We start from the raw sequence: 115,343 nt of genomic DNA, 5'->3' as shown, positions 1-115,343 counted from the left end.
GACAATAGGACCCGGAATGTGCATGATGGTTTTTGAAACCAGAAAATTGAAGATGGACATGGCTGCTCCGTTTCTGTTTTTGGGCTAAGTCGACGGCAGGGGGGACGTTCCCCCCTGCCGGTTTGAAGTTAATTGACTTATTCCTCATCCATGAACGGGTATTCAAAGTTCTCCGCTGCGTCGTAGGTTTCCTTGATGGTCCGCATCGAGGTCCAGCGCAGCAGGTTGAGCGGTGAGCCGGCCTTGTCGTTGGTTCCCGAGGCACGGGCCCCGCCGAAAGGTTGTTGGCCAACGACGGCGCCGGTCGGCTTGTCGTTGATGTAGAAGTTGCCGGCGGCGTTCTGCAGTTTGTCCATCGCCAAGCTGACCGCCGTTCGTTCGGTAGCGAAGACCGCGCCGGTCAGTGCGTACGGCGAGGTCTGGTCGCAGGTATCGAGCACCTGCTCGAATTCCTCGTCCGGGTAGACGTAAATGGTCATCACCGGGCCGAAGATCTCCTCTTCCATGGTGCGGAAGTTGGGGGTCTTGGCGAGGATCACGGTCGGCTCGATGAAGTAACCGACGCTGTCGTCGTAGTTGCCACCGATGATGACTTCGGCATCAGCCGACTCTTTGGCGTAGTCGATGTGCTCGGTGATGCTATCGAAAGCAGCGCGGTCGATGACGGCAGAAAAGAAGTTGCGGAAGTCAGTGGTCGGACCCGGTTTGATTTTAGCGATGTCGGTTTCCAGCTCCTTGCGCAGGGCATCCCACATGCCGGCCGGGATGTAGGCACGTGAGGCAGCCGAACATTTCTGTCCCTGATACTCAAAGGCCCCGCGGATGATGCCGGTCGCCACCTTGCGCAGGTTGGCCGATTTGTGCACGACAATGAAGTCCTTGCCGCCGGTCTCGCCGACGAGCCGTGGGTAGGACTTGTAGCCGGCGATATTCTTGCCGATGGTCTGCCACATGTTCTGGAAAACGCCGGTTGAGCCGGTGAAGTGGACACCGCCAAGGTCGCGGTGCGGCAGGCAGATGTCTCCGATTTGCCGACCGGATCCGGGGATAAAGTTGATAACACCGTCCGGCATGCCGGCTTCCTTGAGGATCTGCATCAGCAGGTACGGGGTGTAGACGCAACTCGAAGCGGGCTTCAGCAGCACAGTATTGCCCATGATCGCCGGGGCGGTCGGCAGGTTGCCGGCAATGGCGGTGAAGTTAAACGGAGCAATCGCCAGCACGAAGCCTTCCAGCGGTCGCTGTTGTACATAGTTCCAGATGCCGGTCGGTGAGATCGGCGGCTGATCGTTGTAGATCTGTTGGGCGAAGTAAACGTTGAAGCGCAAGAAGTCGATCAGCTCACAGGCGGCATCGATCTCGGCCTGGAAGGCGGTCTTGCCGGTGCTCAGCATGCTGGCGGCGTTCATCTGATAGCGATACTTGCCGGCCAACAGTTCAGCAGCCTTGAGGAAGATGGCCGCCCGTTCTTCCCAGCGCAGTGCTTCCCATTCCGGTTTGGCATCCATGGCCGCCTGAACCGCCATTTCAATTTCGGCTTCACCGGCCATATGGTATTCGGCTAACACGTGGCTGTGATTATGCGGTATCACCACCTGGCCGATCTTGCCGGTGCGGACTTCCTTGCCGCCGATGATCAGGGGGATCTCAATCTTTTTTGCCGCGAGCTCAGCAAGGGCTGCTTTTAGCTTGGCCCGTTCGGGGGAACCTGGGGCATAGGAGTAAACCGGTTCGTTGCCCGGGACTGGAACTTTGATGACAGCGTTGTTAAGAAGGTTCATTGGTTGTCCTCTTTTCTGTTGGTTTGTCCCGGCATTTATTCAGCCGCGCATGTCGGGAAAGGTATGGGTACAGCCAAGAGCAAGGAGGGTGCCAAACTCTGTTTTATTGTACAGAACGGGCTTGGGCAGAATTGCTGTTTAGCGATTATAGCAGCTATTTTACGAGTTTTTTTCTTGCTAGCCGAAGACGGATTGTTTTTTTAATGCTGCTGAGGGGAGGGACTGTGCGGCGACTTTGATCTCTGGGTTTATGCATTCGTGCATAGTAGCCACGGCTGGCTATTGTTCGTCGGTAGTCGGTTGGGCGGTTCTCTGGATGGGCTTTAGCTCAAGCCGTGCCGTTTCAGTTTGCGGGCGATGGTTGACTGGTTGACCCCGAGGGCTGCTGCCACCTCCGTCTGGTTGCTAAAGCGCTGCCTGGCGGTTTCCAGAATGCTTTTTTCCACCCGCTCAAGCGCATCCTGCAGGCTCAGCCCTGCTGGCCAGTTGAGGTTGCTGAAATCGAGACTGTCGTTGCGGGTGCCGACCTGGGCAGGCAGGTCGGGTAGGTCAATCAGCTCGGTTTCACTCATGACGACCAGCCGTTCACAGATGTTCATCAATTCCCGGACGTTGCCTGGATAAGGGTAGGCGGTCAGGGCATCGAGAGCAGCACGTGTCAAACGTTTGGGGATACCGGTTTGATGACTGAATTGATCGATGTAGTGCCTGATCAGCGGCACGATGCAGTCGTGTCGTTCGCGTACCGCCGGCACCTGGATCGGGATCACGTTGAGACGATAGTAGAGATCGAGGCGGAAGAGGCCCTGCTCAACCATTTCTTCCAGGTTACGGTGGGTGGCGGCCAGAACCCGGACGTCGACATTCTTGCTGCTGGTGCTGCCCAGGCGAGTGATGCGGCCATCTTCTAAAAAGCGCAGCAGCTTTACTTGTGATGGAAGCGGCAGTTCCGCAATTTCGTCAAGGAACAGGGTGCCGCCGTCGGCCAGTTCAAAGTGGCCTGGTTTCCCGTTCGTCTGGGCACCGGTGAAGGCGCCCTTTTCGTAGCCGAACAGTTCCGCTTCGATCAGTGATTCCGGGATGGCACCGCAGTTAATTTTGATCAGTGGGCTGGCTTTGCGGCGTGAATTTTTATGGATCAGGTCAGCAACCAGCCCCTTACCGACCCCCGATTCGCCGAGCACCAAAACCGAGGAGTCGACGCTGGCTACGCGGATCGCCTGCTGCAGGGCGCGCATCATGGCCGGGCTGCGGGCGATAATCTTCTGTGCGTCCAGTTCGGCATGTTGCATGGCCAGCATCTGCTCGCGGAACTGATCGCGGATCGCCGCCTGTTCCTCCAGTTCACGCTGCAGCGTATCTATTTCGGTGATGTCCCGTTCGCTGACCACGACGCGAATCAGGTCCCCGCCATCATCCAGGACGGGGGTCGCTATTGAGATCAGTTTGCGGCCATCCTTATTTTGCAGCAAGCTGACCCGTTCTTTACTCTGGCTGGCCTCCAAGGCCGCAGACCGGTCGATAAAGCCAGCGCTGATCAGCTCCCGCATATTGCGGCCGACCAGCTGGTCGGCGGGCAACTGGTGGATCCGTTCCGAGGCGGGATTGACGCGGATAACGTTGGCGTTAGCGTCACAGACGAACAGTCCGTCTGACGAGGAGTCGATGATCGTATCCAACTCGCGGGAGAGGGTTTGGAAGGAGGTGAGATTGCGGGTCATCGATTCCAGTTGCTGGCTGTCGACCAGGGTGCAGACGGCCCCCTGGATTTCCCCCTCGATCAGCAGCGGATTGATGTCGACCAGAAATTCTGCGTTCGCGAGGTGTAAAGAGATCGTTTGTTGCGGGATCTGGGCAGCAAGGATTTTTTCTATCTGCGGCCAGAAATCGGGAAACTCCGTCGCCAGGTTGCTGCCGACAGCAATGTTCAGGCGTTGTTTCGCCTGTTTGCTGATATTGGTGATTACCCCTAGCTGATCCACACTTATGATGACGCGCGCAGTGGCGTCGAGCAGAGCGTTCAGGAGATTGTTGTTTGTATCCATCTATTCTCCGGGGTGAAAGTGAAGATATTGCATTATATGCGCAAATGCATTGAGTATGCAATATGGAATACTGGTGGGTTGTGCAGAAGAGCAGACGTCAGGCAGATCAATTCACAAAACAATAAATTTAGTTTTTGTAGACTCTCTATCGACTGGTCAGTAGATTTCCCCATAGAGGTAGTTGGTAGTTTTGAAGCAAGAAAATGGCCCCCCTGTGTCCAGGCGACTTTTTCACCATCCGCCCTCGCTAGCAGGCGTGATTGCCTGTGGTATGAGCCTGACTCATCCTGAGTTTTTCAGATAATATTATTATATCTAACGATTATTTTTCTTATCCACCCCATTAAGACAAAGAATAGTTCAATATTATCAACTACCTATTGGGTCTTGTTCGCTTCTGTTCGGTTCTTTGCATCGCCAGAGGTGTATTTCTTCCGTATACAATGTCCAGCTTTGAAAAAGTCCTTATCTAGCTTAGTCAATCTTTATATCTTAATAAGTTCAGTATCTTGGGTCCTGTTCCTCGGTTTTGTTTCAACCTTGGCACGATCACTGCTGTATAGGAAAGACAAGAATAACGAAACCAAGACAGGTTCTTCCAATGATAAACATGGAGGTCGTCATGAAAAAAAGTCTACGTAACGCTCTTATCGCCCTGTTCGCTTCTTCAACATCTGCTTTTGCTGCTGGGACCGCAAGTACGGAAAGCGGATTGCTGCTCTCCTTGTTCATCGGCTTCTTTGCTTTGATTCTAGTGTGTCAGTTGGTGCCAGCCACCCTGATGTTCATCGGTATGGTTAAAGGGCTTCTCAGCGGCAAAACTCAGGTTCATTACTAGCGTTCAGATTGCTGAAATGTTGCGGAGAAAGGCTGAAGTTATGCAAGGGCTACTGATTGCAAATAAAAACCAGGAAGAAAGAGATCAGTTGGCTGGCATTTTCAGTGATGATGCTTATCACATCACCTCTACCGATTCCGTCACTAGTGGGCTGGAAGGGGTTCTCAACAAGACGATTCAGGTGATCGTGCTCGCAGGTGAATATGATGAGCAGCAGATCGTAAAGCTGGTTCCGTTACTGAAGAAATGTAATCGACATCTTTCGATTATCCTGGTGACCGATGATATCCCGCTCACTCTTATGCGCCGGATTCGTAAAGCGGGGATTTTCTATCATGCGCTCTCCCCTGAAGGAGAAGCGGGCCGAAAAGAGATTCATCAGGCAGTAAATTGTGCTTTTAAAACCTATCAGGCGAATATCAATACGCCCAAAACTATATCCAAGGAGAATACTATGTTGAACGTAAAATCGATCTTCACTACCCTGACTCTGATTCTTATGTCCGTTCCAGCCATGGCTGCTGACACCAGCAAAGTCTATAACAGTGGCATCCTGGTTCTGTTGTTTGTCGGTTTCTGTGCCCTGCTGGTTGTTGCACAACTGCTCCCGGCGGTTATGAATCTGTTTGGCATGACGAAAGAGGCAGCCAAGAATGCTTCGAGCAAAAAGATGCAAACTGCTGGCGCTAAAAAGCACTAGTCATATCCCAACCTGATCTGGCTGGGTAATATTCTGGCTGAGTGGTCACGTAATTAATATCTAGACCAGTATTGCAGTGCAAAAAAAAGACTTCAGGAAAGCCCCGGTTAATTATTGAACCGGGGCTTTTTATCTTCCAGCAATCGGGAAAGTTTCCTTTGCTACTTGTCCTCGCGGAGAGGCCCCAGGGGGAAATGAAAGCCCCCTCCCTGCTTGAGTAAAAAAAGGCCCGGTTGAATCATTTCAGATTCAAGACCGGGCCTAAATTTATCTGGACAGGTTGCGGCTAATGGCCGACAACTTCCGCCTTGGTGGTCAGGATCGGTCGCGGCGTATCTTTTGTCCCTGGTGGAAGAATCGGATGGACGACTTCCGGCATCTCCCCATTCAAACTTTCAAGAAAGACCGAAATCTTCTCGCTTTCCTCTCTTGTCAGTTCAATCCCCAGTTGCGATGAGCCCATAATGCTGACCGCAGACTCCATACTCCAGATCTTGCCTGAGTGGAAATAGGGTTGGGTCAAGGCGAGATTACGTAGCGCAGGAGCACGGAACACGTATTTGTCACTGGCGGTATTGGATAGTTGGAATCGACCAAAATCATCGACGGGACGCACTTCGCTATTCGGAGCCTCCACCAGCCCGAATGGGTAGTAGCCCTGGCCACCTAGATTCACGCCGCTATGACAGCTGTCACAACTCTTTTCAAGGTACAGTTCCAGTCCCTGCTTCTGCTCAGCACTCAACGCCGTTTCATCACCGCGCAGATAACGATCAAAAGTAGAATTTGGGGTGATCAAGGTGGCCTCAAATGCCTCAATTGCTTTGGCCATGTTGTCAAAGGTGAGAGCCTCTTTCGCGTTGGGGAAGGAAGCTTTAAACAACGTCACATAACCGGGAATACTGTTCAGGGTCACCAATACCTGCTCCGGGGTATTGTTCATCTCCACTGAAGCCTGCACCGGACCTTTGGCCTGTTCCGCTAAGTCCTTGGCACGACCGTCCCAGAATTGCGCCAAGTTAAAGACTGCATTATGTACGGTTGGCGCATTGCGTGGCCCCTTTTGCCAACCATGACCGACCGAGGTCTCCTGTAGATCGACACCGGCCAGTCCGACATTATGGCAGGTCTGGCAGCTGATTAATTGAGAGGATGAGAGGCGAGGGTCAAAATAGAGCATTCTTCCCAGCTCGATCTTTTCCGGGGTCAAGGGGTTGTTCTCCAGTGCCGGAGGATGTTGCGGTATCGGCTCAAATATGGTTTGACTCTGCTTCAGTAAACTCTCTTTGGCCCAGATTGGATTGCAGAAAAATACGAAGACAACGCAACAGATCAAAATTCGACTTAGCATTACATGCTCCTTTTTTGTTTGTCCCGCGCGATCAACGGTAGGTTGCAGTGAAACTTTAATGAGTATAGATGCTCCAAAAGGGCTGTCAAAGGGGGGGCTGTGGAAAAGTTAGGTTGCAGTGTTGATTCGTAAATTCGGTTTGACACAGCTTCCTTCCTGCTTTGGAAATGTGTAATTTTTTAGGATCGAAATCCGCTTTATAAATCGGCTGGTGACACAGGGGGGGCAATAAATTCCCTCTTCCAAGAAAGGCCCATGATGACCAGATTATGGGCCTTTCGCGTATTAAATGGGTGGATTATCTGACCGTCAGTGACCCGGCAAAAGTCCTTTAGATATGTAAAAGCCTTATTTGGCAAGACTGTTCACGCGCACCCGACCCATTCGACCAATCTGTCCTTAATTGTTTCAACGGGTAATTTCAAATGGATAGCTGCGGGTTACGGAATCGCTGGCGACCAGGATGGTGACCGTTTCGATGCTGCCACTGAACATCTGCTTGAAGTTGATGGCGTTGCCCTCTTGTTGCCAGGTGGCTCCCGCTTCGCGCAACGGTTCGTCCTGCTGATTGACGGCGCGGATGCTTAACAGCTCTGAGAGTCTGCCCTGAAAGTTCAAGGCGATGCCGCCGTCAGATAATGTTTTCAGCGTCAGGGACTTGCCTGCGATCTGTAGGGTCTTGCCGATATCTCCTCGATTGAGGTGCAGGGTTTTGATGCCGAGCGGCAGGTTCAGCACCAGCTGACCACTGATGCTGCTGATCTGCTCCGGCCGGGTTCCCTGCTTCAGGTAAACATTGCGAATGCCGCCGTAGCCGTCTGAAAGCGCTTGCTCGGGAATGATGTCAATCCAATGAAAGGCCGAGTTTTCGAAGCTGTGCTGGTTGTCGTAGCGGTTCTGCGCTTCGCCGTCCAGCACGTTGTCGATCAGAATTCGGGTCGAGCGACGATGCGACAGGGCCAGGTTGGGCAGGTCCGTGAGATGTAACTTCAGCCACAGATGCGGCTCTAGATCATCGTTCCAGAAATGTTCCGCCGAGAGGGTTGCCGGACCGATATTGACTCCTTGCCGGGGAGTTTCTCGTTGTTGTGTGCTGAGCAGCCGGTCGTAGTCGGTAAGCGTCAGGGGCTCGGGGGGCGGCAGCCTGAGTTGCGGCAGAGGTTGTTCTGCTTGGTTGAGCAGGTGAGTCGGGTCAGAGCCTAATATGCCGGAAATAATCTCCGAGCTTTGTTTTGTCAGCGCGGCCGGGGACAGAAACGGCTGGTTATTGATAAAAAACAACAGCGCCGGGATCAGCATCCAGCCGAGCAGTGCTGTGCTCAAGGGAAGCCACTGCGTCGTTGGCTTTGGTGGCGTGGCTTGCTGCTGGCAGCGCTGCAAATCCCTGTAGAGCTGAAAATAGTAAAACAGACAGAAGGGGACGAGGAGGAGTGTAAAGGAAAAATTGAAAGACGCCCCGATCACCGGCAGTCGGGCAGTGAGGGCCGCAATCGTCAAGGTCCCCAGCAGCAGGAGTAGGGTCCGGGTGAAAACCTGCCACCAATGGCCGCGGACCAGTTGCCGACTTTTTCCCAACGCCTGTAAACCACCGCCCCCTTCTTCGGTGAGGATAAAAAGACTGAAGCAGAACCAGACGCTAAAGATGATCCCTGGAACGATGAGGAGCAGGGAGCCGCCGGCGACGATCAGTCCGAGCAGCAAAGCGAAACCGGTAAATTTCCACAGCTGGCGGCATCCCTGTCGCAGCGAGTCAAAGACGCCGAAATCCTGATTGCAGATGTGGGCAAACAGGCTGGCCGTCATCCAGCCGCTGCCGAGGATCGCGTAGCCGGTGCCAATTGCCACGGCGCTCCAGGCGAGTAAGCGATTGTCCATTGTCATCTGTGGCAAAAAAAGTGCAACGAACAGCAGTGGGGTGAGAATCAGCAGACTGATGAACAGGTAGATACACAGCACGCCCCAGCCCCGCTGGCAGAATGACTCCCAACTGTCGGTCAGCAGTTTGCCGACCCCGGTCAGTTGTCTTACTGTAGCAACGTTCGCGGCAGGCGGAGTTGTTTCTCCATGTTTAAGGCGGAAGGCGCGCCGACAACGGCGGCAGTTGACGCTGGCCCGTTTATCTGCTCGGCGATTATTGGGGATCTCACGCGGGAGCCCACAGTGGGGGCAGGTAATGCGCTGTTGCAGGGGGGGCTTTTCCGTGGTTGTTATCTGCCGGTAGGGCGCAGGATCGAAATTAAAGGATTGGCTGCACTGCGGGCACCGGGCTTCCGTCGGACGAAGCGGTAGCTTTTCCTGGGGAGTGTTGCGCCTGGCGCCGCAATGCGGACAGGTAATAATCGGCATGTGTCGGCCCTGTATTTAATTGAGATTAGAGCGATTCCCAGAATTCTGCGGCTTCTTTCCAGCGTAGCGCCTCATCCATGTCCTGCGGGACCCCGGTCCCCGTTGAGTACATAATACCGAGGCAGTATTGGGCTTTGGTGTGTCCTTGATCGGCGGCTTTGGTCAGCCATTTTTTCCCCTCTAAGGCGTCCCGTTTGATCCCCTTGCCATTGAGATACATAACGCCGAGATTGTACTGGGCATCGGCATTTCCAGATTTGGCGGCCTCAAACCACCAGTGATAGGCCAGTTGTAGATCTTGCGGTGTGCCGTTGCCTTTTGCATAATGATGGGCGAGGGAGACCTGGGCGCGGTGGTGGCCGCGGGTCGCCGCTTGATTGAGCAACACAACGGCCGAAGTCGGATCGTGAACCTCCTCGTTGCCAGAGCTGAACAGCTTCCCGAGACTATAAATTGCTTCCAGATAATTCTGTTCAGCGGCCTTTTGCAGCCATTTGCGCGCTTCGGAATAGCTTTGCAGAACGCCGGTCCCCTTGGCGTACATCAGGCCTAAGTGAAATTGGGCTGTCGGTAGTCCTTGATCGGCCGCTTGCCTGAGCCATTGTCTGGCCTTGGAGTAGTTTTTTTTCACCCCTTTACCGACCAGGTACATGTGGCCAAGGGTAAATTGGACTTTGGGGTTTCCCTGTTCTGCCGCCAGTCCCCACCAGCGCCGCGCTTCGAGAAAGTCTTTTGGAACGCCGTGGCCTTTGGCGTACATCAGGCCAAGATTATATTGACCGTCGGAAAATTTCTGCTCGGCAGCCAAGCGGAACCACTTGAGTGCTTCATCAAAATCAATCGGCACACCATGCCCTTTTATGTGGGCTTGACCGAGCATGTTCTGTGCTCTGGCATAACCTAATTCGGCTGCCTGGCGGTAATATTTGACCGCTTCGGACTGGTTTTCCGCAATCCCTTTGCCGCTGGCATACATGCGCCCAAGCATGAAGATTGCTTGTGGGTATTTTTCCTGCGCGGCGAGTCGAAACCACTTCATCGCCTCGGCATATGATTTTTCCACACCCTTGCCCTGATAATAGCTCATCCCCAGGCGGTAGTGGGATTGCACCATCCCCGTCATTTGCTGTCCCTTCCCGATGCGCTTTCGTTGGATCCTATCACTTTCATATCAATATACGATCTTTAATATAGTTTAAACCAGGACTATACACCAGAAGGACTCCGGTTGGCAGAGAGAAAAAACAGGGAGTGGTAATTGCTCATTGACTCTGCTTGGTTAAAATGGTCAAATAAATGCCATTGTTTATTCCGTGAAGCTGAAAGGATGGTCGCATGGCGGAGCACATAAAACAGGAAATCCTCCTCGAAACCGGTACCAACGAGATGGAGATTATCGAATTTTATCTTGGAACCCAGTCTTTCGGGATTAATGTCCATAAGCTAAAAGAGATTATTCCCTTCGAGGAGGCCGCAGTTACCGTGATTCCAGGAAGTGATACCGGAATGCTCGGGACCTTGCTGTTGCGCGGGAGCACCATTCCTTTGATCGATCTCAAGGCGCATATGGCGCAAAAGGAGAAAGATCTGGAGGGTGATGTGCGTCGGGTTGTGCTGATCTGCGAATTTAATGATCGCGTCAATGGTTTTAAGGTTGATGGGGTCAATATGATCCACCGGGTCTCTTGGAGCGATGTTCAGCCGATGGCTACCTTTATCGACCAATATCGCCCCCGTTTTACCGGTAGTATCAATATTGAGGGTCGCGAAATACTGATTGTTGATCTTGAGCATATCGTCTCCGAATTCGATCCCGAAGCGGCGCTTGATTACGAAGCGGAGCTGCATAGCGAACAAATGGAGGAGAAGGTGCCGCACTCGCGGCAGGGAATGAAGTTGATGATGGCCGAGGATTCGTCGCTGATCCGGGCTGGCATCGAACGGGTTCTAAAGGGTGCTGGTTATACCGACATCGAAGTTTTTGTTGATGGCGAGGATTGCTATCATCGAATCATGGCGGTCAAGCAGCAAGCGGCAGATGAGGGGAAGGGTATTTCGGAATACCTCAATTTGCTGATTACTGATATTGAGATGCCGAAGATGGACGGCCTGACTCTCTGTAAACGGGTGAAAGATGATCCGATTCTTAAAGAGGTCAAGGTGATTCTGTTCTCCTCGCTCATTAATGAACAGATGGCAGTTAAGTGTGATTCGGTCGGTGCCGATGGCTATGCAACTAAACCGCAGATTCCATACTTAGTGCAGATGATGGATGAACACCTGGGAATTGCCGGGACGGTGGGAAAAGAAGACTAAATTTAGATTTTTGCAAAAAAAGCGTGAAAATGAACGGCGCCGGTGGGAATTTTGCACCGGCGTTTTTTTGTATTTTTATCAGCCGATATTTTTTTCTAACCGTTTGCAGACCTTTTCGGCGTCGTGGCGGGCTTGCTCGATCTGGGTTGGGGTCATTTTGTTTTCTAGCGATTTTAGCGCTTTTTGTGCGTCACTGTGGCCTTTATCCGCTGGCAAGCGTAACCAGACTGAGGCTTTGACGTAGTCTTTGGGGATTCCGCGCCCCAAGGCGTACATGCCGCCAAGGTTGTACTGGGCGTCAGTATAGCCCTGCTCTACCGCCTTGCTCCACCATTTGACAGCTTCGGCGTCGCATTTTTCAACCCCGTAGCCGAAAACATACATCACTCCCAGGTTATATTGGGCGGCCGCATTTCCCTGTTCTGCGGCCAAGGTCCACCAGTGCTGAGCCTCCGAATAATCCTGCGGGATGTTGTCATTGTGCACGTAGAAGCTGCCTAAGTTGTATTGGGCGTCAGAATCTCCCTGCTCGGCCGCCAAACGATACCATTTGAGAGCCTCATAGTAATCGGTTTCGACCCCTTCGCCCTTGGCGTACATAAAGCCGAGATTGTGTTGGGCATCAACATGTCCCTGCTCGGCGGCCATCCGGCACCATTTGAACGCTTGCGAGCTGTCGCGCTCGACCCCCTGGCCGAAGGCGTACATCACCCCCAAGTTGTATTGTGCATCGGAGTAGTTCTGCTGGGCCGCCAATCGATACCACTGGATCGATTGTTCATAGTTCTGCTCGGTGCCTTCACCGTTGGCGTACATCAAACCCAGAGTGTATTGGGCATCAACATGATTCTGTTTTGCCGCTAAGTGACAGTATTGCAAGGCCTCTTTTTCATCAGCTTCGATGCCTTGACCGAAGGCAAGCATCACCCCCAGATTGTATTGTGCATTAGCATCACCCTGTTCTGCTGCTTTACGGTACCAGTAGACTGCTTTGCTATCATCCTGCGCCACGCCATTTCCCTGTTCGTAAAGGTAGCCGAGCGCCAACTGCGCATTGACATGCCCTTGCATGGCAGCGCGCTGATACCAGTCGGCCGCTTCGCTACAGTCCTGAGGGGCGCCTTCGCCTTGCTCGCACATCCGTCCGTAATTATATTGGGCGTCCGCTTTGCCCTGCTCTGCAGCCAAGCGGTAACGGCCTTCAACGATAAAGGCTGAACTCGTCATGGTGGCTCCTCAAGGGAATTCATTACTCATTAAGGTGAATCGGCAAGCAATTTAACAGATTTAATCGAGGGGTGCAAATGTCCCGACTGGAGAAATGAAAACGGGAGCCCTGCTGAGCAGCAGGACTCCCGTTTGTAGGAGGGCCGTCGTTTAGGCCATAAGATAATAATTCTTTGTGATCAGTCTTCCGTCTTAAATCGACCAAGCAAATCCTGCAGACTGCGAATGTGCTGGTAAATTAGTTTTGAGTTCTCTGCCACACGTACCGAGGTGTTGCCAATGTCGGCAGTCGACAATTTTACCGAATCGGCGTGGCCTGCGACCACCGCAGAAGTAGTAGACTGTTGCTTGGTTGTGTCGGCAATGCTGTTGATATTTGTAGAAACTCCGGATATTGCTCTGACGATATCACTCATCGATGTGCCGATTTCCTGCACTGACATGGCGCCGGTCTGTACTCCTTCAGCATTGGCTGACGACTGTTCGATGGCATTTTTGGTATCTGCTTGTACCGATTCGATCATGCCACCGATCTCTTCTGCTGCTTTAGCCGATCGTGCGGCCAGGTTACGTACTTCCTCGGCAACGACAGCAAAACCCTTGCCAGCAGAACCTGCTCTTGCTGCTTCCACGGCGGCATTCAATGCCAGCAAGTTGGTCTGGAACGCTATCTCCTCAATGGTTTTAAGAATTTTACCGATCTCAGCTGAACTTCTTTCCAGCGAGCTCATCTGGCCAGTAAATATCTGAGTTTTTTCGTAAATAGCGTCCATATCGCTAACGATCTCAGTCACTCTGCTCAGCCCCTGTTCGGCTAACTGGGTCGCTTCTTGTGCCTGTGAGACCACCCGATTGTTGGCATCGACCACCGATTCCACGGAGCTGCTGAGTTGTGCGGCTGCCATGGCAGTGCCGTCTGCTCCGGCACTCAGATCATGAACGGTCTGTTCTGTCTGTGTTGCAGCCTGCGAAAGATCGTTGGCCGAAACGTCCAGATCGCTGGCTAAAGATTTGATTGGCACGAGGATGTCGGCAATTTTCTGCATCAATTGATTCAGCAGCGAACTGATTTCACCAAGCTCACTCTGGTTAACCGGCAGTCGTTTGGTCAGGTCACCTTCGCCCGAGACGATCTCGCCCAGGCGCTGTTGTAGGCGACTGGTCGGTTTGGTGAGTGCATAGCGGATAAAAATGATAACCAGTACGATCAAAAAACAGACGGCTACCAGGGCATAGAGCAGGTAGTTGATTTTGCTCTGCTGCATCTGTAAAACGCTCGAATAATCGGCGGAAATCTTGAAGTAAGCGGCCATTGAGCCAACCTTGCCCGCATGATCTTTGGCGACAATCCCATCATGGCAACGCAGGCAGGAAGAGACGACCGGGATACCGATAAATTCCTCATGGACATCGCCCTGTAAGCGGACAAAGTGTGACGTACGCTGTTGGGCCAGGTCATGGATCAAGTCGTTATCAAGCGACTGCTTGGGTTCTTCACCGCTGCTTGAGTAATGGACTATGCCATCTTCGGCATCAATCAGCTCGACCTTGCGGACGATCTCACCCGCGGCCATTTCCAACTGATCCTGAAACAGCCGCATGTTGCCGCTTGTCAAGGGTACGCCCAGGCTGCGGACAATGGTACCGGTCTGCTCACCAAGCATGGTTTCAATGGCCGGTTCGACCAACTTGCGTGAACTGTATTCCCAGCCGAAAAAGCCTGGAATACTTGCGATCAGCATGGCAATGATGACAAAAACAGTGAGCCGGAAACTGGTTTTATGCATGAGATGTTTCATGATTGCCCCCCTTTATTCATCAGGGTTCGCCAGTCGATATACTGCATATTTTCCGGTGCCGTGAACATCGCGTCATCGACCTTGGCAAAGAAGCCAGGGTGTGCACATCCCTTGCAGCCGAAACGCGCCTCGACGCACCAGTTGGCTCCGTCGTTCCACTTGCGACTTGGACAGATCTGGCGATGGGTGACCGTCCCTTTGCAGCCGACCTCGAACAGGCAGCCTTCGTCACCAGGATAGGAGGCAAACTCCTTTTTCTCATAGTAACCACGTAATGGGCAGAGATCGTGAATCAGGTGATCATAGAAACGCAGTGGTGAAAGCTGTTTGTTCCGCTCCGGAACCTTGCCTGTCAGGGCGACATCCAGGACCGTACCGACGATCTCAATCGGATGAACCGAGCAGCCCGGCAGGGTGATAACTTTACTGGCGATCTTTTCGTCGCTCCAGCGGCAGTATTCTTTCAAAAATTTTGGAATCGACACCGCCCCGGTACTGTTTCCGGCGGCAGCAGATATACCACCGAAGCTGGCACAGGTCCCGGCGCAGAGGATCAGACCAGCAGATTCAAAGGCCTGCTTGCCGAATTCGGCAGCGGTTTTACCGAACGAATGAGAGGTTTGTAGATTGCCCAGCGGGATTGCACCTTCGGCGACGATGACATGGCCCCCTTCATCTACTACCGTCTCCCAGATGTGATGATACTCTGCGCCGGAGGCGAAGGAGAGGTTTGGATGGGCGACCACATTAACCAGTTCAGTGATAAACTGCAGCAGGTCACCGGCATTCAAAAAGCTGGTGCTGCAACCGGTACAATCCTGATTTTGTAACCAGGCGACTTTCGGTTTCTGACTCGCCGGCAGATTGAGGAAGGCCTCGACCTGTTCGACAGGGATTGCCAGAGCTGCCAGTAGTACACTTGCTCTTTTTAGAAACTCTCTTCTGTTCAGCATTCCCGTCTCCTGGTCAATGGATCGAACATGCCATGCATGGATCGAAACTGTGGGTTGTCCGCATCACTTCGAGGTTGGTTGCTACTCCCTGATAGGCCGCTGGTAAGCCTTTCATTGCCGCTTCAGCCGGCCCTCCCGAAGGGGAGAAGTTCCAGGTTGAAGGCACGATCAGGTCGCTCTTGACGATGACGCCCTTATCGATTTTGTAGTAGTGCATCAGGGCTCCACGACCCGCCAGGCCATATCCCCAGCCTTCACCGCTGAAATCGCCGTTGGGATTCCAGGCCTTGATAAAGGGTTCACTGCAGTGCTTCGCCAGGTGGGCAATAATCTGTTCACTGTACTCCAGCAGGTTCAGACACTCGACGCCGCGGGCTAGTAGCCGGCACATGTTTGATGAGCCGAGTCGGCCGCCGAGGCTGGAGACGATATCGGCAAAGCGCTGATCTTTGTTGACGATCAGTCGGGCTAACGGGCCAACTTCCAGCGGTTGTCCAGCGTAACGTGGTGCCTTGACAAAGGTGTAGGCGCCAGATTTATTGGTGTCGTAACCGCCACTGTGGTCATAGTAGGATTTGTCGACCTGTTCGCTGACCTTTGCTTGCGAAAACTGTTGATGTTTTCCGTTTATGACCACACCACCACGAAACATGGAGGAGCCATCGGGGTAGAAACAGCTTGGATTGGCCATGAAGTTGTCACCACCGTTGCCGAACTCGAAATGTTCCGGGAAAAATTTGGCGATGGCGATAGCATCGCCCAGCAGCGTGTTCTCGACAAAAGCTCTTGCCTCTTGCAAGGTTGCTGCAAGCTGGCTGAGTTTCTCCGGGGTGATATCCGTGGTCACCCCGGCCGGAGTAATCGAATGCGGATGGGGGGCCTTGCTGCCGCAAACGGCAATCGAGCGGTGGACCTTCTGAATAACACCCAGAGCGTCCAGGTAGTGCGCCAGCAGGGCCTGGCAGGTCGCACTGTCTTCGATGTATTTGCCGCCCGGGTAACTGTTGACTAGGCCGAAGGTATTCGACTTGACCGCCTTGATGACGCCTTGGACCTTTTTGTTATTGCCGCTGTAATCGGCGGCTTTGATAACATTGAACCAGTCGGGGCCAGTCAGGAAGTAGGTATGCAGGATGTGATCGGACACCAGGTGCGTGGCGACGGTCAGTTCGCGCATCAACCGTCCGTTGGCGGTCGGTGTTATCGAGGTGGCTTTTTCAAAAGCCTTGTTGGCGGTCTCGGCGTGGACATGCCAGCAGACGCCACAAACCCGTGATACGGCGATGGTTGCATCCATCCAGCGTCGGCCGACCAGGAAATTCTCAAAACCGCGCGCCATGGTGCCACGTACCTTTGCCTCGGTGACCACATTGTTCTCAACCGTCGTTATGATTTCCTGGTGACCCTCAATGCGGGTGACAGGATCAACGACAACTGTTCGGCTCATATATCCCTCCCTATTGCTAGGATGATTTTATTGGTGGAACGTGGAGTTCATGTTGGTTTTTCTTTGTCCATTTGGTGCATTTCCTCTTTTTCGGAATTAAAAAGCCGCCCATAATACGGCGCGGTATCAATAATAATTATCTCTGATTATGGTTTGTGGATTGCTGACGACAGATTATTTATCCTTGATCATTAGAAAATCTAATCTAATTTCCTGATGATGTAAAGTAGTTTATTGCTTTTTTTTAATTTTTCTGTTGATTATTTAGGTGTTGAAGTATTCGGGTAGGACGATGTTCTATTGATGGGCCAGGGAGAGTGAATAAAAAAAAGGAGTTCACTTAAAAAGTGAACTCCTTTGATTTTTATTGGTTGCGGGAGAAGGATTTGAACCTCCGACCTTCGGGTTATGAGCCCGACGAGCTACCAGACTGCTCCATCCCGCGACAACGAAGCCGGACACTAACGGAAAAGAATCAGAAGGTCAACAGTTATTTTGTCGATTGGTTGTGTTGCTGGTCATGATGGTGTAGAAACATCGTCTGCAATCTCATTTACCGGTAAGGATATAGATTTGATTCAAGCGACGATTGAACTTGATAGGGCTCTGGAGATGCGCCGCACTGGCGCACTGCTGGTGGATGTGCGCACCCCGGCTGAGTTTGCCGAAGCGACCATTCCCGGTGCTGTCAATGTACCGATTTTCAGTGACGAGGAGCGGGTCCGGATTGGTACTCTTTATAAGCAAGAAGGGAAAGGGGTTGCCCGCAAGCTCGGTATCGAACTGGTGGCGCCGCGAATTCCGGCGCTACTGGAGCAGATCGAAACCGCCCGGTGCGGGCACAAGGGGCCGGTTGTCGTTTTTTGTTGGCGTGGCGGGATGCGCTCATTGGCGATGACCAGTTTTTTGAATCTGGCCGGTATTCATGCCCGGCAATTGGTCGGTGGGCATAAGGGCTTCCGCAGTTTGGTCTGTAGCTATTTCGATACCCAGCATTGGCCGCCGATCTATGTTCTGCGCGGTTTGACCGGGGTTGGCAAAACCAAGGTGTTGCAGCGGCTGGACGAACAGAGTTATCCGGTCATTGATCTGGAGGGGCTGGCTAACCATCGTGGCAGTGCCTTTGGCGCGCTCGGTCTGCAACCGCAACCGGGGCAAAAGAAATTTGAAGCCTTGCTCTGGGATCGCCTGCAGCAGCTCGAATCGTCAGCCTATCTGGTCACCGAAGGCGAAAGTTTGCATATCGGCCGGTTGATGGTGCCGAAAAAGTTTCATCAGGCGATGCAGGTGCAGACCAGTCTCTGGCTGACGGCTTCGCTGGAATTCCGAACCCGCATCATCCTCGATGATTATCCCGCTCTTGATGGCTTGCGCGAGCAGTTTGAAAGGCCGATCTGCGCGCTTAAGGAAAAGCTCGGCAATCAGGTTGTTAACCAACTGCTCGATTTGTTGCATGCGGGGAAATGGGAAAAGCTGGTCTATGAATTGATGGTTCACTACTACGATCCGCTCTACCTGCATACCCTTCCCCCGCAGCGGGTTGAGATCGATCTGGAACCTTTTACCGCGGGGGTGCAACGGGTTGCCGCCGCCCTTGACCGTATGGCCGCCGGCTAGTATTTCTTTTCCGCCACCTTGTCCCGGAATCAACAGGGGGTTATCCTTGAACAATATGTGAGGATAATCCGATGTCTGATCTGTTCAAAGCGTCCGCAAGCATCTCGCCGTTGTTCGTCAACCGCTTTAAGGTTGATGATGCCGCGCCCTTTAAGCGTCATCTGAACCGTCTTGAGGTCGAAATCGCCCGAGAGGATTACGGCGGCTTGAAACGGGTCGAGCTGCTGGATCCACCCCCTCGGGCAGAATTCTATACGCCGCTGATTGAGTTGACCGAACGGTTATTGCATACCACGCAGAATAATTATAACCGTCAGCTTCTGCTGCGACTTGGCATCCGGGTTTATCTGGATGTCGCTCGCTATCACGTCTATTATCGTCTTCCCGATCGTTGCATCCGCTTCATCCCCGCTTGGCGCGAACAAGTGTTGAACAAGTTTTTCGCCGAACTGCCGCGAAATGACACCGAATGGCAACCCTGCCCGCAGCTTTTGCCCGATTTCCGCTGTAAATTTCTCGCTGATGAGGCTGGCGGAACCCTGTTGTTGCAGGGGGATAAGGCCGATCCGAAATTGCCCTTGTTAACCGTCAGTCACGGTCCCTACGATCCTCACACCCTGGAAGTTGCGCTCTATTTTCTGCGCTATGGCAAAGGGCGAGCGGCGATGATTAACCTCGGTTTTTCCGGTCGCGAGCCGCTGACTGACGGTAACCAGCAGAAGCTTAAAGAGTGGGGCGTGCCGCTTAACCCGAGTAATATTGATGTCATCTATCCTTATGTCGATGCTGGTGGTCACCCTTATTGTTATAAGCATGAGGAGGGGCTGTGTCGTTACATCCATCAGCTTGATGGTCGGCTACCGGAGTTGATTGTTGATGTCCACGGTTATGTCGGAACCCATGCCGAGGACGAGCGGGTGCTGGTCGGCATGGGTGGCCTGCCGCCCTTTCCGCAGTTGGATGAATTAGGGCAGACGCAGTTGCGGGGCGATGTGGTGCACATGCAGCCGAATGGTCGCTTGCGCAGTGGCTTGCAGATGGTTCGTGACCTCTCCGAAGAGATTTACCTGCAGCTCTGCGCTGCACCGCATCGTGGCTATCATTTTGGCATGTTGGGTGGCTTGCAGTTGATCGGTCGCTGTTTTGATCCGCGCGAAGAAGTCTCCAGTCTACTATCCGGAGAGGAGCGCAGCTTTTTGCCGACGGAAAATATCCGCTGGCTGCCGAGTGCCGGGGCCAACGCCAAACAACGGATTGAGGCGTGTAAATTAAGTTCCCCGGCCCTGTGTCTGCACGTCGAAATTCCGACCCGGATTCGCCGCCAGATTGCTTTGAAGATGAAGCAGCAGGCGATCAACGACTCGCTCACCTCCAGCGGGATTTAACGGGGGCTGATGAAAAGCACCCATCTGCGGCGTTGCTCTTGATTGCGTCGCTGCGACGTAGCTTGCGCTACGCCTCACTCCGAAATCTGCGCGCGCCTTGCATCTGGGCACTTTTGATCAGCCCTCGGGTAGGTGCGTAATTGGGAGTGAAGTTGATTGGTCTTCCCCCCCCCCCCTCTGGTTTCGCCGCAGTGGAGCGATCGATTTGGGAGGTTTCCCGCGAGGTTAAGCGCAGCGCATGTGAGCGGCCCCAAATCGATTGTGTAACGGAGGTTCCCGCGCAGCGGGCGGAACCAGTGGGGCGCGTTTTTCTGCTTACTCTTTTGCCGCGCAGCAAAAGAGTAAGGTGTCGGGCGGGGGCGCAACCCCGCGACCCAGACTTTGCTTTGGTTTGGTTGAAAAAAAACGGGGACAGAATTAAATTCCATCCCCGCTGTCGTTTGTTTTTTGTCAATTAAATCAGAACGGCCGCTTATTCATCCCCTCCTTGTAAACCCCAGTAAACGGACTCATCACCATCGTGATTCCCTTAACAAACCCCTTGTCCGGCACCTTGATCGGCGTAATCACCTCACCATCATATTTGCCGTAAGGCTCACCGGAGCGCGGCATGTCCCAAGCGTGCATCCGCGCTGCCAGATAATATTCGCCGCCTTGCGGCAGATACAGGGTGAACTCGCCTTTTTCGTTGGTCAGCCCCGAAGCGTAATCGGGCAGCCGTTGTATGTCGCTGTTGGTGTAGGCAATGGCAAAGCTGCCCGACATCGGTTGGCCATCGACATCGACCAAAATGCCGCGGATGCCGGTTTCAGTAACTGCGGCTCCGAGCCCTTGCTTGAAAAACATCGGTGCCCCCATGTTGATCATTGGCAGGTCGATTTTACTCAGCTTGCCGGCTTTGATCTCCGTCAGTAGCCGCGCATCCTCAGAAAAATAATCACCGGTAGAAATCGGCCCGGTGGATAATCCCGAGGTTCGTTTGCGCGCCACCACGTAATAGTTGCCAGGGGGGACATCGATACTGTAATTGCCGTCAGCACCGGTTGGGCTGGAGATATAGGTTGATGGGCCGAGCAAGTTGGGTGCGTGGCTTGGGTAGACATTGACGTAAGCACCGCTGAGCGGCTGGCCGTCTTTTTTCAGGATGACCTTTCCGGTCAAACCGCTGCGTCCATTGCCGTCAACATAACTGGTTTGGTTGGCCATCGGCCCGCAGGCTGCGAGCAAAAAAAGGAGCAGGCAGGTGAACAGGTAGCGCATATCGGTCCTCCATCGCTTGTATTATAAAAGGTGGTTGCTTGTGCCATCGGCAGATAGAAACTTTACCAATTCTATCTGCTTGACGGTAATTGTCAAAAAAACTCTAAGAGGGTGGTATTATTTAATCCGAATGTAAAAAAGAATCTATGATATCGACTTGTTAGCGGGGTGTTTTTGCCCATCGTTCGACGGTCGAAAGAAAGGAAGTCAGCATGGAATTGTCGATTAAAAAAGGGGCTGCGTTAAAGCAGAAAACCCCTTGTTTGATAGTGGGCGTTTTTGAAGGCAAGCTAAAGGACCCTCTGCTGCAACAGCTTGACAGCGGCGTTGATGGTGCTTTTAGTTTGGCTACGCGCAGCAAGGAGTTTACTGGCCGTACGGGGGAGACGCTGCTGCTGCATACCGGTAAAAAAGTAGCGGCGGAGCGGGTTCTGCTCTATGGCCTCGGCAAAGAGCGGTCGGTCGGGTTGAACAGTCTGCGACAGGCAGCCAGTAGTGCTGCCCGGTTTTTAGCGGAGAAACAGCTGGGGAGTTTTCTGCTGGCGCTGCCGCAACTGGAGGTGAAAAAAAGCAGTTTGACCGAGCGGGTGCAAGCGGTCGCCGAAGGAGCGTTGTTGGCCGATTATCGGTATGATCGCTACTTTTCTGAAGATCGCCCGGGCAAGCCGGCATTGCTGGATAAAGTCGGTTTGCTGATTGATGCCAAGGGGAACCTTGCCGAGGCAGAATCGGCACGGCATGATGCTGAAGGCATTGTCGCTGGGGTCTGTTTTGCGCGTGATCTGGTCAATGATCCCGGGAATCTCAAGACGCCGCGATATATGGCGATGCAGGCGGTTGCCATGGCAGAACGGGACGGGTTAAAGGCCAAATTGCTCGACCGTAAACAATTGGAAAGGGAAGGCTTTGGAGCCATGCTCGCGGTGGCCCAGGGCAGCGTACAGGAACCTTATCTGATCGTTCTTGAGTACCGCGGCGGCACGGAGGATGCCAAGCCGATCGCCTTGGTCGGGAAGGGCGTTGTGTTTGATTCCGGCGGAATTTCATTGAAGCCGTCGGAAAAAATGGATGAGATGAAAATGGATATGGGCGGCGCGGCAGCGGTCCTTGGCACCATGCTGGCGGCGGCCCGGTTGAAGCTGCCGGTCAACCTGCTGGCGGTGGTCCCGGCGGTTGAAAATATGCCCTCGGGAACAGCTATCCGTCCCGGCGATATCCTGACCTCGCTTTCCGGCAAAACGATTGAGGTGCTTAATACCGATGCTGAGGGGCGTTTGATTCTGGCCGATGCCTTGACCTACGTCGAACGTTATCAGCCTCGGGTGGTTGTTGATGTGGCGACCCTGACCGGAGCGGTTATTGTTACTCTTGGCAATCATGCTGCGGCCGTTCTTGGTAACCACGACGGATTGATCCGCCAGTTGCTTAAGGCGGGAGAGCGCAGCGGCGAGAAGCTATGGCAGTTACCGCTCTGGGAGGAATATGCCGGACAGATCAAGAGTGACTTTGCCGATGTGAAAAATACCGGTGGCCGGGGTGCAGGAACCGTGACTGCCGCAGCATTTCTACAAAAATTTGCCGATGATTATACTTGGGCACATTTGGACATTGCTGGAATGGCGTGGGAGGAGAGCGGCAAGGCGGGTCGGCCGAAAGGGGGAACTGGTTTCGGTGTGCGGGTTTTGATTGAGTATCTGCGTGGTGCTGCAAAGTAGGTTGGCTCGTTGCCGGGTGTCGCATTGCTTCACCCGGCAACGAAATCAATCCAATCTTAAATAAAGTGAGGCGACCGTTTCATCGCGCTGTGTGATTTAAGCTCTTCCGATGCAGACCCGCTTCAGCCAGCCCCGGGCGTATTTTTCCTGAGTTGGGCTCTTGCGCATATACTCGACATAGTGCATCCCCTGCAGGATGTTGACAATTTTTAGCAGGTGCTCAGGTGGGTCTTTGGCCAGATATTTATTGAGGGCGGCCAAGGTTCCCGATCCTGTTTACCGTCTTCGAGGATGTCTTTAAAGCTTTTTTGATTGCGATTGAGCAGGTTCAGTCCTTCCTGAAGGAAACGTACCGCACGATGTACGCCCATATTGACGCCGGTGTCGAACAGCTCCTCGGCTAGCTCCTGCGAAGCAATCGCATCGCCCTGAAACCTGTCCCAGTAATTATGTTTGTAAAAATCCTGAATCTGCTGTTGTAGCTTATGGTCATTTCCCAGTAAGCTGTTCAATTGACGGCGGTTGCTGGACTGTTGTTTGATTCGGTCGATACTGCTCCAACCTGACCAGCTGGGATGGTAGCGACGAGCAACGCCCTTATAGGTTTCGCCGCCAGCGTCATCGGGATCGAAGCCGTAGCCTCCCTCGTGACCGAGAGTGATCTGAAATGCTGCCTCGAAGTTTGCCATTTAAATTCCCTCCTTTGAGTCGGAACTTATAGCGCCATCTCAAGTGTTTATCATCGGGCTCATTAAAATCAAGCGCGAAATGTGCTGTGGTTGAGAAATTGGTCTGTTTTGTATGGGAAAAGGTTGTCTATTTAGCCGGAGCTTGTCTCTGCAGTGGTGACTTGATTTATCAAAGGGAACGACCTCGATCGGAACAGGCTTTTTTGCCGGGACTATTCGTTCCCGAGAGCTTTCCGCTCCCTTGACATCGTGGTCAAACTGTTGCTAAATTGCGGCGTTCGGCGGGTTGTATTACGCGCTGAAAAAGTCACAAGGGTCCTTGATCAATCACCAACGACCACCGTCGAAAGTTAATTGCGACGGGATGGAGTCAAAAATAATGCGTTCTTCCGATTTGCCGCTGGAAACCGATCTGCCGAAGGGGGTTAAGGACTTCCTGCCGCTCAAGGCGGCCAAAGCCGATTTTCTCCAACAGCAGCTACGCCAGGTTTTTTCCGCCTGGAGTTTTCATCCGGTGATCACTCCGCAGCTCGAATTCCTTGATGTCCTCGAAAGAGGGCTGGGGGAGGGTTTGCGTGATCGCGCTTTCCGCTTTGATGATCGCCAGAGCGGTCGTCTGGTTGCTTTTCCTCCCGACATGACGCCGCAGATCGCTCGGATTGCCGCGACCCGCATGCGTGAGCGTCCCTTACCGTTACGGCTTAGTTACAGCGGGCGGGTGTTGCGGCACACTGAACAGCAGGCGGGTAAAGATCGCGATATCTTCCAGACCGGCGTCGAGTTGATCGGTCTTGATGGTCCCGAAGCGGATGCCGAAATGATCGCCATGGCGGTCGAGGCGTTAACCGCAGTGGGCGCCGAAGGGTTCACTATCGATATCGGGCAGGTCGATTTTTTCCGTGGCGTGATGGACGGACTGCCCCTTGAAGGGCGGCAGGCGGATCTGGTCGCTGACGCGATCCTGCGCAAAGACAGTTCTGAGTTGCAGGCATTACTTAAAGATGCCGACCTTGATGACGCCGCTCGCGAAGAGGTTCTCGCTCTGCCGCGGCTGTTCGGTGGCCGTGAAGTGTTGCAACGTGCCGAGCAAGTGGTCCGCAATGATCGCTCGCGAAAAGCGCTGGAGAATCTGGCCCAAGTGCTGGATGTGCTGGAAGTCTATGGTGTGCTCGATCACGTCACCGTCGATCTCGGCGAACTGCGTGGTCTTAATTATCACACTGGAATTACCTTTCAGGGCTTTCTCCCCGGGGTTGGTCACGCGGTTTGCAGTGGCGGACGCTACAATAATCTGATCGGTCAGTACGGTTTTTCTGCTCCGGCAACCGGTTTTACCTTCGACCTGTTGCAGCTGTTGTTTGCCCTTGATAAGTCTCTTGATAAGCGGGTTGTGCCGGGCAGTGACCTATTGGTCTTTGCCGCTGGAGAGCAGCTTCGGCCAGCTCAGCAATTGGCGCACAAGCTGCGCCAGCAGGGTTATTCCGTGGCCCGCGATATTCTTCCGCGGGAACAGGCTGCGGCCCATGAATATGCCAAGCGGATGAATTTTAAATACCTGGCGGTGGTTGCCGCCGAAGATGAAAATGTCGAGTTGATCTGTCTGGCCGATGGACAGAGCCGACAGGTTGCTTGGCAACAGGTCTATCGGGACGGATTTGAGCTTTAATCATCCATACGAAACCGGTCATTTTGCAGACCGGAAAAACAGGAGTTATAAAATAATATGGCCAACGTAATTATCGTCGGCGCCCAATGGGGTGACGAGGGCAAAGGGAAAATCGTCGATATCTACACCGAGAATTCCCAGGCAGTGGTTCGTTTTCAGGGTGGTAACAATGCTGGGCACACACTGGTGGTCGGTGATGAGAAGACCGTCCTGCATTTGATCCCTTCGGGGATTTTGCATGAAGGCAAGCGTTGCATGATCGGCAACGGCGTAGTCCTCGACCCGAAGGTTTTTCTCGAAGAAATCGAAGGTCTGAAGAAAAAAGGCTACCTGAAGGATGACCGCCAGTTGATGGTCGACGGTGCCGTCAACCTGATCATGCCCTATCATAAAAAAATCGATATCGCTCGCGAGATAAAGGCGGGCGGCAAGAAGATCGGCACCACCGGTCGCGGTATCGGACCAACTTACGAGGATAAAGTTGGTCGGCGCGGCATTCGGTTTGCCGACCTGCTTAAGCCGGAAACCTTCAAGCGCAAACTGCGCGAGGTTCTGCCGGAGAAGAACTTCTATCTCGAGCAGTACCTGGGAGAGCAGCCATTCTCCGAAGATGAGATCGTTGAGGAATATCTGGGCTACGCCGACAGGCTGCGTTGTTACTTGGGGCGTGCTTCGACCAGTGTCGACCAGGCCATCAAGGCCGGGGAAAATGTGCTGTTTGAAGGCGCACAGGGCAGTCTGCTGGACATTGATCACGGCACCTACCCCTACGTCACCTCTTCCTCAACTGTCGCTGGCGGAGCCTGTACCGGCGTCGGTATCGGTCCGCATCTGATCACCGATGTCATCGGTATCTCTAAAGCTTATGTCACTCGCGTTGGCGAAGGGCCTTTCCCGACTGAGTTACATGACGAAATGGGTGAACAGCTGCGTGCCACTGGCCACGAGTTTGGTGCCACCACCGGTCGTCCACGCCGCTGTGGTTGGCTCGACGTTGTCGCTTTGCGCGAAGCTGTGCGCACCAACGGTCTGACCGGCATTGCCCTGACCAAGCTCGATGTACTTAACGAACTGGAGACCATCAAGGTCTGCACCGCCTACAAGTACGGTGAGCAGCTGATCGAAGAATTTCCGCAGGACTACGATGTGCTCAAGGAGTGCACCCCGGTCTATGAGGAAGTCGCCGGCTGGCAGCAGGATATCAACTCACTCACTAGCTACGATGACTTGCCGCAACAGGCGCGGGATTATGTTGATAAGATCGAAGCCTGGACCGAAACCCCAGTCGTTCTGGTTTCGGTTGGGCCGCGACGCAATGAAACAATTCAGCGGACTAGTCCGTTTTCGAAAAAAAGCTAAAAAAGATCAGAAAAGGGTTGACCCGTAAAATCGATTCACGTATAAAGTGTCTCCGTTGCACGAGCCGGTAGCTCAGTTGGTAGAGCATCTGACTTTTAATCAGATGGTCGTGGGTTCGATCCCCCCCCGGCTCACCATTTAAATGTAGCATCCTGCGGGTACATTTCCCGCAGGGACTTAGCAGTTTTAAGTCCCTATCGTCTAGCCTGGCCCAGGACACCGCCCTTTCACGGCGGCGACGGGGGTTCGAATCCCCCTGGGGACGCCACATTGGAAAAAGCCTCTTCTGAGAAATCGGAAGAGGCTTTTTTTTCGTTTAGGTTGGCTCTAGGTTGGTTAGTGGTTTCTTAGATTGACTCTAGATTGAAAGAAAAAGAGTCCAGCCAAGCGGAGGGGGGGCGTGTCAGAACTCTTCAGTTTGGAACGTATCGATCCTCTAGGTTTGTCAAAATGCTGATTAAGGGGCAAGGTGAGGGTAGGGCATTCACATTCGTGGAGAATGGGTATCACGCTTGACCCAGATTGGATCTGTCCCCTTTGTCCAGAAATTCACCCCAGCATATCTAATATGAACACTATGACTGAAGAATATATCTCGCTCACGAATATGCACCCGTACCAGCGCTTGCTCAGTTATCCCGACAATAATCCTGAGCAACAAGCGTATTACCGGCAGCAACTACACCAACTAGGGGTCGAATGCTTACTGGCTGCAGGACCAGTACGGCTGGCCGGGTTACCACTACTGGGAGTCGGTTATTGCGGGCTGGTGATTGCCGGAATTTGGCACGGGCGAGCGGTCGCCATCAAACTGCGCCGCCGCAGCTGTCGGCAGGCCAACCTGGATGAGGAAGCGCGCATCCTGCGGCAGGTGAATCTTCTCAACATAGGGCCACAGCTCCACTGTCAACAAGATGATCTGCTGGTCATGGAGCGTTTGAACGGTCAGCCTTTGGGGCGCTGGTTGCAGCATGTGAGCCCCGAAGACGCTCCTGAATTATGCCGCGTGCTCCAGCGCTTACTCTGGCAGGGATTTTATCTCGACGCAGCGGGGGTTGACCACGGTGCCCTGCGCTGTGCCGCAGAGCATGTTTTTATTGACGGCGAGAGGCTGACCATAATCGACTTCAGCCATAGCAGCACTAACCGTAACCCCAACAATGTGACCTCTCTGGTCTCCGGGTTGTTTTGGGGGACCCGCTTAGCGCAAGACATTCGCAGAGTTCTGCTCCTGCCCGAGCGTGACGCCTTGTTGCCATGGCTGCGAGATTACAAAAAACAACCAGACCGTTGCAACTTTCAGGCATTATTGCATGCCCTCAGTCTGGATGAGCAGGATATCTAGAGAGGGCTTTGCATGGGATAGGGTCCTTATCCGATGGGCATTACTGGAAGTGGCGATATTCAGAACATGTTCGATCTGGCCGACTTTCTGACCGTCAAAACAATACTGAACAACTTACAGGACACTTTCGGCGGGGCGAGGATTTCGGGCAGAAATCACCCTATCTCTATGTCCAATAAGTCGACACTTGCAGTAATCCAGGAGCTGGGAGCCCACTGTCAAAACTTACAAGCTTTGTTAATCGGGCAGAATGCTCAGAATTTCGTTACAAAAAGTAAAATCCTGACTTTTAGGATACCGATATGTTCGATTTATCCTTTCTGGAAACCCGCAGCCTAACTAAACAGGCTGAAGATTATTTTTTCTGGCAGTGGAACAATACACAAATAGCCAACGAAATAATATACTTGGACGAACTGTTCCAGTCCAGATGTTGCCATCTACAGGTAAAGGAAGTTAAATCGAAAACTCATCAGGGAAATCTTTTGGCTCAAACCACTCATCTTCAGAAAAGCTCTTGTCGGTGATCTGCCCAAGTTGACGCTTCATGTACTTTCCTTCAGCAGAGGCTGCCAACGTGCCGTCCGGCAAGTAGAGTTCTCCCGTTCCTTCGAAAATTCTTCCGCTGTCCCGGGTGATGCGGCCAACGGCTTTTAGCTCTACCCCGTAGGGCACCGGTTTCTTGTATTTAACGTTCAGTTCAATGGTCACTCCGAAGGTATTATGGTCGTAAAATATCATAATTGCCCGACCGATCGTCTCGTCAAGAATCGCCGCTGAGATGCCACCATGCGTGACGTTGGGGTAACTTTGGTGAATTTCCTGTGGGTGAAACAAAGCGACCACTTCGTTACTGTCAGTTTCATGGAAGCGGGCCTTCAGGCCAAAATCATTTTCGACTCCGCAAACCATGCAGTTCCGCGAGATGTTCTGGGTAGCTTTGATTCTGTAGGTCATGGCAATGCCTCTTCTAAATCAGGATATCGGGGTAGGTTGAGTCGGAACTCACACTCAGGACCTTGCTTTTATAGCAGTATTCATTGTTAGTTGCACACCGATCTTACCGACAAACGAAACAGCCCAACCCTTTTCTGCCGGCTGTTTCGTTTGTTTTTTTGGAGAGACCCTTTAGCTATTTGCTTGTGTCTGCTTAAAGACGATCTGCAGATAGCGTCACTGTCAATTATTGATACGCGCCAGACGAATAATGAAGTTCATAGCTGTGGCTGTAGATTTCCAGAATATTGCCAAACGGGTCTTCCATGTAGATCATGCGATAAGGTTTTTCGCCCGGATAGTAGTAGCGCGGTGCTTTCATGCGACGTTTACCACCTGCCGCAACGATCTTTTCAGCCAATTCCTCGACGTTGGGGTCTTGCACCGAAAAATGGAATACGCCTGTTTTCCAGTATTCGAAGTTATTCTCAGGGTTAACCTGGTTTTTGAATTCAAACAGCTCGACACCAATGCGGTCACCTGTTGACAGGTGGGCGATCCGAAAGCGTTCCCAACCAGAACCAAAGACGTCGGTACACATTTCACCGATCGCACTAGCGTCTTCTACAACGTTGGTTGGCTCCATAATCAGGTACCAACCAAGAACCTCGGTATAAAATTTTACTGCTGCCTCAAGGTCAGGTACTGAAATGCCAATGTGAGAAAAGGTGCGTGGATATGGATTAGTCATGCTCAACTCCTTTTTTAAGTGTTTTTGTTGTAGTCAGTCTAAAGAAGTTTCTTGAATATAGAAAATTATCAAATATTATCTATATGATAACCGTTTGTTATAGATAGGGACTCAGATGATTAACCAACAATGGCTACACACTTTCCTTACTTTGGTCGAGGTCGGCCACTTCACCCAGACTGCTGAAAAGCTCTATATGACTCAGCCAGGAGTCAGCCAGCAGATCAAAAAGCTGGAGGAACAGGTTGGTGTTGCTTTGTTGAATCGAGTCGGCAAACGGTTTGAATTGACCCGGGAGGGGGAAACGCTCTACCGCTTCGGTTGTCAGAGAAGGCAAGAGGAAGAGCAACTGTTCGGTGAGTTACAATTTGATGACGAACACAAAGGGGAATGCCGGATTGCCTGTTCCGGGGCGATGGCAACCTTTCTCTATCCACACCTATTGAGCCGGCAGAAAGATTATTCCGGACTCGCGGTCTCTATTGAAGCGGCCCCTAACTACAGGATTGTCGAAGGGTTGTTGGGAAATACCATCGATCTAGGACTCGTCACTCAACCTGCGCCATCGACCGATCTGACATACGAGACGCTCGGTTTTGAGGCTTTACGCCTGGTGCTACCCAGTATTTATGCCGCCCAGTTCCCCAGCTTTGAGGACCTAAACGCACTTGGTTTTGTCGATCATCCTGATGGGGCACACTATGCTGACCGCTTGTTGATCGCCAACTTCAAGGGAGCGTACCAAGGATTAAGAAAGATAAAAAAACCGGTTATATCAATCAACTCAGCCAGATTCTGATCCCTGTCTCTGAAGGGTTGGGCTTTACTGTCCTGCCGCAGACGGCGGTCTGGCAATTCGAACATCAATCATTGCTTTATGTGCCAACCCTAAATGATCCCATTCGCGACGAATTGTTTCTGGCCAGGAAAAAATATCGTGAATTACCCAAGCGGTATGATTGGTTCATAAAAAAAATAAAGGAGATGATCAGCGTAAAACTGGTCGGATAAGGTTGCAGGCTGACACTTTGGCCAAATCAGCCCATTCTCCTTGCCTCTCAAGGCCAGCCAAACAACGACTGAGACAACTCCTGTTTGATCTAGCCCTTCAATTACTGTAGCTTGACAAGTAACTGACTTATCTGATTTCTGAGGTGGGAGAAAAATTTTGAAGATTCTATCGATTAATGGAAGTAGAAGGAAAAAGGGGAATACAGAATTCCTTATTCAGTCACTACTGGCTCCTGCCAAAAAAGGTGGAGCGCAAATAGAATCGATTTTTCTCGGTGACTACAATATTGGTGCTTGTACTGGATGCGAGGGGTGTAGCAGCACTTGGGAATGTATCATCAAAGATGATTTCGCCCAGGTTGTCAAAATGGTAGATGAGGCCGATGGGATAGTCCTTGCCTCACCAACCTACTGGTATTCTGTCACCTCCGATATGAAGCGCTTTATTGATCGTTGCTACAGTCTCATCCAGTTTCCCGTTAGTCGAAAGGAATGGATCGCCAAATATCAAGGGGCTGGGAAAATCTGCATTACTGCGGCGATTTGTGAACAGTCTGAAGCATCAATGATGGGAAACACCCTGTCACTGTTAACCGATTTTTCTAAGGACCTAGGACTGGATGTTATCGAATCGGTTACAGGCTTGGAGCTTTTTGAGGCCGGCAGTATTAAGGCCGACCATAAACTCCTTCAAAATGCAGAAATGGCGGGTCAAAAACTATTTGAACTCCTGAAACGGTAATTCTCTATTTTGAATGTCCCATAAGTCACTGCTTTAAACACGCGAAAGCCACACTGATACCAGATAGTGTGGCTTTCTTGCTTTGCGGCATTTGCAAGAGTCACTGAGCAGGGGCGATCACATCTATACATTTTTTGCAAAACAGCCAAAGCGTTCCAAGTTTCTGTTTCAATGGTTGATCTCACATTCAACAAAAAAAGTCATAAGCTGTTAGCTACTAATACGTCACATGGTGGGTTGGTCAGAATGTCATGTGCGTTGCCCCCAAGTTTATAAGGCATCAGCCTTGGCCGACTGTGGGCTCCGATTGCGATCAGTTCAGCATTAATTTCTGTCGCTTCACGAAGAAGGCCGTTATAGGCTTCTCCTTGGGCTAATCGATAATGGAATTCTGGCTGTGTGTTAGCCATTTTATTAAGATTCGCGCTGTGATCGTGGACAAACTTTTCTAATTTATCTTTTTCAGAGGTTTCAATAACATCACCGGCATATTGGGAAATTTTGTCCCCGGTGGAGGTATCTGGAATATTGTAGAAGTGAACTAGGCTCAGGGTCCCTTTGGGAGCCAGCCTAAGGGCAAGGTGAAGCGCCTGGCCTGATCCAGCAGAAAAATCAGTACCAACCAAGGTATTTTTATACTCTCCAAGGGGCTTGTCTTTGACCATCAAGACCGGCAGAGTTCCCTTGCGGATCACTTTCTCTATTGTTGTTCCGACAAACATGTCACGAAGTTTTGATTTACCATGCATCCCCATAACAATAAGCTCAGCACTGACCTCATCTGCCAGTTTGATGATTTCGGCAAACGGTTCCCGGTTTTCTTTCACAGTAATCGTGTGTTCTACACTTGACAGCTCTTTGTTGCTGGCTAAGTAGCTATTCAATCTGTCTTTTATTCCCTGACTTGGGGAATTCCCCACACTTGCCTTGCTGTCAAGTGACGATGGTAGACAAACATGAAGAATGTGAAGAGTGGCCGTTAGTGATAAAGCGATCTTAACTGCCCTCTCAAATGCGCGATCAGTTTCGCCAGCAATGTCAGTCGCCAACAGAATGCTTCTCATCTTTTCCTCCCTTTTCTGCTTCCCAAGTGTGATGCAGAACCGCCCTGACAGATCAATCATGGGTATCTGTCCCATCCTCAAATACTATCAGAAAAATATATCACCGAAGGAAGTCTGTAAATGTAAGAGCTACCCAACGTCACGAAAAAAGTCTCCTTAGGATGGGGAGCATTTACATGACTCAGACAGATAGGGGGACCGGATGTCTGATAAGTCACCCACTATAGAACGTGAAACGCCCATGATTACCAAATCATGGGCGTTTCTTTGAATAGGGTACTTATCAAACATTAACTTACTGGAAGTGGCGATATTCAGAACATACTAGATCTGGCCGAATTTCTGACCGTCAAAATATACTGAATAACTTACAGGACACTTTCGGCGGGGCGAGGATTTCGGGCAGAAATTGGCCCCTTCGATGTCTGATAAGTCGATACCTGTAGGAGCCAGACCGTTCAAAACTTACAAGCATTTGAGAATGCTTGATATCTGTTGGATTACTCCGTGGGCACAATTTATTACGGAGATCGAAACATAGGGCTCCAGGACGAAGGGTCGCCTGATACGCAGATGGGAATTAATTCTTCACTTGGTAATGGGCGGCAAAAGAGGAACCCTTGCCCAACCTGACAGCCTAACCGACTAAGAATCTGTTGTTGCTCCTCCGTTTCAATCCCTTCGGCGACAACGTCAAGGTTCAAGCTTTTGGCGAGGGCCTGAATTGCTTCTATGATCGCAAAGTCATATTGATCTGTCATGACATCTGCCACGAAACCCTTGTCAATTTTAATGGTGGTAATTGGCAGATGCTTCAGGTGGCTCAGCGATGAATGACCCGTGCCGAAATCATCGATGGCAATCCGAACGCCCTGTTTGCGCAAGCACGAAAGATGTGCAATCGTTTCCTCGGCGTTCTCCATGGCGATGCTTTCGGTGACTTCCAGTTCTAGAAACTCGGCTTCAAGTCCTGTCTCTTCGAGGGTTCGGATAACCAGTTCGGGGAAGTCCGGCTTTCTGAACTGTTGCATGGAGATGTTGACGCACATGCGAAACGGTTGCACTCCAGCATCCAGAAATGACCTAACTTGCGCACATGCTGTTTGTAGAACCCAAGTGCCGATAGGCACGATCAGGCCCGACTCTTCGGCAAGAGGGATAAAATCGTTGGGCGGGATCAACCCCTTTGCTGGATGCTGCCATCGTAGCAGAGCCTCCATGCTCAGAAGTTGCCCGGTGCGGAGATCAACTTGCGGCTGATAATGTAGGACCAGTTCCTTTTTCTGCAGTGCTTGGCGTAGGTCGTTTTCCAGCAGCAGTAGTTCGTGTGCTCTCGCATCCATCTCTGCAGAATAGAACTGATAGGAATTCCTTCCACGCTTTGCGGCATACATTGAAACATCTGCACGTTTTAACAAGCCCTCAACATCATCAGCATTGTCGGGGTAGACGCTGATCCCAATGCTGACAGTCAGGAAGAATTGCCGCTCATCGTCAAGAAATGGTTGCTCAAAAGTATCGAGTAACTTCTGCGCAGTGGAAGCAATTTTTTCAATACTGGCTGGCTCTTCAATGACAACAACAAACTCATCTCCTGAAAGTCGGGCGAGAGTGTCTGCCTCCCGTAATTTGGCCCTTAACCGTTTAGCAACATCTTTCAGCACCAGGTCACCGGTCTGGTGACCGCTGGTGTCATTGACTTTCTTAAAGTTGTCAATGTCGATAAAAAGAAGCGCAACCAGGCTTTTACTACGCTTTGCTCTGCTGAGTGCTTGAGAAAGTCGATCTTGAAGTAGTATCCGATTCGGAAGATCTGTCAGGGAGTCGTAGTGTGCCAAGTGTTTCAGATGCTCCTTTTTCTCCCTTAACTCAAGTTCTGCTTGTTTTCGCTCGGTAATATCAAGGACAGTTCCCGTCATGCCTATTGATTCACCGGCCTCATTGACCTTAACTTCTGCCTGCTCCAGAACATAACGTATCGAGTTATCTTGATGTGCGATCCGGTGCTCAACCTTGTAAGAAGTTTTTTCTGTGAGTGCCTGCTCAACCGCTTTTCCGACACTTGCGCGATCATCTGGATGGATGCTGGCTAAAAAGAATTCATAGGTCGGTGTGGTCGTCTCTGGTGATAAATTGAAAATACTGTAAACCTCATCAGACCAGAGAACAGCGCCGCTTCTAGCATCCCAAGTCCAACTGCCGAGGTGGGCAATTCTCTGCGCTTCCGTTAAGTGGGCTTGTGTTTCCCTTAGGCGTTGTTCCAGTTCCTTGCATTCGGTGATATCAGTCCAACTGCCGATAATCTCAACAGGACTTCCGTCTTCTGCCAATACCAATCGCAATTCATCTCGCATCCAGCGGTACTCGCCAGCCTTGTTCCGAAACCTGTATTGATGTACATGTCGCCCCTTCTCAAAAATCAATGGAAGTGCGGCAAAGACAGCGTTCTTGTCTTCGGGATGAATATTGCCGACCCAGAACGATGGATCATTCAGAAAGTCGCCGGGACTGTAGCCCAATTGGGGTTCAACATTTTCACTGATATAGGTCGCGGCATAGTCTTCGCCAGCCTTGCATGCGTAAATGACAGCGGTCCCGAGAGAAAGTAGCTCTTCAAGGCGTGAAAGCGAGGCACTATTGCGTGAATCAGATGGTGGTGTGTCCCTATTTTTTAGCAATATCCTATCTCCCAGATCCGACAGTAAAAAAGTTGGTCCAAGCCAATTTTAAAATCTACCATATTATTGATTGTAGGGAAATTGTGACTTTTAGAGTTTTGTGCGGAAAATTTTCAAAACTCAGGATATTTGAAAGTAAGAACGGTTTGACCGCGGTAATGTCCGATAAATCACCCCTTTAAACACGCGAATGGGCCATGATTACCAGATCATGGCCCATTCGTGCTTTGCTGCATTTATCAGACAAATTTTACTGGGAGTGGCGACTTTCAGTAATGCTCAATCTACGCAAGAATCGGACCCATAACTCAATGTGGAGCAACTTCCGAGACGGTTTAGGTGTTCGGCGGCGTGGTGAGGAAATCAACCTCGATCAGCGTTCGATAAGTCGACACTTGCAGGAATTGAGTCAAGCTCAAAGGGCCGATCCCATAATTCTAGCAGAGATTCAAATAACAACATGTCGCGCGCTCTAAGGAGATAAAAAAAATATTCAAAGCACATTTTTTTGTTCAACATTGATTTTAAAAACACCTTAAAATCAGTGCGTTGGGGGGGTAACTTACCCACCGACTGGACTAGGTATGTCAATTCTATACACTTCAGCCGCCTTTGTACCCGGCTTTCTAATGTTCTTCGCAGGCAAATACATTTTAAAAACAACACCTTATGGATATTATTAAAATTAGCGTGTTGGGAATTTCAATTTGGTTTTATTTAACTTACCCACCGACCGACCTGAGTATCTCAATTTTATACATTTCAACCGCCTTTGCACCCGACTCTCAAAACTTCGTTGAAGACAAATGTATGTCAAAACAGCACCTTGTGGATTTTATTTGCTGTGAATGTTTTTTGGTGCGATTGATGCATATTAAGAGAGTAGGAAGACAAAATCATCGTAGCAAGGAGGTCGTCATGAGAAACGCTATCCGCAACAGTTTGATTATTTTAGCCAGCTTTTCAACTACCGCTTACGCCGCCGCTGAAGCGGGTGGGGAAGGGGGAAGTTTCCTTCTGACTCTGTTCATCGGGTTTTTTGCACAGATCATCGTCTTTCAGTTGGTTCCCGCGGTTGTGCTGTTTGCCGGGATGTTAAAAGGGTTGTTTGTTCACGATGACAAGTCAGGAAAACATCTCAGTTAGGCGTTACGGAGAGGTCCGTCTGTTGTGCTCAGAAAGGGCGTGGTCATGCAAGGACTGCTTATCGCAAATGAAGATCGTCAATCACGGGATCAGTTAGCCGAGCTCTTTGTTGCAGATGATTATCAGGTGACGATGACGGATTCGGTAGTCAATGCCCTGGAAGGGATACTCAACAAAACGATTCAGGTGGTTGTTCTGGCAGGTAACTTCGATGAGATACACGTTGCCAAAACGGTACCGCTGCTTAAGAAATGCAATCAGTATCTTTCGATCATTCTGATTTCAGATGAGATGCCACTCAATCTGCTGCGGAGAATCCGCAAGGAAGGCATCTTTTATCATGCCTTAAGACCGGCCGGAGATGAGGGCCGGGAGGAAATCTACCAGGCGGTTCACTGTGCCTTCAGAACCTATCAAGCACGGAAGGATGCGTCGAGTTCGACTCAATCGAAGGGGGCTGCAATGCGAAGAGTAAAAACAGTTTTAACCAGTTTATCCCTTGTGCTGATTGCGGTTGCCCCGGCGTTGGCGGCAGACACAACGACAACCTATACCAGCGGTATTCTGGTCCTTGCTTTTGTCGGTATTTGCGCCCTGTTGGTTGTGGCTCAACTGCTGCCAGCAATCCGCTCCCTGTTCGGGATGACCAAGGATGCAGCAAAAAAGACCTCTGCCAGCAAGTACAGTCATGTCACTTCAAAGAAGGATTAGCGGGCGACTGAAAGGAGAGACGCTATGTTCGATCTGTTCACACATATCGGCAAAGTCACCGAGGTTTTTACCCTGGTTGATTATTACTCCTATGTCAAAGGTGTGGAGTACTTGATCTGCGTTGCATTCTTTGTCATTTTTCCGATGTTTTACCGCTACATCAACCACGAGGATTAGCGTTTTAATGCTTTAGCGTTCAAGGGGTACCAGGAAACACTATTCGATATTGTCGGGTTGCCTTGGTCGATAGCATGTAAGCGGACAGGCACCCCGAAATATACAGGGGGACGTGGGCGCTATGTTTGTTGCTTCGAGTTGACGCATGAAGAGATTTTTTCTTTTACTGATAGCTGTTTCGTTTGCCATGAACTGCTCTGCCATGGATGCCCCGGAAACCGTCGAAATCTATGCTCTGTCCAATCTTTACCAGCCGGTCGAGTTTAATCATCAGCTGCATACCGAGGTCACAAGGGATTGCTCGGTTTGTCATCACCACACCACACCACACCACACCACCGGAACCGGGACAACAGATATCTACTGTGCAAAGTGTCACGGTCAATTTGAAGAGATAGATGTGGATTCTTGCGCTGATTGTTATTCCGATGAACCGTTCTCGGCAGAGTCAGGAAAATCTACACCACTACACTGAAGCAACTTATTGGAATAGTTTTTATCATTACATCTGCTGTTGACAATCGCACATACTCCCGATTAGCCTGGGCCAACAATGGCAAGCTTGATTCGATACAGGCTTTCTTGGACTCTCGTTTCATCGGAAGAAACCTTGTAAACTCGCGATTTTTAGTAATAACTAAGTGAAAAAACTCAAAGGAGTAGAAAATGACAAAATCAGAACTGATCGACGCAATAGCGGAAAAAACAGAATTGAGTAAGGCAGATGCTTCTAAGGCCTTGGCCGCTACACTTGAGTCGATTACAGACGCCCTAAAAACAGGAGAGAAAGTAGCCCTAATCGGGTTTGGTACTTTCAGTGTGTCACCGCGTGCAGCTCGGACTGGTAAAAATCCTCAAACTGGCGAAGTGCTTGCTATCCCTGCGTCCAACGCGGCGAAATTTAAAGCTGGCCAGCAGCTCAAAGATGCCGTGAACTAATCGTCACAAATACATACAAAAAACAAAAGGCCCGCCTGGAAATCAGGTTGGGCCTTTTTGTGATGCGGGGGGCAGTAGTTTTACCCGTCTAGGGGGATAGAATTTACCAAGAGCGTTGTGCTAAAGCGTCCTGAATATGCACCAAAGCAAGAATCGCCTATGATCTGGTAATCATGGGCGATTCGCGTGTTTAAAAGGGTGACTTATCGAAAAGGAAGACCCCATTCGGAATTTCTGCTCAACGGTTTTTACCAGCAGGATCGCTCTGTGGTGCTGGCGATGCCGGAGCGACATGTAGCAAACGGGGCGAAGTTGGTGTGACTGATAGGGACTTTCGACTCTCTAAGCAAACAAAATCTTTCAGAGTATCAATTAGCCGATTTGTCAGATAAATTCATTGGACCGCCTGTTATGCTTGATACTGCCCCCTGATTCGTTGCGAGGTTCGGCATGGCGCAACACTACCATTTAGTCACGTATTCCAAAGAGGAAGAACTGGCCAACCGTCTGACGCATGGACTGGCTGCGATCCTGAGCCTGTCCGGTCTGGTGGTTCTGATCGTGAACGCAGCAAAAACCGGCGATCCCTATCGGGTCGTCAGTTGCGCCATCTACGGTAGCGTCCTCAGTCTATTCTACCTCATCTCCACCCTCTACCATTCGTTACGCAAAGCAAAGGCACGCTATGTCTTCCGCATCCTTGATCATGCCGGCATCTTTGTCGTGATTGCAGGGACCTACACACCGTTTACGCTGGTGTCATTACGAGCGGGACGTGGCTGGATGCTGTTCGGTATTGTCTGGGGGCTGGCAATCGCAGGTGTCATTTTTAAATCCCTCATGACACACAAATTGGTCTTTTTGGCGCCGGTATTCTATATCGCTCTTGGTTGGCTGATTGTGGTCGATCTCGAAGAGCTGTTAACCATGGTCCCGGCTAATGGCGTAGCCTGGTTGGTAGCCGGGGGGCTTTGCTACACCCTTGGGATTGCCTTCTATGCCATCGACCGTATCCCTTTCAATCATGCGATCTGGCACCTCTTCGTCATTGGCGGCAGCCTTTGCCATTACTTGGCGATCCTCTGGTATGTTGTGCCGCTCTAGTAAAATAGGTTGGAAAATTGGTAATATGTCCCGAGCGGATGAAGGACGCTAAAAACTGTAGCGCAGGCCCAGGGCCAAGGCATTCGAGCCACCAGATTCGGCGACATAACCATAGCCGTTGGAGCGATGATGGATACGGGCCAGCACTTCCAGTGGGGCCTCGGTCGGCAGCTCGAAAGCCAGTTCCAACATCCAGTAAAGCAGCAGGCGCTCGGTATTGCCATCGGTGGCAATTTCGATCCTTGGCTTGTCGAACGCATAAGACGGTCCCATGCCGTAGGCAATGCTGGTGTCGACAAACCGGTCCCACCAGAAGGCTTCCCAGCGGACGGTCGCCAAGGCGTTCAGTTCCCAGTGCTCTTGCAGGCCGACATGCTTGGCCGTCTGCCCCTCGACCTCGAAACTGAGCAGATCCTTATAACGCCCGAGCCGTCGTCCCAGAGCAAAGACCAGCAGGTGCGAGTCCTGTTCGTGGATTTCATTGTTGGTGAAAAACTCGCGCCACTTGTTGATGGTCATCTGCGCGCCGTACAGATTGATAAAATTCGCCGGTTTGTCGGCCCGACAAACGGTCGACCCGCCATTGATCAGCACCAAGCAGCACAGGGCCAGCAACCATCTGCCGACTGAACTTGCATCCATCATGACGGCCTCCCCTCGGTCTTGCCTGCACCTCGCCACGAAATATCACCCGCAACGGGGCCGACAGGACAAAAACTACCGACACAAGTATAGCCGAAGAATTGTCGGTTGTCGGGGCCATTGGTTGCACACTGAAACCCTGTCCGGCACTGTTTTCGCATGCTGCGGATCAGTCCGGCGACCGGGAAATATCAGCGGCAACGGGATAAAGAAAAAGCGCCGTACCCGGAAGGTTGCGACGCTTACAATTGGTAATCTATTTGTTATCAGTGGGATAGGCACCTTTCAGGCAGGAGCCAGTCCCACTACCTATTTCCCATAACTCACCCCTTTAAATACGCAAAAAGCCCACGATTAACTGATCATGGGCTTTTCTTGGAATAGGGCATTAATCGAACATGTTTTACTGAGAAGTGGCCACTTCCAGTAAAAGACGCGGGTCACGGCGGCCCGGTGTCGTACCGGAAACCTGACGGCCAACATTGTAGAACGTGGAGCGAGCCTGCTCCCAGATGCGGCAGACCGCTCAATCGATCTCTTCGAGTGAGTGAATAAGCTTGTGAACCGCTCTTGTTGTATTGACGGCCTCTTTGGTGATCGGTTCTGTTTTCCCGTAGCCGACTGCGATTTCGGCGGTAACGGAACCTAGTCGATCGGATATCTGGCGCAATTCGTCAACAAGGGCTTGGTGTTCATCTGCTGGAAGACCCGGGTTCCTATCAGGCATTATTCATCCTCCTTTGGTTTGAGTTGTTGGGTGGTTCTGATAGCCTGTCAGGAGGGGCGGGAAAACTCAAGACGGAAGAGAAGGGTTGGGTGGCGTGACCACTGAAGAGCTGTTGCTTGAAATCAATAATAAGCTGGCGTGTCTTCAGGCAATTGAGTTGCGGCTGTCTTCGATTGAACAGCGGATCGGGAGCCCGACAGGATTATTGCCGCTACAGGAGCGATCAACGAGTTGGCTGTTGATCTCGTCAAGCGTGGGCCTTCTGCACTGGAGGATCATAACCGGCCGCGAAGGTTCGTTTGTCGAGTGCTCCGATTTAGAGACTTGGTTAGAAGTCAGTCTGGAAAGGAGGTGCCTACGATGAAAATCGAGTCCGCGAGGATCGTTGAAGGAAAGCTCCTATTGAAAGGGGGAGACAGCGTAAGATTTATCTTATCTATAATTCTTATCCTGATTCCTTCTGTTTGTTTTTCTGCTCCAGACAAATACACAAACTATGCGATGAGCACCTACGTAAGTCTTCATGATTTTGGAGTTTACAAGGTGAACAACGACCTAAAGGGAATATATAAAGTTGTCAATGGTGAATACACGCATAGTCATTATAGTAATATTATTACAGCCCAGCTTGTTTATGATTATGACAACAATAAATATATAATAAACATATATGCAGCTCAAAGTGATGAGTTTGACATTGCACACATCAATGATTTGGCAAATGAACTAATAGAACCAGTAAAAAATGAACTTGGTTACTTTCGGCACCCTAATACAAAACATTACATAACACCCTTTGGCTCTTCAAAGCTTTCAAGCTATATGAAACATTATGGATATGAAGATAAATCCAGACCAGAGGGAACAGATAAGGAAATAGACAAAAGGTTAAGTATTGAAATTGAGATATTAACTAAAGGCAACAAGAAATTTTATTGTACCAATGAAATGGAAAGCACTACTGTCTTGTGCAGCAAATAGCTTCACCATCTTTCATCCTTGCTCTGTATACTGGACTGTCCTCAAAACGCTAGACACCTTAATCGAAAAGGTTTGAGATGAGGTTACCAAAGCTGCTCATTACCGGCTCAGCGGGTAAGATCGGGACCATTTTAGAGACGGGACTGGCCGACAGCTTTGAACTATACGGAGTGGATAAGTCGGCCATTTCAGGGGGCCGCACGTTTTACGCCGACCTTTCGGACTACCAACAGATCCACGCGGTGGTGCAGCAGCTTGCTCCCGTACCCTATATAGTTCACCTTGCAGCTGATCCCCGGGTGGATGCGGATTGGCCCTCGGTGCTGAAGAACAACATCGTTGCAACCCATAATCTCTACGAAACGGCAAGGGTAAACGGAACCAAGAGAATCATCTTTGCCAGTTCGAACCATGTGACGGGCGGCTATGAGAGCTTTCCTCCTGGCTCTGAGAGCGACCATGTCTCTCGTCTGATCACCGTCCGCGATTCGGTGCGGCCCGACAGCGATTATGGGGTAAGCAAGCTCTTCGGGGAAGCATTGGCCAGAGAGTATTACGATCGCTTCGGATTGGAGTCGGCCTGTCTCAGGATTGGTATGGTCCGAAGCGATGACGATCCCGCCAAAAATGCGAGAAGCCGGAAAATCTGGCTCAGCCATAGGGACCTGATTCAGTTGCTGAAGAAGAGTCTTGTCGCCGATATAAAGTTCGGGATCTATTACGGTGTATCGAACAACAGAGACGGGCACTGGGATATTGCCAACGCAAGGGAAGATCTTGGCTATCATCCAGAGGATGATGCGTCACGCCGGTGAGAGTGAACCGGCAAGCTGGCCGGAGCCCGTAGACAGCTTCACATTGCATGAATCAGAGGGAGGTGTGTTGATGCGCAAGCGGATTATCAAGCAAAGTTCGAAGGAATTATCACCCCCCGAACAGGGTTGGTTGGATCTGGAACCTCTCGCGGAAATCGAGCTCACTTCCGAAAATGCTGCCCACCCGATCGAGTCAGCCATCATTCCCGGCACCGGGCCGGGCTGGAGAGCGATGCACCCTGGGGAGCAGACGGTCCGTCTTCTCTTTGCCGAACCACTAAGGATCAGGCGAATCCACCTGGAATTTGAGGAAGAAAATCAGGCCCGCACGCAAGAGTTCGTGTTGCGCTGGTCAGTGGATGGGCTGCAGAATTACCGGGAGATTGTGCGCCAGCAGTTTAGTTTCAGTCCACCAAGCACGACCCATGAGGTAGAAGACTATCAGGTTGACCTTAACGGGGTGACGGTACTTGAATTGAGGATTGTTCCAGACATCAATGTGTCTGCTGTCTGTGCTTCGCTCAAGCAGCTTCAGCTTGCATGAGCGCAGGAAAAGCCCACCCTGGAATCGGGTGGTCTGTCTTGTAAGTCACCATTTCCGAATCATAAGAATCCCCCAGCCTGCTTATGCGGGCTGGGGGATTCTTATAAGTTGACCGATAATGACATCCACCGCCCTATGTGACAACTACGCTGACACATAGGGATCGCTCCTATCCTAGGAGCAGTGAACCGACGAGGGGAGGTATAGCAGATACGCCCGCTAACGCCCCTTAGCGACCCTAACGGGTGCAGGGTGGCTACTAGTATTGCTCTGGCGGCATCGGGCCGACAGACTAGCCATAGCGACTTTCTATCACCGGACCACCCAGGGAACCTCAGGGAGACAAAAACGAAAAACGGGTTAGCTCAAAAATGAGCTAACCCGTTAATTTTATTGGCGCGCCACGAGAGATTCGAACTCCCGGCCTTCTGATCCGTAGGAACTTGTTACCAAAAAAAACATAGCCTTGCCAACTTCCATCCATCATACCGTTATCACAGTACTTTTAACAGAAATATTCAAATCTAGGCACCTTGGCAGAAATTGCGATTTCTTTTATTTTCAGCAACTTAGCCATCATGACGGTCTTATCCACACGCCTTGGGGCGCAACACGATGCTCTGCCTCGCTTTCCGACGATGCGCAGACCTTATCACCGGAACCTCCAGGGAACCTCGAGACCACAGAGCTGCAACTTTAGACCACAGAAAAACCACCCCCGCAGGCATCAAAAATGCCGCACGGCAAAACCAGATTCATGGACCCTGCAGACACATTTCAGATTGCAATGTGTTGCTTTGCGCGAGATTCAAGACATGGCGGATGGAGCTAGATCCAGACCCATAATTCAACGGTTCTATCCACCAAACAAAGGTTGTAACTAAAGAGTTCTCAGCAAAGCGCCGTTACAAGCGGATTCCTGGGTAGCGCAATTTGCTGACCATCATTTTCGATTGAAAAGTGGCTTTCTCTTAGATTTCGGGGCATTGAAGCTGAATCACCTTTTTTTCGTGGATAGGTCCGTAATTCAATATGAAGCAACTTCCGAGACGTTTTTGGCTGGTCAGCAGTGTTGAGAGAAATCAACCTTGTTCAACGTCCGATAAGTAGTGAGTAAACAGCCACCTCCTCGCTCGAAACAGTCTGTCAAACCGCAACTTCTATTTCCCCAAAGCCTGATACATTGCGGCTGACAGCTTATTGAGGTTATACGGTTTTGTGACAACACCCTTGAAGCCATATTCAGTGTAATTCGCCATGGCCGGGTCATCGGCATAGCCGCTGGAAACGAGCATTTTCGCTCCTGAATCAATCCGCAGAATATTTTTGGCTGTCTCTTGCCCTCCGATCCCTCCGGGGATGGTTAAATCTAGAATGACAAGATCAAAAGGGTCACCGATATCTAACGCCTGTTGATACAGGTCCATGGCCTGCTGACCATCGGCCGCTGTTTCAACCGTAAAGGATAATTCCTCAAGCATTTCGGTGATTGTGCTGCGGATCATCTCTTCATCATCCATGACGAGAATTTTGGCGGTCTGTCCTTGAGCCGAGGTCTCGACTTCAGCTTTCTGTTGCGGCAGTTCCTGTGATTCAGAAGCGGGCAGGAAGAGGGTAAAGGTCGTTCCTTTGTCACGCTGGGAAGCGACGCTGATGTGGCCACCGTGCTTGTTGATAATGGAATAGATTGTTGCCAGACCGAGACCACTGCCCGTCTGTTTGGTGGTGAAATAGGGATCGAATATCCGATCAAGGAGTTCGGGGGGGATGCCCGTACCCTCATCGGCCACAGTGATCAGAATATATCTCCCCTCGGCAAGGCCCGGCACGGTGTTCTTTGCAATATCTGCATTGCCCATAGTGATATACAAATGGCCGCCGTCGGGCATGGCTTGCTTGGCATTGATTGTCAGGTTTCCGAACACCTGTTGACTCTGTCCCTGATCTGCCTTGGCCAGCCACAGGTTGTCTTCCACGGTAATGACTGGCTTAACGTTGCTGCCGGCAAGATTGAAATGGACAACTTCTTCGACCAGACTTCCCAGACTCAAACTTTCTTTGATTGGCGCTCCGCCTTTGGCAAAGGTCAGCAACTGATTAGTGAGAAGGGTTGCCCTGCTCATCGATTTGTCGGCCGCTTCGAGGAACCGGAACCCTGGGTGATCTGTTGTCATTTTTACCTTGGCCAGTGAGATGTTACCGTACAAGCCAGCCAGAATATTGTTGAAATCATGGGCAATGCCTCCAGCCAGTGTCCCGAGGGCTTGCATCTTCTGCATCTGCTGGAGTTGTTCCTCCAGCTGCTTATGTTCGGTGATGTCCCGAATGATGGCAACCACCCCCTCGATAAGGCCATTTTTCCCCTTTAGGGGGAAATAACGGGTCAAAAGGTGCCGCGTGCCCAGGTCAAGAAACGTACGCGTGGTCTCAAACTCAACAGTCTCGCCCCGCAGACAGGCATCGAGTCGGGGCAGAACCAGATCCTCGAAGGTCTCTTTTGGTAAAAAGGCAGATACGGACCGACCGATAATCCGCTCGCTGTCGAGACAATGGTAACGAACAAAGGTCTCATTAACCATCAGGTAGCGGTAATTGGCACTGATCGTCGCCACCAGATCAGGGGAGCTTTCCACCGCCTTCTGGTATTCACGCAGTGAGACGCTCTGCCTGACGACCCGCTGGGTTAAATCGGCATTGGTGGTACGCAGCCGGTCTTCCGTCCCCTTGACTCGCAGCATGCTATGAATTCGTGCAACCAGTTCAACATTGTCGATCGGCCGGGAAATAAAATCGATGGCTCCGGCGGCAAAAGCCTCGGCACGGAGCTTCGACGTTGAAAGGTGCGAGGTAATCAGGATAATCGGAACATCGACGGTCGCGGCAGCGGACCTGAGCCGCCGGCAGAGTTCGAGGCCATCCATTTCCGGCATCTGCATATCGCTGATAATACCGTCAAACTTATGGACGGCGATCCACTCAAGGGCCTCCTGGGCACTCCCGACTGTCTCGAGAAAAGCCATGGGAACGCTGGCGGCAATCACCCCCTTCAAAACTGCCAGGTTTTCTGGATGATCATCTACCAGCAACAACTTGGGTCTGTTTTTAAGCATCTCACCCCCCCCTTTTTTTCCGAAAACCTCAGCGCACCCGTAAGCCATCACGGCCGATATTATGCCACGTTATTTTCTGCTGCAATTGCAGTTCGACATATTTCTTCAGAGACACCAATCAAGGATTCAATAGCGAGCAGTATTTTTACCCCGTCCTCAACCTTGCCCAGCCCTTGAGTATAGCTTTTTTCTCCATTGTGGCAAGGCGGAGGTTCGATCTGCCATGCATGTTTGACTTCAGAGCATGTGAGACAGAGGTGACAACTATCCTGGCACATAGGTAATTTGTCCCGAAAACACCTTCGTTCAATGTTCGATAAGTGAACACCTGTAGGAGTCGGAAGCTTAGCCGGTCCCCCCCCCCCCGCACCTAAACCAATTGCTTTGCGTTTAAAAGTACAACTGAGTCGATTAGAGTTGTATAAGACTTGGGATTGGCCTAATCTAAGAAATCTTTATTGGTTGGAAAGTATGCAGATGACATCAAGGTCCTCGCAAAAAATAGTTATCATATTCAGCCTGTTTTTTTTCCTTTTGACGGGTCTTTGCCCAACTGCGGGCAACACCTCGATTTGTTCTTTTGAAACTGATTCTGTGCCGTCGGCTAGCTCCTCGGTAGATTCTAGTGTCGTCACGGCAAGCGCTTCCGCATCCAGAGATTCTGGCGACCAGAAAGTTTATAGAACTGTAAAACCTCGCCCCAGACTGAAAAGGTCTGTTTCATCCGAAGTTGTCCTTGAATACTCTTCTACATCTCGTATTAATACCCCATTGCCTATTAAATGTTACCGCAGCAATTCCTCTATCCACTATCAATTCCCATCTTCTACGTTGACATGCCTTAAAACGATCGTACTGCTGACTTAGACCTACCACCCAATTTCTTTCGTTCGTTACACCACAGAAATACCTGAATATTGCATTTCGAGTTTTACGCCGTAATCAGGAACTAAAGAATAGCCGCTTTTCGACACGCCAAGAACACGGCACAGGATTGAAAACAAATTGGCGAATGAGGGGGGGGCAGCATGAAAAACATCTTGCTAGCAACTGATCTTTCAGTTGAGGACAATCGTGCCTGTGAGAGGGCAATTAATTTTGCGGCGTCTTGATTTTGCGGCGTCTTGATTTTGCCGACATTCGTATGAGCTTTTGGGGAAAAGAGTAATAAGTATGCTGGCATGCCTAGAGAAGGAGCCACTGTGAAGACAAATAGAAGACTGTATTTCTGGATTTTTGCGATTGTCACTTTGCTGACAATCGCTGTAACGCCACAAGACACCTTCGCTGTTGCCAAGGGGACTGTGGCCAAAACCCAAACAGTTTACGTTCCTGTCTACTCCGAACTTTTTATTTCAGCCAAAAAAACACCGATTCGTCTGACAAACATTGTGGTTATCAGGAACGTCGATATTGACAATGAAATCAAGGTTTTGTCTGCGCACTACTATGATACAAAAGGCCTGCTGCTAAAAAACTTCTACCCTGAACCTATCAATCTGGCCCCGCTGGAAACCGCCCGTATCTATCTATCAGAGCAGGACCAAGAAGCCGGGATCGGAGCTAATTTCATTATTCGCTGGAATGCTGAGAACGCAGTTAATACTCCCATTATTGAATCCTTAATGGTTGGGAGTCATGGTCGTTCCTTTGTCAGCCCCAGCCGAGTTCTCAAAGAGAAAAAGGAGACGTTATGACCAAATAGCCGAGTTAGCTTTCATGGATGATGGTCATCTTTTATCAGCTGTAAAAGCTGATTAAATGATCTACTTTTCACCTAAAAGAGGAGTCCGGTTTGAATCGACCATTATTGGCTCTGGGCAAATCGACTGCGGGCAGCTTGCGTGACCTTGCTCCTATTATTCTCGTCGTCGCATTTTTCCAGATAGTGGTATTGCAGCAACCACTACCAAATCTATTTGACCTCAGCATTGGCATTATCTTTGTTGTATTAGGACTGACCTTTTTTATCTACGGTTTGGAAATGGGACTTTTCCCAATCGGAGAATCCTTAGCCAATGCATTCGCTCGAAAAGGCAGTGTTTTCTGGTTGCTTTGCTTTTCCTTTGCTCTTGGCTTTGGCACCACTGTAGCAGAGCCTGCGTTGATCGCGGTTTCTGCAGAAGCAGCTGAAGTGGCTGCGAGTGGCGGAATGATTGAAAATTCCAGTGAGGCACGTCAATCCTACGCGAGCGGCTTACGCTATGTTGTTGCTTTCTCTGTCGGCTTGGCGATTGTACTCGGTGTGTTGCGTATCCTTAAAGGCTGGCCGATCCACCTGATGATCGTCATCGGCTACTCCCTCGTCGTGCTTATGACGATCTTCGCCCCTAAGGAGATAATAGGAATTGCGTACGACTCTGGTGGTGTCACAACTTCGACCATTACAGTTCCCCTGGTAACGGCTTTGGGTGTGGGCTTGGCATCCAGCATTAAAGGGCGCAATCCAATGCTCGATGGTTTTGGGCTTATCGCCTTTGCCTCCCTCTCACCGATGATCTTTGTCATGGCTTATGGAATGGTGATCTGATGGGGATTATTTCCGATTTATTTATAATGTTTTTTTCAACACTGCGAGACGTACTACCAATTGTAGCGATTATTTTCGGCTTTCAATTCTTTGTCATCCGCAAACCTATTCCGCAGATGCGACAGGTGTTGATCGGATTTACCTATGTGATCATCGGCCTTGCGCTGTTTCTTCTTGGATTGGAAAAAGCACTCTTCCCTATAGGCCGTCTGATGGCGACCCAATTGACCGATCCCGATTTTATTCTGACGGGAGTACAGAGCGTAACAAGTGTTCCTGACTGGAAGGATTACTATTGGGTATACTTGTTTGCCTTCGCAATTGGGGCGAGTACCACTGTTGCTGAACCATCTTTAATTGCCGTAGCTATTAAAGCCAATGAGGTTTCAGGCGGTGCCATCAGTGTCTGGGGGCTTCGCATCGCCGTTGCGGTCGGTGTCGCCATCGGAATATCCCTTGGTACATATCGAATTGTTACCGGAATCCCGCTACACTATTTCATCATCAGCGGATATATTGTGGTGGTAATACAAACATTTTACGCCCCTAAAATGATTGTCCCTCTGGCTTATGACTCCGGCGGAGTGACCACTTCAACCGTAACTGTTCCGCTGGTTGCCGCTCTAGGTCTTGGTTTAGCCGAAACAGTCCCTGGGCGCAGTCCGCTACTCGACGGTTTCGGCCTGATTGCTTTTGCCAGCCTGTTTCCCATAATAACGGTAATGGGTTATGCCCAGCTGGCGCAGTACAGGGCACGACGTACCCAGTCTAAGCAACAAAAAGAAGAGGAATCTACACAAAACAACAATCCCGCGCCACCGGCGCATCAATAGGAGCGATGATATGCATTTCAAACTGATTATTGCCTTTGTCGAAGATACCAAAACCGAAGCGGTGATGGATGCGGCCCGACAATCCGGCGCTACCGGCGCTACCGTCATCCACAATGCGAGGGGTGAAGGTCTCAAACAATCGAAAACTTTTTTTGGTCTTTCCCTTGAAACCCAAAGAGATGTTCTGATCTTTCTGGTTGAGGAGCACCTCAGCAGGAAAATCCTTGAAACGATTGGAAACGTGGGGGAATTTGACACAGCTCCAGGGACCGGCATTGCCATTCAGCTCGATGTCGAGGATGCCGTTGGTATTGCCCATCAAATTAAAGAACTAACTTCCGTTGTGGAGGAAATACGATGAGCAATAAATCGCGAGTCTGCGTGCGTGAAATCATGAATGGAAAATATAGTATTGTTGACGGCCGCCTGACAGTGCGGGAAGCCTTGACAATCATGCGACAGAAGGAAGTAGCGTGTCTGATAATCCGCAAACGTAGCGATGATGACGAATACGGAATTGTTTTGCCGGCGGACATTGCCAAAAAAGTGCTGGCCAAAGACCGCTCCCCAGACCGGATCAATGTCTATGAAATCATGACCAAGCCCATCATTTCGGTATCCCCCAAGATGGATATACGCTACTGTGCCCGGCTTTTCGATCGTTTTGGCCTGACCCTGGCCCCCGTGATTGAAGATGAACAGGTTCTAGGTATTATCGGCTACCAAGATATTGTTCTAAAGGGTATCAGCTGTCCTCTTTAGGGCGAGAAGCTATGAATGCAGGGGCACACGAACATTAGCCCGTGTGCCTGAGTTACCCCTTAAAGCACGCGAAAGGCCCATGGTTCCCTGAACATGGGCCTTTCTTGCTTTGCTGTATAAATCAGACAGTTTTTACTGCAAAGCACCCCTTTAAACTCGCGAAACGCCCATGATTACCAAATCATGGGCGTTTCTTTGAATAGGGTACTTATCTAACATTAACTTACTGGAAGTGGCGATTTACAGTAATGCACGATCTAGCCACCCTCCATACCCATAATTAGTTGTGGTGCAACTTCCGAGACGCTTGCCCCAGGTTGACGTTTTCGAGCTGAAGTTGCTCCTGCTCGATGTTCCACAAGTCGACACTTGCAGGAATCGGGGCTGGCGGGAGTCGGTCAACAGTTACTAGTTTTGAGACTGATAAATGTCTACTCACCTAGCGTCGATTCAGTTGGTATTCCCCTTAGGATACGCTTACCTATTGCCTCGTCAGCCAGCACCACCGCACGTTTAGACCCCTTCTGATGTGTGTCGATCAGATCGGCTCAGGCCTGTGCCCATACTTAGCGGCCAGGCAAGATTCCCTTCCCTCTTATTCATTTAATCACAACGATCTCCACCACCCCTTCCCGGCGAACAACGGTGATGCCAACATCCAGGGCGTATCGCTTGAACGAGAGATCAATGCTTGCCTTGCCCAGTTGCAGATTCCTTATATGCATTTCGTCGATGAAATCAGGCAGCACAGGGTAGTGGAAGCGGATCTGTTTTTGTTCCGCGCTGACCGAAAGTCCAAGACAAGCTTGGAGTAGCAGGAAGACGGAGCCGGCCGCCCAGGACTGGGGTGCGCAGGCGAGAGGATAGACGATCGGCCCCGAACGCTGGCGCTTGGAGAAGCCACAGAAGAGTTCGGGTAGACGGTACAGGTCCATTTGCTGGGCGGTGGCGAAAAGGCCCTCAAGCACCCTCATGGCGTCCGCCGTGTAACCGTAGCGCGCCAAACCCTGGGCAATAAGGGCGTTGTCGTGGGGCCATATCGAGCCATTGTGGTAGGACATGGGGTTGTATCGGGCTTCGCCGGCAGCGACGGTGCGGATTCCCCAGCCGCTGAAAAAGTTTTCCGCCAGAAGGGTTTTTGCGACACGCGCTGCATAATCTTCTCGTGTTATACCGGAAAAGAGGGTGTGCCCGGCGTTAGAGCCAAGCACTTGACAGGGACGGTTCTCTCCGTCAAGGGCCAGGGCATAGCTGGATATCTTTTCGCACCAGAAGGCACGATGGAAACGATCTTTCAGGGTCTTGGCTTCGGCCCTGAGATTTCCTGCGAGTTCGATCTCTCCCATAAGCTCAGCAAGTTGCGCGGCGCGAAGCTTGGCATCGTAGACATAACCCTGTACCTCGCAGAGGGCTACGGGGCCTTCGGCCAAAGACCCGTCGGCGTGAAAGACGGAATCCCAGGAATCCTTCCATCCCTGGGTGACAAGACCGGTGGAGGAGTGGCGAACATATTCCACGAAACCGTCCCGGTCCTCATCGCCGTAAGTGTCGATCCACTCCAGGGCCTTACGGATATTGGGCCATATTGAGCGGATCAAGTCAAAATCCCCCGTACGCTCGAAATAAGCTCCGGCAAGGACGACGAAAAGCGGGGTGGCGTCGACGCTTCCGTAGTAGCGGCCGAAGGGGATCTCCCCCAGGGCGGCCATCTCTCCCTCGCGGGTCTCGTGGATGATTTTTCCTGGTTCGGCGTCCTGTTCCGGGTTCAGTTCCGTGGACTGGGTCGCGGCGAGATAGGTCAGAACACCCCTGGCGATCTCGGGGTTAACCCAGAGCATCTCCAGGGCGGTGATGATCCCGTCGCGTCCGAAAGCGGTGCTGAACCAGGGGACCCCAGCGTAGGGGTAGGGGCCGTGCGGAGTCTCGGTTATCATCATGCTCAGGTCGTTAAAGGAGCGGGACAGCCACCGGTTGAACTGTTCATTGGAGGTCTCGATTTCGCAGCCATTTTTCCGGGTCTGTCGCAACGCACTTACGGTTTTATCAAAATCGGACTGATAGGAGCAGAGGCGCGGTTCGCATCCTTTGCTGTCGCAGGAGACGGTGACGAAGAACAGAGCCTCTTGTTGGGGGGCGAGATCAACCTTGAAGCGCACCTCCGACTCGGTCAGTTCTTCCGGTTGCGGCGAAAAGGTGAGCCTCGTCCGCCTGATCTTTCCGTCGAGACCCTCGTAGGGGAGGACGATGCAGCAATCGTCGATCTGTGCATCCAGCTTTCGGCCTCTCTTTACCCTGTGCATTCCCCGGACCTCGAAAATGTCCCTGAAGTCGGCATCGAAGGCGAGGGAAAGGATGGCTGTTACCGGGGTGAGACCGAAATTCGCAACCCGGAGGCGCTCGAAGCAGGTTTCCTGCGAGAGGAATTTCGAGCGGAAGATATGCAGGGATCCCCTGGGGATGTGAACTTCACCGTCGATGGAGATGTCGGGGTTCATCAGGTCTACGGTGAGGAGTTCATTCTGGTCGTTGACGGTCGAATTGAGAAGTAGAGGGCGCTTGTCGCCGAAGAAGAGTTCGAGGTGGGAAAGGAACCTTGTCCCCTCATGGAAAACCCCCTGTTCACCGAGCCCGACAGGGTGAATGTCGCCGCGACAATCGAAGACCGCAAAGGTTTCGCCCTGCTTGAGAACCCGCGTGCGGTCGTCGGCCAAGGAGGAGGTGGCGAGGATGTAATATTGATCCTTAACGCGGATGATTTCTTCCACAACGGACTCCTTGAGTGTCACTAATGTTTCATCTGCTACTTTCGAATTGGCAGTAAACTAGTGGCTGCGGACAGAGACTGGCTCACGACTGACATCGGCGGTAGGAGCAGCTCGTTCTCCATGGCAATCAGTTCACTGTAGAGCTTCAAATAGCCCTCTGCCATATTCGCTACCGAGTAACACCTTTCGAAGACCTCGCGGCAGAGCTCTCTGTCTAGCTCCGAAACCCTTTCCACCGCTAAGACCGCTTCGTCCTGGTTTTCTACAATAAAGCCTGTAACCCCGTTTTGGATGACTTCGGAGACCGAGCCGTTGCGGTAGGCGATCACCGGGGTTCCGCAGGCCATAGCCTCGATCATCACCATGCCGAAAGGTTCGGGCCAGTTGATGGGGAAGAGCAGGGCGCTGGCATTGCCGAGGAAATCGTCTTTTTCATCTTCGCCAATCTCCCCGATGAACTCGACCAACGGATCGTTGAGCAGCGGATTTATCTCGCGCTCAAAGTATTCCCGATCGATCCTATCCACCTTGGCGGCGATTTTGAGCTTCATCCCAGAACGCTTGGCGATCTCGATAGCGTGATCGGGCTGCTTTTCCGGTGAGATGCGGCCGAGAAAGGCAAGATACCCCTCAGGCTTTACATGGACGCTGTAGAGATTTTCTGGCAGCCCGTGATAGACGGTTCCCGCCCAATTAGCCTGGGGGATTGGCATCCTCTGGGCCTCCGAGATTGAGACGATAGGCATCTCGGAGAATTCCCGGTAGAGGGGGCCGAGTTCAGGGAGATCAAGCCTGCCGTGGAGGGTGGTGAGATTGGGAGTCGGATTCAAGCGTGAGAGGGGAAAGTGTAAGTAGTCGATGTGATAATGAATAATATCGAACTCACCAGCGCTCTTGGCAACTTTCCCCATCATCGAAACATGAGGAGCCAGAGGATCTAGGCAGTCGGGTGAGAGCCTCAAGGCAGTATCCGAACAGGGAATAAGGCGTGCTCTAGTGATTGAGTCTGCGCTGGCAAAAAGGGTCACATCGTGCCCCTGCCTAATCAGTTCCTCTGTCAGATAGGAGACGATGCGTTCGGTACCGCCGTAGCATTTTGGCGGAACGCTCTCGTAGAGGGGGGCTACTTGGGCAATTTTCATGATTCAGACTGACCCCTGTTATGACGATGGTTGGCATAAAAACGCCTGTCATCCCTCGGCCTGGAGTCCCATTTTAATGAAGGGGGCCCTTTTTGCACCCCAGTTAATTTTAATCAGGAATCTTACAGTGTCAACACGACGAGCAGAAAAACAAAGGGAGATTTTGTTGATCGGAACCGGCTTCCTACTTACCCTTCAATCCAGTGCCTTGTTTGACTGGCCGCTGGCCGAAGACCTGCTACCGGATGAAAATGTCTCGGAACTTACTCCTCCCAAAACCATGGTCTGACGGTCGGTGCAACCGGTATAGTCCTACAGTCCCCGATAAATGATAAAAGCCCTTCCGATTGCCGGGTGGGCTTTTCTGTGTCTGATTGATAGGGACTTTCGACTCTCTAGCCAAACGAGATCTTTCAAAATATCAATGAACCGATTTGACAGATAAATTCAGTGGACCGCCTGTTATGCTTGAGACTGTCCCCTGAATCATTGCGAGGTTCGGCATGGCGCTACACTACCATTTAGTTACGTATTCCAAAGAGGAAGAATTCGCCAACCGTCTGACACATGGGCTAGCTGCGATCCTGAGCCTGTTCGGTCTGGTCGTTCTGATCGTGAAAGCCGCAAAAACCGGCGATCCCTATCGGGTCGTCAGTTGTTCCCTCTACGGTAGCGTCCTTAGCCTGTTTTACCTCATCTCTTCCCCCTAGGGAACGCGTACAAAGTCGTAACGCTGCCATCCTCTCCCCCGGCATCAGGCCGCTGGCGTATGGTTCCTGTCGTTAGCGCACTCAGCTCTTTTTACTGGTCTTGGCAAAGAAGGCCGTATACTGCTGGGTCACTTTCTTTCCGTGGCAGCTGGGACACTCGACCCGGCCCTGATCATGTTCAGCCATGCTCAGGGCAACCGTGAAAATTTCAAGACATTTCTGACAGCGATACTCGTAGGTAGGCATCGGGTCCTCCTCAAATAACTATGGTATGAATCGCTAGACACTCCAAGGGCTAGAACCGAGTCTCCGCCCTACACTTTTAAATGTTGCCTCATATAGTTTCGTTGTCAATCCAGGAGAGGGGGCTATCCACGAAAAAAAAGTGGGATTTCAATGTCTCGAAATCTAAAGAAAATGACCTTTAGGACAAAAAAACACTCGACAAAAGGCGTTCCCAAGGAATCTGAGGTAGGTTGAAAAATATGGACACCAAAGTTTAGAGTAGTTCTCACAATGGAGGTGTCAGAATGGAAAGAGGTCCAAACGGCCGCTACTCGAAGGAGTTTCGGGATGAGGCTGTGAAAATGGTTATTGAAGGTGGAGTGTCCGCCTATGAGGTGTCACGTCGCCTTTCCTTGCCGAAATCAACCCTTGAAAATTGGGTGAGAGCGTTCAAGGAAGGCAAGCTAAGGGATATCGGAGACCACCGACGCCCCTTAACCGAGGTCGAACTGGAGCTTGCCAGAGTTAAGCGAGAACTGGCTCAGGTCAAGCAGGAGCGCGATATTTTAAAAAAAGCCGCCGCGTACTTTGCCAAGGAGTCGCTGCCCAGTACGCGCTGATAAAACAGATGCGGCCCAATTATTCAGTTCCGATCCTCTGTCGAACACTTGGCGTATCGCCAAGTGGATATTATGCCTGGCTGAAACAGCCCGAGTCACCTCGCCAAAAAGAGGAGAAGCGACTCGAAATTGAGATCAAGGCAGCCCACAAGAGGACTCGGGAAACTTATGGTCCCGAGCGATTACAGGAAGACCTTGCAGAGCAAGGAGTTCATGTCGGTATCCATCGGATCAAGCGAATACGTAAGAAGCTTGGCCTCAGCTGCAAGCAAAAAAAGAAGTTCAAGGCCACGACAAACTCTAACCATTCGCTTCCTGTTGCCGAGAACCTGCTTGAGCAAAAGTTTGACGTCGAGGCCCCCAATCAAGCGTGGGTGACTGATATTACATACATCCCCACTGCCGAGGGCTGGCTGTACCTTGCTGGCCATAAAGACCTCTTCACGGGGGAAGTCGTTGGATATGCAATGGGCGAGAGAATGACGAAGAATTTGGTCAGTCAGTCTCTTTTTCGAGCGGTATCAGCCAAGCGTCCGCCACCGGACCTGATCAATCATTCAGACCGGGGCAGCCAGTATTGTTCAAAAGAGTATCAACGTCTGTTGAAACAGTTCGGCATGCGACCATCAATGAGTCGCAGAGGGAATTGCTATGACAACGCCCCGATAGAGAGCTTCTGGGGAGTATTGAAAAACGAATTGGTTCACCATCGTAGATACGCCACCAGAAAAGAGGCGATGCGGGAAATTACGGAATACATCGAAATCTTCTACAACAGGCAAAGGCGACAGAAAAGGTTGAGTTATTTATCGCCTGCGGCCTTTGAACAAAATTATTACAGAGAACTAAATGCAGCTTGAGGTCATTTGGTGTCCACTATTGACGACCGACCTCAGCATAGAAACGGTTTCTTTCTCCAGGCCAACATGAAGCAAGGCCCCATTCCGGAACAACAAGCAAGATAACCCAACCATTTGGAATCAGGTTGGCCCTTTGGTGGCCATATTTTTCAACCTACCCCAGCTTGACGAACACCGGTTACCGGCGATTCAAAGACCGCAGCCGACAGATAATCCGGGCTGATATCGCTTAGCTGATGAACCACAAGAAAACGCTTGTCTCATACGCTATAATGTGGAAGATGCTTAAGAAAAGACAGTTTGCAATGGCTAAGCAAAACGCTGTCTACGTCGAATCATGGAGACTGGGCATATCGTAATTGTCGAAGTCAGAGTCCAGTATTTTTCCACCTACCCGGACAAACCGAAGGACTAAATTGCCAATCTGATCAAGATGCGTAATGCGGCCGGACAGTTCAGGAAACTGTATACCGTTTTGGATGACGGCTTCAAGCTGTAGCCAGCGGCTGTAGCCTTGGAGATTAATATGAAGATCTTTCGTTTACCGCTGGTCGCCAGACTCGCGCTCGCCATCGCCGTCCTGATACTGTTACCCGCCACCATAATGACGGCCTACCTCTACAAGCGTGACCGCGATGCCGCCATCGATACAGAGATGCAGCGTATCAACAGCTACTCAAGAGAGATCGCGGTTCAGGTCGATTCGTTCATCGTCTCCAAAAAAAATATCGCCCGCTACGCCGTGGCCAGCAGCGAACTCCGCAGTTTTCTGGAACGCTCCGACAACCCCGCGGTAATTGCCGAACTTTCTTCATGGCTTGCGCACTGGGCAGGCATTACGCAGAACATTGCCGAAGTATTTGTCATGGATCCGCAAGGGGAATGCCTCGCCTCGACTAATCCCTCGTTTGTCGGAAAAAACTACGGCATGCGCCCCTATTTCAAGGAGGCTCGCAAGGGACTGGATTATGTCGGCGACTGGACGGTCGGCATTACATCCCGAAAGCCAGGCATCTATCTCTCCTCTCCCATCATTGTTTCAGGCAAGGACGTTGGCGGCATATTAGCCATCAAACTTGAAATTGACGAGATAGACTCCATAATCCGCCGCAGTTATGAGCTCGGCGTCCAGGTCTTTATCGTCAACAGCACCGGGGTTTTGCTGGCGTATTATGACCCGGCGCTTCGCTATGCCACGCTCGACGACCTGACCCCGGCGGAGGGCGCCTACATCAAGGAGACGAGGCAGTTTGCCGACATTCCCCAGCCCTCGCTTAAACTGGCTTCGCTGCGCAAGGATGCCGCCGCGGTGCGTCCCGGCGACACACACATATCCGCCGAATACCGGTTTCAGGGAGGGCGCAAGATCGCTGCGTTGACCGGTACAAATGCAATTAACTGGGTTGTGGGGGTCACCGTCCCCTTCTCCGCGATCGAGGCGCCCGCAAATCGACTGCTCTATACCTTTATTCCTCTGGCCCTGCTGGTGCTGTTGTTTACTGCTCTCTCATCCTATTATGTGAGCCGCTTCATTGTCCGCCCCTTGGGCCATTTGCTTCATGATGTAACCGTTCTGGGCGCTGGAGATTATTCGGTTCGTTCCGTCGTCCGCGGCGACGATGAGGTGGCCAGACTGGCAAAAGCTTTCAACTCCATGGCGCAAATGATCCTGACGCGCGAACAGCAGCTTATCAAGCTGCGGAACTACCTGTTAAATATCATTGACTCGATGCCGTCGATGCTTTTTTCGTTGAACAGTAAAGGGGAAGTGACACACTGGAATGCCGCCGCCGCACACAATACCGATATTGCGGCTGCTGAGGCCATCGGAAAAATATTCTGGGAGATCAGACCGGAATTGGCCAAGTACAGGGGTACGTTTGAAGACGTTTTGAAAAACAATGCTCCCAGAACCCTGATGCGGGAGTTGGTCACTGACAGGACAAAGCGCTACTTCAATATTGCAATTTTTCCATTGGCTGCCGATGCCTGTGAGAACGACAGAGAGATTGTCCTTCGCCTTGACGATATTACCGAAATCGAGACAAAAGAGGAGCAACTCCGCCATATGCAGAAAATGGAACTGGTCGGCACACTGGCGGGTGGTCTGGCACATGACTTCAATAATGTGCTCTGCGGTATCCTTGGAACAGTGACGATTCTGGAGAGACAGATTCGCAGAGGCAAGGAATTCAGCCCAGAGAAGTTGTGCGAAAAACTGGAAGTCGTTGTCGACCTTGGCAACCGTGCCGCCGAAATAGTGGCACAGCTTTTGGTGATATCGAGAAAACAGGAGGCATCTCTTGCCCTGGTTGATCTTAAATTTACTATCAGCCATGTGATGAATATTTGTCAAAATACCTTTGATAAATCGATAGATATCTCTACCGTCATCCCTGAAACACCGATCATGGTCCATGCAGACTCCAGACAGATCGAGCAGGTACTGTTAAACCTCTGCGTCAACGCCAGTCACGCAATGACAATCATGAGGGAGGCAGGGGACACTCACGGTGGCAAACTGAGTATTGCAACGGAAAGACTGCAGGCTGGCCGCCATTTCTGCGCCACTCACCCTGAGGCTGCGGAAGCTATGGAATATTGGTTGTTGTCGGTGCAAGACACCGGCATAGGCATGGATACCCAAACCATTGATAAAATATTCGATCCATTTTTTACAACCAAGGAACTGGGTAAGGGAACCGGCCTCGGCTTGGCCATGGTCGATAATATCGTCCGGCAGCATAATGGTTTTCTCGAGGTGTATTCCGAGGAGGGGATCGGTTCGACCTTTAATATTTACCTGCCGGTATTTTCGGGTGACGCAGTGGCGATTACGGGTAACAGTCTTCAGGATCTTCCAATGGGAGATGGGCTGCTTCTGGTCGTCGATGATGAGCCGTCCATATGTCAGGCGGCAAAATCAATTCTTGAAGAGTGCGGCTATCAAGTGATCCTGGCGGAAAACGGTGAAGTTGCCGTATCGATTTATAGTCAGCGCAGCCATGAGATCAAGGCGGTTGTCATGGATATGATCATGCCGAAGAAATCTGGAATTGATGCCTTCATCGAGATGAAACGGATAGATCCGGATGTAAGAGTGCTTCTGGCGTCCGGATTCATGCAGGACGAGAGGATTGCTGCGCTCACAGAACTGGGCGTTCGGGAGGTTATTAAAAAACCATACACCATGTATAAACTTGCGAAGACAGTTGCACGGATTATGGCGTGACGAAGTGGCTGATAATTACAACTTATTATCGAAGAGAAACTATCTTCATGTTTGGCTCTGTAATCGGGGGGGAGTGTCCTAAATGTCACTCCTTTAAACACGCGAATGGCCCATGATTACCAAATCATGGGCCATTCTTGCTTTGGTGCATTAATCAGACAATTTTTACTGGAAGTGGCGATATTCAGCACATGCTCGATCCAGCCGACCTCCAGACCCATAATTAGATATGGAGCAACTTCCGAGACGCTTGACCACGTTGGTATTTTCGAGGTGAAGTAACCTCTGTTCCATGTTCTACAAGTCGATACTTGTTAGAATAAGATAGGCCAAAACTTACTACTTTCGAGACGCGAAAACGAAGAAGCCCCGGAACGGACCAGGGCTTTATTTTGTTACTATATTTAGTCAATCTTTACCCAGTTTTAAAGTATTGCCCAAGTGTACATCCGAGTGCTTTTTTGAACATCGTAATGAACTCACTTTTACCGGCCCCAAACGTTAAACTTAACGGTTCTATCCACCAAACAAAGGTTGTAACTAAAGAGTTCTCAGCAAAGCGCCGTTACAAGCGGATTCCTGGGTAGCGCAATTTGCTGACCATCATTTTCGATTGAAAAGTGGCTTTCTCTTAGATTTCGGGGCATTGAAGCTGAATCACCTTTTTTTCGTGGATAGGTCCGAAACTTAATAATCTTATGAACGTCGCCTGCCCCCCTCCGCTTCCGAAAAAAAACTCTCCAAAACCTGGCGCGAGTAACTGATATGAATTGTTTTCCAGAGTTTCCGATTACAGGGATGGTGCAAAATAAAATCAGCGGAATGTTCTGAAATCGGCAGCTTTTGCCTTGTCGGCCGGGGTTTTCGATTGACAGCGGCATATCGCTTAAATATGTTGATTTTAATACGAAGATCGTCAAGAGTGGGGCGGTTCACAGCGCCAAAGGCGCGATCACTGAAAAGCAATTTCCCATCAACTCAACCAAAAAAGATAATAATTATGAGCGGATTTTACGGGGCTATTTCAAAAGAGGAATGCATTTACGATGTTTTTTACGGTACGGACTATCATTCACACATGGGCACAAAAAGAGGTGGATTGGTTTTCTGTAATGAGGAAGATGGATTCCAAAGATCGATTCACAGCCTGGAAAGTGAATACTTCAGGTCAAAATTTGAAGGAGAACTAAAAGATTTTTCAGGAAAACTGGGCATGGGTGTAATTAGTGATACCGACCCCCAACCCATTATTTTCAACTCATATCTAGGAAGATTTGCCATTGTTACTGTAAGTAGAATCGTAAATATCGATGAGCTGGAAAAAGAATTTCTGGCCAAGAAAAAGCATTTTACTCAAAACTTCCATGGAAATGTAAATCCTACCGAACTTATTGCCAACCTTATCTGCGAGAAGGATAGTTTTGTTGAAGGAATTAAGAATGTGCACAATAAAATCAAAGGATCTTGCTCTCTTTTGATCTTAACTCCCGATAAAATTATCGCAGCCAGAGACAAACTGGGCAGAACGCCAATCGTTATTGGTAAAAAGGATGGATCTTTCGCAGTAGCTTCAGAGACATCATCATTCCCAAATACCGGTTACGAAATTGAATACTATATCGGTCCGGGGGAAGTCGTGGAAATTACCGCTGACGCCTATAAAACCGTTAAGGCTGCCAATGAGAAAATGCAGGTATGCTCATTCCTGTGGGTGTATTACGGTTATCCGACTTCTTTCTACGAAGGTATAAATACTGAAGAGATTCGCTATCGTTGCGGAGCTGCCATTGCAAAAAAGGACGATGTTGAGGCCGATTTTGTTTGTGGAGTTCCGGATTCCGGTGTCGGACACGCATACGGGTATAGCAATGAAAAGGGTGCCCCTTATAAAAGGGCTTATTCAAAATACACCCCAACCTGGCCACGAAGCTTTATGCCTCAAAATCAAAAGGTAAGAGAGTTGGTGGCTAAAATGAAACTTATACCCAACAATGCAATTATCAAGGACAGTAAAGCAGTTTTCCTTGACGATTCGATAGTTCGTGGCACACAACTTAAAGATAATACGGCTGATTTAAGAAAAGCAGGGATAAAGGAAGTACACATGCGAATTGCATGTCCTCCGCTGACTTATCCATGTGATTACCTGAACTTTTCACAATCACGATCAACCAAGGAATTGGCAACAAGAAAAGCCATCATAGCGCTTGAAGGTGAAGAGAAGAATCTTGAGAAATATGCAGATTCAAGCACCCCGGAATACAAAAAGATGGTTGAACTTATCGCTGAGGACCTGGGGATTGATTCATTGATTTATCAAGACCTTAACGATTTGGTAGAAGCAATAGGTTTACCAAAAGAGAAGCTTTGTACTCATTGTTGGGATGGCTCAAGTTATTATTAGGATTTGACTTGTTATTTACACAAAATTAAGTTCATACGGGAAGCCTAACGAGGCTGTAGAAAAACCCTCCCCTGAGAGCGTTCTCCATGACCCCTTTAAACACGCGGATGGCCCATGATTACTAAATCATGGGCCATCCTTGCTGTGCCCTACATTTATCAGATAGATTTTACTGCAATGCGCGACTTTCAATAATGCCCGACCTTGCAGACAACGGGCCTGTAACGCAGATTGTGTAAATGGCCAGTCGGTCAGAGTAGCGGCATTCGCCCTTCAAATATAATCGAAAATTGATTCAGTGCCGATCGCCAGTTGTGGATCGGCATTGTCCATTTCTTTGAAATATTCTGTAACGCTAAGTAGAGCAGCTTGATCATTGATTCGTCATTGGGAAACGATCCCCGGTTCTTCGTGACCTTCCGCAGTGACATGTTCACCGATTCGATGGCATTGGTCGTGTAAATCGCTCTGCGTATGTCGGACGGATATGAGAACAGTGGCGTAATCCGCTCCCAGTTGCGTCGCCAGGATTTAGCAATTGTCGGGTGACTGGCGTTCCATCTATCTTCGAACAGCTCTAAGTTAAACTCGGCCTCTTCGACAGTCGCTGATGAGTAAATTGCCTTCAGATCCTTGGCGACCTCTTTCCGCTGTTTCCAGGAAACGTAGTTTAAGCTGTGCCGCACCATGTGAACAATACAGAGTTGAACCTGTGTATCAGGGAAGACTGTCTCAATCGCTTCAGGAAAGCCTTTCAGGCCATCGACGCAGGCGACGAAGATATCCTTTACGCCCCGGTTCTTCAACTCTGTGACAACTTGCAACCAGAACTTGGCACCCTCAGTTTCGGCGGTCCACATGCCAAGGACTTCCTTGAGGCCATCAAGGTTGACACCAACGGCAAGATAAACAGCCTTATTAATGACTCGATTTTCTTGCCGTACTTTGATCCGAATGGCGTCGAGATAAACAATCGGCCAGATATCATCCAGCGGCCGGTTCTGCCAAAGAACGATTTCCTCTTGGACCGCTTTCGTCACTTGGGAAACAAGCGTCGGTGAAATCTCTACACCGTACATCTCTTCCAAATGCGCCTGAATATCGCGGGTCGTCATGCCACGGGCATACAGGGCGATGATCTTGTCATCAAAACCGCTGAAGCGGCTTTGCCCTTTAGGCAGTATTATCGGTTCAAAACTGGAATCACGGTCACGGGGAACGGTAATGTCAAGATTGCCGAACTCGCCTTTGACCTTCTTCTGGTAGCTACCGTTGCGGGCGTTACCAGCCTTGTTGTTTGACGGAGCATTCTTTTCGTAGCCGAGATGTTCGGTCAGCTCGGTTTTCATTGCACGTTCCAGAAGCTGTTTGGTCAGTTGTTTCAGTAGCCCAGTTTCCCCGATAAGATCTTCAGGATTCTTGTAATCCTTCATCAGGGAGTCGAGCAAGTCGTCGGGTATGGTCATCAGTTCCTCCAGTGGTTACGGGTTGTAACCGACTGGGAGCATTTACACAAAAGATTTTACACCCTCCAGACAACCAGACTGTCAAAATAATACTGTACAACTTACAGAACGGTTTCGGCTGGACTAGAATTTCAGGCAGAAATCGGTGCGTTTTCTGTCCGATAAGTCGACTCTATCTCTCCCTTTCTGCCTGCAAGCAGATTTCCTTTGGTTGTTTTCCAAGTGTCAGGAGGAGGAAGGTTGAGCTTTCTTCTTGAGGAGACTCTCTTAGCACAATGCTCCAATCCCTCCACAAAGAATAGTTTCCCCTAATTCTAACTTTCCTATTCTGGACAAAAGGGGACATAATGCGTTAAGTATTTCTCTTAGTTGATAGGTAATCTTTATTTGTTTCGCTGACTGAGCTTCATGATGCCAATCCCAGTATTTTTTCTACTGTTACTCCTGTTGCAAATCATTTTTCTACCGGGGCTTTTGACCCAGGGCGGAAAAGTGTCCAATCCCCATAGGACCATTGTTGTTGGTGGTAATCATAGCGATCCCCCCTACGAGTATCTAGACGAAAACAGTGAACCAGCCGGCTATAATGTTGCGTTGACGAAAGCGTTGGCAACGGAGATGGGGGTTGATGTTGAGATTCTGTTGGGAGAACAAGGTCAGATCCGTGAGGACTTGATAACCGGCCGGATCGATATTCTGCAAGGTGTGATGGAAGCCGAAGCAGATAAGGACGGGTTACTGTTTACTCCCCACACGCAGGTGCAACAAAAGGTTTTCTCCCATCGGAAGCCTCTTGCCAAGGTATCGTCGCTGGACCAATTACAGGGTAAAAAAATTGTCGTCAAAAGAGACGGCATCATGCACAGGGTTTTGCAACACAATAAAATTACTGCCGATCTCGCGCTGGTCAACACTCATGCAGAAGCGCTCCGTCAAGTCGCTTTGGGGAATTACGACTATGCGTTGTTGGCCAATTTATCCAACCTTTATCTGAATCGCCATGTCCAATATCTCGAAAATGAATTAGGAAAAGGCAGTATCGTTCAAGCAGGAGAACTGCTCCCGGTATTGCGTTATGGCTATATTGCGACAACGAAGAATAAAAGCGTGATCGATAGCTTTACTGACAGCCTGCTTGCCTTGCATAATAATGGCCTGCAACGAGAAATCCATGATCGTTGGCTCGGTTCAGACCAATCGGTAAGCAACGCTGAAAACCCGCGCCGGATGCAAATCGGCGAGTTAATTTTCAGCCCGCTAATTCTTGCCGTCTGCACGTTTGTCTTCTGGAATCGTTCCCTTAAAAAGGAAGTCGAGCGGCGTTCCACGGAGTTGGCTCTGCAACAACAGCAGTTATTGCAAGCGGACAAAATGGCCTCCTTGGGAACTCTGGTCTCCGGAGTTGCTCATGAAATCAACAACCCGACCGGCTTGATCCTCTATAACCTGCCGGTGCTGGAGAAAATCTATCAAACGGCGGAGGCGACCCTGGAACAGCGCTACCAGGAAGAGGGCGATTTTTTCATCGGTGGTCTTAAATATTCAATGTTCAGGGAAGAGTCTGCTGAAGTCTTCACTGAACTGAAGGACGGGGCCACACGGATTAAACAAATCGTCGATGATCTGAAAGATTTTGCCCGGAAGGACAGTGTCGAGCTTGAGGAGTTTGTCAACTTGAACAAGGTCGCTGATGCTGCCGTAAGACTGGTCAAAGGTTCACTGAAAAAATCCACTTGCAACATCGAGACATCTTATAGTGCCACACTCCCCGAATTCATCGGCAATAGCCATCGGATCGAGCAGGTCATCATCAATTTACTGATCAATGCCTGTCAGGCCCTCACCAGCCCGGAACAGATTGTCGCCATGCGCACTTTTGTCAACCCGCAAGGTAATGAACTGATTCTTGAAGTCAGCGATGAAGGAGTCGGGATCGCCGCCGATCAGATTGTCAAACTGACCGATCCCTTTTACACGACCAAGCGTGAACAAGGTGGAACCGGTCTTGGCCTTTCTGTTTCTGCGGGGATCATCGCCGAACACCGAGGACGTCTGGTTTTCGACTCCGAACCGGGAGTTGGCACAAGGGTCTCAATCTGTCTACCTATTCACGAGAAAGCTTAAGTTATGACGGAATCACTCTATCCTGCCTTCAGCCTTTTGCTGATCGATGACGAAAAATCCTGGCTTCGCACCATGGCTATGACCCTGTCGATGGATGGTGGGATCGACAATGTCATCCGCTGTCAGGACAGTCGCGAGGCATTGAATATTTTGGCAACGGAAAATGTCGGTCTTGTTTTGCTTGATATAAACATGCCACATATCTCTGGAGTTGAACTGCTGCCGCAGATCGTCGCTGAGCATCCAGATGTCACAGTGATTGTCATCAGCGGGATGAATCAGATTGATATTGCCGTTAACTGCATGAAAAATGGTGCCTTTGATTTTTATGTTAAGACGGGAGAAAAAGAACGGCTCCTGAAAGGAATCCAGCGAGCGATTAAGACCATTGGATTGGAACGGGAAAATATCGCTATCCGCAGCCGTTTTCTAGCCGGAAAAATCGATCGCCCAGAGGCTTTTAACAAGATTGTCACTCAGGATCAGACGATGAGTTCGATCTTTCAGTATATCGAGGCGATTTCAGTCAGTTCCCAACCGGTATTGATCACTGGCGAGAGTGGCGTCGGTAAGGAGTTAATCGCCAATTCGATTCATGCCTTAAGTGGCCGCAAAGGGCCGCTACTGACAGTCAATGTCGCCGGACTCGATGATTCGGTTTTTTCCGACTCCCTGTTCGGGCATGGCAAAGGGGCTTTTACCGGAGCGGACAAGACTCGCAGCGGAATGGTTGAAAAGGCCAGCAACGGTACTTTATTTCTGGATGAAATCGGCGATCTCAGCATCGCCTCGCAGGTCAAATTGCTACGGTTGCTCCAGGAAGGGGAGTATTTCCCACTGGGTAGTGATCTGCCTAAAAGGATCAATGCCCGAGTCGTCGTTGCCACCCATCAGGACCTAGCAGTCAGTCAGGCTGAAGGGAAAATGCGTAAAGACCTCTACTATCGCCTTTGTGGGCATCACGTACATGTACCGCCGTTACGTGAGCGTAAAGATGATATTGAACTGCTGCTCCATCATTTTCTCAAACAGGCTGCCACTGAGTTCGGTAAGAACAAGCCAGCTATTCCCAAAGAACTGCCGGTGCTACTGGCCACCTATAACTTTCCAGGCAACGTGCGGGAATTAAAAGGGATGGTTTTCGATGCGATGGGGATGCATAAGAGTAAGATATTATCGATGGATGCATTCAAGCGCGCCATAGATAAGCAGGTGCCCGAAACCGGCAGCAGTGTTCAGGAAGTTTCGATGGAAGGCGTTTTTGTGGCGGACACCCCGTTACCGCAACTCAGTGAGGTCGCTGACCTATTGGTTCGTGAAGCAATGAAGCGCGCCGAAGGGAATCAGTCATTGGCGGCGAGATTGCTTGGGGTTTCACAACCAGCCTTGAATAAACGGCTAAAAAAAATGGTTATTTACTAGCCCTGTTCAGTTATTGGAGGTGCTGGTTTGTCGATCGGTTGCCGTGCTGGCCGAATTTTCCACTCGCTCTTAATCCCCTATAACCTGTTGATCCACTATAACCTGCCTATTATGACTAACTATTTGAAATAATGAAGAAATCCTGCGGAACTTCGTTTCTGCGCCCCACTGGTTATACCACTTTAACTCAACAGGAACCGACCTTATTCCGTAGTAACCCCCGACGTATCAGTCACTTACGGCATTGTCTTCATTTTGGCACTTCCCTTGCTTTATATCATCCGCAGAACCGATCGGATTCAAGCTGAAACCTGATCAACAAACAACCTATCAACCTTTGGATGTGGAGCAAGAGAGATGGCTAAAGAGCACAGACTGGAACACGACCTGCTCGGAGAGCGCAAAGTTTCAAACGACTGTTATTACGGCGTTCAGACCCTACGCGCCAAGGAAAATTTTGCCATAACCGGGACACCCATTTCGTCAACGCCATCAATGGTTATCGCCCTCGCCTATGTGAAAAAAGCGGCTGCATTAACCAATCTTGAACTAGGTTTGTTGGATACCAAAACCGCCAAAGCAATTGCTCAGGCCTGTGATCAGTTGATCGGTGGACAGCATCATGACCAATTTGTTGTCGATGTTTTTCAGGGTGGAGCCGGAACCTCAACGAACATGAACGCCAACGAGGTCATCGCCAACTTAGCTCTGGAAATCCTCGGTCACGAAAAAGGCGACTACCGTCATTGTCATCCGAACAACCATGTCAACTGTTCGCAATCGACCAACGACGCCTATCCAACGGCCTTCCGGATCGCTCTGCACCTTGAATTAAAAAAGCTGCTCGACAGCATGCTGGTCGTGCAAAAGGCTTTTGCCGAAAAAGGAACTGAGTTTGCTGATGTCCTGAAAATGGGGCGTACCCAGTTGCAAGACGCGGTGCCAATGACCATGGGACAGGAATTCTCGGCTTATGCGACAACCATTAGTGAAGACATCGCTCGGGTGCTCGAAACCCAAAATCTGGTCCATGAAATCAACCTTGGTGCCACAGCTATCGGCACCGGGTTGAATGCTCCTGCTGATTACACCCGGATAGTGACTCAATGTCTGCGCAACCTGACCGGTATTTCGCTGGTAACTTCGGCCAATCTGGTGGAAGCGACGTGGGATACCGGTGCTTATATGCAGGTTTCTGGAACCTTGAAACGTTTTGCCATTAAATTATCGAAAATCTGTAATGACCTGCGGTTGCTCTCTTCTGGCCCGAGGGCCGGTTTAAACGAAATCAACCTGCCGAAAATGCAACCCGGTTCATCGATTATGCCCGGTAAAGTCAACCCGGTCATTCCGGAAGTGGTCAACCAGATCGCTTACCAGGTTGCTGGTGCCGATTTGACCATCACCATGGCCTCGGAAAACGGGCAACTGCAGTTGAATGTCATGGAGCCGGTTATCGCCTACAATCTGTTCCAGTCAATCCACCTGCTTGATCGTGCTTGTCTGACCCTGACGGAAAAATGCATTGTTGGCATTACCGCCAACCGGGAACATTGCCTGCAAACGGTGACCAATAGCATCGGCATCGTCACGGCATTAAATCCCTGCATCGGCTATGAAAACGCGTCAGCCGTGGCGAAGGAAGCGCTGGAAAATGGTCGTTCCGTCTATGAGTTAATCCTAGAAAAAAACCTGCTCTCCAAAGAGAAGCTCGATGAGATTCTCTCGGCGGAAAACATGATGCATCCGAAATTTATCGCTGCTTGATAGCAGTCTTTCCTTAAGGAGTCGAATTATGAACATTGTATTGGGAGTTCTCATCGTACTGGCCACCATTTATTTTTTGGTGAAGCAGTATGACACCCGGATGGTGCTGATCGCGGCAGGTTTGTTGATGGCCGGTATCGCCTTAGAGCCACTGGCAGTGCTGGACGGATTTGCTAAGCGGATGACCACCGGCAGCCTGATTCAGGCGATTTGTTCGGTTATGGGTTTCGCCTTTGTCATGAAGGTAACCAAGTGTGACCAGCACCTAATCCATTTGGTCGCCAAGGGACTGTCGAAAATCCGCCTAGTCCTTATTCCTGGCGCAACCCTGGCGACTTTCGCTATCAATATGGCGCTGCCGAGTGCCGCGGGAACCGCAGCAGCGGTCGGCGCGATTTTTATCCCGCTGCTGATTTCTGCCGGTATCCACCCAGCAGTGGCGGGTACAGCTGTTTTAGCCGGAACTTTTGGTAGCATGATGAATCCAGGTCTTTCGCATAACCCTTTTATCGCCAAGCTTGCCGGTGTCGATGTTATGAATGTTATCGCTGCGCATGCCAAGGCGGATATCATCGCCGGTGTTATCGGTGCGCTTTGCCTGACCGCGGTTGCTGTTTACCTGAAAGAGCACAAAGGTTATGTCCCGCAAGACGGGGAACTGGATGATACCATCGAAAAATCCAACCCATTGTTCGCCATCGTTCCGCTGGTTCCGGTAACAATCCTAGTGCTTGGTGCCAGTGGTTTAGTCCCGGTACTGAAGATGGGCGTTGCCCAGGCGATGATCATCGGTTGTCTGCTCGGCCTGGCTCTTACCCGGACCTCACCGACTCAGGTAACCACTAAGTTTTTTGACGGTATGGGCTCGGCCTATGGCAATATCATGGGCATTATCATTGCCGCAGCAGTTTTCGTCGGCGGGATGAAATCGATCGGTTTGGTCGCTGCCTTTATCGACATGCTGACCACCACCCCGAGCATCGCCAAATGGGGCGGCACCTTCGGTCCCTTTATCCTTGGCCTGATCAGCGGTTCCGGGGATGCTGCCGCATTCGCATTTAACGAAGCTGTTACTCCGCATGCCGCTCAGTTTGGTATGGAAGTTGTTAATATGGGTAGCATTGCTGCCTTGGCCGGGGCCTTGGGACGGACCATGTCTCCTCTGGCAGGAGCGGCCATTGTTTGTGCCTCAATTGCCAAAGTCAACCCGATGGAACTTGCTAAACGTAACGCCCTGGGGATGTGTGTCGCGGTTGTCGTCACTTTTTTCATAATGTAAGGAACGATTAAAAATGAAGTGTCAACAACAACGTCTGGAAAATGATTTTTCCGCCGTAGGAAAGTTCGGTCCACTTGAAAATGGTGGTTTTACCAGGGTCGCTTTCAGCAGCGAGGATATGGCGTCGCGGGAATGGTTGCAGCAAGCGATGCAGGAGGTCGGACTAGAGGTCAGTATCGACGCCTTTGGCAACATACGTGGCCGCAGAAAAGGAGTCAGCGACCTTCCGCCGGTGGTGATCGGTTCGCATCTCGATACGGTGCCAGAAGGTGGTAACTACGACGGTGTTGTTGGCGTTCTGGCAGGGCTGGAAGTGGTCCGTACCTTAAATGACAACAACTTGCAAACCAAGCGGCCGATCGAAGTGATCAACTTTTCGGCTGAAGAATCGAGTCGCTTCGGCATGGCAACCATGGGCAGTAAGGCCCTCGCTGGAAAACTTGAACTTGGCACCTTAAAAAGACTGGTCGACAAAGATGGCATATCTCTTTACCAAGCGCTCAAGGTGTGCGGTTATGCTGCTGACCAGATTGCTACTGCGACGATAGCACTAGGCCAAATCCATGCTTTTCTGGAAATGCATATCGAGCAGGGGCCGGTTCTTGAAACGAAGGGACTCTCGGTCGGTATCGTCACCTCGATCGCGGCACCGACCCGCTTCAAGGTCAGTATTGAAGGTCGCGCTGATCATTCCGGCAACACACCGATGGAGATGCGCAAGGATGCTCTGACTGGGGCCAGCGAGCTGATTCTTGGGGTTGAACGGATTGCGGACAAGGAAGCCGGCGAGAAAACCGTCGGCACCGTCGGCTATCTGTATGTCACTCCCGGTGCAATGAACGTCGTGCCAGGGAAAGTTGAGCTTGGAATCGACATTCGCGATGTCAGCATGGCAGATAAAGATCAGGCAGTAAAAGCGGTGATTGCCCTGATGAACGAAATTGCTGAGCGCCGGGGGCTGAAAATCTCCTATCAACAGCTCTGTAATGACGAACCGGTCGCCCTGTCCGACAAGGTCATCAAGACCCTGAAAGCGGCAGCGGAAAAGGCTGAATTGCCTAGCCTGATGATGCCGAGCGGTGCCGGACACGATGCGATGAATATGGCGCGTATAACCGATACCGGGATGATTTTCATCCCGAGTGTCGGCGGTGTCAGCCACAACATTGCCGAGTTCAGCACCATGGAAGACATCTGTGCTGGGACCAATGTGCTATTGCAAGCAACTCTTCAACTAGCGAAAGAGTGAATCGATGCAGAAAAAAGTAAAACAACTGGCAACCGAACGCGCTGACAAGCTGATTGCTTGTCGCCGCGACTTGCACCGTCATCCTGAATCGGGCTGGACTGAGTTTCGGACCACATCGATTATTGCTTCCGCCCTTTTGGATCTCGGTTACGAAGTGAAACTGGGAGAGCAGGTTATCTGTCGCGCCAGCATGATGGGGGTTCCGCCCGAACAGGAGTTGCAAGCCCAGATGGAGCGGGCTATAACTCAGGGCGCCGACCCCACCTTGGTCCAACAGATGGCAGGCGGTTTGACCGGGGTCGTCGCTGAACTCAAGTGTGGAGATGGCCCGCTGCTGGCAATGCGCTTCGATATCGATGCCAACGACATCAGCGAAGCGCAGGACGAGAAGCATCTGCCGTTCCGAGAAGATTTCAGTTCAATCAATCCGCAGGTAATGCACGCCTGCGGCCACGATGGTCATGTCACAATCGGCTTGGGTGTGGCTGAAATCCTCAGCGAACTGAGAGATCAGCTGAACGGGACTATCCGGTTGATTTTCCAACCGGGCGAAGAAGGGGTCCGCGGCGCGGGCCCGATGGTTGACGCCGGGGTTCTGGAAGGGGTGGATTACATCCTCGGCGGACACATCGGCTTTCAGGCTACCAAAACCGGTCAGTTTATCTGCAGCACCGATAAGTTTCTTGCGACCACCAAGTTCGATGTGACCTTCACCGGGGTTCCCGCTCATGCCGGCGGTGCTCCACAAGAAGGTCGCAACGCTCTGTTGGCCGCTTCCTGTGCCGCACTCAACCTGCACGCCATCACCCGGCACGGACAGGGCGCCTCGCGGATGACCGTCGGTACCATTCAGGCGGGACAAGGCCGCAACGTCATCCCGCCGAACGCACTGCTCAAAGCTGAATCGCGTGGTGAAACCTCTGAGATTGACGATTTTATGTTTGCCAGCGCCAAGCAGGTCATTTCCGGGGCGGCGCAGATGTATGGTGTCAATTATGATATCCAGCTGATGGGGAAAACCAAGAGTGGCGAGAGCAGTCCCGAGTTGATGGAACGCGTGAAAAAAGTTGCCCAGCAGATCGATTTCTTCAATCCAGAGGAGATCATCGAAAAAGCAGAGATGCGCGGCAGTGAGGACTACTCGCATATGATGACAGTGGTTCAGGAGCAAGGTGGTCTAGGGACATACTTCATGATTGGCAGCGACCTGGCTGCGGGGCACCATGATTTCTATTTTGACTTTGACGAGAAATGTCTCGTACCTGGCGTCGAGTTGGTCGTTAATTGTGCCCTCGATTTACTTTCCTAGGATTTGTTTTCTATTATGCTATGAGATCTAACTAGACCGAGCGAAAAGATAAATCTAATGTTCAGTTTGTTTCATTACTCACCTCTTTAAACACGCGAATGGCCCATGATTACCAGATCATGGGCCATTCTTGCTTTGCTGCATAAATCGGACAGTTTTTACTGCAATGCGCTATTAATCGAACACTTTCAGCGGAGTTTAACGGGTGGGTGGATTTGGTCACGAATCAAACCTCTCTCCACCATACAGGGTCTGTCTAGAATCGATAGGTTGCTGAGGCAAGAAAGGCATGTGTTGGTGTTGCAGAGAACCTGAGCCTGACGACAAAACGTCAGCTAGCAAGGTGAGTTTCAAGCCAACTTCGCTGGAATCTTGCTTTGCGATCTTTCTCTGGAAACTTGTCCAAATAGTCATAGCGATACCTCCTTGAAAAGAACCACTGTAATTATACTCTAAACTTCAAGGGGTGTTGGGGATTGGTTTAAGTGCAACCATCAACGGAGTTTTCTCTGGCAAACCTGGAGCCGCAGAACTCAATATTTTGATCGCTGCCGGCAACAGTGGCATTCTCATAATTCGGGATTTTAACTACGATGTGTTTGATTTCATTAGGCTTGATGTTGTAGAAATTGTTACGCAGATATGGCATGTTACGTTCAGCGTCTGAATCCGCACCTTCCTCAACCGCTAACCGGCACTACCAACAACCTACGTGCCGCAGTGGTAGTGGTGGTAGTGCCGGTAGTGGTGAGTCTGCTGGAGTATCCTCGGGCGCATTATGACTTTATGACCGAGAAAAATGAAAAATATCCGAAAAAATCCCTAAGGAGTGTTCCTGCCCCGCAGAGCACCGAAATCCCCGGGGAACAGGCAACACCTCCTCAGCGACGATGGCCACTGGGCCTGAGCCTGAGCATCCGGCTCAAGATCTCCTTGGTGACCCTGGGTTTACTGGCCCTGATCACCACTGGTTCGTCCCTGGTGATTGTCGATATCATGGACAGGGTGCTGCTGCAATCCCTGATCAAACGGGGCACGTCCATCGGTCTGAGTACTGCGACTCCCGCCGGGTACAGCATTCTTGCCGACGATCGACTAGCCCTCGACAACCTTGCCGCCCAGATCGAAAGCTCCCAGAATGACATTCTCTTTCTGGCTATTCTCGACGAAAAAGATGGTGCCCTTGCTCACAGCCGGCTGGCAGCGACCGGCACCACGGTCGACAGGGCTGATGGTTCCCTGATTGAAAAGGGGGAGACTTATACGGTCAGACTGATCACTCACGAAGGGCGTTCCTGCTATGAATTCCAGGTGCCGATTTTCTTCAGCAGCAACCGGGTCGGTTCAGTCCTTTTGGGCATTGCTGCCGAAAACCTAGTGGCTTCGAAAAAATTGGCTCACAATAAAATCCTCGTCATCTCGATCCTGGCCATGGGGGTTGGCCTGGTCGGTATCTGTATCCTTTCCAACTTCATTACCAATCCGATCAAACGCTTGGCAACAGGGGTCTCCCGAATCAAGTCCGGCGACTACCAGGTCGAAATCGCTGTCACCTCCAGGGACGAGCTGAGCCAACTGACCCGGAACTTCAACGAAATGTCCAAGGTCATCAAAAAGCAGAAGGAACGTCTTGAAGGGTCAGCCAAAGACCTTGAAGAATCGTTCATTGCCACCGTCCGCGTCCTGGCTGCGGCCCTTGATGCCCGCGACAATTACACCTTCGGCCATTCATCCCGGGTCGCTAGCCTTTCGCGGCTGCTCGGCTGTAAACTTGGCTTTGACGAAAGCCAGCTCAAAGACCTTGAAATGGCCTGTTTTCTCCACGATATCGGCAAAATTCACGTACCGGACCAGATTCTCAACAAACAGTCCCCGCTCGATGAGCATGAAATGGCGGTCATCAAAAAGCACCCTGTGCAGGGCGCCGAGATCCTCAGTCTGGCGGATTCGCTACACAAGTACGTTCCCGTGGTCCTGCATCACCATGAATGGTACAATGGCCGAGGTTATCCCAATGCCCTGAAGGCCGAAGAAATTCACCTCTTTGCCCAGGTTGTCTCCATCACCGATAGTTTCGACGCCATGACCACCTCACGGCCCTATCGAAAAGGCTGTACACAAGAGGCCGCTATGGTAGAAATAGGCAGATACAGAGGGACCCAGTTTGCTCCACACCTGGTAGACATGTTTCTGCTAGCCCTGGTGGACTATAAATATGAACAAGATCTGTCGTTATCTGGGGGGGGGGATGAAAAGTCGCTTTAATTATGCTTTTGGGGTGACATTACTGCTGGTTTTCCTCACCGCCTGTAGTGTTCACCGTCAAAGTGTCGCGCCCGTCGAAGCGGTCAGTAAAGAGACCACGACGATTGACGAAGCCTTCAAAATCACCAACAAAAACGAAGTCGCCCTGCTGCTGGAACAGCAGAACTACTTCTCGGCTCTCTCAACGATTCACCAGCGGGTCGAAAATGGACAAGCTGAAAGCTCTTTGAGCAGCGAATACCTCCAGGCACTGCAAGGTGTTCTTCAGCGGGCGGAAGAGCTGATGGCCGAAGGTGTCCTTGATGAAGCCGCTAGTAACTTCCAGGCAGCCCTGGAGTGCATTCCCCAAGAGGCAGACCTGGCAAGCAAAGCTCCCCTTTCTGCGGCAAACATCAAGGCCAAAATCGATAACTGCGCCGACCAGTTGATGGAAGACGGTCTGCTTGCCTATCGGGCCGGAAACCTCGAAACCGCCATTGGTATCTGGGGGAAAATCCTCACGTTTCAACCGCAGCATGAAGCGTCACAAAAGGCGATCCATACGGCCAGCCTGCAGTTGACCAATCTCAAAACGCTGGAGCAGAAGGAATAAACCGCCATCCTTGCCCTGAAGAAGTTCCGGGGACAGTGTGGAATGGCACTAGCGTAAGGGGTTGCAGCACAATATTGGTTCCGATGTGGTATCTCTCTAATTTCATGCCTCGGTACGGCCATTCGGGACATACTATAAATCACCATTTCCAGAACAAAATATGCCTCAGCCTGCTTATGCGGGCTGAGGCATTATTATATGTTGACCGATAATGGGATCCGGTATGTCCTAGGGATTAACCGGACAGATTCGGCTTGTAAAAGTGGGGTGGCATCCAGTGCCGGTATCTTTACTTTGTCGACGTTTTTCACCCTTCCTTGTAGCTGGTTACATAAGGTTCTATGTCACTCGTTGTTGTTTTCAGCTAACAATGTTTTCCCCATATATCTACGGTCCTATCCACCAAACAAAGGTGGATGTGACATAGGTTGACATTATTGTGATGGAACATAGCTCCACAAGGAGGTATGCCCATGACACTTAATCAGTTTCGCAACATGTTTCCAGATGAAGGTGCTTGTCGAAAATATCTGGAAAAGGTGATTTGGCCCTCGGGTCGGGTTTGTCCGCACTGTGGATGCTTGAAATCTTGGCTGCTCAAAAGTGACTCGGCCCGCCCAGGCCTTTACGAGTGCAGCGGGTGCGCAGGGCAGTTCACTGTAACGACAAAGGCGCCCTTGCACAGCACCAAACTACCGCTTCAAACCTGGCTGCTGGCGATGTATTTCATCATCAACTCCAGTAAAGGAATTTCATCGGTCTTTTTAGGCAAGTGGCTCGGCGTCAATCAGAAAACCGCATGGAAGGTCGGTCATGCGATTCGAACCATGATGGCTGTCCATGCTGACGCCATCGGGTTGTTGTCCGGCATCGTAGAGTTGGACGAAAAGTATCTTGGCGGCAAGCCGAGATTTCGACACGGCGTGAAACACCCCAGGGGCAAAGGAACCAAGAAAACCTGTGTTCATGTGGCGGTCAGCCGAAAAGGCCCGGTTCGAGTCGGGGTGATCCATGGCGATAGCTACGCGGCTCTGGCACCACACGTCAAGCAGGTCGTTTCACCTGCTGCGCGGGTCATGACGGACCAATTGCATGCCTACATGGTGCTCGGGAAGGAGTTTTCCGATCATGAAAGCGTCAATCATGGCATCAGGGAATACGCTCGCGGAGAAGCTCATGTCAACACGGCAGAATCCTTCAATGCGATTCTGGAAAGAGCGAAGCAAGGCGTCTTTCATTATGTCAGTCGCCAGCACATACCGCGCTATCTCAGCGAAGTCGCCTTCCGCTGGAACAATCGGGTTCCCGTGGAAAAGAAGCGAAACGGATTGTCAAAGATCGTGATGCAAACAAAACCGGTGCTGGAGCAGTTTGAAGCCCTTCTTGAGCATGCTGTCGGCACCCAGCTACGAAGAACCATTTGGGGCGGCGTTACTCAGCCACAGCCTTTGTATTGTGGATAGAACCGGGAATTTATAGCTATAAACATTTGCTGTCCGGTTGGGAATATGGCGAAGGGAAAACAACAAATAGCATCACTTGCCGATGCGCTGAGAGTTCCGGGTCCAGAACCTGGAGCCAGGCAGAAGTACGCTTTGTACTCATTTCTCGGAGTTCCTATGTCAATCAGCAAGCAAATTTGACCCGCCTAGCGATGAAATCGGCGTTGAAGGTTGACCCTCGCCTTTTATGGTTTTTGCTGAACAGACCAAGAGTTAAACCGCATTTTCTTTTCGGACCCGGGATGCCGATGGTGGGTCAAATTGGAATGCCGATCAACAGCAAGGTGAGGGGAGGGCATTCACCCTCGTGGAGAATGGCTATTCACGCTCGACCCAGATTAGATCGGTCCCCTTTGTCCAGATATCCACACTCGCATACCTAATATGAATAATATGACTGAAGAATATATCCCGATCACGACTATGCACCCGTACCAGCGCTTGCTCAGTTATCCCGACAATAATCCTGAGCAGCAAGCGTATTACCGGCAGCAACTACAGCAACTAGGGGTCGAATGCTTACTGGCTGCAGGACCGGTACGGCTGGTCGGGTTACCCCTGCTGGGAGTCGGTTATTGCGGGCTGGTTATTGCCGGAATTTGGCACGGGCGAGCGGTAGCGATCAAGCTGCGCCGCCACAGCTGTCAGCAGGCCAATCTGAATGAGGAGGCGCGCATACTGCGGCAGGTGAATCTTCTCAACATAGGGCCACAGCTTCACTGTCAACAAGGCGATCTTCTGGTAATGGAGCGTTTGAGCGGTCAGCCTTTGGGGCTCTGGTTGCAGCATTTGAGCCCAGAAGACGCACCTGAATTACGCAGCGTGCTCCAGCGCTTACTCTGGCAGGGATTCTATCTCGACGCAGGGGGGATTGACCACGGTGCCCTGCGCTGTGCCGCCGAGCATGCTTTTATTGACGGTGAGCGGTTGACTCTAATCGACTTCAGCCATAGCAGCACCAACCGTAACCCTCACAATGTTACCTCGCTGGTCTCCGGGTTGTTTTGGGGGACCCGCTTAGCGCAAGACATTCGCAGAGTTCTGCTCCTGCCCGAGCGTGACGCCTTGTTGCCATTGCTGCGAGATTACAAAAAACAACCAGACCGTTGCAACTTTCAGGCATTATTGCATGCCCTCAGTCTGGATGAGCAGGATATCTTGAGAATGGGATAGGGTGTCTTATCAGACGGTCATTACTGGAGGTGGTGACTTTTTAGACCAGTTCGATCATCCCGATTTCTGGCTCATAAAACAATGCAGTGCAACTTATGACACCCACCGTAGAGATGAAGAAACATCAGCTATGGCCGGGGATTTATTTTGTTGCTAGTTTTGCAAAAGAAGGCTGGGCAATTCGATATTCGTTCCAAAAGTGAAATCCCAACTTTTGACAAAGCAAATCTGTACGATTTATCCTTGCTCAGGCATTATTACATTGTCGAGCTACTTGCAATAAAGCCCCAACCCGCAACGAACTAGGGGGGATCAAATTAATCCCCCCTAGCTTTACCTTCTTATTTAATCGGCATCACCGCTCATTCTGGCGAATGCATGACAATTGCTACAGGAGTTCGGCATGATGTCATAATCATGCGCCTTGGATTGGTCCGGGTTTTTGAGGATTGAACTCTGCCCAGGCCACACAATATCAAATACATGATTGCCAGAATTACCTTCAGCGACAGCAATCTTTCCTTGTTTGTCAAGCTTCAGGTGATACTGCGGATCATCGTTGAGGTCGAACAGTTTCCCGATCTTGGCCATGTGGCAAGAGGTACAACTACCCACTGGCATGTTACGGTCTTCAGGAGTGTACAGGGCGCCACCCATCGCGGCTTTTGCCTGCATGTGCTTAGCGACAGATTTTGCTACGCGACCTTTTGCCATGATGGCGGTAGTGGCATCCGCGGCAACACCTTTACCAGCTTTTGCAACTTTGAAACCAGCATCTACTTGCAGAGCGGCAACATCATCAATTGCGATGTCAGCAAATGCTCCCATGCCGGCATGGCAAGTCAGGCAGAGGGTATTATTTCTGTAAGCTGCGTTTGTAAAATCATAATCGGCAACTTTAATAGAGGCTGGGCCGCCATCAAGTGAATGGGAGTCGTGACAATCAAAGCAGGTCACTTTTTGCAGTGCGTTGTTAGCATGAACTGAACGGTTGAGTTCAGAATTCTGCATTGAGTGTGCACGGGCGTGAATCTGGTCAGGCCAAGTGTTGTAGGTCCCTTCCTTCCACTTGTTGTTGACGCTCGGCTTGTCGAAATTGAAGTAATAATCCTTCATTTCATAAACGCCAGGAACGAAGTAGCCATTACCAAGAGAGTCTTTGTTTTTAGCATTGTACGGGTACTTGTGCACTCCCATAGGGAATTCGCTCTTACCTGAGTGAGAACCGTGGCACTGGGCGCAGGTCTCGTTACTAGCTTTTGCCGTCAGGAATTGCGGAGAGATCAACTTGCTTTTATTTCCCTCTACAGCATGTTCAGACCCCGGTCCGTGGCAGCGTTCGCAAGTAATGTTCAAATCTTTGTATTCAAAAGCTGTGACCACAGATTTGCGCGGGTGCTTTGGCTCATCTTTGAAATTTTTAGTCTCGATCACTGTGCCTGTCGCATGACAGCCGGCACAACCCCGTGAAAGAGTATTCTCTGGCGGACACCAGTGAGAAGGTCCTTTCTGCCAGAACTTGGGAGTACCATAGTCGCCTTTTGCCAAGGCTTCGTCACCGAGCGGGGTGCCATCCTGCATAATATAAACTGGCATGTAGGCAACATAATCCTGCTTGGCTTTCTCAACCGGAACGCCATGATCTTCCATCCATTGCTTCAGGTAGGGAACATCCTGAACTCGTGCAAGGTAGCGCTGCTTCCCTTCACCGAAGTCATGATAGCGATCAGTTTTTACGTGCTTGGGGTCGGTATAGCCTTCGCCCCATTTGCCTTGACCGCCAATAGTGCCACCAACTGGAATCCAAACCGCATTTTCAGTTTTTCGGGAACAGTCCAACTGGCTTTCTTTGAGGGATTTATCATGATTGTCAGGGTAGAACTTGAACAGATAATCAATACCGTCTTTACCGTCTTCGGTACAGAGTGCGAGATTGACCAGACCGTGACCGTCCGCAGGATCCTGAACCATCAACAGCTTGCCTTTTGGATCGAGAGGCAGGTATTTCTGGCCTGGTTTCGGCCAGAGTTCAGGGTGGATCATCCGGCTGGTACCTTCGATGACCATCCGCGAATGAATACTCGCATTTGGGCTACCATCAAATGCTTTAAAGATTTCCGGCCATTGATCAGCGTGACAGGACTTGCAGGTATCCATACCGACATACTCTGCTTTGTTGCTTGGCCGGCCAGACAGGGTGATTTGAATATTTTTTATTTTTGCATCTTTGTCCACCTTGATCGATTTCAAGGTTTCGCTATCTAGGTAGGCGTCTGAAGGCGCAGCGGCCTGCAGATAAACATTACCCGCCGAGACTTTTTTGATTTTGAACTCGCCTTTTTTTGAAGTTGTTGCTTTCTGGCTTTGACCTTCGACGCTAACGGTTGCCCCGGATACGCCTTTCCCATTGACATCCAGAACCTTACCCGAAAGCGTTGCCGCGCCAACAACTGAACATTGAATAGCCATCAATGTCAGAGTGCACAATACCGCATAAAACCACTTCTTCATTTTTAACTCCTTGGCGGTTGAGATTATGTCACGTCAAGACCAATGATCCTGGCGACCGAAATAAGCCGTCTATCTTTAATTAACGGAAACTACTGTTTTGGTTTTCTGCATACATTTCAGATAAGTACGCTTTTAATAACATTAGAGAATGTACTTTTATTTATAGGCGAAATAGTTTACTTTGGAAAACGAGTAATATTCATCTACTCATGCGTATTCCGCATAATCCTGTTAGAGAGGCCTGTCGTCATGGAATCCAGCTACTTGAAAACTTTTGTTGAGGTTATCCAGACAGGAAGTTTCACTAAGGCAGCAGAGAAACTTTGCATTACTCAATCTGCTGTTTCCAGGCGCATCCAATACATGGAGAAACACTATGGATGCAGTTTGTTAGATAGGAGTGGCCCCCTACTTAAGCAAACTGAAAAAGGACAACGACTGCTTGCTAAGGCGACAAAAATTATTAAGATCGAGCAGGAGCTGGAACTTGACATGACACCTGCCGTAATTGACAGGTGTCTTTCTTTTATCAGCACACCAACGTTCGGAATGGCTTTTTTGCCGCAAATCATGTCCAGATTTGTCAGGAGTGAGGAGGAAATATCCAATCTTAGATTTTTTCAGGACATGCCGGAAGGAATCAGGGAAAGCCTCAGGCGAGGATTGTTTGAGGTTGCGGTGATAGAACACTGCGCCGATTTTGATTTGAGTGAATTTGAATCCGTACCGTTACAAGCGGATGATATGGTTTTTGCCGCTGCGAGCAATATTGATTTTTCCAGTGAGCATCCCCAACTGGAGGAATTATTCAAACATTCTTTTTTGAGTTGTGGCAACGGATGTTGTACCAGGGTTATTTTTGAGAGAAACCTCGATTCGCGTGGCTACACGAAGGAAAACTTCAAGCAGTTCATAGAGATTTCCGATCTGGATACGTTGCTCCAGTCTCTCGTCTCTGGGGTAGGAATAGCCTTTCTGCCCTTAGTTCTGATTAGTAATTTTGTTAAGAATGGACAACTGAAAACCTATCAATTCGACGATTTTGTGCATTATCGAAATCGCAGTCTCATCATTCCCTCCAAGGCTATGGATTGTGGTTTAGCCTGTCGATTTGCGGAACAAATAGTTGCGTATTTTGACGAAGAATGTTCTGCCCTTGCACAATAGTTGCCCCCTGGGTGAAAAAGGCATGTACGTGTGCAAAAAAAATATATGATTTACGCTTAGGCCTTTTTGGAATCAGTCGAATTTTATTCAATCTGGGTCACTGCTACACACTTGATCTCTCCCGCATTGTTTGGCGTGGTACATACGATGGTCGGCACAATCGATCAACATCTGTTCATTTGTCTGGCTATCAGGTTGCATACTGCACACGCCAATACTCAATGTTACAAATTTTCCAGAAGGTGATCCCGCGTGGAGAATCTTCTGTTGTTTTAAACTCGTCCGAATACGCTCTGCGACATGATGAGCATCACTGAGAGTTGTTTCTGGCAGTAGTGCCACAAATTCTTCACCACCATAACGAACTACAACGTCTTCAGGGCGCAGACAGGCGTGTTGAATGGTGTGTGCGATTTTGCACAAACAGACATCTCCTCGCGGGTGCCCGTAGGTATCGTTGTAGAATTTGAAGTGATCAACATCAATCATCAGAATCGCCAACGATTTCTTGTTGCGCCAGGCTCCTTTCCATAAGCTGGTCAAAATCTGATCAAAATATCGCCGATTACCCGTACCTGTCAAAGCATCAAGGTGGGCCAATCTAGACAGTTTCAGGTTGGCCTCTTGTAAGCCTCTTTGGGCTTCTTCCAATTCACGGTTGGCATTTGTCAGTTTAGCCTGTTTGTCTATAAGTGCCTGCTGAGAATGGCTGATTTTTTCAAACAAAGGCCTGAATTTAAGGATGCCGAAAAGCATCAACAGAGAGATAGAAAATCCTAGAATTTCGACTGTCATGTCACCGTTCATGCGGCCGTTGAGGACCTCAAGTAGTGATAATGTACGGCGTACACCTTGAATGATGAAAGCACTAGCTAATAGCAGCCAGGCAGTAAGAACACCGCTCGGACGTATAAGTCGGAGTGCCATCAATGCCGCGACAAACTGCAGCGCACAGGAAAGTGACATAATAAGCAACAAGGCACTATTTGGTTGAATCATTCCCTCCTCACAGCTTCAGAGCGACAACAACCGTTCTGTAATATTAGGCTGTACTTGAATATTTCAGTTATATCTAAGTAAGACACGATTTTGTATGCGGCTTTGCCCCTTGCGATTCAACTTCAATAGGTGACGTATCCCAGAAGTGTCAATTCGCTTCAGGATTTGCCTCTGCCCGACTGAGGCAAATACCCTTTAACAAGTCATCACTCATTCTTCTCAATACTGTGTGCTGTGCCGATGAGTCCTTTAGTTACCACATGGAAACTAAAGTTATTTATCTTCACCATTTAGGCACCGATGTTCATCAAGCAAGCTTAAAATGTCTTTCTGCGTTTTTGGCATAAGGCATGGCCAATAATCACTATTTCGTAAAATCATAAAGTCATCGAAAATATCTTTGGGGGGAGAATATTCATGACTCTCCTGCTCCATTAGGTCTCCTCCTTCCAAATGGGGGATAGGTTGAGAAATATAGGCTCCAGCTTTCATGTCACCTTCTGCTCAGCATGAATAAACATCCGCCGTAAGTAGGCGGAGAAAACTTTTTCCAAAATCGGTTGACTGCGAAAACCGATATGCCCGTCTGGCCGGATCAGGTACATACCACCAGAAAGAACTCCATAATGGCGATGCAGGACACCGTCCGCATCGAGAAGCAGTGAACCCTGCCATGGCAATGTCTCAGGGTGCGAGCCGCGGGGGACAACCACGTAAACCTCAATGCTCTGCCCATACTGCTTGCAGACAAGCTCACACACCGCGGCAAGAGCCCGTTCGGTATCAGTATTGGGGTTCGCTCCACTAAACAGAAAAAGCTTGTGCCTGGTCCCCTGTAGAAGCTCGAACAAACGCCGTCCGGAAGCACCATCCGGCCCTTGGAGGAGAAGGTCGGGCGCACGCTGCCCGGCTTTGGGAGCCGCGCCGAATTCAAGACAGGCGACTGTTGTCGGGATCTGTTTATCGGTGATATGCAGGCAAGAACCGAGCAATGGCATGTGATATTCCTCAACGATTGAACTTTGCTGATAGCTCAGATCAAGTTCGACCAGTCGCCGGGTGATACGCTGCTGGACCACCTCGAAATGCCCAAGCAGGGCTGCAGCCCGTTTGCGTAGTTGTCGAGAAACGGGGTGCCGGAACATCACTACCTTGGTGGCCCGCTCTGTTCCTCGCAGAGTGGCAGCAGCGATAGGGTAGCGTTCGTTGTGATAGGATTTCAGCAGCCATTCCCAAGCTTGGCGCTGAATGACCAGGGCGAGTTTCCAAGCCAGATTGTAGGCATCCTGGATGCCCATGTTCATTCCCTGCCCGCCCACCGGGCTGTAGGTATGGGCCGCATCGCCAGCCAGAAAACAGTGGCCAACCTGAAATTGGTGCGCCAAGCGGCGCTTGATCTGATAGTACGATACCCAAGTCGGCTCACCCATTGTCGCACCGGCCACCTCCATTTTTTGCAGAAAGTGCTGCACAAACTCCAGCGGCGGTCTTTTCGGAACTTGACCGAAAAATTCAATAATCAGCCGCCAATAACTCGTTTCCGGTAAAGGAAACGCGGCTAACAAGCCCTGCGCAGAGAGGAACTGATGCACTTCATCATCGGCCAGCTCCCACTGCATGCGGATATCGACCAACAGAAAAACCTGATGCCCTGTGATTTCTTCGCAGGAGACATCAAGCAGTTGCCCAACCGTACTGTCCATGCCGTCGCAGCCAATCAACCAGGGAGAGAGAATCGTCTCTTCCTGCCCCTGATACTGTAGGGTTGCGGCAACCCCCATTTGATCCTGCTGCAAGCGTAACAGGCTTTTCTGCCATTCGACCTCTCCCCCGAAATGGGCAAGACGATCGAGCAGCAGGGCCTCCAACTGACATTGTGGTAGAGTCAGGATAAATGGGTAAGGCGAATCAAGTTCATCGAACAGAAGTCGGGCGAGACGTTTATTGTCATGATAAAGATTGGCCTGATGAATTTTCCTGCCCAGGGCGAGAACTTCGTTGATAATCCCCATCCCCTCAAAAAGCTCTAGGGTTCTCGCCTGCACCGCAATCGCTCGGGACTCACCTGAGGGTCCGCTGCTCTGGTCAACAATCCGGCAAGGAATCCCATGACGGTAAAGCTCGCAAGCCATACTCAGGCCAACAGGCCCGGCTCCGACGATCAGCACTTTGGAATTTAGATCAACAAGACCAGACATTGGATCTATCCCTTGTCAGAACTTCCCTCTGTTGGCTCTCGTTGGCAGACTCCTCGCCCGGCAACAAGCGCTCTATGTTATCCGAGCATCTACTGGGATATTTCAGTTATATTTGAGTTTCAGTTCGACACGAGGCGTTGCCTGATGTGCCCCACCTTCAACCGGTGCCGTATCCCAGAAGTGTCGATTCGCTTCGCGAACCGCTTCTGTTCGACTGATACCGATATCCTTCAACATTTCATCGCTCATTGCGCGTAAGCCTGCACGCCCTGCTGACACCTCTCTCCAAAACAGAATTTGGGCCAACAGCGTGTCTGCGAATTGGTATCGCATCATTGGTACCCCCCCGCTATTTGGATTTATAGGCTATTGGTACGTACACTCTATGCGGCGCTTAAAAAGAAGGGGACAAACCAGAAATCACAAAGAGATAGTAACTCAGAACGAGAATAAAACAAGCAGGGATTTCATCTTTCCTTTTACAAAACAGCACGTTAACACGGGGCTCGTTCTGCCTGACAAACTACTGTTCTCCTCTCTATAACAAACACAATTTGAGAGCAACAACCTTCCTTTGTTTCGAACTTGTGAATGATATCACTCTAACGCGGTTGCTCCGGTTGATCAGCAAATGACTGGTTTTATTTGAGAGCGACAAAAAGGTGTCAAAGTGAGATTGGTAGCCTTTTCTCTCGGATTGAAGTAATTCCGCCGAACGCTAGAATAAGCGATGAGTTCACACATCCATTCTTTCATTGAATGTTGCTGTGAGGAAAATCTGTTTGATAAGTTGTTCAGGGTTATTCAGTAAAATTATTCTGTAAGATAATAAATTTTTATTTAACACCCCGTATTTCAACACACGCGAGCCAGTCAGCTGTCAAAACTAAGCAGAATTGAGGCATTTTCAGCTTTCCCCTCTTCAAAAAATCTTACCTGATTTTGGAAGGTCAATCCGCCCCTGATTTTTTCTTCATATGTCCTGCCATAACTCCCGATTTCAATGTTACTCAAACACAAACCTTTGGTCTTGAGCTGGTTCAGGATCAAAGGCAAGATTTCCAGCGATGCGGTATATGTCATGAACCTCAAGGCAAAACAAAAGACTTCTTCAGAACCCTAAAATGCCTGTAAGTCGCCTTATATCATAAGCTTGGCAAGTTGCCGGAACCTGAATATCTCCACAAATGCTGCTGGCACAGCCTCTTTTCAAGCCTCCTCTGGAAAGTAGGATTTGTCCAGTTTGAGCTAGGTGGCAGTTTCTTCAGCACAAAGAGTCATAAGCTGTTAGCTACTAATACGTCACAGGGTGGGTTGGTCAGAATGTCATGTGCGGTGCCACCAAGTTTATAGGGCATCAGCCTCGGTCGACTGTGGGCTCCGATTGAAATCAGTTCAGCATTAACATCTGCCGCTTCACGAAGGAGGCCATTATAGGTTTCTCCTTGGGCTAATCGATAATGAAAGTCTGGCTGTACGCTAGCCGTTTTTATTAGATCGGCGCTGTGATCATTGACAAATTTTTCTAATTTAGATTTTTCTGAGGTTTGAATTACATCCCCGGCATATTGGGAAATTTTGTCCCCGATGTAGGTATCTGGGATATTGTAGAAATGGACTAGGTTAAGGGTCCCTTTCGGGGCTAGCTTGAGGGCAAAGTGAAGCGCCTGGCTTGATCCAACAGAAAAGTCAGTGCCAACCAGGATGTTATTATACTCTCCCAGGGGCTTGTCTTTGACCATCAAAACCGGCAGAGTTCCCTTGCGGATAACTTTTTCTATTGTTGTTCCGACAAACTTGTCACGAAATTTTGATTTACCATGCATCCCCATGACAATAAGTTCAGCATAAACTTCATCTGCCAGTTTGGTGATTTCGACAAACGGTTCACGGTTTTCTTTCACCGTAACCGTGTATTCTACACTTGTCAGCTCTTTGTTGCTAGCTAAGTAGCTATCCAGTCTGTCTTTTACGTCTTTATTTGGGGGATTTCCAACTTTTGCCTTGCTGTCAGGCGGCGAAGGCTGACAAACATGAAGAATGTGAAGCGTGGTCGTTAGTGATAACGAGAGCTTGACTGCCCTCTCAAATGCGCGATCAGTTTCACCAGCAATGTCAGTTGCCAATAGAATGCTTCTCATCTCTTCCTCCCTTTTCTGCTGTCCTGGTGTAATGCAGAGCCGCCCTGACAGATCAGCCTTGGGTATCTGCCTACTCAAATATTATCAGAAAAACATATCACCGTCGGAAGTCTGAAATTTAAGGACAAGACTCTGATCATGAAGGGATCATTCGCCTCTGGAATCGAGGGTCAGAAATAATTTTCAGTATTGCTGTGGGGCCCCTTCAACCTGATACAATTTAGTTTAACTAGCTATTTTATCTCTTCGACTGCGTTCAGAAGATATGAGCGGCTATGATTGTAGTGAAGATCCTCAGCATTAACAAAAAAAGGTGCAAACGAAATGGCTGAGAAAAAGCTATCCATCTTTGAGCGATATCTGACTATTTGGGTGTTTTTTTGTATCGTCGGTGGGATTGTTTTAGGAAAAGCGGCTCCTGATGTTGCCACAAAGCTCAACGATTTTTCAATTTACCAAGTATCCATTCCCATTGCGGTCTGCCTGTTTTTTATGATGTATCCCATCATGGTTAAAATTGATTTTTCGCAAGTGATGAAATCTGCAAAAACCCCGAAACCGGTGCTCCTAACTCTATTTATAAATTGGGCGATCAAACCCTTTACAATGTTTCTAATCGCCTATTTCTTCTTGGGCTATTTGTTTAAGGATTTATTGCCTGGCACAGAAATCCTTGCAAATGGTGAAGAAGTAGAGTTATGGCGCAGCTATATTGCAGGAACAATCCTGCTTGGGATCGCACCCTGTACGGCGATGGTCCTGATGTGGGGATACCTCGCAAAAGGCAACGACGGCTTAACCTTGGTGATGGTGGCAATCAACTCCTTGATGATGCTTTTTCTCTATGGCCCCTTGGGCGGGGTACTGCTGAACGTAAATTCCATGCCAGTGCCGTGGCAAACGATGCTTTTCTCAGTCTCAATTTATGTCGCACTCCCTTTGGTTGCCGGTTATTGGTCGAGAAAACTTATCATTAAATCCAAGGGGGTGGACTGGTTCAACGATAAGTTTCTCCATTGGCTTACCCCCATCAGTATTACTGCGCTTCTGCTGACTTTGGTTTTGCTGTTCTCCTTCAAGGGGGAAGTCATCATCAGTAATCCGCTGACGATTCTGTGGATCGCCATTCCCCTTATTATCCAGACCGTCTTTATTTTTTCCATTGGTTATTTTGTTTTCGCCAGATGGCTGAAACTTTCCTACCATGATGCAGCTCCAGCCGCCATGATTGGTGCCTCTAATCATTTTGAGGTGGCGATAGCAACGGCGATCCTTCTGTTCGGATTATCATCGGGAGCTGCATTAGCCACCGTGGTGGGTGTTTTAATTGAAGTCCCTTTGATGCTAATGCTTGTGTCTCTATGCAAAAGAACATGTCATTTATTCAATGATTGCCATTTGGACTATCCAAAATGTAAGGCAATGAATTTGGGAAAAGATGGATCACCGTCAATCGAGTAGACATTTTACAGTCTGAAAACCAGTAAGTTGCCCCCCGTGACAAACAGGCCGCTACCTTTTCCGGGTGGCAGATTCTCCTCCTGACGGAGCTTCGGCTTCCGTGTAAGGCCATGGGAACCCCTTGGAAAGAATATAATTAAGGGCATCAACGCCCAACGCTAATCGCCGAAGCAGAACATGCATGACAGAATTAAACCAATGGGGTCTACCATCGAATTCTGTAGATGGAAGAGCCGCTGCCATTCCCCAGTGTTGATCGGCATTCCAATTTGACCCACCATCGGCATCCCAGGTCTGAGATGAAAATACGGCTTAACCCTAGGTCAGTTTGTAGCAGAAACTATAAATGGCTAGGGTCAACCTTCGACGCCTATTTCATCGCCAGGCGGGTCACATTTGCATGCTGATTGACACCTTGTACCAACCGCGAGATTAACTCTCCGGCGCCTGATTTCAACTGCTTTTTTCACCTGACAAAAATCTATGTACATATTTAGGCTTTATAGAAAACAACGCTTCTTGCATTAAAGGCATTCCTGTTTATTGTAAGTTTTGGGCAGACACGGCACGCTCGCCCCAACACTGTACCGCAATATTTGCACCTTGATTGGACAGTGACTGCCAGATCTAAGTAGAACCACTTTTACTATGTGTATATACCTTTGATCGGGCGAATCCTGGCGACAGTACGCACCCTATTTTCAGTTCTCGGCGTTCCCGCCAAAACTCATCCAGAAATACATCGAAATTGCTCTTGGGTTGGCTCTAGGTTGGTTCTTAACACTGAATAACCCTTGTCTCTGGTAGTACGCAGGTAGGATGCAATTGATGATGCCTTGTTGGTTCCGTTCCGGGAAATGGCTTTGGGGGCTTGTCCGACGCACTGCTAGAATATTCTATGATTGTAGGCAGCCAAATTGATAGATTTGATGTGCTGAACTGGGATTTGAAGCGGAATATGTGCTGACTTAATGTCAGCGGCGCGGACATGACTTTTTGCCGATGAGAATGGCAATGGGTTGACATACCCAAGAGGACCTTACCCGGAATTTATTCGCTATTAAAAGGGGCGAGCAACCGATAGGTTACTCGCCCCTCCCCCCCTCCGGACTGAGTTGTTTATCCGGTGGTTTTCTCTGCTCTGCTAGTGGATCGAATAGGAACAGACCTGCCAAAGTCCATTAACTTGATGAACGAGCATCGTTTCATCCGCAATCGCTTTATGTTCCGTTTTTACCTCGAAGATGATAACTCGATAGTCATCGTCTGGCAGGTAGGCTATACGTGTTTTCGTGCGCAAGCGGTTCAGTTTGCGCGTCATCACTTTGCCCAGCACACGTTGCGAGCGCTCTGCACGAGCAATCCATTCCTGCTCTGCGTTGGCCCGTTGTAGCAGTGGCGAACCCATCCAGTAGGCTGCTGGCAAATTCTGCTCGTCTATGAGTGAAGCAAAGCTGAATGCTGCTGCAAGTGCCTGGCTGTCAATTTCGTCACCAACACTGAATGTTGGTAGCAAAAGAAGCAGACAGAGCCCCAACAGTAAACTTTTCATGTGTCCCCCGCCGTTAAAGATTTAAGGTGAAGATAACAGGTGGGTCTGACATGAATCTGACACGCTCTGATTAAAGGGTCTTTTTAGCGCGGCTTGGAAATGGATGCGTTGTTGGGGGTGGTGAGTTCTCGGCCCAATATCGCCAGTTTACGTTCTTCTCCCCAGCGATAGCCGCCCAAGGAGCCATCACCGCGCAGCACCCGGTGGCAGGGGATCAGGTAGCCGATCGGATTTTGGCCAAGGGCTGTGCCGACAGCGCGACTGGCCGTTGGTTGCCCGAGTTGTTTGGCCAGGTTGCCGTAGGAGGTGATTGTGCCCGGCGGGATCTGCAGTAGCGCCTGCCAGACCTTGAGCTGGAAATTGGTACCACGTAGCAGCAGCAGCGGCAACGAAGGCTTGTCTTCGGCCGGCGCTGAAAAAATCTGCTGAACAACAGCGGCGGTCTTCCTGGCTTCTACTTGCAGCTGTGCTTTGGGCCAGGCCTGCTGGATCCGTTGCGGGATGGTTTTTTCCTTCTCGGGGGTGACGAATTCCAGGCGGCAGATCCCTCTTTCTGTCAAGCCGATCAGGCAATCACCAAAGGGGGTAGGGTGCCGTCCGTAGTGGATAGTAATCCCCATTCCGCCTGATTTGTATTCACCAGGGGTGACTGCTTCGGCATTGATTAACAGGTCATGTAAGCGCCCCGGTCCGCTGAGGCCAACGGCCAGGCTGGTTTCCAGTACTGATGCCGATTGGAGGAGTAGGCTTTTGGCATGCTCGCAGGTCAGATGTTGCAGGAAACGTTTGGGACTGACTCCCGCGAAGCGTTTGAAGAGCCGTTGAAAATGATGGGGGCTCAGACCGACCTGTCTTGCGGCTTCGTCGAGCGAGGGTTGATCGAGGGCCGATTGATGCAAAAAATGAATTGCCTCGGCTATCCGCTGGTAGTCCTGGTCTGCCATCCCCTTCTCCCATCATTGTGAGTAGTGAGCCTAGCATCGTATAAACGGTCAGCCAACCCGATTCTTGTTATAATGTTCGGAGTGCCAGTCGCGGAGGTAGATTATGCCCTATATTCATATCAAGTCCCTGCCGTTTGAAGAGCCAAAACCGATCAGTGATATTCTTTGTCGTGTCAACCGGGACTTTGCGCTCCGGGTGGATGTCCCGTTGGAACATGTCCATTCAACTTGGGAGTACTTTCAGCCGGGCCATTTTGCCAAGGGCGATGTCTCTCCCAAATGTCAACCGGACGGTTTCCACTCGCTCTTGGTCACGCTTGTAACTCCCAATTATAATGATGTTTCGACCTGCGGTATGATGCTTGAGGTCTTGGCGGCCTGTTTGGCAAAGCATACCAAAATTCCGCTACGGAAGATTTTTATCTGTCATCGTCAAGTTCGTTCGGGGATGGTGTTTGATGATGGGGAGCTTGTCTATTGGTAGCGGAAGGTGGGTGGCGCTGTCTTCTGGTCGAACCGCTACATTTTTTTCTTGCGCTTTGTGCCGTTTTTGCGGTAGAAAACTTTTCCTGCTGCACACTGGCAGGGCACACTTAACGAATTTTATCGCATAGTTTGATTCAGCTTTCACGCTGAAGGCAGTAATGTGGTGTGCAGATACAGAACATTAAGTAGCGTCCTGCGGGTACATTTCCCGCAGGGACTTAGAACTTTAAGTCCCTATCGTCTAGCCTGGCCCAGGACACCGCCCTTTCACGGCGGCGACGGGGGTTCGAATCCCCCTGGGGACGCCAAAGAAAAACAGCCTCTTCCGTTTTGCGGGAGAGGCTGTTTGCTTTTCCACTCACCACGTTTTATGCTGCTTGCTGTCACTATGAGGTTCTTTTATGTCCCAAACCGAGACAATTGTTGAGATTTTTTCCGATGGCGCCTGCTCAGGTAATCCCGGACCCGGTGGCTATGGGACTATTTTGCGTTTTGGGAACAATGTCAAAGAGCTTTCCGGTTATGATCCCGATACGACCAACAACCGAATGGAGTTGCTCGGAGCGATCGCCGGTCTAGAGTCTCTTCAGCGCGCCTGTCGGGTGCGAATGACCACCGACTCCCAATATTTGGTTAAAGGTATGACCGAGTGGATTGAGGGGTGGCAACGCAAAGGGTGGAAAAATTCAAAAAAAGAAACAGTTGCCAATCGAGACCTCTGGGAGCGTCTGCTCGCACAAAGTGCTATCCACCAACTTGAGTGGCTTTGGGTACGAGGGCATGACGGCCACGTTGAAAATGAGCGCTGTGATGAGTTGGCACGTGCGGCGATCATCGATGGTCAGACAAATTTACCATAGAATTACAGCAGGTTATGATTATTATTCCGCCTGGATTTTTTGCTTTTTACCGATGGCTATGATATCGTTTATGTTCGTTTAAATTCTTTTTTCTGCTGTGTAATTTAATTCAATATCTGCTCCCGTTGCGATGTCATTCAGTTGTTTTTTTTGAATCCGATTGCTATCAAGTATTAGGGAGTCCCTGTTGCCTGCCGACGTTTCAACTCTTGCGCTAACCTCCCAACAGCAGCCCACCCCTGAGGCTTTGCTGTCGTTGGCACTCTACGTTCTTATTGCCACCGGCCTGATCCTGTTCTTGATGCTTTTGGCCCGCTATCTTGGCCAGCGAACTTCCACCGAAGTAAAAGACCAGCCCTACGAATCGGCCGTGTTGCCGACTGGAGATTCCCGTTTGCGGGAACCGGTCCCTTTCTATCTGGTCGCCATCTTTTTTATTGTTTTCGATCTCGAAGCGGTCTTTGTCTTTTCCTGGGCGGTGGCTTACGATCTGCTCGGCTGGGCCGGTTTTTGGCAAATCAGTTTTTTTATCGTTATCCTCTTTCTCGGTCTGGTTTACCTGTGGAAAATGGGTGGGCTTGAGTGGGGGACGACCAGCGTGCGCGAACGAGTTATGGCCCGGAGGCGAGGATGAGCGAAGAGTTGCCGCAGGGCGTTATTCTGACCAAGTTGGACGATCTGATCAATTGGGGGCGCAAGAACAGCCTCTGGCCGATGTTCTTCGGTCTGTCCTGTTGTTTTGTCGAGATGATGACCAGTATGACCTCGCGGCATGATCTGGCGCGCTTTGGTGCCGAGGTGTTGCGTGGTACGCCGCGCGAATCGGATCTGATGATCATCTCCGGGACGCCGTTTAAAAAGATGGGTGCGTCGATCCTGCGCGTTTACGAGCAGATGCCGAACCCCAAGTGGGTGATGTCGATGGGCAGCTGCGCCAACTCCGGCGGCATGTATGATGTTTACAGCGTCATCCAGGGGGTCAACCAGATTCTGCCGGTCGATGTTTATGTGCCCGGCTGTCCGCCGCGGCCAGAAGCCTTTTTGCAGGGCTTGATCGAATTGCAAAAGAAGATCGTTAACGAGGAACAGCCGGCACGTAAGGTCTTAGGTATGCAGGGCGGCAGCGAGGGCACCAGCGTGCCGGTGTTGGTCGATGGACAGACGAAAAGTCGCGACCCGCGCGGCCCCGGTTATGGCAACAGCGCCATCCGCGGCAGTTCGCAACAAGCGCCAGCCTTCTTTGGCGACCGCAGCAAGCAGAACTGGCGACCGCCGCAACCCCGGCAGGTTCTGCCCGATAACACCGAGCAGCTGTATCGAGAGGTGCAGGAACGCTTTGCCGGCCAGGTGACGCACGATCCCCTGGCTGCCGACATGCCGGTGCTGACGGTTCCGGCAGAACTGCTCTGTGACCTGCTCTCATTTCTCAAGCACGAGAGCCCGCAGAAATACCGCCGTCTGGAAGATTTAACCGCAATTGATGAACGGCATCGGCGGCAGGCTCCCGCGCATCAGTTCACCATGGTTTACCATCTGCTTAATTTTGAAACACCCGGCTATCTGCGCATCAAGGTGCCGCTTTTCGGTGAGTTTCCGGAAGTGCCGAGCATCACCCGCATCTGGCCTTCGGCCGGCTGGTATGAGCGCGAAGTCTTCGATATGTTCGGTATCCGTTTTAGCGAGCATCCTGACTTGCGGCGCATCCTGATGCCGCCAACCTGGGAGGGCCATCCGTTACGTAAGGAATATCCATCGCGCGCCACCGATATGGCTCCCTTTACCGTCGATACTGCCGCTCAGTACGTTCCGCTGGATGGAGAAAAATTGGTGCCTCTCGAAGGCGCTGACGACGGCAGCATGGTGCTGAATATGGGGCCGCATCATCCCGGCACCCACGGGGTGCTGCGACTGATTTTGCGGTTGCACGGCGAGGATGTTTCCGATCTTGATGTCGATCTCGGCTATCACCATCGCGGCGCGGAAAAGATTGGCGAGCGTCAGCACTGGGCGCAGTATATTCCCTACACCGACCGGATCGATTACCTCTCCGGGGTGCAGAATAATCTCTCTTACCTGCAGTCACTGGAAACCATGCTCGGTGTCGAGGTGCCCAAGCGGGCTCAGTACATCCGGGTTATGCTGTGCGAACTGTTCCGTATCTCCAACCACCTGGTCTGGCTCGGCTCCTTCGCCCACGATGTCGGGGCGATGACGCCGGTTTTCTACTGTTTCGAGTCGCGGGAAAAGATCTTCGAGTTTATCGAAATGGTCACCGGCGGGCGCATGCATCCGGCCTGGTTCCGCATCGGTGGTCTGCCGCTCGATCTGCCCGAAGGTTGGCAGCAGCAGCTCGCCGCCTTTACCGATAGTTTCGCCCGGGAGATCGACGAACTCGACAGCATGTTGACCGATGGCACCGTGTTTCGCGCTCGCACCGAGGGGGTCGGTGTTGTCAGTCTCGAAGAGGCTTTGGACTGGGGTTTCAGTGGCCCAAACTTGCGCGCTTGCGGCAGTGACTGGGATCTGCGCCGCAGTATGCCCTACAGTGGCTATGAGAATTTTGACTTCGAAGTCGCCTCGGCGAACAATGGCGATTGTTTCGATCGCTATCGGGTCCGGCTGGAAGAATTGCGTCAGTCGTTGCGCATCGTCAAGCAGGCAGCCAGTTCGTTGCCGGGCGGCCGCTGGATGAGCGATGACTACCGCTACTGCTATCCGCAGCGGCAGGATGGCTTGCGCGACATTGAGAGTCTGATTCACCACTTCGTTAATGTCAGCAGCGGTCCGGCCGCGCCCGTTGGTGAATGCTACCGGGCGACCGAGTCGAGCAAAGGGGAATGCGGCTATTATCTGGTCAGCGATGGCGGCAGTCATGCCTACCGTTGCCGGATCCGTACGCCATCGTTCCCGCATATGCAGGCGATGACCTGGGTTAACCAGGGGGTGTTGCTGTCGGATCTGATCGCTAATATTGGGTCGATAGATTTCATTCTCGCCGATCTCGACAGGTAGGGGGGAGGGGCCGATCAATCAACCCCATCTGCTTTGGTGGGAGGGGCCGATGAAACGACTCCACCTGCTGCGTTATGCTGGTGTCGCGATCCTCGACGTAGCGTTGCTACGCCTGCGGTCGCGACCCTGCGCAAGCCTTGCATCTGGTGCCGTTTGATCGGACCTGTGGGCGATTGTTCATCAAGTATAGAACCTATAAATCGTGAACTATGTATTTGTGTGAACGTTATGTGGCTTAAATAAGGACGTTTGATGGCGCTTGAAGAAAAAATAGATCAGATTGGCTTGCTTGACGAGGAAGAGCTGATGGCCTTCATTCAGCATGCGGGAGAGCTTGAACACCCGCGTGAGATGATCATCGATGTGCTGCGTGCGATCCAGAAAAATCATGGTTGGGTGCCGGACGCTGGGGTTGAGTTGACGGCGACGATTCTTGGTCTGACGCCGATCGAAGTTGAGGAACTGGCCACCTTTTACGATAAGATTTTCCGCCAGCCGGTCGGTCGTTACCCGATCCATATCTGCGATTCGATCTGCTGCTGGACGCGTGGCGGCGAGGAGATTGCCGCACACCTGCAGAGCTCCCTTGGCATCGCTCTCGGGCAGACGACCGCCGATGGTCTCTTTACGCTGTTGCCGAGCTGCTGTCTCGGTGCCTGTGGACGGGCTCCGGCGGTGATGATCGGCCAGCGCTTTTATTGTTTTTTGACCACTGCAAAGGTTGATGAAATCATTGCTGAATTGCGTCGGGAGGCCTCCGCGTGAGCACTGAGCAGCTGCTATTTAAAAACCGCCGCCCCGGCGAGACGGTTTTCCTCGATGGTTATCGGGCCACCGGTGGTTACCAGGGGTTGGAAAAGGCCCTGAAAACCATGACGCCGGAGGAGATCCGCCTGCTGGTCAAGGATTCGAACCTGCGTGGTCGAGGCGGTGCCGGTTTTCCGACCGGGGTCAAGTGGACCTTCTTTCCCGCCGCCAAGCCGGGGCCGAAATATCTGGTTTGCAACTGCGACGAGATGGAGCCGGGGACCTACAAGGATGGTGAACTGCTGGCCGCCGATCCGCATCAGTTGGTCGAGGGGATGATCCTTTCCGCCTACGCCCTGCAGACCGATGTCGGTTACATCTTTATCCGCTATGCTTATGAGCAGCAGGCACAATATCTGCGTCGGGCGATCGCCGAAGCGACGGCGGCCGGCTATATCGGCAAGAATATTCTTGGCAGTGGCTTCGATTTTGAACTGCACGTGCACGGCAGCGCCGGGCGCTACATTCTTGGTGAAGAGACAGCGCTACTCAACGGCCTGGAGGGCAAACGTCCAAATCCGCGTTTGAAGCCGCCGTTTCCAGCGACCCGCGGCCTGTTCGGGCGACCGACGACGGTGAACAATGTTGAGACGATCGCCAATATCCCGCATATCGTCACCGGCGGCGCGCACTGGTTTCGCGAGTTGGCCATCACTCCGGGCAGCTCCGGGACCAAACTCTACGGTCTGTCCGGGCATCTGAACATCACCGAATGTTTTGAACTGCCGGTTGGAATTTCGCTGCAGGAAATCGTTGAAATTTACGGCGGTGGGGTTTGGCAGGGACGCAAGTTCAAAGCCTGTCTGCCGGGCGGTGCTTCGACGCCCTATCTGACGGCTGCCCATATGGACGTGGCGCTTGATTTTGACAGTTTGGAGAAGGTCGGTAGCCGCTATGGGACCGCCGGGGTGACAGTCTTCGATGACCGGACCTGCATGGTTGCCGCAACCCTTAACCTGATCCGTTTTTTCGCCCGCGAAAGCTGCGGCTGGTGCAGTCCCTGCCGCGATGGACTGAGCATGGTGCAGTGGCTTTTGGAAACCATCGAAAGCGGGCAGGGGACAGAGGAACATTTAGCGCTGCTCAAAGAGCAGTTGCAGAATATCAGCGGCAACAGTTTTTGCGCGCTGGCCGAAGGGGCGATGGGTCCGGTTGCCGGACTGCTGAGCCACTTTGAACAGGAAATCATCGACCATATCGAAAAAGGGCGCTGCCCGTTGCGGAAGTAGTTCGTAGGGGCGACCTACAGGTCGCCCGCAGATGACGGAAAGAAAAGCCGGGCGACTCATGAGTCGCCCCTACAAAAGAGACAGAACAAACACATGCCGACACTGACTATCGATAATCAACAGGTGACCGTTAACGACGGGGCGACCGTTCTCGAAGCTGCCGAGCAGTTGGGGGTTATTATTCCCCACTTCTGTTATCACAAGGCGCTCGGTGCTGTCGGTGCCTGTCGCATGTGCGCTGTAACCATCCATAACGGACTGTTCAAGGGGCTGAAGATGTCCTGCCTGATCAAGGCCGAAGAGGGGATGGTGGTCAGTACCAGCGACGAGCAGTCGGTGGCGTTTCGCGCCCAGGTCAGCGAGTGGTTGATGCTCAATCATCCCCACGATTGCCCGGTCTGCGATGAGGGTGGCGAATGCCAGCTGCAGGAGATGACCATCGCCTCAGGGCATGGCATCCGCCGTTATACGGGGAAAAAACGCACCCACAATAATCAGCAGCTTGGGCCGTTTGTCGCTCAGGAGATGAACCGCTGTATTACCTGCTACCGTTGCGTGCGGACCTATCAGGATTACTGTGGCGGGCGCGATTTCGGTGTGATGGGCTCGCGCAACCGGGTCTTTTTCGGTCGCTTTGCCGATGGCCCGCTGGAAAGTGATTTTTCCGGCAATATCATCGATGCCTGTCCGACCGGAGTGTTGACCGATAAAACCTTCCGTTTTAAGAGTCGCAGCTGGGATTTGCAGGAGGCGCCGTCGGTCTGTCCGCACTGCTCGCTCGGCTGTGCGACGGTTCCCGGTGGCCGTTACCGCGAACTGCAGCGGATTCGCAGTGGCGTTAACGAGAAGGTCAACGGTTTCTTTATCTGCGATCGCGGTCGCTTTGGCAGCAGCTATGTCAACCACCCGCAGCGTCCGCGTCAGGCGCGCAGCAAGGAGCAGTTATTGTCCGTCGACGACGCCCTTGCGCAGCTTGATGTCCAGGCGCGGAGGTTGATTGCCGAGCATGGGCCGGAAGCGGTGTTGCTGCTCGGTTCGAATCGCGCCTCGCTGGAGGCGAACTGGTTGCTGCAGCGCTGGGGCCAAGAGCTTGATTGCCGGGCACCACTGTTGTCGGCGCACATTCCGCGTCATCAGGCGGCACAGGTCGCTGCCTTTGATCTGGCCGACCGTTTGGTTTCGCTGGAAAAGGTTCGCCAGAGCGACCTGGTGGTGGTTCTCGGCGTCGATCCATTGGCCGAAGCGCCGATGTTGGCGGTGGCGTTACGGCAAGCGGTGCGCAACAACGGCCGGGTGCTGGTTTATGATCCGCGGCCGGTTGAATTGCCTTGCGAATTCGAACATCAGGCGGTTGCGCCATTACAGCTTCGGGCACTGCTGGAACAGGGCAAGGGGCCGGACTCGGAGCAGCTGCGTGACTTGCTGGTTAAGGCGGAACGGCCGGTGCTGGTTGCCGGCGGTGATCTGCTTGGCGCTGGTGGATTATTGCAATTACGCAAACTGGCGATAGAGGTTTCCAACCAGACCCGCCCCTGTAAGATTCATCCGATTCTCGGTGGGCCGAACAGTTTTGGCAGCGCCTTGCTCAGTTTGCCCGAACAGGATGATCTGTTGACCCGCCTGGAGAGCGGGCGGGTCAAAATGCTGGTTTGTCTGGAAACCGATCCCCTTCTTGAAGCGCCCGAGGGTGAGCGCTTTGGCAACGCTCTGGCGAAACTCGACGAATTGGTGGTGTTCGATTATCTGCCGACGCCGCTCAGTGTCCATGCCAGCTTATTTATCCCGAGTACCGCGCCGCTTGAGACGGCCGGCAGCTTTGTCAATAACGAAGGACGGCCGCAACTGTTCTCTGCGGTGATCGAGCCGGGTCTGCCGATCGCTGTGACTGGAGCCGGCAGCAATCCGCCGCGGGAATTTTCTGCTCTGACCCCCGGCGACGATCCGCAACCGGCCTGGCAGTTGCTGCAACAATTACTCGGCAGTTCGGATTCTCTCGAGCAGGTTCGCCAGCAGGTGCAGGCCGCTTTGCCGCGGCTGGCTGGTTTTTCTGCATTGCAGCCCGGTGGCCTCAGTCGGCGAGTCGCTGCTGTCGATGAACGGAGTCTCAACGAGGATGACCGGCCCGAAGGGTTACAGGATGGGTTGCAGTTGGTGGTGACCCCGGCCCGCTACGGCAGCGACCTGCTTAGTCGCTACTCGGATAAATTGACGCCCCGGTTTTCCGCCGCGAAACTGGTGTTGCATCCGCATGATGCGACAGTGCGCGGACTTAAAGAGGGGGACGCGGTCATTTTACAGACCGCTGCCGCAAGGTTCACGTTGCCGCTGGGCTGTGCCGAAACCATGGCGGCGGGTTGCGCGCTGGTGGAAAACAGTGCCGCCTTCCCGCAGTTGGTGCCGGGCGACAAACTTAGCTTTTGTCAGGTTTCTAAGGGAGGCCAAGCATGACAGAACAGCTCGTCCTTCTTGGCCTGATTCTGGTCAAACTGGTGCTGGTGTTCGGCGTAGTCCTGTTTATGGCCGCCTATCTGGTTCTGGCCGAACGGAAGATTCTCGCCCGCATGCAGCTGCGCTACGGACCGAACCGGGCGGGCCCGTTCGGCATGATTCAACCGCTGGCCGACCTGATCAAGCTGCTGACCAAGGAAGATTTTATTCCGGCCACGGCCGATAGGTGGTTGTTCCTGATTGCACCGGGCCTGTCGGCGTTGACGGCACTGTTGACCTTTGCCGTGATCCCCTTCGGTCCGACCCTGGAGATTTACGGTCAGACCATGCCGCTGGTGGTCTGCGACCTGAATATCGGTCTGCTCTATTTTCTCGGCTTGTCGTCCGTCGCCGTCTATGGACTGGCCCTCGGTGGCTGGGCCTCCAATTCGAAATATTCGTTGATCGGTGCCATTCGCGGACTGTCGCAGTTGATCAGTTATGAACTGGCGATGGGGCTGTCGGTAGTTCCGGTGGTGATGATGGCGCGCTCCTTCTCGCTGACCGACATCGTCATGGCGCAGCAGCAGATCCCCTTTGCGCTGCTCAATCCGCCGGCATTTCTAATCTTCTTGATTTGTATATTTGCTGAAAGCAAGCGCATTCCTTTTGACCTGCCGGAGGCGGAGAACGAGCTGGTCGGTGGTTTTCACACCGAGTATTCGGGGATGCGTTTCGGGCTGTTTTTCGTCGGCGAATACATCAATATGGTGGTGTTGAGTTCGATCCTGACGATCCTCTTTCTCGGTGGCTGGCACGGACCCTGGCTGCCGGGGGTCGTCTGGTTCCTTCTCAAGGTGCTGGCGATCTGTTTCTTTTTTATCTGGGTGCGCGGCAGTATGCCCCGGCTGCGCTACGATCAATTGATGAACTTCGGTTGGAAGGTGCTGCTACCACTGTCCTTGCTGAATGTGCTGGTCAGCGCTGCCGTGCTGTTATGGATAGGATAGAAGATGCCGCTGTTTCGTGACATAAAAGGCTCGCTGCAGCCATTCTGGGTGACGCTGAGCAACATGTTCCGCCGACCGGTGACTGTGTCGTACCCGGAACAGAAAGCGGTTTTGCCCGAACGCTACCGGGCCCGGTTGATCCTGACCCGCGATCCAGATGGTGCCGAGCGCTGCGTCGCCTGTCATCTGTGCAGCGGCGTCTGTCCGGTGGATTGTATTTCGATGCAGGCAGCCGAAGCGGAGGACGGTCGCCGTTATGCTGCCTGGTTCCGCATCAACTTCGCCCGCTGTATCTTCTGCGGACTCTGTACCGAGGCCTGCCCGACCCTGGCGATTCAGGTTACGGCGGATTTTGAACTGTCGGGGCGCGATCCGCTCAAGCTGGTCTATGAAAAAGAGGATCTGCTGGTCGATCACTGTGGTCGCCACCCGGACTATAACTTTTACCGTCAGGCCGGCATCGGCGTGACCGCTCCCCGTGGCGGCAATCCGAGCGAGTCGGCCCCGGTTGATGTCAAGGACCTGCTGCCATGATCGCGACCCTGATGTTCTATCTGCTCGGTGCCATCGCCGTTATTGCCACGCTGCTGGCGATTACCCGCAAGAACCCGGTGCACGCGGTGATCTATCTGGTCAACAGCTTTTTTGCCCTGGCGATCCTGTTTTACTTGCTCGGTGCGCCCTTATTGGCGGCCTGGGAGCTGATTATCTATGCCGGGGCGATTATGGTGCTGTTTTTATTTATCATCATGATGCTGCAGCTTTCGCCTGATTCCGCCGCCGACCGTCCTGCTGTCAGTAAAAACCAGTGGCTGCCGGTGATGCTGCTGGCGCTGGCGTTGGTCTCCTGTACCCTGTTGTTGATCGGCCTTGATCCGGTCGCTGGCGAAGGTGTGCCGCGCTGGCATGCCACGCCGCGTGAATTCGGCTACGCGCTGTTCAAGGAGTACGCCCTGGCGATCGAAATCGTCTCCTTTCAGTTGCTGTTCGCCGCGGTCGGGGCTTTTTATATCGGTCGGCCGGAAGGCAAAGATAAGCTGCCCGGAGGTGCTAAATGATCGTTCCATTGGAGCACCTGTTGATTCTTTCGACCATCCTCTTTCTGCTCGGTTTCGGCTGTGTGCTGGCGCGGCGCAACCTGATCATGATGCTGATCGGCATCGAGGTGATGCTCAACGCCGTCGGCCTGACGCTGGTCGGTGCCTCGGCCTTCTGGCAGCAGCTTGACGGGCAGGTGATGGTGATATTTCTGATGGCGATGACCTCGGCCGAGGTGGCGATATCCCTGGCCATGGTTGTCTATCTGCAACGCCGCAAGGGTTCGATCGATGTGCGTTCCTTTAACGAAATGAGGGGTTGATGGCGCTGCTGCTGATCCTGACATTATTGCTGCCGCTGTGCGGCGGGGTTGTGAACGCTTGCTGGGGCAGTCGTTTGCCGCGCCCGGTCCCGGCTATGCTGGCCAGCGGCGCGGTCATCGGCAGTTTCCTTGCCTGTCTGGCGATCCTGCCTGAGGCTGCAGAGGGCCTGCGAACCACGCTCTTTACCTGGTTGCACAGTGGTGATTTTCGTGCCGAAGTCGGTCTGCTGTTCGATCCGCTGGCGGCCTGCATGACGCTGATGGTGACCGGTGTCGCCAGTCTGATTCATCTTTATGCTGCCGGCTACATGGCAGAGGACCGCGATCAGGCCCGCTTTTTCGCCCTGCTCAACCTGTTTGTTTTTGCCATGTTGACGATTATCCTCGCCGACAACCTGCTGCTGATGTTCCTCGGCTGGGAGGGAGTCGGTTTCTGCTCTTACGGGCTGATCGGTTTCTGGTACCGCAAAACCGAAAACGCCGCCGCCGGACGCAAAGCCTTTATCGCCACGCGCATCGGTGATCTGTTTTTCACCGTTGCCCTGCTCTGGTTGTTTGCCCTGCTTGGCACCATCGGTATCGAGGAGATCAACAGCCGGGTGCTGGAGCTTGAGCCGAGCACGCTCACCATTCTGGCGCTATTGCTCTTGGGTGGTGCCTGCGGCAAGAGCGCGCAGTTGCCGCTGATGACCTGGCTGCCGGATGCCATGGCCGGACCGACGCCGGTTTCGGCGCTGATTCACGCCGCAACCATGGTCACCGCTGGGGTCTACCTGCTCTGCCGGATGTTTCCGCTGGTCTCCCTGTCGCCGCTGGCGATGGGCGTGATCGCCACGGTCGGTGCCCTGACCGCACTCTATGCCGCCAGTTGCGCCGTGGCGCAGCGCGAGATAAAACGGGTGCTCGCCTATTCGACCATGAGCCAGGTCGGCTACATGTTTCTGGCCGTCGGCGTCGGCAGCGTTTCCGGGGCGATGTTCCATCTGTTGACCCACGCTTTTTTCAAAGCGCTGCTGTTCATGGGCGCCGGCTGCTTGATCAACCTGGCTGGACACGAAAACGATATCTACCAGATGGGCGGCATGCGCCAGCGCTCCAAACCGGTTTTCTGGTTGTTTCTGGCCGGGCTGTTCTGTCTCGCCGGGGCACCGCTGACTGGCGGGTTTTTCTCCAAGGATCTGATTCTGGCCAGCGCCTTTGCCAAAGGTGATCTCTTCCACCTGGGCCTCTACGGGCTGGGCATCCTGACCGCCGCAATCACCTCTTTTTACAGCTTCCGTCTCGCCTACCTGGTGTTTGCCGGAGAGTTTCGAGGTGAAGAATTACCCCATGAACTGCCGAAGCTGATGCTCTGGACCCTGCCGCCGTTGGCGTTGCTCGGGTTGGCTGGTGGTCTGCTGAATCTGCCGCACCTGTTCGGTGGTCACTCCTGGTTGACCAGCTGGTTGGGTCGCGAGACTGAACTGCTGCAGCTGCCATTGCAGAGTGAATATCTGCTGATCGGCATGGCCGGCGGAGTGTTTCTGCTTGGCTGGCTGCTGGCGCATCTGCGCTATCGCAAGTTCTCCAGCAGTGAGCCTGGAGCGGTTGGCGCTTTTCTGCTCGCCGGCTGGTACTTTGATGCCCTTTATGAGCGTTTATTGCTGCGTCCGTTCCGTCTCTTCTGCCGTTTCTGCTGGCAGGGAGTGGAGATGGGGCTGATCAACGGGTTGTTGGATGCTCTGGTTGCTGGCTGTCTGCGTTGCGGGCAAGGCTTGCGCTCATTTTCCGACGGCAAAATCCCTCGATATTTACAGGGTTTTGCCTGGGGTTTTTTGTTGATTGTCGGCTGGTTTTTGTTAAGGGCGGTGGCATAAATGATGACTGAGACAGCCATGCAATTTCCTTTTCTGAGCCTGCTGCTATGGTTGCCGATGATTGGCACCCTGCTGTGCCTGGTGTTCCGGAAATCGGCGCAGGCCTGTCGCTGGCTGGCATTGGGGACGACCTTGCTGGTGCTGGTGCTGAGCCTGTCACTGGCGTTTTTTCTCGACACCGGCAGCACTGGCTGGCTGCTTTTTGAAGACTATCGCTGGATCGAAACCTTCGGTATCCGCTACACCCTGGGGCTGGACGGGATCTCGTTGCTGCTGGTGCTGCTGACTGCTTTTCTGCAGGTGGTCGCGGTGCTGGTCTCCTGGCGGGTCGAGCATCATCCGGCCTTTTTCTATGCTTTAATTCTGGTGCTGGGCACGGCGATAATTGGCGTTTTTCTGGCTCTGGATCTGGTGCTTTTCTATCTCTTCTGGGAGTTGGTGCTGATCCCGATGTTCGCCCTGATCGGCATCTGGGGGCATGAGCGCCGGGTCTATGCCGCCGTCAAGTTTCTGCTCTTTACCCTCTCCGGTAGCCTGTTGATGCTGCTGGCGATGATCAGCCTTTATCTGCTCCACGGTGAGCAGACCGGGGTTTATACCTTTGCCCTGGAAGCGCTGAAGCAGACGCAACTGTCTCCGGCGCAGGAGATGATCTTCTTTCTCTGCTTTTTGTCCGCCTTTGCCGTTAAGGTGCCGCTGTTTCCTTTCCATGCCTGGTTGCCCGACGCTCACGAGCAGGCCCCGGCGGCCGGTTCGGTCGATCTTGCCGGTCTGTTGCTGAAAACCGGCGTTTACGGCATCATCCGTTTTGCCTTTCCGCTCTTTCCGCTGGCGGCAGAAAAAGCCCTCCCGGTATTGGCGTTGCTCGGATTGGTTGGCATTATCTATGCGGCGGCGATCGCCTATCAGCAGACCGATATGAAGCGGGTTATCGCCTATTCGTCGATCTCCCACCTGGGACTGGTGATGCTTGGCCTGGCCGCCTGGAATCAGACTGCCTGGGAAGGAAGCATCCTGCTGATGGTCAATCATGGTGTGACTACAGGCGCCCTGTTTGTGATGATCTCCATCATTCGCCAGCGCACTGGCAGCAGCGATATCGGTCACCTGGGCGGGTTGTGGCAGAGTCAACCGAATCTGTCGGCGTTCTTTCTGTTCTTTGCTTTTGCCTCTCTTGGTCTACCGGGACTGGCCAACTTCGCCGGTGAAATCTTGATACTGATCGGCGTTTTTGCCAGTCATCCACTGTGGGGTTCGATCGCCGTTATCGGCGTGCTGCTGGCCGCCGCCTATATGTTGCGGTTGGTGCAGGCAGTTATCTGGGGTCCTTGTTGTGAGCCGTTTGACAAGTCCGATCTGCAGTCGCGGGAATGGTTGATCCTGATTCCGTTGGCGCTGCTGGTGGTCTGGCTTGGTTGCTACCCGCAGCCGCTGCTCGATCCGTTGCAGGAACCGGTGCGCTTGCTGTTGCAACAGGGAGGAACCCCATGAGTTTGCTCGAACTGCAGTCCCTGCTGCCACAATTGATCATGGTGCTCGGCGCCACCGTAGTACTGATGCTGGGTGCCTGGGTGCGCAATCGCCGCCTCTGGTTGTTGACCGGGATGGCGCTGGCTCTTTGTGCCGCACTGGCTGCCGGGCTATTGGAGCCACCGTTGCCGGAAATCGCCGGCATGTACAGTACTTCGTTATATGCGCGCTTTTGTACCGTGGCCTGGTCGCTGCTGATTGCCGCCACGCTGTTGATTTCCTGCCGCTATGCTGACCTGCACGATTACGGCGGTGGTGAATATAGCGCCCTGCTGCTGTTTGCCGGCGCCGGTATGAGCCTGCTCTCGGCAGCGACTTCATTGCTCGGGCTGTTTCTGGCGCTGGAAGCCTTTACCCTGGTGCTTTATATTTTGATTGCCTTTAACCGGGTCGATAATCGCGGCGCTGAGGCGGGGCTGAAATATCTGCTCTTTGGGGCCGTCTCCTCCGCTTTTCTTGCCTTCGGTATTGCCTTGATCTATACCGCGACCGGCAGTCTGCACATGGCCGAAGCTATGGCCGGCCTGCAGCTTGATGGTAGCTTGCGTCCGCTCGGGCTGGTCGGTTGGGCGATGATGCTGGTGGCGATCGGTTTCAAAATTTCTCTGGTCCCTTTCCATTTCTGGACCCCCGATGTTTATCAGGGCGCGCCGGCCCCGGTCGGCGGTCTGTTGGCGACGGCGGCCAAGGGAGCGGTGTTGACCGCATTTTTGCCGCTTTTGGCCGGGTTGGGTGACGCCGGTGGCGAGATCAAGCAGGTGCTCTGGGCGCTAGCGATTCTGACCATGCTGGTTGGCACCTTTTCCGCCCTGGCGCAAACCAACCTGAAGCGGATGCTGGCCTATTCTTCGGTCACGCACATGGGCTACCTGCTGGTCGCTTTACTGGTTGGCGGCGCAGATGGTGGCCGGGCGCTGCTGTTCTATCTGGTGGTTTATTGCTGCGCGACCTTCGGCGCTTTCGGGGTGCTGACGTCCTGGGCAACGGAGGATGGTGAAATCCAGGATTATCGCGATCTCACCGGGCTCGGTTATCTGCATCCGCGCCGTTCCTCGGCGCTGGCGGTTTTTGTTCTCTCTCTCGCCGGGGTTCCGCCGCTGGCCGGTTTTTTCGGCAAGTTCGGGATTTTCCATGCCGCCCTGCGTCACGGTTACAGTGAACTGGCCGTGCTTGGCATCCTCGCTTCGCTGGCCTCGCTCTATTACTATTTGCGGCCGATCATTGTCCTGTTTATGCAGGACCGATCCGCCTGTCAGTTGCGCTCCGGTTGCCGCGAGGAGTTCATCCTGCTCGGCGGCTGTGTTGCCGCAGTGCTGGCCTTCGGGGTTTATCCAGGGCCGTTGTTGAACCTTGTCGCTCTGGTCCTGCCTTAGCGGGAGTCGCCAGAAAGGATCCCCTGCCATGTACCAAGTTTACGGAATGCCGCGCAGTCGTTCGGCGCGCGTCACCTGGGCGTTGGAAGAGATCGGTGCTGATTACGCTTATCACTTGGTCGATTTGATGAAAGGGCAGGGGCAGAATCCCGATTTTCTTAAACTGAACCCTTTTGGAAAACTCCCGGTGTTGGTCGATGGTGAGTTGGTTCTGACTGAATCAGCGGCGATCTGTACCTATCTGGGTGATCGGCATCCCGAATCCGGATTGGTTCCCCGGCCTGGCACTACGGAACGAGGCAAGTACGACCAGTGGTGCTTTTTCGCGCTGGCCGAAATGGAACAGCCGCTCTGGACCATCCACAAGCATCGCTTTGTTTTTCCTGAAGATAAAAAGGTGCCGGAGATTCTGGCTGTCGCCCCCTGGGAATTTGAGCGGGCGCTCAAGGTGCTGGCAGTGGGGCTCGGTGAGAAGGAGTACCTGGTTGGCGAGCGCTTTAGCATGGCGGATATTCTTGTCGCTCATACCCTGCTTTGGGCGCGGGCGTTAAAGCTGTCGCCGAGCACCCCCAGTCTGGAAGCATACGAACAACGTATTTGTGGGCGGGCCGCCTTTGAACGGGCGCGTGTCCGGGAAAAAAGCGCTCAATAATAACGGAGACAATGATGGCAAAAAAGGAACAGGTAGAAAAGTTTCTGACCTCAGCGGTGATCGGTGTGGTCGGTGCGTCCAATAAGCGTGACAAGTTCGGCAATAAGGTGCTGCGCTGTTATCTGGAAAACGGCTACCGAGCGATCCCGGTTCATCCGGCGCAAAAAGAGATCGAGGGGCTGGACTGTGTGGCTTCGGTTGCCGACCTGCCGGATGAGGTGAAGAGTATTTCAGTGATTACCCCGCCGAAGATTACTGAGAAAGTGGTGCAGATGGCGGCGGCTAAAGGGATCGAAAATATCTGGATGCAACCGGGCGCACAGAGTGACACCGCGATCAGTTTTTGTCAGCAACAAGGTATTAACCTGATAGCCGATGGCACCTGTGTGCTGGTGGAATTGGGCTTTAGTGACCACTGAAGTTATTTAGGGTCCGCGCTCAGCGAGCCAGATGGCATGCAGGTCGCCTTTTTTGCCAGCGGCTCGTACCCGGACCTGTTTTACCGTAAATCCAACCTTGCGTAAGGTTTCCATGAAAGGCCGGTTGGCACTGGCCGACCACACCGCCAAAATGCCACCGGGGCGCAGTGCCGTGTAGGATTCAGTCAACCCATCCATACTGTAGAGCCAATTGTTTTTCTTGCGCGTCAGTCCTTCGGGACCATTGTCGACATCGAGCAGAATCGCATCAAATCCCTGCCGCTCGGCGCGGATGATTTTGGCGACATCCCCCTCGCGGACGGTGGTTCGTCCATCTGACAGTGGATCGCCGGAGTGTGCACCCAGTGGGCCTCGATTCCAAGTGACCACGGCGGGGACCAGTTCAGCGACCACCACTTCGGCATTATCGCCAAGGTGCTTGAGGGCTGCGGCCAGGGTAAACCCCATGCCCAGACCACCGATTAAAACCCGCGGCTGGGGGCGGTCGGCGATTTTTCGACAGGGCAGCTTGGCCAGTGCATCTTCCGACGCATGCTCAATGGTATTCATCAACTGACCGCCGCTGTTGATGCTGATCGAAAAATGCTCCTCGCTCTGGAAGAGACAGAGTTCGTTTTCGGTTCCGGGGATCTGTGCCGTATCGAGTAATGTCCAGGGTGTCATTGATTTCTCTCGTCTCGGCAATGGCCGATCCATACAAGGGGACCGCAGGCTGGACAGGGAAATGGTTTTTGGCGGCCCTGCCATTTTCTGCGCTGCTAAATGAACTTTGATAATGGCACAATTAGTTTAAGTCTGGGAGAACTTTCCGTAGCTTCCTGCTTTGCAGAATGTTCGATTGAACGTAAATTCTAAGCGATCAATTCTGTGGCAGCAATCATTTCCGGCCGCGTTGATTGTCTCGTTCGTCACAGTTTCTATTAGAATGGTTCCTTAATATCTTTGCCCAATTTTTCACCGTGCATTTCCGCAATGCGGACTATATCCGGGCGATCGGCGACTTTGCCTTTATCAAAAATGCCCAAAACAGGGAATTTTAGATTGATTTCATAGCCAAGGGCCTCAAGTGGCATCTGCATGGCTTCCAGAGTGAAACCCATGTCTTCCTTGCTCTGCTGTTCGGCAACGGCTGCGACAATGGCTTTACGGCCTTGGTTTGCAAGCTTACTGCTCCAATGACCTGGTCGCGGTTCAGCAAAATCGTAAAAACAATAGAGCCGATCAATAAAGCCTTTCATCCATGCCGTGACATTGTAATTGTGCACAGGGGAAATCAAAACAAGCCCACGTGATTCAATAATTTTTTTATAGATACCCACCATGTCGTCATCAAAGCGGGAACATTCTCCGGTTTTCCGGCAAAGTTCACAACCGATGCACGGTGTCAATTGACAATCCCTTAATTGGATTTCTTCTGTTTCCACTCCGGCTTTGTTCGCACCAGTACAAAAGTGCTTGAGGAGGATGTCGGAGTTGCCACCTTTCCGGGGGCTGGCACCAATAGCTAAAACCTTGGGTTTAATCAGTTCTTCGTTAATTTCTAATGTCATGACAGATATTCGATGCCTTTATTCTGCTTGCGGCTAACGGGTCATGAGGTCTGGCGGCGACGCGAACTTGCGTGACCCACCGCAGTTTGGTTTTGTTCTTCAACTTTGCACAGATGTATTTTCCGTCCGCGTTAGTTTGTTAGAGGCTTTATTGTTCGCAGGCCAGAGCAATTTTACACTTTTCACAGACAAATGATCGAGAAGGCTTTTGGATTAGCCATTTTAAACCAACCACGAGAAAAATCACTGAGTACAGCAACGATGCGGAATTGAACCCTGAAATTGCAACGACCAGTGGGATTGAAACGAGTAATATTAGCGCCGCAGTTTCTTTTTTTAATATCATTATTTCCTTATTACAGTTTGTACAAATCATTTTTTGGCCTCTACCGAGCTTGTAGAAAACCCCTCTTCATAGGGTATTCCTCGAGCCCGTTTGAATTTCTTCGTAAGAACGGTTGTCGGTCAGCAGCACCATGCTCCAGCAATAATCGTTCGGTTGCGTTTGAAAATAAGAACTTAGCTCATATTTGAGCCACGTTGGTCCTTTTTCCTGTTAGGCCAGCCCAAATCGACAAATATTTTTCATCATATGTAGCATGTTCATCAATTGCCACTGATTGATTACCGAGGAAATATTGATACCTTTGTCCTGATTTCGATGATAATAATCTGTTCTAGTCAAGGGCAGTGTTCGAACTGAGCAACTTCTTTGCTGGTTTAGTTAGCCCTTATTTCTTCGGTGCCATATTCTCTGGCATCACAACAGCAATCACATGCCCTTTCGCGCAGACCCTGCCACCCGCAGATACGGATACGCCAACAGTAACTTTTCGTTCTTTAATTTCAATGATAACTCCGCGGAGCTCTAATTCGACTCCTAGAGGGGTTGGCGCTAGGTAGTCCACTTTGAGAGAACCAGTAACAAATCGAAGGTTCGGCTTCGTCCCTAGTTCTATCGCCGGCGTTCGGTAAGATGCTGCTGAAGCGCTAGCCGTTCCATGACAGTCAATTAAAGAGGCTATGAGTCCACCATAAACATAGTCTGGAGTCGCCATATGATATGGTTCGGGGGAGAAATGAGCAATTGTTTCATCACCATCCCAGTAGCTCTTCAACTGGTGCCCATTCGCATTATTCTTACCACATCCATAACAATGACTTAGTTCTTCCGGATAGCAGTCTTGGAACGCTCTCTGTTTCACTTTGGAATCCTTATTTGTGATGATTAGCATGACACTTAAGTGATCGGAATATATCTATTTTCTGACAGATAACGGACATTGATTTGCTATAAGTTATCTACTTTTTCACTAAGCCGACAGAATGTTTGACATGTTGTGATATGAAATGAGTTTTAGCACCATCTCCGCAACCAACATCAAGCACTGAAGATGCGTTGGCAATTGCATGCGTTATCACTTCGCTCTGGCTGCCAGTGTAGTCTGCGATCATTAGCCCTCTCAAGTTGGACTTATAACGGGTAGCAGGTCAGGCGCGAGATTGCGTGACCCACCGAAATTTTAGATTTTGATTTTCGGGAAGCACCCAACTACATTCCATTGGCTTCATTCTATTGTTAGGCGTTTATTTTATTGTTGTCCGTCTTCGATAACTAACCATTGCAATTAACAAAATGAACGCAACTGAAATCCCAGCGGGAAACAATATTGTTGTTACCGTGTAATTCTCAAGCGCTGCAATCGCGATGAGATTGCGCGCCGTCAATAACGAAAAAAACAGTACGGACTCGGAACGAGGTGTTGCATATGCCTTCCTGACCGTTGGTCCGAACCCGAAAACATCTACAGTTGTAAGAATGACGACCGCCCACAGTGGGTCAGATGTAAAATACCAGAATGGCAAAGACGACATTGCCAGAACAAAAAACAGCCAATCTGTGTTGGTAATGGAAATGTCTGCTCGTTTTGAATACGCCAATAGGCCGATAAATATTGTGATGATTCCTGAGACACCTATTGGCCAAGCACCAGCCCCACCGTTGTCTTCAAGCTGTGCAAGGAAAGCCACAACTGTTGTAGTTCCCCAAATAACCCATGTAAATACGTGTGGTTTGATTTTGTCCTGAATGATCAAACGGATATATGGCAAAAACGCGACAAGCGTAATTACAATGGCAATAGCACTCAAAATTTCTTTATAAAACATGATTCATATTCTTTTTACGCCTAACGGTTCATGATACCCGGCGGCGACGCGAACTTGCGTGACCCACCGAAATTTTGGTTTTGCTTTTCAATTTAAAGCAGAAGCATTTTCCGTCCGCGTTGATTAAGTTGTTGTACGGTAGCTAACTACGGAGAGCCAAAAGAGCTAATACTTAGCTCAATAGTGATTTTTGGTTAGTCTAAAATGATATCAAGCCCTGAAAGTAAGGAAATAGCTTCAGGAGAAGAAAATCTGGTTTTTTTTAATAGATTAGATTCAGGGTTAATGTCGTAATTAGTGGAGTTTCGAAAATCTGATTGAGTTAAATTGGTTTTTGAAAAACGGCTGTTCAAGAAATTGGTCGCGTTAAAGCTACCTCTAGTTAAATTTGCTTCAGTGAAATCAACCTCTTTTGCACTACAATCGTTTATTATTATCTGTGAAATATTTAAGCCGAAAAAAGATGATGAGTTAATGGTGCAAGAGTAAAAGTTAATATTGATAGGCGTTGCCGAATCTGCCCAATTAATACCAATTGCCTTGCAATTCCTAAAATCAACATCAACAAATGAACAATATTTAGGTTTTAGTAGGCTAATATTGCATTCAATAAATACACAATCTTCAAAACGGCATTTTTCGAATATTGTTCCGGTAAAGTTGCATTTGATAAATTTGCAATCCCAAAATTCAAGATTAATAAATTCTTCGTCTTTCAATTGCTTATTTTTAAATTCCAACGTTTGATTGTAACTGTCAAAATATTCCATTTTTCGTCCGCATTGTTTTATTAGGTTTACGGTTAAGATTTAGTGTTAATTGTACAGCCAATTGTTTTTGAAAGTAATGAAGCTAAATTCTCTGCATGAACGTCATTGTGACTTTTCTCAAGTAAAATATATTCACCGCATAGCAGTTTAATTCCAATTTCATAACAGTTTAAATTTTTCCCGGGAGTGGTGTGTTTAAATTCAATGTAATTTACTTCATTGAGCTTGAGATTTATTTTTTTGAACGTAAATTTATCTTTATGTGTTTTGATACTTATTGATTTGTCGATTTTGTTTATTTTCACGTAGGCTTTGGATAAAAAATTTACAGCTGATATGTAAAATGAAATGGCTGAAATTATATACAATATAATTTTAATGGAATATTGATCTATTACCATGTAAACCATTGGGCTTATAAAGATAAAACCAATCAGTAGGTAACCTAACGAAAGAAATAACGAAGAAAACTTATTTTCTTTTATATGGATAATGTTTCCATCGTCGTATGTAGAAGAAAGATATGACATTTATAATAGCCTCAATGGGTAATGATAACCGGCGGCGACGCGAACCTGCGTGACCCACCGCAATTGGTTTTGCTTTTCAATTTAAAACAGACGTATTTTCGCCCGCGTTGATTTAGTTTTATATTTTTTTGAAGCAACGATTACTATTTTGACCAGACATAAAACTTATCTCTTGTCTTAGACCAATTTTGAATTCCATGCTGTTCAACTTTTTTAATATTGTTTTTAGGCATTTGCCCACACCGTGGCTCCAAAATGTCAAATTTGTCGCATTCGTCTACTTCTGCACATTCCCAACAACCGTCATAGTTATTGCAAATGCAACATTCCATTATCTTGCAGGGGGTTCCAGAGCATCCACCGCCGACTCTACAGGGTTTGTCGCATTGTGTATTCGATAGTGCATTTAATACTTCAGTAAATTCATTATATTTTTGGAAATTAGCCCCAAATGGAGTTTCTATTTCTGCATATTTGTGGAATTCAATATTTTCGAGTTCATCTCGAAGTTGACGGGCATAAGTGTCATATTTGTTATTGTAACGAATACAATCAGGACAATAGATGCCACAATAAGCCGTTTTTTGTTTAGGGTCCATTTCAACTCCAAATTATTTAAATAGCCGAGTAGCCCCGGGCTCTCTAAGAACCGTGCATGCGACTTTCACCGCACACGGCTCAAGCCCTCCGGTGGCCGGTGGTTCCGGGGTCGGACCAAGCTAACTCATCGATCCCAAAAGGGAAGTTCCAAGATAGTAACTGTTTTCTGAGCTTAAAAGTCCCTTTTGGCTGGGCAAATCAGCGCTGTAAGGTGAAGGTTCTTCTCGCAGAACAAATCGGTCCTCCTGCTTTTCGATCTTTCTGCCGACTCCCTTGATCCCGAGTTTGACCTTGGTCTCTTCGATAAACCTTGAACTGCCAACGGCAATGCTCTCTGTCCAGCAACTTTCTCGCTGGCACCCACCTTTGTTTATGGCGTCTAGAACCCACTGCCTGTGCTGCTCGCAAAAGTGCCCAGGGTCAGAAAATCCACAGAGGTGATGCAACCCAGGTTGATCAATCACGCCGTAGCGTTCAGGCGGATTCTGAATCTCGTTGTAGCCGCCCATCGCCCATTCAGAGGGATGATTTACCACGCCGGCACGAACCATATTCAGATCGAGGTAAACAAGGCAGCGCTGAAGGTGTTCATTCGATTCAATAGCCGTTGCATGGTAACGATCCTCCCAGAATGCGCCTTTACGTTCCTTGTGATGATTGAATTCATGGGTAACCCGTCCGGCGATCAACTGAAGACTCTTGGGGATGACATCCGGCCCATTGTCGACCACCAGGAGGTGGATGTGGTTGGAGGTCACCACGTAGTTGAGGACCCGCAAGCCAAAGCGTTTTTTTGCTTCAAAGAGCTAGGAATGCCAGCGTCGTCTATCCTTTGCGAATTTCAGAAGGAATTCTTTTTTTTTGACAACGGTGGGTAAGGTGCCCCACCTGCCCGGGAATATGATGTCGGTTCGCTCGTGCCATTGTTAGCTGTTTTTTAAATTTGTTCCAAGGCTACGGATAACATAACTAGTAAAAAAACAATAACAGCGATAATTAATACAATTGAAAGTTTCTTTCTTAGTTTTAACAATTTGGAAGCATATTGGGTTGGAGGATATTTGCAAAATGCCTTAAACTCCGCATTGGAACCCCGAAATAGTGGGATGATTTTACCTCCAGTATTTAAGAATTCTGACCTGATCTTTGTTGAGATTAAATAGACAAGAATCCCCAACGCAATAATCAAAAAAAGTGTAATTCTCAGAAAGAACATGGCTAATAATAAATCCTCTGATTTTATAAATTTCGACAGCTAACGGGTAACGATAGCCGGCAGCGACGAACTGCTTGCGACCCACCGAATTATTCAAATTTAAAGCAGAAGTAGGCCGCGTTAATTTTATTGATAGATGCTTTTTATTTAAGTTCAATCTTTATGTTGTTCTTTCTTTCAATGTCATTTGGATCAATGCATAGGCATTTTTCTTCAATTTCCCTTAATGGCGGATAGTATTTTGATTCTGAGTAGCCTATAAAATCACATTCTGATTCACATTTATTTTTTCTTGAATTACGCTTTATAAATGACACTGCCAGTAGAATTATGAGTAATGGCACA

Annotated in this window: 98 protein-coding genes, 4 tRNA genes and 1 pseudogene (1 of these 103 cut by a window edge); 62 read left to right on the top strand and 41 right to left on the bottom strand. The window is 50.9% G+C overall.

Translation table 11 applies throughout. The features are described from left to right. The 3 genes from ACZ5PT_RS02310 to ACZ5PT_RS02300 all read right to left on the bottom strand — a co-directional run. Positions 1 to 60, bottom strand: the beginning of a protein-coding gene (locus tag ACZ5PT_RS02310) for a proline dehydrogenase family protein (protein WP_464265196.1). It extends 846 nt beyond the left edge of the window; only the first 60 of its 906 coding nucleotides appear in the window; the start codon lies at positions 58 to 60; its stop codon lies off the left edge, out of view. A 77-nt stretch (positions 61 to 137) separates the two neighbouring features. Beyond that, complete coding sequence (gene pruA / locus ACZ5PT_RS02305; RefSeq protein WP_464265195.1) at positions 138 to 1,781, bottom strand: L-glutamate gamma-semialdehyde dehydrogenase; 1,644 nt, start codon at positions 1,779 to 1,781, stop codon at positions 138 to 140. A gap of 323 nt (positions 1,782 to 2,104) precedes the next feature. After that, complete coding sequence (locus ACZ5PT_RS02300; protein ID WP_464265194.1) at positions 2,105 to 3,826, bottom strand: sigma-54 interaction domain-containing protein; 1,722 nt, start codon at positions 3,824 to 3,826, stop codon at positions 2,105 to 2,107. 622 nt (positions 3,827 to 4,448) lie between these two features. Between ACZ5PT_RS02300 and ACZ5PT_RS02295 the strand changes: the two genes are divergently transcribed. Together ACZ5PT_RS02295 and ACZ5PT_RS02290 are read left to right on the top strand one after the other, a co-directional pair. Beyond that, positions 4,449 to 4,664, top strand: a complete 216-nt coding sequence (locus ACZ5PT_RS02295) for a hypothetical protein (RefSeq protein WP_464265193.1) — start codon at positions 4,449 to 4,451, stop codon at positions 4,662 to 4,664. A 40-nt stretch (positions 4,665 to 4,704) separates the two neighbouring features. After that, entirely contained in the window at positions 4,705 to 5,364 is a 660-nt protein-coding gene (locus tag ACZ5PT_RS02290) for a hypothetical protein (protein ID WP_464265192.1), read from the top strand. A 286-nt stretch (positions 5,365 to 5,650) separates the two neighbouring features. Here ACZ5PT_RS02290 and ACZ5PT_RS02285 read toward each other — a convergent pair whose 3' ends face one another. The 3 genes from ACZ5PT_RS02285 to ACZ5PT_RS02275 form a co-directional block, all read right to left on the bottom strand. Continuing rightward, positions 5,651 to 6,715 (bottom strand): cytochrome-c peroxidase, encoded by a 1,065-nt coding sequence (locus ACZ5PT_RS02285; RefSeq protein WP_464265191.1) that lies wholly within the window; start codon positions 6,713 to 6,715, stop codon positions 5,651 to 5,653. Positions 6,716 to 7,123: 408 nt separating this feature from the next. Then, positions 7,124 to 9,061 (bottom strand): zinc-ribbon domain-containing protein, encoded by a 1,938-nt coding sequence (locus ACZ5PT_RS02280; RefSeq protein WP_464265190.1) that lies wholly within the window; start codon positions 9,059 to 9,061, stop codon positions 7,124 to 7,126. A 25-nt stretch (positions 9,062 to 9,086) separates the two neighbouring features. Beyond that, positions 9,087 to 10,184 carry an SEL1-like repeat protein gene (locus ACZ5PT_RS02275; protein WP_464265189.1) on the bottom strand — a complete coding sequence of 366 codons (1,098 nt, stop codon included), beginning with the start codon at positions 10,182 to 10,184 and terminating at the stop codon, positions 9,087 to 9,089. 212 nt (positions 10,185 to 10,396) lie between these two features. Here ACZ5PT_RS02275 and ACZ5PT_RS02270 point away from each other — a divergent pair, with 212 nt between their 5' ends. Beyond that, positions 10,397 to 11,377 carry a chemotaxis protein gene (locus ACZ5PT_RS02270; protein WP_464265188.1) on the top strand — a complete coding sequence of 327 codons (981 nt, stop codon included), beginning with the start codon at positions 10,397 to 10,399 and terminating at the stop codon, positions 11,375 to 11,377. A gap of 78 nt (positions 11,378 to 11,455) precedes the next feature. Here ACZ5PT_RS02270 and ACZ5PT_RS02265 read toward each other — a convergent pair whose 3' ends face one another. The 5 genes from ACZ5PT_RS02265 to ACZ5PT_RS02245 form a co-directional block, all read right to left on the bottom strand. Continuing rightward, positions 11,456 to 12,604, bottom strand: coding sequence for an SEL1-like repeat protein (locus tag ACZ5PT_RS02265; protein ID WP_464265187.1), 1,149 nt, complete (start codon positions 12,602 to 12,604; stop codon positions 11,456 to 11,458). Between the two features lie 179 nt (positions 12,605 to 12,783). Then, positions 12,784 to 14,403 carry a methyl-accepting chemotaxis protein gene (locus ACZ5PT_RS02260; RefSeq protein ID WP_464265186.1) on the bottom strand — a complete coding sequence of 540 codons (1,620 nt, stop codon included), beginning with the start codon at positions 14,401 to 14,403 and terminating at the stop codon, positions 12,784 to 12,786. After that, positions 14,400 to 15,356: a hydrogenase small subunit gene (locus tag ACZ5PT_RS02255; protein ID WP_464265185.1), complete on the bottom strand. Its 957-nt coding sequence runs from the start codon at positions 15,354 to 15,356 to the stop codon at positions 14,400 to 14,402. The genes ACZ5PT_RS02260 and ACZ5PT_RS02255 overlap by 4 nt, the downstream gene beginning before the upstream one ends. A 13-nt stretch (positions 15,357 to 15,369) precedes the next feature. After that, positions 15,370 to 16,803, bottom strand: coding sequence for a nickel-dependent hydrogenase large subunit (locus ACZ5PT_RS02250; RefSeq protein ID WP_464265184.1), 1,434 nt, complete (start codon positions 16,801 to 16,803; stop codon positions 15,370 to 15,372). Positions 16,804 to 17,171: 368 nt separating this feature from the next. Beyond that, positions 17,172 to 17,248 (bottom strand) — tRNA-Met (locus ACZ5PT_RS02245). 50 nt (positions 17,249 to 17,298) lie between these two features. Here ACZ5PT_RS02245 and mnmH point away from each other — a divergent pair. Both mnmH and ACZ5PT_RS02235 read left to right on the top strand, forming a co-directional pair. Continuing rightward, on the top strand, positions 17,299 to 18,420 hold the full coding sequence (gene mnmH, locus ACZ5PT_RS02240) for a tRNA 2-selenouridine(34) synthase MnmH (RefSeq protein ID WP_464265183.1): 1,122 nt from the start codon (positions 17,299 to 17,301) through the stop codon (positions 18,418 to 18,420). A 71-nt stretch (positions 18,421 to 18,491) separates the two neighbouring features. Beyond that, positions 18,492 to 19,805 carry a hypothetical protein gene (locus ACZ5PT_RS02235; protein WP_464265182.1) on the top strand — a complete coding sequence of 438 codons (1,314 nt, stop codon included), beginning with the start codon at positions 18,492 to 18,494 and terminating at the stop codon, positions 19,803 to 19,805. A gap of 459 nt (positions 19,806 to 20,264) precedes the next feature. Here the strand turns inward: ACZ5PT_RS02235 and ACZ5PT_RS02230 are convergent, their stop codons facing one another. Further along, entirely contained in the window at positions 20,265 to 21,065 is an 801-nt protein-coding gene (locus ACZ5PT_RS02230; protein WP_464265181.1) for a carboxypeptidase-like regulatory domain-containing protein, read from the bottom strand. A 212-nt stretch (positions 21,066 to 21,277) separates the two neighbouring features. Between ACZ5PT_RS02230 and ACZ5PT_RS02225 the strand changes: the two genes are divergently transcribed. Beyond that, a complete protein-coding gene (locus tag ACZ5PT_RS02225; RefSeq protein ID WP_464265180.1) occupies positions 21,278 to 22,780 on the top strand; it encodes a leucyl aminopeptidase in 1,503 nt (500 codons plus the stop codon). Between the two features lie 96 nt (positions 22,781 to 22,876). On the opposite strand, the gene ACZ5PT_RS02220 is transcribed toward ACZ5PT_RS02225, so the two are convergent. After that, complete coding sequence (locus ACZ5PT_RS02220; protein WP_464265179.1) at positions 22,877 to 23,041, bottom strand: putative peptidoglycan-binding domain-containing protein; 165 nt, start codon at positions 23,039 to 23,041, stop codon at positions 22,877 to 22,879. Further along, a complete protein-coding gene (locus ACZ5PT_RS02215) occupies positions 22,990 to 23,469 on the bottom strand; it encodes a glycosyl hydrolase 108 family protein (protein WP_464265178.1) in 480 nt (159 codons plus the stop codon). The genes ACZ5PT_RS02220 and ACZ5PT_RS02215 overlap by 52 nt, the downstream gene beginning before the upstream one ends. Before the next feature lie 379 nt (positions 23,470 to 23,848). Here ACZ5PT_RS02215 and hisZ point away from each other — a divergent pair, with 379 nt between their 5' ends. From hisZ to ACZ5PT_RS02190, 5 genes are all read left to right on the top strand, one after another. After that, positions 23,849 to 25,135 carry an ATP phosphoribosyltransferase regulatory subunit gene (hisZ, locus tag ACZ5PT_RS02210; protein ID WP_464265177.1) on the top strand — a complete coding sequence of 429 codons (1,287 nt, stop codon included), beginning with the start codon at positions 23,849 to 23,851 and terminating at the stop codon, positions 25,133 to 25,135. Between the two features lie 57 nt (positions 25,136 to 25,192). Beyond that, complete coding sequence (locus ACZ5PT_RS02205; protein ID WP_464265176.1) at positions 25,193 to 26,494, top strand: adenylosuccinate synthase; 1,302 nt, start codon at positions 25,193 to 25,195, stop codon at positions 26,492 to 26,494. Between the two features lie 61 nt (positions 26,495 to 26,555). Then, positions 26,556 to 26,631 (top strand) — tRNA-Lys (locus ACZ5PT_RS02200). A gap of 53 nt (positions 26,632 to 26,684) precedes the next feature. Then, positions 26,685 to 26,762 (top strand) — tRNA-Glu (locus ACZ5PT_RS02195). Between the two features lie 300 nt (positions 26,763 to 27,062). Then, the gene (locus ACZ5PT_RS02190) at positions 27,063 to 27,839 is read left to right on the top strand and encodes a serine/threonine protein kinase (protein WP_464265175.1); all 777 of its coding nucleotides are present in this window, start codon (positions 27,063 to 27,065) and stop codon (positions 27,837 to 27,839) included. A gap of 456 nt (positions 27,840 to 28,295) precedes the next feature. Here ACZ5PT_RS02190 and ACZ5PT_RS02185 read toward each other — a convergent pair whose 3' ends face one another. Continuing rightward, on the bottom strand, positions 28,296 to 28,796 hold the full coding sequence (locus ACZ5PT_RS02185; protein WP_464265174.1) for a PaaI family thioesterase: 501 nt from the start codon (positions 28,794 to 28,796) through the stop codon (positions 28,296 to 28,298). Positions 28,797 to 29,022: 226 nt separating this feature from the next. Beyond that, the gene (locus tag ACZ5PT_RS02180) at positions 29,023 to 29,526 is read right to left on the bottom strand and encodes a lactoylglutathione lyase family protein (RefSeq protein ID WP_464265173.1); all 504 of its coding nucleotides are present in this window, start codon (positions 29,524 to 29,526) and stop codon (positions 29,023 to 29,025) included. 115 nt (positions 29,527 to 29,641) lie between these two features. Between ACZ5PT_RS02180 and ACZ5PT_RS02175 the strand changes: the two genes are divergently transcribed. From ACZ5PT_RS02175 to ACZ5PT_RS02165, 3 genes are all read left to right on the top strand, one after another. Further along, positions 29,642 to 30,325 carry a LysR family transcriptional regulator gene (locus ACZ5PT_RS02175; RefSeq protein WP_464265172.1) on the top strand — a complete coding sequence of 228 codons (684 nt, stop codon included), beginning with the start codon at positions 29,642 to 29,644 and terminating at the stop codon, positions 30,323 to 30,325. Positions 30,326 to 30,342: 17 nt separating this feature from the next. Next, a complete protein-coding gene (locus ACZ5PT_RS02170) occupies positions 30,343 to 30,537 on the top strand; it encodes a hypothetical protein (RefSeq protein WP_464265171.1) in 195 nt (64 codons plus the stop codon). Between the two features lie 157 nt (positions 30,538 to 30,694). Further along, a complete protein-coding gene (locus tag ACZ5PT_RS02165; RefSeq protein WP_464265170.1) occupies positions 30,695 to 31,279 on the top strand; it encodes a flavodoxin family protein in 585 nt (194 codons plus the stop codon). Between the two features lie 200 nt (positions 31,280 to 31,479). Here ACZ5PT_RS02165 and ACZ5PT_RS02160 read toward each other — a convergent pair whose 3' ends face one another. Both ACZ5PT_RS02160 and ACZ5PT_RS02155 read right to left on the bottom strand, forming a co-directional pair. Continuing rightward, positions 31,480 to 32,343: a universal stress protein gene (locus ACZ5PT_RS02160; protein ID WP_464265169.1), complete on the bottom strand. Its 864-nt coding sequence runs from the start codon at positions 32,341 to 32,343 to the stop codon at positions 31,480 to 31,482. Between the two features lie 521 nt (positions 32,344 to 32,864). Further along, positions 32,865 to 35,021, bottom strand: a complete 2,157-nt coding sequence (locus tag ACZ5PT_RS02155; protein ID WP_464265168.1) for a putative bifunctional diguanylate cyclase/phosphodiesterase — start codon at positions 35,019 to 35,021, stop codon at positions 32,865 to 32,867. A gap of 918 nt (positions 35,022 to 35,939) precedes the next feature. Here ACZ5PT_RS02155 and ACZ5PT_RS02150 point away from each other — a divergent pair. The 6 genes from ACZ5PT_RS02150 to trhA all read left to right on the top strand — a co-directional run bounded on the left by ACZ5PT_RS02150 (position 35,940) and on the right by trhA (position 39,098). Next, the gene (locus ACZ5PT_RS02150) at positions 35,940 to 36,167 is read left to right on the top strand and encodes a hypothetical protein (protein WP_464265167.1); all 228 of its coding nucleotides are present in this window, start codon (positions 35,940 to 35,942) and stop codon (positions 36,165 to 36,167) included. 45 nt (positions 36,168 to 36,212) lie between these two features. Beyond that, complete coding sequence (locus ACZ5PT_RS02145; RefSeq protein WP_464265166.1) at positions 36,213 to 36,878, top strand: DNA-binding transcriptional response regulator; 666 nt, start codon at positions 36,213 to 36,215, stop codon at positions 36,876 to 36,878. Positions 36,879 to 36,902: 24 nt separating this feature from the next. Next, entirely contained in the window at positions 36,903 to 37,055 is a 153-nt protein-coding gene (locus tag ACZ5PT_RS02140) for a hypothetical protein (protein ID WP_464265165.1), read from the top strand. Between the two features lie 145 nt (positions 37,056 to 37,200). Further along, positions 37,201 to 37,530, top strand: coding sequence for a cytochrome c3 family protein (locus ACZ5PT_RS02135; protein WP_464265164.1), 330 nt, complete (start codon positions 37,201 to 37,203; stop codon positions 37,528 to 37,530). Positions 37,531 to 37,721: 191 nt separating this feature from the next. Next, complete coding sequence (locus ACZ5PT_RS02130; protein WP_464265163.1) at positions 37,722 to 37,994, top strand: HU family DNA-binding protein; 273 nt, start codon at positions 37,722 to 37,724, stop codon at positions 37,992 to 37,994. 450 nt (positions 37,995 to 38,444) lie between these two features. Next, complete coding sequence (gene trhA, locus ACZ5PT_RS02125; RefSeq protein ID WP_464265162.1) at positions 38,445 to 39,098, top strand: PAQR family membrane homeostasis protein TrhA; 654 nt, start codon at positions 38,445 to 38,447, stop codon at positions 39,096 to 39,098. Positions 39,099 to 39,146: 48 nt separating this feature from the next. On the opposite strand, the gene ACZ5PT_RS02120 is transcribed toward trhA, so the two are convergent. Both ACZ5PT_RS02120 and ACZ5PT_RS02115 read right to left on the bottom strand, forming a co-directional pair. Then, positions 39,147 to 39,743: a hypothetical protein gene (locus ACZ5PT_RS02120; RefSeq protein ID WP_464265161.1), complete on the bottom strand. Its 597-nt coding sequence runs from the start codon at positions 39,741 to 39,743 to the stop codon at positions 39,147 to 39,149. Between the two features lie 523 nt (positions 39,744 to 40,266). Next, the gene (locus ACZ5PT_RS02115; RefSeq protein ID WP_464265160.1) at positions 40,267 to 40,467 is read right to left on the bottom strand and encodes a hypothetical protein; all 201 of its coding nucleotides are present in this window, start codon (positions 40,465 to 40,467) and stop codon (positions 40,267 to 40,269) included. A gap of 360 nt (positions 40,468 to 40,827) precedes the next feature. Here ACZ5PT_RS02115 and ACZ5PT_RS02110 point away from each other — a divergent pair, with 360 nt between their 5' ends. From ACZ5PT_RS02110 to ACZ5PT_RS02100, 3 genes are all read left to right on the top strand, one after another. Further along, positions 40,828 to 41,448: a hypothetical protein gene (locus ACZ5PT_RS02110; protein WP_464265159.1), complete on the top strand. Its 621-nt coding sequence runs from the start codon at positions 40,828 to 40,830 to the stop codon at positions 41,446 to 41,448. 77 nt (positions 41,449 to 41,525) lie between these two features. Then, positions 41,526 to 42,263: an NAD-dependent epimerase/dehydratase family protein gene (locus tag ACZ5PT_RS02105; RefSeq protein WP_464265158.1), complete on the top strand. Its 738-nt coding sequence runs from the start codon at positions 41,526 to 41,528 to the stop codon at positions 42,261 to 42,263. Then, positions 42,226 to 42,807 (top strand): hypothetical protein, encoded by a 582-nt coding sequence (locus tag ACZ5PT_RS02100; protein WP_464265157.1) that lies wholly within the window; start codon positions 42,226 to 42,228, stop codon positions 42,805 to 42,807. Before ACZ5PT_RS02105 ends, ACZ5PT_RS02100 begins: the two co-directional genes overlap by 38 nt. A 1,160-nt stretch (positions 42,808 to 43,967) precedes the next feature. Here ACZ5PT_RS02100 and ACZ5PT_RS02095 read toward each other — a convergent pair. Beyond that, the gene (locus ACZ5PT_RS02095; protein WP_464265156.1) at positions 43,968 to 45,917 is read right to left on the bottom strand and encodes an ATP-binding response regulator; all 1,950 of its coding nucleotides are present in this window, start codon (positions 45,915 to 45,917) and stop codon (positions 43,968 to 43,970) included. A 1,202-nt stretch (positions 45,918 to 47,119) separates the two neighbouring features. Here ACZ5PT_RS02095 and ACZ5PT_RS02090 point away from each other — a divergent pair. From ACZ5PT_RS02090 to ACZ5PT_RS02070, 5 genes are all read left to right on the top strand, one after another. Beyond that, positions 47,120 to 47,614 carry a DUF3124 domain-containing protein gene (locus ACZ5PT_RS02090; RefSeq protein ID WP_464265155.1) on the top strand — a complete coding sequence of 165 codons (495 nt, stop codon included), beginning with the start codon at positions 47,120 to 47,122 and terminating at the stop codon, positions 47,612 to 47,614. Positions 47,615 to 47,712: 98 nt separating this feature from the next. Next, a complete protein-coding gene (locus tag ACZ5PT_RS02085) occupies positions 47,713 to 48,447 on the top strand; it encodes a DUF1538 family protein (RefSeq protein ID WP_464265154.1) in 735 nt (244 codons plus the stop codon). Then, positions 48,447 to 49,280 (top strand): DUF1538 domain-containing protein, encoded by an 834-nt coding sequence (locus ACZ5PT_RS02080; protein ID WP_464265153.1) that lies wholly within the window; start codon positions 48,447 to 48,449, stop codon positions 49,278 to 49,280. The genes ACZ5PT_RS02085 and ACZ5PT_RS02080 overlap by 1 nt, the downstream gene beginning before the upstream one ends. A gap of 10 nt (positions 49,281 to 49,290) precedes the next feature. After that, a complete protein-coding gene (locus tag ACZ5PT_RS02075; RefSeq protein WP_464265152.1) occupies positions 49,291 to 49,641 on the top strand; it encodes a P-II family nitrogen regulator in 351 nt (116 codons plus the stop codon). Beyond that, positions 49,638 to 50,042, top strand: a complete 405-nt coding sequence (locus ACZ5PT_RS02070) for a CBS domain-containing protein (RefSeq protein ID WP_464265151.1) — start codon at positions 49,638 to 49,640, stop codon at positions 50,040 to 50,042. Before ACZ5PT_RS02075 ends, ACZ5PT_RS02070 begins: the two co-directional genes overlap by 4 nt. 599 nt (positions 50,043 to 50,641) lie before the next feature. On the opposite strand, the gene ACZ5PT_RS02065 is transcribed toward ACZ5PT_RS02070, so the two are convergent. Together ACZ5PT_RS02065 and ACZ5PT_RS02060 are read right to left on the bottom strand one after the other, a co-directional pair. Further along, a complete protein-coding gene (locus ACZ5PT_RS02065) occupies positions 50,642 to 52,807 on the bottom strand; it encodes an amylo-alpha-1,6-glucosidase (RefSeq protein ID WP_464265150.1) in 2,166 nt (721 codons plus the stop codon). A gap of 35 nt (positions 52,808 to 52,842) precedes the next feature. Beyond that, positions 52,843 to 53,949: a glycosyltransferase family 4 protein gene (locus ACZ5PT_RS02060; RefSeq protein ID WP_464265149.1), complete on the bottom strand. Its 1,107-nt coding sequence runs from the start codon at positions 53,947 to 53,949 to the stop codon at positions 52,843 to 52,845. Between the two features lie 127 nt (positions 53,950 to 54,076). On the opposite strand from ACZ5PT_RS02060, the gene ACZ5PT_RS02055 reads away from it, so the two are divergent. Next, entirely contained in the window at positions 54,077 to 54,238 is a 162-nt protein-coding gene (locus ACZ5PT_RS02055; RefSeq protein WP_464265148.1) for a hypothetical protein, read from the top strand. A 214-nt stretch (positions 54,239 to 54,452) separates the two neighbouring features. Beyond that, positions 54,453 to 54,659 (top strand): hypothetical protein, encoded by a 207-nt coding sequence (locus ACZ5PT_RS02050; protein WP_464265147.1) that lies wholly within the window; start codon positions 54,453 to 54,455, stop codon positions 54,657 to 54,659. Positions 54,660 to 54,740: 81 nt separating this feature from the next. Here the strand turns inward: ACZ5PT_RS02050 and ACZ5PT_RS02045 are convergent, their stop codons facing one another. Continuing rightward, positions 54,741 to 54,905: an FmdB family zinc ribbon protein gene (locus tag ACZ5PT_RS02045; RefSeq protein WP_464265146.1), complete on the bottom strand. Its 165-nt coding sequence runs from the start codon at positions 54,903 to 54,905 to the stop codon at positions 54,741 to 54,743. A gap of 284 nt (positions 54,906 to 55,189) precedes the next feature. Between ACZ5PT_RS02045 and ACZ5PT_RS02040 the strand changes: the two genes are divergently transcribed. From ACZ5PT_RS02040 to ACZ5PT_RS02030, 3 genes are all read left to right on the top strand, one after another. Next, positions 55,190 to 56,364 (top strand): IS3 family transposase gene (locus ACZ5PT_RS02040; protein ID WP_464263224.1). Its coding sequence is split into 2 segments (ribosomal slippage): positions 55,190 to 55,460 and positions 55,460 to 56,364, totalling 1,176 coding nucleotides; the frame shifts between segments, so codons are not numbered across the junction. A gap of 526 nt (positions 56,365 to 56,890) precedes the next feature. Beyond that, on the top strand, positions 56,891 to 59,596 hold the full coding sequence (locus ACZ5PT_RS02035) for a hybrid sensor histidine kinase/response regulator (RefSeq protein ID WP_464265145.1): 2,706 nt from the start codon (positions 56,891 to 56,893) through the stop codon (positions 59,594 to 59,596). 1,000 nt (positions 59,597 to 60,596) lie between these two features. Further along, complete coding sequence (locus ACZ5PT_RS02030; protein ID WP_464265144.1) at positions 60,597 to 62,000, top strand: amidophosphoribosyltransferase; 1,404 nt, start codon at positions 60,597 to 60,599, stop codon at positions 61,998 to 62,000. 251 nt (positions 62,001 to 62,251) lie between these two features. Here the strand turns inward: ACZ5PT_RS02030 and ACZ5PT_RS02025 are convergent, their stop codons facing one another. After that, positions 62,252 to 63,466, bottom strand: a complete 1,215-nt coding sequence (locus ACZ5PT_RS02025) for an IS256 family transposase (protein WP_464263630.1) — start codon at positions 63,464 to 63,466, stop codon at positions 62,252 to 62,254. Positions 63,467 to 63,958: 492 nt separating this feature from the next. On the opposite strand from ACZ5PT_RS02025, the gene ACZ5PT_RS02020 reads away from it, so the two are divergent. From ACZ5PT_RS02020 to ACZ5PT_RS01975, 10 genes are all read left to right on the top strand, one after another. Then, on the top strand, positions 63,959 to 65,590 hold the full coding sequence (locus tag ACZ5PT_RS02020) for an ATP-binding protein (protein ID WP_464265143.1): 1,632 nt from the start codon (positions 63,959 to 63,961) through the stop codon (positions 65,588 to 65,590). A 3-nt stretch (positions 65,591 to 65,593) separates the two neighbouring features. Continuing rightward, entirely contained in the window at positions 65,594 to 67,012 is a 1,419-nt protein-coding gene (locus ACZ5PT_RS02015; RefSeq protein ID WP_464265142.1) for a sigma-54-dependent transcriptional regulator, read from the top strand. 357 nt (positions 67,013 to 67,369) lie between these two features. Continuing rightward, positions 67,370 to 68,779 (top strand): aspartate ammonia-lyase, encoded by a 1,410-nt coding sequence (aspA, locus tag ACZ5PT_RS02010; RefSeq protein ID WP_464265141.1) that lies wholly within the window; start codon positions 67,370 to 67,372, stop codon positions 68,777 to 68,779. Between the two features lie 28 nt (positions 68,780 to 68,807). After that, positions 68,808 to 70,058 (top strand): C4-dicarboxylate transporter DcuC, encoded by a 1,251-nt coding sequence (gene dcuC, locus ACZ5PT_RS02005; RefSeq protein ID WP_464265140.1) that lies wholly within the window; start codon positions 68,808 to 68,810, stop codon positions 70,056 to 70,058. A gap of 13 nt (positions 70,059 to 70,071) precedes the next feature. Continuing rightward, complete coding sequence (locus ACZ5PT_RS02000) at positions 70,072 to 71,307, top strand: M20 family metallo-hydrolase (RefSeq protein WP_464265139.1); 1,236 nt, start codon at positions 70,072 to 70,074, stop codon at positions 71,305 to 71,307. Between the two features lie 4 nt (positions 71,308 to 71,311). Further along, positions 71,312 to 72,616 (top strand): amidohydrolase, encoded by a 1,305-nt coding sequence (locus ACZ5PT_RS01995; protein WP_464265138.1) that lies wholly within the window; start codon positions 71,312 to 71,314, stop codon positions 72,614 to 72,616. 642 nt (positions 72,617 to 73,258) lie between these two features. After that, positions 73,259 to 74,881 carry an HD domain-containing phosphohydrolase gene (locus ACZ5PT_RS01990; protein ID WP_464265137.1) on the top strand — a complete coding sequence of 541 codons (1,623 nt, stop codon included), beginning with the start codon at positions 73,259 to 73,261 and terminating at the stop codon, positions 74,879 to 74,881. Then, the gene (locus tag ACZ5PT_RS01985) at positions 74,865 to 75,473 is read left to right on the top strand and encodes a hypothetical protein (protein ID WP_464265136.1); all 609 of its coding nucleotides are present in this window, start codon (positions 74,865 to 74,867) and stop codon (positions 75,471 to 75,473) included. The genes ACZ5PT_RS01990 and ACZ5PT_RS01985 overlap by 17 nt, the downstream gene beginning before the upstream one ends. Before the next feature lie 473 nt (positions 75,474 to 75,946). Then, on the top strand, positions 75,947 to 76,936 hold the full coding sequence (locus ACZ5PT_RS01980; RefSeq protein WP_464265135.1) for an IS1595 family transposase: 990 nt from the start codon (positions 75,947 to 75,949) through the stop codon (positions 76,934 to 76,936). Between the two features lie 423 nt (positions 76,937 to 77,359). Continuing rightward, positions 77,360 to 78,148, top strand: coding sequence for a serine/threonine protein kinase (locus tag ACZ5PT_RS01975; RefSeq protein ID WP_464265134.1), 789 nt, complete (start codon positions 77,360 to 77,362; stop codon positions 78,146 to 78,148). Positions 78,149 to 78,493: 345 nt separating this feature from the next. On the opposite strand, the gene ACZ5PT_RS01970 is transcribed toward ACZ5PT_RS01975, so the two are convergent. Further along, the gene (locus ACZ5PT_RS01970) at positions 78,494 to 80,659 is read right to left on the bottom strand and encodes a carboxypeptidase regulatory-like domain-containing protein (protein ID WP_464265133.1); all 2,166 of its coding nucleotides are present in this window, start codon (positions 80,657 to 80,659) and stop codon (positions 78,494 to 78,496) included. Between the two features lie 249 nt (positions 80,660 to 80,908). On the opposite strand from ACZ5PT_RS01970, the gene ACZ5PT_RS01965 reads away from it, so the two are divergent. Beyond that, entirely contained in the window at positions 80,909 to 81,826 is a 918-nt protein-coding gene (locus ACZ5PT_RS01965; RefSeq protein ID WP_464265132.1) for a multiheme cytochrome-associated LysR family transcriptional regulator, read from the top strand. An 87-nt stretch (positions 81,827 to 81,913) separates the two neighbouring features. Here the strand turns inward: ACZ5PT_RS01965 and ACZ5PT_RS01960 are convergent, their stop codons facing one another. From ACZ5PT_RS01960 to ACZ5PT_RS01935, 6 genes are all read right to left on the bottom strand, one after another. Then, positions 81,914 to 82,825, bottom strand: a complete 912-nt coding sequence (locus ACZ5PT_RS01960) for a GGDEF domain-containing protein (RefSeq protein ID WP_464265131.1) — start codon at positions 82,823 to 82,825, stop codon at positions 81,914 to 81,916. A 273-nt stretch (positions 82,826 to 83,098) separates the two neighbouring features. Continuing rightward, positions 83,099 to 83,317: a hypothetical protein gene (locus tag ACZ5PT_RS01955; RefSeq protein WP_464265130.1), complete on the bottom strand. Its 219-nt coding sequence runs from the start codon at positions 83,315 to 83,317 to the stop codon at positions 83,099 to 83,101. Then, positions 83,314 to 85,023: an FAD-dependent monooxygenase gene (locus tag ACZ5PT_RS01950; RefSeq protein WP_464265129.1), complete on the bottom strand. Its 1,710-nt coding sequence runs from the start codon at positions 85,021 to 85,023 to the stop codon at positions 83,314 to 83,316. The genes ACZ5PT_RS01955 and ACZ5PT_RS01950 overlap by 4 nt, the downstream gene beginning before the upstream one ends. 102 nt (positions 85,024 to 85,125) lie before the next feature. Beyond that, on the bottom strand, positions 85,126 to 85,359 hold the full coding sequence (locus tag ACZ5PT_RS01945; protein WP_464265128.1) for a DUF1127 domain-containing protein: 234 nt from the start codon (positions 85,357 to 85,359) through the stop codon (positions 85,126 to 85,128). Between the two features lie 537 nt (positions 85,360 to 85,896). Next, positions 85,897 to 86,106, bottom strand: coding sequence for a hypothetical protein (locus tag ACZ5PT_RS01940; protein ID WP_464265127.1), 210 nt, complete (start codon positions 86,104 to 86,106; stop codon positions 85,897 to 85,899). 194 nt (positions 86,107 to 86,300) lie between these two features. Next, the gene (locus tag ACZ5PT_RS01935; protein ID WP_464265126.1) at positions 86,301 to 87,164 is read right to left on the bottom strand and encodes a universal stress protein; all 864 of its coding nucleotides are present in this window, start codon (positions 87,162 to 87,164) and stop codon (positions 86,301 to 86,303) included. A 324-nt stretch (positions 87,165 to 87,488) separates the two neighbouring features. Between ACZ5PT_RS01935 and arsB the strand changes: the two genes are divergently transcribed. Further along, complete coding sequence (arsB, locus tag ACZ5PT_RS01930; protein WP_464265125.1) at positions 87,489 to 88,625, top strand: ACR3 family arsenite efflux transporter; 1,137 nt, start codon at positions 87,489 to 87,491, stop codon at positions 88,623 to 88,625. 1,144 nt (positions 88,626 to 89,769) lie between these two features. Here arsB and ACZ5PT_RS01925 read toward each other — a convergent pair. Next, positions 89,770 to 90,177 carry a DUF4019 domain-containing protein gene (locus ACZ5PT_RS01925; RefSeq protein WP_464265124.1) on the bottom strand — a complete coding sequence of 136 codons (408 nt, stop codon included), beginning with the start codon at positions 90,175 to 90,177 and terminating at the stop codon, positions 89,770 to 89,772. 83 nt (positions 90,178 to 90,260) lie between these two features. Beyond that, the gene (locus ACZ5PT_RS01920) at positions 90,261 to 91,121 is read right to left on the bottom strand and encodes a methylated-DNA--[protein]-cysteine S-methyltransferase (RefSeq protein WP_464265123.1); all 861 of its coding nucleotides are present in this window, start codon (positions 91,119 to 91,121) and stop codon (positions 90,261 to 90,263) included. A gap of 103 nt (positions 91,122 to 91,224) precedes the next feature. Between ACZ5PT_RS01920 and ACZ5PT_RS01915 the strand changes: the two genes are divergently transcribed. The 17 genes from ACZ5PT_RS01915 to ACZ5PT_RS01835 all read left to right on the top strand — a co-directional run bounded on the left by ACZ5PT_RS01915 (position 91,225) and on the right by ACZ5PT_RS01835 (position 108,142). Then, positions 91,225 to 91,605, top strand: a complete 381-nt coding sequence (locus ACZ5PT_RS01915; RefSeq protein WP_464265122.1) for a hypothetical protein — start codon at positions 91,225 to 91,227, stop codon at positions 91,603 to 91,605. A gap of 232 nt (positions 91,606 to 91,837) precedes the next feature. Continuing rightward, positions 91,838 to 91,915: transfer RNA gene (locus ACZ5PT_RS01910), tRNA-Glu, on the top strand. A 93-nt stretch (positions 91,916 to 92,008) separates the two neighbouring features. Then, the gene (rnhA, locus tag ACZ5PT_RS01905; protein ID WP_464265121.1) at positions 92,009 to 92,467 is read left to right on the top strand and encodes a ribonuclease HI; all 459 of its coding nucleotides are present in this window, start codon (positions 92,009 to 92,011) and stop codon (positions 92,465 to 92,467) included. 184 nt (positions 92,468 to 92,651) lie between these two features. Then, positions 92,652 to 93,101 carry an NADH-quinone oxidoreductase subunit A gene (locus tag ACZ5PT_RS01900; RefSeq protein ID WP_464266699.1) on the top strand — a complete coding sequence of 150 codons (450 nt, stop codon included), beginning with the start codon at positions 92,652 to 92,654 and terminating at the stop codon, positions 93,099 to 93,101. Beyond that, positions 93,098 to 95,479 (top strand): NADH-quinone oxidoreductase subunit B/C/D, encoded by a 2,382-nt coding sequence (locus ACZ5PT_RS01895; protein WP_464265120.1) that lies wholly within the window; start codon positions 93,098 to 93,100, stop codon positions 95,477 to 95,479. The genes ACZ5PT_RS01900 and ACZ5PT_RS01895 overlap by 4 nt, the downstream gene beginning before the upstream one ends. Before the next feature lie 252 nt (positions 95,480 to 95,731). Beyond that, complete coding sequence (nuoE, locus tag ACZ5PT_RS01890; RefSeq protein ID WP_464265119.1) at positions 95,732 to 96,244, top strand: NADH-quinone oxidoreductase subunit NuoE; 513 nt, start codon at positions 95,732 to 95,734, stop codon at positions 96,242 to 96,244. Beyond that, the gene (nuoF, locus tag ACZ5PT_RS01885) at positions 96,241 to 97,515 is read left to right on the top strand and encodes an NADH-quinone oxidoreductase subunit NuoF (RefSeq protein WP_464265118.1); all 1,275 of its coding nucleotides are present in this window, start codon (positions 96,241 to 96,243) and stop codon (positions 97,513 to 97,515) included. Before nuoE ends, nuoF begins: the two co-directional genes overlap by 4 nt. Before the next feature lie 93 nt (positions 97,516 to 97,608). Then, complete coding sequence (gene nuoG / locus ACZ5PT_RS01880; RefSeq protein ID WP_464265117.1) at positions 97,609 to 99,963, top strand: NADH-quinone oxidoreductase subunit NuoG; 2,355 nt, start codon at positions 97,609 to 97,611, stop codon at positions 99,961 to 99,963. Then, a complete protein-coding gene (gene nuoH / locus ACZ5PT_RS01875; RefSeq protein WP_464265116.1) occupies positions 99,960 to 100,952 on the top strand; it encodes an NADH-quinone oxidoreductase subunit NuoH in 993 nt (330 codons plus the stop codon). Before nuoG ends, nuoH begins: the two co-directional genes overlap by 4 nt. A gap of 3 nt (positions 100,953 to 100,955) precedes the next feature. Beyond that, complete coding sequence (gene nuoI, locus ACZ5PT_RS01870) at positions 100,956 to 101,486, top strand: NADH-quinone oxidoreductase subunit NuoI (protein WP_464265115.1); 531 nt, start codon at positions 100,956 to 100,958, stop codon at positions 101,484 to 101,486. Continuing rightward, on the top strand, positions 101,483 to 102,010 hold the full coding sequence (locus tag ACZ5PT_RS01865) for an NADH-quinone oxidoreductase subunit J family protein (RefSeq protein WP_464265114.1): 528 nt from the start codon (positions 101,483 to 101,485) through the stop codon (positions 102,008 to 102,010). Before nuoI ends, ACZ5PT_RS01865 begins: the two co-directional genes overlap by 4 nt. Beyond that, entirely contained in the window at positions 102,007 to 102,312 is a 306-nt protein-coding gene (nuoK, locus tag ACZ5PT_RS01860; protein ID WP_464265113.1) for an NADH-quinone oxidoreductase subunit NuoK, read from the top strand. Before ACZ5PT_RS01865 ends, nuoK begins: the two co-directional genes overlap by 4 nt. Further along, the gene (gene nuoL, locus ACZ5PT_RS01855; protein ID WP_464265112.1) at positions 102,312 to 104,168 is read left to right on the top strand and encodes an NADH-quinone oxidoreductase subunit L; all 1,857 of its coding nucleotides are present in this window, start codon (positions 102,312 to 102,314) and stop codon (positions 104,166 to 104,168) included. Before nuoK ends, nuoL begins: the two co-directional genes overlap by 1 nt. Further along, the gene (locus ACZ5PT_RS01850) at positions 104,169 to 105,659 is read left to right on the top strand and encodes a complex I subunit 4 family protein (protein ID WP_464265111.1); all 1,491 of its coding nucleotides are present in this window, start codon (positions 104,169 to 104,171) and stop codon (positions 105,657 to 105,659) included. It begins immediately after the preceding gene. After that, positions 105,656 to 107,071: an NADH-quinone oxidoreductase subunit N gene (locus ACZ5PT_RS01845; protein ID WP_464265110.1), complete on the top strand. Its 1,416-nt coding sequence runs from the start codon at positions 105,656 to 105,658 to the stop codon at positions 107,069 to 107,071. The genes ACZ5PT_RS01850 and ACZ5PT_RS01845 overlap by 4 nt, the downstream gene beginning before the upstream one ends. A 28-nt stretch (positions 107,072 to 107,099) precedes the next feature. Then, on the top strand, positions 107,100 to 107,723 hold the full coding sequence (locus ACZ5PT_RS01840) for a glutathione S-transferase family protein (RefSeq protein WP_464265109.1): 624 nt from the start codon (positions 107,100 to 107,102) through the stop codon (positions 107,721 to 107,723). Between the two features lie 14 nt (positions 107,724 to 107,737). Then, entirely contained in the window at positions 107,738 to 108,142 is a 405-nt protein-coding gene (locus ACZ5PT_RS01835; protein ID WP_464265108.1) for a CoA-binding protein, read from the top strand. 6 nt (positions 108,143 to 108,148) lie between these two features. Here ACZ5PT_RS01835 and ACZ5PT_RS01830 read toward each other — a convergent pair whose 3' ends face one another. The 7 genes and pseudogenes from ACZ5PT_RS01830 to ACZ5PT_RS01800 form a co-directional block, all read right to left on the bottom strand. Further along, complete coding sequence (locus ACZ5PT_RS01830; RefSeq protein ID WP_464265107.1) at positions 108,149 to 108,826, bottom strand: spermidine synthase; 678 nt, start codon at positions 108,824 to 108,826, stop codon at positions 108,149 to 108,151. Between the two features lie 257 nt (positions 108,827 to 109,083). Beyond that, positions 109,084 to 109,713, bottom strand: coding sequence for a flavodoxin family protein (locus tag ACZ5PT_RS01825; RefSeq protein WP_464265106.1), 630 nt, complete (start codon positions 109,711 to 109,713; stop codon positions 109,084 to 109,086). A 731-nt stretch (positions 109,714 to 110,444) separates the two neighbouring features. Beyond that, entirely contained in the window at positions 110,445 to 110,918 is a 474-nt protein-coding gene (locus ACZ5PT_RS01820) for a PaaI family thioesterase (protein WP_464265105.1), read from the bottom strand. Positions 110,919 to 111,300: 382 nt separating this feature from the next. After that, entirely contained in the window at positions 111,301 to 111,882 is a 582-nt protein-coding gene (locus tag ACZ5PT_RS01815; RefSeq protein ID WP_464265104.1) for a hypothetical protein, read from the bottom strand. Between the two features lie 194 nt (positions 111,883 to 112,076). Continuing rightward, positions 112,077 to 112,652 carry a pentapeptide repeat-containing protein gene (locus ACZ5PT_RS01810; protein WP_464265103.1) on the bottom strand — a complete coding sequence of 192 codons (576 nt, stop codon included), beginning with the start codon at positions 112,650 to 112,652 and terminating at the stop codon, positions 112,077 to 112,079. Positions 112,653 to 113,325: 673 nt separating this feature from the next. Next, positions 113,326 to 113,781 carry a DUF3795 domain-containing protein gene (locus ACZ5PT_RS01805; protein ID WP_464265102.1) on the bottom strand — a complete coding sequence of 152 codons (456 nt, stop codon included), beginning with the start codon at positions 113,779 to 113,781 and terminating at the stop codon, positions 113,326 to 113,328. A gap of 120 nt (positions 113,782 to 113,901) precedes the next feature. Then, a pseudogene (locus tag ACZ5PT_RS01800) lies at positions 113,902 to 114,706 on the bottom strand (transposase). Between the last annotated feature and the right edge of the window lie 637 nt (positions 114,707 to 115,343).

The sequence above is a fragment of the Desulfuromusa ferrireducens genome (genome assembly GCF_055389805.1).
Note: the sequence above shows the minus strand (reverse complement) of the source record. Positions and strands in the feature narration are given on the sequence as shown.

Bases quoted from the DNA above. Each gene is read 5' to 3' on its own strand.
- pruA (WP_464265195.1), bottom strand. From the start codon at position 1,781: ATGAACCTTCTTAACAACGCTGTCATCAAAGTTCCAGTCCCGGGCAAC.
- ACZ5PT_RS02300 (WP_464265194.1), bottom strand. From the start codon at position 3,826: ATGGATACAAACAACAATCTCCTGAACGCTCTGCTCGACGCCACTGCG.
- ACZ5PT_RS02295 (WP_464265193.1), top strand. From the start codon at position 4,449: ATGAAAAAAAGTCTACGTAACGCTCTTATCGCCCTGTTCGCTTCTTCA.
- ACZ5PT_RS02290 (WP_464265192.1), top strand. From the start codon at position 4,705: ATGCAAGGGCTACTGATTGCAAATAAAAACCAGGAAGAAAGAGATCAG.
- ACZ5PT_RS02285 (WP_464265191.1), bottom strand. From the start codon at position 6,715: ATGCTAAGTCGAATTTTGATCTGTTGCGTTGTCTTCGTATTTTTCTGC.
- ACZ5PT_RS02280 (WP_464265190.1), bottom strand. From the start codon at position 9,061: ATGCCGATTATTACCTGTCCGCATTGCGGCGCCAGGCGCAACACTCCC.
- ACZ5PT_RS02275 (WP_464265189.1), bottom strand. From the start codon at position 10,184: ATGACGGGGATGGTGCAATCCCACTACCGCCTGGGGATGAGCTATTAT.
- ACZ5PT_RS02270 (WP_464265188.1), top strand. From the start codon at position 10,397: ATGGCGGAGCACATAAAACAGGAAATCCTCCTCGAAACCGGTACCAAC.
- ACZ5PT_RS02265 (WP_464265187.1), bottom strand. From the start codon at position 12,604: ATGACGAGTTCAGCCTTTATCGTTGAAGGCCGTTACCGCTTGGCTGCA.
- ACZ5PT_RS02260 (WP_464265186.1), bottom strand. From the start codon at position 14,403: ATGAAACATCTCATGCATAAAACCAGTTTCCGGCTCACTGTTTTTGTC.
- ACZ5PT_RS02255 (WP_464265185.1), bottom strand. From the start codon at position 15,356: ATGCTGAACAGAAGAGAGTTTCTAAAAAGAGCAAGTGTACTACTGGCA.
- ACZ5PT_RS02250 (WP_464265184.1), bottom strand. From the start codon at position 16,803: ATGAGCCGAACAGTTGTCGTTGATCCTGTCACCCGCATTGAGGGTCAC.
- ACZ5PT_RS02235 (WP_464265182.1), top strand. From the start codon at position 18,492: ATGTCTGATCTGTTCAAAGCGTCCGCAAGCATCTCGCCGTTGTTCGTC.
- ACZ5PT_RS02230 (WP_464265181.1), bottom strand. From the start codon at position 21,065: ATGCGCTACCTGTTCACCTGCCTGCTCCTTTTTTTGCTCGCAGCCTGC.
- ACZ5PT_RS02225 (WP_464265180.1), top strand. From the start codon at position 21,278: ATGGAATTGTCGATTAAAAAAGGGGCTGCGTTAAAGCAGAAAACCCCT.
- ACZ5PT_RS02215 (WP_464265178.1), bottom strand. From the start codon at position 23,469: ATGGCAAACTTCGAGGCAGCATTTCAGATCACTCTCGGTCACGAGGGA.
- hisZ (WP_464265177.1), top strand. From the start codon at position 23,849: ATGCGTTCTTCCGATTTGCCGCTGGAAACCGATCTGCCGAAGGGGGTT.
- ACZ5PT_RS02205 (WP_464265176.1), top strand. From the start codon at position 25,193: ATGGCCAACGTAATTATCGTCGGCGCCCAATGGGGTGACGAGGGCAAA.
- ACZ5PT_RS02190 (WP_464265175.1), top strand. From the start codon at position 27,063: ATGAACACTATGACTGAAGAATATATCTCGCTCACGAATATGCACCCG.
- ACZ5PT_RS02185 (WP_464265174.1), bottom strand. From the start codon at position 28,796: ATGACCTACAGAATCAAAGCTACCCAGAACATCTCGCGGAACTGCATG.
- ACZ5PT_RS02180 (WP_464265173.1), bottom strand. From the start codon at position 29,526: ATGACTAATCCATATCCACGCACCTTTTCTCACATTGGCATTTCAGTA.
- ACZ5PT_RS02175 (WP_464265172.1), top strand. From the start codon at position 29,642: ATGATTAACCAACAATGGCTACACACTTTCCTTACTTTGGTCGAGGTC.
- ACZ5PT_RS02160 (WP_464265169.1), bottom strand. From the start codon at position 32,343: ATGAGAAGCATTCTGTTGGCGACTGACATTGCTGGCGAAACTGATCGC.
- ACZ5PT_RS02150 (WP_464265167.1), top strand. From the start codon at position 35,940: ATGAGAAACGCTATCCGCAACAGTTTGATTATTTTAGCCAGCTTTTCA.
- ACZ5PT_RS02145 (WP_464265166.1), top strand. From the start codon at position 36,213: ATGCAAGGACTGCTTATCGCAAATGAAGATCGTCAATCACGGGATCAG.
- ACZ5PT_RS02140 (WP_464265165.1), top strand. From the start codon at position 36,903: ATGTTCGATCTGTTCACACATATCGGCAAAGTCACCGAGGTTTTTACC.
- ACZ5PT_RS02135 (WP_464265164.1), top strand. From the start codon at position 37,201: ATGAAGAGATTTTTTCTTTTACTGATAGCTGTTTCGTTTGCCATGAAC.
- ACZ5PT_RS02130 (WP_464265163.1), top strand. From the start codon at position 37,722: ATGACAAAATCAGAACTGATCGACGCAATAGCGGAAAAAACAGAATTG.
- trhA (WP_464265162.1), top strand. From the start codon at position 38,445: ATGGCGCAACACTACCATTTAGTCACGTATTCCAAAGAGGAAGAACTG.
- ACZ5PT_RS02120 (WP_464265161.1), bottom strand. From the start codon at position 39,743: ATGATGGATGCAAGTTCAGTCGGCAGATGGTTGCTGGCCCTGTGCTGC.
- ACZ5PT_RS02115 (WP_464265160.1), bottom strand. From the start codon at position 40,467: ATGCCTGATAGGAACCCGGGTCTTCCAGCAGATGAACACCAAGCCCTT.
- ACZ5PT_RS02110 (WP_464265159.1), top strand. From the start codon at position 40,828: ATGAAAATCGAGTCCGCGAGGATCGTTGAAGGAAAGCTCCTATTGAAA.
- ACZ5PT_RS02105 (WP_464265158.1), top strand. From the start codon at position 41,526: ATGAGGTTACCAAAGCTGCTCATTACCGGCTCAGCGGGTAAGATCGGG.
- ACZ5PT_RS02095 (WP_464265156.1), bottom strand. From the start codon at position 45,917: ATGCTTAAAAACAGACCCAAGTTGTTGCTGGTAGATGATCATCCAGAA.
- ACZ5PT_RS02080 (WP_464265153.1), top strand. From the start codon at position 48,447: ATGGGGATTATTTCCGATTTATTTATAATGTTTTTTTCAACACTGCGA.
- ACZ5PT_RS02075 (WP_464265152.1), top strand. From the start codon at position 49,291: ATGCATTTCAAACTGATTATTGCCTTTGTCGAAGATACCAAAACCGAA.
- ACZ5PT_RS02070 (WP_464265151.1), top strand. From the start codon at position 49,638: ATGAGCAATAAATCGCGAGTCTGCGTGCGTGAAATCATGAATGGAAAA.
- ACZ5PT_RS02060 (WP_464265149.1), bottom strand. From the start codon at position 53,949: ATGAAAATTGCCCAAGTAGCCCCCCTCTACGAGAGCGTTCCGCCAAAA.
- ACZ5PT_RS02050 (WP_464265147.1), top strand. From the start codon at position 54,453: ATGGCGCTACACTACCATTTAGTTACGTATTCCAAAGAGGAAGAATTC.
- ACZ5PT_RS02045 (WP_464265146.1), bottom strand. From the start codon at position 54,905: ATGCCTACCTACGAGTATCGCTGTCAGAAATGTCTTGAAATTTTCACG.
- ACZ5PT_RS02035 (WP_464265145.1), top strand. From the start codon at position 56,891: ATGAAGATCTTTCGTTTACCGCTGGTCGCCAGACTCGCGCTCGCCATC.
- ACZ5PT_RS02030 (WP_464265144.1), top strand. From the start codon at position 60,597: ATGAGCGGATTTTACGGGGCTATTTCAAAAGAGGAATGCATTTACGAT.
- ACZ5PT_RS02025 (WP_464263630.1), bottom strand. From the start codon at position 63,466: ATGACCATACCCGACGACTTGCTCGACTCCCTGATGAAGGATTACAAG.
- ACZ5PT_RS02015 (WP_464265142.1), top strand. From the start codon at position 65,594: ATGACGGAATCACTCTATCCTGCCTTCAGCCTTTTGCTGATCGATGAC.
- aspA (WP_464265141.1), top strand. From the start codon at position 67,370: ATGGCTAAAGAGCACAGACTGGAACACGACCTGCTCGGAGAGCGCAAA.
- dcuC (WP_464265140.1), top strand. From the start codon at position 68,808: ATGAACATTGTATTGGGAGTTCTCATCGTACTGGCCACCATTTATTTT.
- ACZ5PT_RS02000 (WP_464265139.1), top strand. From the start codon at position 70,072: ATGAAGTGTCAACAACAACGTCTGGAAAATGATTTTTCCGCCGTAGGA.
- ACZ5PT_RS01995 (WP_464265138.1), top strand. From the start codon at position 71,312: ATGCAGAAAAAAGTAAAACAACTGGCAACCGAACGCGCTGACAAGCTG.
- ACZ5PT_RS01990 (WP_464265137.1), top strand. From the start codon at position 73,259: ATGGCATGTTACGTTCAGCGTCTGAATCCGCACCTTCCTCAACCGCTA.
- ACZ5PT_RS01985 (WP_464265136.1), top strand. From the start codon at position 74,865: ATGAAAAGTCGCTTTAATTATGCTTTTGGGGTGACATTACTGCTGGTT.
- ACZ5PT_RS01980 (WP_464265135.1), top strand. From the start codon at position 75,947: ATGACACTTAATCAGTTTCGCAACATGTTTCCAGATGAAGGTGCTTGT.
- ACZ5PT_RS01975 (WP_464265134.1), top strand. From the start codon at position 77,360: ATGAATAATATGACTGAAGAATATATCCCGATCACGACTATGCACCCG.
- ACZ5PT_RS01970 (WP_464265133.1), bottom strand. From the start codon at position 80,659: ATGAAGAAGTGGTTTTATGCGGTATTGTGCACTCTGACATTGATGGCT.
- ACZ5PT_RS01965 (WP_464265132.1), top strand. From the start codon at position 80,909: ATGGAATCCAGCTACTTGAAAACTTTTGTTGAGGTTATCCAGACAGGA.
- ACZ5PT_RS01960 (WP_464265131.1), bottom strand. From the start codon at position 82,825: ATGATTCAACCAAATAGTGCCTTGTTGCTTATTATGTCACTTTCCTGT.
- ACZ5PT_RS01955 (WP_464265130.1), bottom strand. From the start codon at position 83,317: ATGAAAGCTGGAGCCTATATTTCTCAACCTATCCCCCATTTGGAAGGA.
- ACZ5PT_RS01950 (WP_464265129.1), bottom strand. From the start codon at position 85,023: ATGTCTGGTCTTGTTGATCTAAATTCCAAAGTGCTGATCGTCGGAGCC.
- ACZ5PT_RS01945 (WP_464265128.1), bottom strand. From the start codon at position 85,359: ATGATGCGATACCAATTCGCAGACACGCTGTTGGCCCAAATTCTGTTT.
- ACZ5PT_RS01940 (WP_464265127.1), bottom strand. From the start codon at position 86,106: ATGACATATACCGCATCGCTGGAAATCTTGCCTTTGATCCTGAACCAG.
- ACZ5PT_RS01935 (WP_464265126.1), bottom strand. From the start codon at position 87,164: ATGAGAAGCATTCTATTGGCAACTGACATTGCTGGTGAAACTGATCGC.
- arsB (WP_464265125.1), top strand. From the start codon at position 87,489: ATGGCTGAGAAAAAGCTATCCATCTTTGAGCGATATCTGACTATTTGG.
- ACZ5PT_RS01925 (WP_464265124.1), bottom strand. From the start codon at position 90,177: ATGAAAAGTTTACTGTTGGGGCTCTGTCTGCTTCTTTTGCTACCAACA.
- ACZ5PT_RS01920 (WP_464265123.1), bottom strand. From the start codon at position 91,121: ATGGCAGACCAGGACTACCAGCGGATAGCCGAGGCAATTCATTTTTTG.
- ACZ5PT_RS01915 (WP_464265122.1), top strand. From the start codon at position 91,225: ATGCCCTATATTCATATCAAGTCCCTGCCGTTTGAAGAGCCAAAACCG.
- rnhA (WP_464265121.1), top strand. From the start codon at position 92,009: ATGTCCCAAACCGAGACAATTGTTGAGATTTTTTCCGATGGCGCCTGC.
- ACZ5PT_RS01895 (WP_464265120.1), top strand. From the start codon at position 93,098: ATGAGCGAAGAGTTGCCGCAGGGCGTTATTCTGACCAAGTTGGACGAT.
- nuoE (WP_464265119.1), top strand. From the start codon at position 95,732: ATGGCGCTTGAAGAAAAAATAGATCAGATTGGCTTGCTTGACGAGGAA.
- nuoG (WP_464265117.1), top strand. From the start codon at position 97,609: ATGCCGACACTGACTATCGATAATCAACAGGTGACCGTTAACGACGGG.
- nuoH (WP_464265116.1), top strand. From the start codon at position 99,960: ATGACAGAACAGCTCGTCCTTCTTGGCCTGATTCTGGTCAAACTGGTG.
- nuoI (WP_464265115.1), top strand. From the start codon at position 100,956: ATGCCGCTGTTTCGTGACATAAAAGGCTCGCTGCAGCCATTCTGGGTG.
- ACZ5PT_RS01865 (WP_464265114.1), top strand. From the start codon at position 101,483: ATGATCGCGACCCTGATGTTCTATCTGCTCGGTGCCATCGCCGTTATT.
- nuoK (WP_464265113.1), top strand. From the start codon at position 102,007: ATGATCGTTCCATTGGAGCACCTGTTGATTCTTTCGACCATCCTCTTT.
- nuoL (WP_464265112.1), top strand. From the start codon at position 102,312: ATGGCGCTGCTGCTGATCCTGACATTATTGCTGCCGCTGTGCGGCGGG.
- ACZ5PT_RS01850 (WP_464265111.1), top strand. From the start codon at position 104,169: ATGATGACTGAGACAGCCATGCAATTTCCTTTTCTGAGCCTGCTGCTA.
- ACZ5PT_RS01845 (WP_464265110.1), top strand. From the start codon at position 105,656: ATGAGTTTGCTCGAACTGCAGTCCCTGCTGCCACAATTGATCATGGTG.
- ACZ5PT_RS01840 (WP_464265109.1), top strand. From the start codon at position 107,100: ATGTACCAAGTTTACGGAATGCCGCGCAGTCGTTCGGCGCGCGTCACC.
- ACZ5PT_RS01835 (WP_464265108.1), top strand. From the start codon at position 107,738: ATGGCAAAAAAGGAACAGGTAGAAAAGTTTCTGACCTCAGCGGTGATC.
- ACZ5PT_RS01830 (WP_464265107.1), bottom strand. From the start codon at position 108,826: ATGACACCCTGGACATTACTCGATACGGCACAGATCCCCGGAACCGAA.
- ACZ5PT_RS01825 (WP_464265106.1), bottom strand. From the start codon at position 109,713: ATGACATTAGAAATTAACGAAGAACTGATTAAACCCAAGGTTTTAGCT.
- ACZ5PT_RS01815 (WP_464265104.1), bottom strand. From the start codon at position 111,882: ATGTTTTATAAAGAAATTTTGAGTGCTATTGCCATTGTAATTACGCTT.
- ACZ5PT_RS01810 (WP_464265103.1), bottom strand. From the start codon at position 112,652: ATGGAATATTTTGACAGTTACAATCAAACGTTGGAATTTAAAAATAAG.
- ACZ5PT_RS01805 (WP_464265102.1), bottom strand. From the start codon at position 113,781: ATGGACCCTAAACAAAAAACGGCTTATTGTGGCATCTATTGTCCTGAT.